Below are 111,847 nucleotides of genomic sequence, written 5' to 3'. Positions count from 1 at the left end.
TCATCGATGACCCATTCGTTCTCGCTATGAGGAAAGATCATCCGCTCGCCCAATTCGAAACGATCCAATGGAATCAGTTGGAGGAATATCCGCTTGTGGTCGTAGATCGCTCTAGCGGGAACAGGACGCTCCTCGATGGCGCTCTCGCCAGACACAATCTGAAGCTGAACTGGTCCTATGAGGTAACACACCTCAACACTTCACTGGGGCTCGTTGAGGCGGGTCTTGGGATTTCGGTTTTACCGCGACTGGCAACTCCGCAAGAGGATCACCCTTTTCTGGTGTCACGCCCGATCGTCGAGCCGGTTGTCTCGAGAACTATAGGAATTGTCCAAAGAAGAAGCAGCGTTCTATCCCCAGCGGCCGAGAAATTTGTTGCGATGCTATTGAAAACTTGGAAAACCCCTTAGCATGAGTGTAAACTCCGTAACGATGTCTCAGGAACCCATGGTTCAAAGCACCTCGTACAATACATTGCCGGACAGGTCTCAACCTGAACCGCAGCTTATATTTTCGCCTATCCAGCACGACGTCGAACACACGTACCCTTTTTTTTAATAAATATATTCTAATTTGCTTGAGATGCATCAAGCATTGGCGGAGCACCGCCTGCTGTCATGGGGGAGTTCCGAGAGGAATGCTGACGGCGGTTAGTCGATGCATTTTCGCAGGTCCTTATGAAGCGTCTCAAGATTTCCACGCAGCTTGCCCTCCTTGTCGGAGGTCTGGTTCTTGCCTTCTCCATAGCAACCTTCTTCCAGATCCGGTCTTCGTCCGAGACGATTTATCAGCAGCGTTACGAGATGTTGCGAACCGAGACCGAAACAGCAATTTCCGTTCTGAAACTTTACGATGACAAGGCGAAAGCTGGTCAATTGACCTTGGAACAGGCCCGCCAGCAGGCCTTTGATCTGTTGGTTTCCATGCGTTACGAGCCGGACGGCTACTTTTTTGCCTATGATCGGGACATCAACATGTTGTTCCATTACGACACCAAGCGTATTGGTCAGAATTTCAAAAACAAGCCAGATCCGACTGGCAACCTCTACCGTGAAAAGCTGGTCGATCTGGCAATAAAGGGCGGCGGGCGCGTCGACTTCATGGCCAGCAAACCAGGTGCCGACAAGGACGCATTTTTCCGCAAGACCGCTTATGCGGCAGAGTATAAGCCTTGGGGCGTCATCATCAATACCGGCCTCTACATGGACGACCTTGAGGCCGAAGTGAACAACGCCATCTGGAAGGCGATCAGCATCGGCTTTGGCATTCTCATTTTCGCAATCGCAGCGGCTATCGTTATCATTCGTGGAATCACAAAACCGCTGAGCGAAATTCACAACGCTCTGGGCGAAGTAGCCAACGAGAATGTGGCCATGGCTATTCCGCATACCAACATGAAGAACGAAGTGGGCATGATGGCGAAGGCCACAGAAGCACTTCAGCAAAAGGTACGCGAGCGCCACGACATGCAGCTCCGTCAGGAAGAGCAGCAGAACCAGCTGGATAGTGAGCGTCAGAGCAACCTGGACACCCAGCGTGGCGAAGCCGAACTTCAGGCACGCGTGGTGGCCACCATCGGCGAAGCATTGGAAAAACTGGCACAGGGCGATCTTACCGTTCGCTGCCGCGACCTTGGCACACGCTATGCCGATCTGCGCGACAACTTCAACGAAGCGCTGGCGCATCTCGATGCCGCCATGGCGCGCGTGAATTCCAAGGGCATCGACATTGGCGGCTCCAAGGATGAAATCCGCAAGGCGTCCAGCGAGCTTTCGCAGCGCACAGAACGACAGGCTGCCAATCTGGAAGAGACATCTGCCGCCCTCGACGAATTGACCGTTGCCGTGCGCCAGACAGCAGACGGTGCACATGAAGCCGCAAAGCGCGTGGGTGCCGTCAGCACCGAAGCCACCCGCAGCGACCGCGTGGTGGAAGAAGCCATCGGCGCAATGACCGGCATCGAGCAGTCTTCTGCCGAAATCTCCAAGATCATCGGCGTGATCGACGAAATTGCCTTCCAAACCAACCTTCTGGCGCTTAATGCCGGTGTCGAGGCCGCACGTGCCGGTGAATCCGGCAAGGGCTTTGCGGTGGTTGCCCAGGAAGTGCGCGAACTGGCCCAGCGCTCTGCGGCTGCCGCCAAGGAAATCAAGGACCAGATCGCCCGATCCTCCAGCCAGGTGCAAAACGGCGTTCGTCTTGTTGGCGAGGCCGGCGAAGCGCTGAAACGCATTTCCGACCAGATCAAATCGGCAAACGACATCGTCGGCAAGATCGCGCATTCGGCCTCCGAGCAGGACACGACCTTGCGCTCCATCTCGTCATCGCTGAACCAGCTGGATTTGGCGACACAGCACAATGCCGCCATGGCGGAAGAGACCACGGCATCGGCTGAATCGCTCTCCGTCGATACAGAAGAACTGCTCAACCTCATCCGCACATTCCGTGTCTCCGGCTCCCAGAACGGAAGCCTGCACGGCATGGCGCAAGAGATGCGCCGCGCGAGCTGACCCTCGCCGACATCATGAAACACAAGAAACGCCGGGGAGAAATCTCCGGCGTTTTTTTATGACTTAGCTGAGAAAGCTGGCGAGTTCATCAATCTGGTGGTCGGAATAGACCTTGATGCCAGCCTGCTGAAGCAATGCGGCGATGACGCCGTTTCCCGAATGTTTGCGGCCTGAAAGGAGCCGTCATAGATCGCAACCGATCCGCAGGAGGGGCTGCCGTCGCTCAACAATGATCGGCGCTATCACTTGAGAAGCAAGCTCCAGTTCGCCATCTCCTCATGACTAGGTCGGTTACCTTGGTGCGCCACCGGAAACTCTCGCGTCTGGTGCCGATCAGTGACTTTGTGGTTAGCCTCGTGACAGCAAATGTCCCGTCGTAAGCCTCAAGTTCCAACCGGTTAGCGCACATTGACGCCAGCTTTGATGTTGTATGTGCCCGCTACCCCGAAGAGCTCTTCTGCGATTGAAGCTCGATACGCTAGGTCGGTATCATCCCGCCAAGGTGCGATCAACATATCGGATACAAGAAACATGGTTGCCGACAATTCGTATTGGTTCAAGGCGGTGAAGGTTGTTTTACGTGGCCTTGCGAAACTTCGGCGGTTGGCGGCACTGATAATTGATAGGCTCTGATAGTACGATCTCTACGGCTAGCCGGGGATGGGCGCGCCCTCCATAGCGAACGAGCGGCTGGAACTTTCGGTCACCCAATGTATTCTGACGGCATGAAACTAAATATCGCAATCATAACGATGTTTGGCGCCGTGTTGGCTGCGTGCAGCCCAGTAGGGCCATCAGGCAATCCGTCGGTGCCTCAGCCAGTCAAACCGGTCGAAATCGACCGATACCTAGGTCACTGGTTCGAGCTGGCGCGCTATGAGAACCAGTTTGAGCGCGATTGCGAGGCCGTGACTGCTGACTACTCACTTCGAAAAGATGGCATGGTCCGCGTGCTCAACACCTGCCTGGAAGGCGGAGTACACGGTAGGCGTAAAGAATCCGAAGGCAGGGCAAAAACTGTGCCGGATAGCGGCAACGCCAAGCTAAAAGTATCGTTCTTCGGCCCAATTTACGGGAATTACTGGATCCTGGATCGCGCCGCCGACTATTCTTGGTCGATAGTCGGCGAACCTTCGGGTCGTTATTTATGGATTCTGACGCGGGTACCAAAACCCACACAAAAGGCCCGTAACATGCTCGTCGAGAGGGCCAAGGCGCTCGGATACGATGTCGACATGCTGCGGTGGACGCAGCATTAGACGCATCATGAATAGTCGCCGCTTTCCCGTGGAAACTCCCAGCCGAACCGGCTACGAGCTCCGCACAATCGGTGACACTCCCGAAGGGCTCGATGGCATTTCGCTCTGAGGTCTGCTTGTCACCAGCAGGCTGTCAGCGTAAATTTCGCGAAATCAACTCAAGATCGCCGCGATCATGATCGCGGCGAAAGACAGGAACATGACGCATCCGACGATGATCGTGATGAGAGCTTGCGCCGAGATATAGGTTCCAGCGATACCTCCGATAACGCCCGGCCAGCCGCTTTTAGGATCTTTGCCGCTCATCGGATAACCGCAGGCAGGGCAGGCGAACGCCTTTTCAGATACCCGGCCCTCGCATTCTGGACAAACAACCAGCGCCATATCAATTCCCTCCGATTACAAATTCTACACGACGGTTTTTTTGTCGCCCAACAGGGTCGTCTGCGCCCGACGCCGTTTGGTTTGGAACCACAGGAAATCGTTCGCCCTTGCCCGCGGTGCTCATCTTCTGCGTAACGCCATTTTCTTCGAGCCACGCCTTTACCGAATTGGCCCTGCGGATGGAAAGCTTGTCGTTGTATCCATCGCTCCCCTTTGAATCGGTGTGGCCGGTAATTTCAACGCGACTGTCGTGCATTGTTATCAACACCTCCGACAGTTGCGAGAGAGTTGCTTCAGCGTCTGGTCGGATGTTGGACTTGTCGAAATCAAACAAAACATCGCTCGGCAGGCTCACCAGAATGCGGCCATTCACCTGCCTTGCTCCGAGTTTGACGAGCGTGTCCTCGGTTTTCAATCGCGTCTCGTCGTCCATATCCTTCAGGCCAAAGGATGATGTTTCAGACGAGAACGAACCTGTACTCTGCTCGGTATGCTCTTTGAACGTGGAAGCAGCGAATTCGATTTCGCGGAAACTCGATAGCTGCTCGTCCGGCGGCGTGGACGTCACGGTGATGGAATATTGCGATGCAGCGGCTGGACTTGTGAGAAAAAGCGACAGAATAATCGCCCATCTCATTGTTTCAGTTCCAAGGGCACCGTTACGCCAGGTGCGCTCGTATCATCACCGGATTTTCCAGGATTGAAGACGAGCGACACTTTTTTCACCTCCGGGGGGAAAACGCCGGGAAAGACAAGGTCACCTTCCATCGTCTTTCCATTGGAGATGCGCATCCACTTGTTATCAGCAATCTGACGCATATGCAGCCGATCCTGCTCGCCTTCGCCCCAGGACAGATAGGCATTCTCGCCATCGTTCATGTTGACGGAGAGCGTTTGATGACTGTCGAAACTTGCAAGCAAGCGTACCTTCGTTGAAGCGTCGCTGACCGTGATTGTTTTGACCTGAACAGTAAGGCCCACTGGAACACTCACTTGTCCACCTGTCACAATGTAGGTCTGATCTGCAGCTTGGGCTGCACCTGCAACAAGCACCGAAACGAAAGCCAGATTTCTGAACAAAAGGTCCTCCAGGGTAAAGTCAATTATCAAATCAAATAATGCCTGCCACTCTTAAAGGTGCTGAACAAGGCATCTCAATCTTTTATCGAAATATTTGTGGCAAAAAGTAAGCACGCTTCCAAACGCAGTTGGTCCGCTAATCTTCTGTTTGCAGGCTGTAATGTCGGTGACATGTATGTCGTCACCAAGGACGGGTTTGAAAACCTCTCCCGCCACACCCCGCTTGAAACCCACCGCATCGCTGCCGAGGACTAATATGACCGAACACTCGCATTTCGATTTCGCAAAACTCAGCGAACGCGAACGCTACAAAATCCTGATCGGAACCGTCATTCCGCGTCCGATCGCACTGGTGACGACGGTGAACAAGGACGAGCAGCCAAACGCCGGTCCCTTTAGTTTCTTCAATGTCCTGACCCACGACCCGGCAATCGTCGCCATCGGCGTCTAGAACTATTCGGACATGCGCTTCAAGGACACCGCCCGTAATATCCGCGAGACCGGCGAATTCACTGTCCACATCTGCGATAACGCGCTGGTCGACCAGATCGAAGTCTGCGCCATCAAGTTTGGCCCCGAAGTTGACGAGATGGAGGAGGCGGGCCTTGCCACGGCACCCGGCCAGATGGTGAAAAGCCCCCGTATCCTCGCCGCCCCCGCTGCCCTGGAATGTCGCCGGCACACGACGCTTCAGGTCGGCCCGGCCCGCGAAATCATCCTCGGAGAAGTCGTCGGCGTATTCGTCCGCAGCGATGCGGTGAATGCGTCCAATCTGCACATTGACCAGCAGCTCATGGATGCCGTCGGCCGCATGGGTGGGCACACTTATACCCGCACCCGTGATCAGTTCGATATCAATACGCTGACACCACAGGAATGGGAAAGCCGGAAGGCAGATGAGAAGGTGGCGGCGGAATGAAGTCACTTAATCTTTAAAATCAGAGACGTATCTGATTTGTATGAGCTAAGATTTGTCTGGTTACGGTTCGAATCCTGTCAAGAGCTATGGCTCCAAATTTTTTGGATAGCGGTGACGAAGAGCGTTGGATGGATCGCTGAACTGGATGCCTATATCTGCCTTTCTGAATCGACTCTCAGACAAAAGCCCGTTGCCCAAATTGAAAGCTTATGGACCTTCTAACGCACTAGGGAACACCATGATCGAGTGGATTTCCCGGAATTTGCAAGGACGAAAGCATTTCGGCTCCTTACCCCCGATGATGTGCTATAAAGGCTCTCACTGCAGGTTTGCTCTCAGTTTTCCGATAAACGACCGCCAGGTCCGTCATTACATCGTTGTCTATCAGTTGCAGATAACGGATGCCTGGAAGGCACAAGCATTGCAGGCTCTCCGGAACGAGGGCAATGCCGATCCCCACTGCAACCATGCTAGCGATTGTCGTAAAGTCACGACCGTTGGCGTTTATTTTTGGTTTGAATCCTGCTTCACCGCAGGCATCCAAGGTGTTCGCGTGGAAGCCGATATCCACGGGCTGTCGCGGTGTTATGAATGTGTCCGAACGCAAGTCCGATAGGTGAACCGCTTTTTTTGCGGCCAGATTATGCCCGCTCGCTAGGGCGACGACGAGCGGTTCGCGTAGAACGACCGTGGAGTTAAGTTCTGAGGGGATGGGAGCTGGAGGGCGGATATAGCCGAAGTCGACCTCTCCGTCCTTGATCCTCTGAAGCTGCTGACGCATTTCCATCTCGACCAATTGGAGTTCAACGTCAGGCAACCCGCGTCTGAACGACGAAAGCGACTCCGTTAAGACGCCGGAGTAAGCCGCCGAGGCGACATAGCTGATTGTGATCCGTCCAGTCTCACCGCGCCCAACCCGCTTGAGCTGCGCCAACGTCGCGTCCGCTTGCGCAACGATTTTCACGGCGTCTTCATAAAGCGCTTGTCCGGTCGGGGTCAGATTGACCGACCGCCTCGACCGATCGAGCAAGGGAAGCCCCACGATCGATTCCAGTCCAATGATTTGCTGACTCAAACCCGGCTGCGCTATCCCAAGCCTAGCCGCCGCCCGTTCAAAATTTCGCTCCTCAACCACGGCAATAAAATATCGCAAGTGCCTAAGCTCGAAATTCGTTGTGCGCTGCCTACCGCGTTGTTTCATTGGAAATCCTCGTCCGAATACCTTCAAGGTGTCCATAATAGAAGTCAGTCTTCTGAAAAAAGACGTTTTCATCTATTTGATTTGTCACCCCCGTGTCGATAGAAAGATGATTAATTTTGTCTAGTTTATACGCGCGGGGGCAGCATGCGTCTTTTTCGATCCAATCTCATTATAACGACATCGATGGTCTTGACCGTTTCCCACTTTGAGGTGGCCCGCGCTCAAGAGCAGCAATCCACGACGCTCGAGACGATCGTTGTACAGGGAGCAGGGAAGGGGGATCCGCGTGGCCCAGTTGACGGATATGTCGCAAAAACCAGCGCAACGGCTTCAAAGACCGGAACGCCTATTCTTGAAACGCAGCAATCGATATCGGTGGTGACCCGTGATCAGATCGAGGCACAAGCAGCTCAAACCCTGGGTGAGGCTCTGAATTACTCAGCGGGTGTGGTCGGTCAGCCGTTTGGGTCGGATCCTCGCTTTGATTCGCCCATTGTTCGCGGGTTCGATGGTAGACAGCTTCAATATCTCAACAGCCTTAAACTGATGCGTACAGCGGGTGCGCCAACTGTAGAAATCTACGGTCTTGAGCGAGTCGACGTGCTTCGTGGCCCTGCGTCGGTTATGTACGGACAGGGCAACCCAGGTGGAATCATCAACCAAGTCAGCAAACGCCCTCAGTTCGAGAACTTCGGTGAAGTCGGCACTCAAATAGGTAGCTATGACAATTACGGCGGATTTTTTGACCTTGGTGGCGTCATCCCCGACCATGACGAGTTTGCTTATCGCCTGACAGGTCTTGCGAAGACTTCAGGTGCACAAACAGATTATCTGGATAACGACCGATATTTCATAGCGCCGGCTTTGACTTGGAAGCCTGACGACGACACGTCGCTGACGATTCTCACGAGTATTCAACACGATAATCCCAGCACCCCATCAGGCCTGCCTCCGCAATACGTGTTGGGAAACTCGAACTTCAAACTTCCTCGCGACTTTTTTGTCGGTGACAAAAATTTCGATGACTCCAGCAGGACGCTCACGAATTTTGGTTATGAGTTCGAGCACCGGTTCAACGAGGTCTGGGCCTTTCGTCAGAACTTTCGTTACACAGATTTCGACTGGGAATATCAGGCCCTCGGTATGGGGTCGGCAGGGCTCGGGGCTGACGGTCGAACGCTTGCCCGTACGGCGACCTTCCAAGACGAAAATCTGAAGACATTCAACATCGACAATAACCTGACAGCGGAATTCTCGACCGCAGCAGTCGATCATAAGGTGTTGTTTGGTTTCGACTATCGCTATTTCGACAATGATGTCCGGACGCGATTTTTCCGGGCGACGCCGCTCGATGTTCTCGATCCCATTTACGGTGGGCCAATCGGTCTGCTTGCTCCCACACTCAACACGACGGTTAAGAGCGACCTTTCGCAAATCGGTGTCTATGTTCAGGATGAGTTGGCCTACGACAGCTGGCGTGCAACGCTTGGCCTGCGACAGGACTGGGCATCAACGCGAGGTTCGACGACGAATGGTCTGACGGGCGTATCGCGTTCCCTCGATCAGGACGATCAAAAACTGACTGGCCGGGCGGGCCTTAGCTACCTGTTCGATGGAGGCATCGCTCCCTACGTTAGTTATGCTACCTCTTTTGACCCGATCGCCAGTTCTGCAGGAGCAGACTTCAAGCCGAGTGAAGGACAGCAGTGGGAAGCTGGGATCAAGTACCAGCCAGAGAACTGGAACGGTCTCCTTTCTGCGGCGGTGTTCGATTTAAACCAAACTAACGTCCTGCGCACCGTTAATGGCGTCACAGAGCAAATCGGTGAGGTTCAGGTTCGAGGCGTCGAGTTGGAGGGTGTCGTCAGCCTGATTGAGGGCCTTGATCTGCGGGCGGCTTATACTTACACAGATGCCAGAATTGGAGCAGGTGCCGATGATGGCAATCGTGTCGAAAATGTTCCGCGCAATGCGACGAGCCTGTGGATAAACTATCGCTTCCAGGAAGACACCATTCTCAATGGGGTCGGTATTGGTGGAGGCGTCCGCTATGTGGGCCAACGCTTTGGCAACAGTGCAAACACCTTTGACCTTGACGGCGTTACCCTCTTCGACGTGGCGTTGACATACCAGAGGGACAACTTCAAGGGTTCCTTGAACTTCCAGAATATCGGCGATGAAAAGTACGTCGCGAGTTGTAGTACGTTCGGCTGCTATTACGGCGATGGCCGGACAGTCATAGGGAAGCTCAGCTATACCTGGTAATCATAGGGTCCCAATCACTCCTGTCTTATTACGACGTCGAGATGTCATTCTCGGCGTCGCTGCGTCTATGTTTGTAAAGCCTGCGATCGCCGATGACATACCGCGTCTGGCCGCAATCGACTGGGCGATGATGGAAACGGCGATCGCTCTTGGAGTGACACCCATCGCTGCAACGGAACTGATCCAGTTTCGTCTGGACGCCGTGGAGCCAGTGATCCCGAGTTCCGTTGTCGATTTAGGACTTCGTGGAACACCAAACTTCGAACTGCTTCATTTGTTAAAGCCCGAACTGATCTTGATCTCTCCTTTCTACACCCGCCATCAAGAGGCGCTGAAGCGGATCGCGCCGATTATGTCGCTTCCGTTCTATATCCGCGGAGAGGCGCCTTTCGCGAAAGCGACTGCAGCCGTTACTGTCCTTGGTGAAAGGCTTGGGAGAACGAGCAGAGCGGCTTCGGTATTGGCCGATATAGACGTCCGGTTATCGTCCTATCGCGAAAGCTTGGAATCGTTTTCAGGAAGGCCAACCTACCTCGTAAACGTGGGCGATGCTCGGCATGTGCGTGTCTTCGGACTGGACAGTATGTTCGGCGACATTCTGTCTCGCCTGGGCCTCACCAATGCCTGGCCGGATAAGTCGCGCTACACATTTGCGGCTCCCGTTCCGATAGAGCATCTGGCAGACCAAGAGGATGCCCGCATCATTATCATCTCCAACATACCGGTCGAAGCAAGAAGCACGCTGAAGAGCAGCATGATCTGGAACTCCCTGAAGCCGGTAAGCGAGGGTAGGGTCATAATGCTTGACAATATCAACCCATACGGCGGTGTCCTGGCCGGTATGCGCTTTGCTCGCCTTTTGAGCGAAGCTTTGTTGTCGAAGCGTGAGGCAGCGAGATGAAGCAAGCTTGGGGGCTGGTTGTATTAGCCCTGTTCGCCGCCGTGATCTTATTCGCTGTGAGCGCATCGGATCGCGTCGCGCTACCGCGATGGCCCAACGCGATATTCGGTGCAGGCTCATCCGATCTAGACGAAATCATATTGCTTTATGGCGTTTTTCCCCGAGCGGCCGTCGCCATCCTGGCTGGCGCGGCGCTTGGCCTATCCGGTGCGCTCTTGCAGCAATTGCTTCGCAATCCGATAGCAGATCCCTCGACGCTTGGCATCTCCGCTGGAGCGCAGCTCGCAATCGTCGTCGCGACACTCTTCTTCCCCCAAGTCCTAGACGGATCACGCACCGTAGTCGCACTCGCAGGTGCTGGATCTGCCGCTTTAGTTGTTTTCGCTCTTGGTTGGAGATCGTCATTCGAGCCGGTGACGATGGTGGTATCGGGAATGCTAGTCGGTGTGACAGCCGCGGCCATCTCGGCCGCTTTGACGTTGGCGCAGGGTGAGTATCTCATGTCGCTGGTGACATGGAACGGGGGATCGCTGAGCCAGCAGGACTGGGGGGTCCCCAAAGCACTGGCAATCGAGCTCGCTGCCGGTGTAGCTCTTTCCGTTCTATTGATCAGGCCGCTCCTCGTGCTTGGCCTCGGCGATGAAAGCGCGCGTTCGCTTGGAGTGGACCTTCGTTGGATCCGGCTTTGTGTCGCTGTCCTCGCAACTGCGTTAGCGGGGGTTGTCGCAGCAAACGTTGGGCTCATCAGTTTTGTCGGGCTTGCAGCGCCTGCGTTCGTCAGGGGTTGCGGCGTGCGCCGACCAGCAACAATCCTTGCGCTTTCGCCATTGGCGGGCGGGCTCTTCCTCTGGCTATGTGACGGAGCGGTCCAAGTATTGTCAGGCGAAACGGGCGAAACGTTTCCGACTGGTTCCGTCACTGCGCTCGTGGGAAGTCCGATCCTGCTGTGGTTACTCCCCAGAGTACGTTCGATCCAAGCCCAGGAGGCAAACCGGGCGACCACTAGGCGGATCCATTTTGGGAAGGGCTTGTCAATCCTCTTGGCGATTGTACCAGTCGTCGTCGTACTTGGATTGTTCTTCGGTAATGATGGGAAAGGCTGGCTTCTTTTATCTTACGTAGATGCTTCCGATCTCTTGTCTTGGCGCTGGCCCCGTCTACTTGCGGCAGCCGCAGCGGGTGGGTTGTTGGCACTTACTGGAGCAATCCTGCAGAGATTGACGGGTAATCCGATGGCAAGCCCGGAGGTTATCGGTGTGAGTGGTGGGGCGGGTCTTGGTTTTGCTGCAGTGGTCACACTGGTTCCAAACGGAGGCCCGTCGTCACTCGCCGGAGGGGCTACGATAGGCGGTCTGGCGACGATGGCGGTTGTCCTGGCATTCGCACGCCGAAAGACCTTGCCTTCGGAAAAACTGTTGCTTGCTGGGATTGCCGTAAGTTCACTGAGCTCATCGGTTCTGGCGTTCCTGATGGCGGCGGGTGACCAACGATCCTGGCAAATCCTTGCATGGATCGGCGGTACTGCTGCCTCTGCCACACCCGGAACGTCTATCTTTCTCGCTGGAATCGCCATTTTGTTGCTCGTCGCGTCCATAACACTGATCAGATGGTTGACGCTCCTTCCGCTTGGGCGGTCGACTTCACAAGCACTTGGTGTTCCAATCGGGACAAGCAGAGTTGTTATCCTCTCGTTATGCGGCCTAGCGACCGGGGCGGCGTCGGTACTCGTTGGCCCATTAAGCTTCGTGGGACTGATTGCGCCTCATATTGCCGTACGTGCCGGGTTTGCAACAGCACGAGATCATCTTGTCGCCTCGTTCTTGTTAGGTGCGTTGATCATGGCATTCGCGGACCTGGGAGCTCGGACCGTTACATTTCCTTATGAACTTCCGTTGGGTTTGTTCGCCGCCATGATTGGTGCGCCGTATCTAATCTGGCTTATCGGGCGACGGTGAAGCGCGGAAACATCCCTGCAGGCAGTCCGGCAATAGTTGGTCAAGAGCTGCCCGCTAGGATGCCGTGCTCCGGCTCTCGCTGAGTACTGATCAGGCGCCGGTGCGGACTTACGGGGAGATCGAGGATACGGCCACACATGTTTCCTCATCGGCAATCGCCGTCCTTGGCTTCTGAACTGTGAGGTGCTCGTGCGATACTTAAGGCGTCTCCAACTTGCGTGAGTTCGTGAAGAAAGGGACAATCGGAGCATCGAGTTAGCCGTCGACTTTGGCAATGGGGGAGGAAATATCCTCTGCAGCTAAATCGACCGATAATTTCCGGTGAAATGATATCCTTATCGTAGCAATTGAGAAATTGGGGATCGAATGACATCGTGAGTCATTTGGAGCTCCTTGCGAGGACAGCAGGCGGCAAGCGCGAAAACTGGCCCCTTCAATGCTCGGTGTCCTGCGCAGTGGAACGAGACCAATTATCAATTTCCTCAGACATGAGGATTGTTGTCGCTACTGCAACAGATTCGAAATTATTCGAGCAATTGTGCCTCTGACGGCTAGCAGCAATATTGGTCCTGTCAGACGAACACAGCGTCGCCTGTTTTCAATCACGAAATCGCAGGACGCGAGATGACCGAAACATTCTTTTCCTTAACCCGTCGGGGAGCCCTTCTGTCTGCGGGTGCAGCAGCAGCGGCATTGGCAATTTCTCCCTCATTCAGCTTCGCATCCGATGCTACCCAGAACACAACCTCACTCGAAGGAAACAAGACCATGGGATACATAACCACACAGGACGGCGTCGAAATCTTCTTCAAGGACTGGGGTCCGAACAATGCCCAGCCAATCGTCTTCCACCATGGCTGGCCGCTTTCGTCTGATGACTGGGATGCGCAGATGTTGTTCTTTCTCGGAAAGGGTTACCGCGTCGTCGCTCACGACCGGCGCGGTCATGGGCGCTCGGCACAAGTCTCCGAGGGTCATGATATGGATCATTACGCTGCGGACGCATTTGCAGTTGTTGAGGCGCTTGATCTGAAGAACGCCGTTCATATCGGCCACTCCACGGGTGGTGGCGAGGTTGCCCGCTATGTTGCAAAGCATGGCGAGCCGTCCGGTCGCGTTGCCAAGGCCGTTCTCGTGTCGGCGGTTCCACCGATCATGGTCAAGACAGCAGCGAACCCCGAGGGTCTCCCGATGGAGGTCTTCGATGGCTTCCGGTCGGCGCTTGCAGCCAACCGCGCGCAGTTCTTCCGCGATGTTCCTGCCGGTCCTTTTTACGGTTTCAACCGTGATGGCGCGACAGTTCATGAAGGCGTCATCCAGAACTGGTGGCGGCAGGGCATGATGGGCGGAGCCAAGGCGCATTATGACGGCATCACAGCGTTCTCGGAGACCGACCAGACGGAAGACCTCAAGGCGATCAGCATTCCGACACTGGTGCTGCACGGTGAGGACGACCAGATCGTTCCAATCGCAGACTCTGCACACAAGTCCGTCAAGCTGTTGAAGAACGGCACGCTCAAGACCTACCCCGGCTTCTCGCACGGAATGCTGACAGTCAACGCAGATGTCCTGAACGCCGATCTGCTGACTTTCATCCAGTCTTGATCATGGTTGCGACGGGTGCTGCCTCCCACTCACCTGTCGCCTCGGGCACCACCCGATTCAATAGGGCCTTTGATCTTGCCCAGCTACACGAAGGAAACCACCATGACGAACAACAACTCCGCCAAGAAGGTAGCAAACCACGGTGTCGCGTGGGAACGCGCATTTGGATACGTGCAGGCCGTTCAGGTCAAAGACACGATCTACATCTCCGGCCAATTGAGCCACGATGCAGATGGAAATCTCGTCGCCCCTGCAAATCTGGACGCCAATGGTCGGCCCGCAGATTTCTCGCAGATGGAAGACCAGATCCGCCAGACTTACGTCAACGCCAAGTTGCTCCTCGCCGAGTTCGGGGCCAGCCTCGAAGATGTCGTTGAAGAGACGCTTTTTGTTCTGGACGTTCCTAGTGCATTCGCAGCCGGATCGAAAGTCCGCAAGGAAATGTACGGCGCCGAGATGCCCCAATGCGCCAGCAACCTGATCGGAGTGAATGCACTGGCCTTTCCGGAACAGATCGTTGAGATCACATTCCGCGCAGTAATAGACCGCGCAACTGTCTGACAAGGGGAACCCTAGCCCAAGATCCGCCGGATGCGACATTGCTCCGGCGGCTATCTCCATGAGAATGGTCCGCAAGATGCCGCAAACATCCATAGCCAGCACATCCCGTCTGCGCTCTCTGCAACTAACACCTGACCTGGTCTCCAGAACGCTGAGGGTCGTTGAAGAAGAAGGCCCGGAGCCCAACTGGACCCCGATTTCTTCTCCGCAGCTTGATGCGCTCGTTAACAGGGTCGAGGAGGAGGCGCGCGATGACGAGATATGGGTGTTCGCTTACGGATCCCTGATGTGGAACCCGGGATTTGAAATCGCTGACAGTGAACAGGCTGTCGCATTCGGATGGCATCGCGCATTTTCGCTGAGGATAGAGCGACTGCGGGCGACCTCCGACACCCCGGGCCTTATGCTCGCGCTGCAGCCGGGTGGAAGCTGCTCTGGTCTCATCCTCAAGTTACCTTGCGCAACGAAAACACAGGACCTGCGTAAGCTTCTCGCGCGAGAGATACGCTATGCCGAGGTATGCGACATGGTGAAATGGGTTTCGGTGAAGACATCGAGTGGCACACGCCGGGCGTTGACGTTCTGGGCGAGCCCGAGGCAATCTCAGCTCACGCAGAAGATTCCTCTCGATGAGGCCGCTGCATTGATCGCACAAGCATGCGGACCGGCGGGATCTTGTGCGGAGTATCTCTACCGGACGGTTGTTGATCTGGCAGAACGCAAAATCTTTGATCGAAACCTGTGGCAGTTGCAGAAACTCGTCGCCGCAAAGCTTCAGGCCCTACCGCAAGTCGGCTGATTCCGCCGACTTCGAACGCTCTTTGTCCATCAATCCAGCATGACCATGTGAGCCGCTACCTGCTCCTCGAAGAATTTTGAGAATGAGGCAATCCTTGGAGGCAGCGCCTGATATGGAGGATAGTAGAGGGTCAGCCACAAGTCCGGCGGTGCCCAGCCCTTGAAGACGTGGACAAGGCGCCCACTCCTGATGTGATCGGCAATATTGAACCCAGGAAGCAGGGCAACCCCGGAACCATCGGCAGCCATGTCCGCGAGAAGCTCGCCACTGTTGGCGCTGAAGGCGCGGCCTGCAGAAATGGTCATGCTAGACCCACCGTCCGAAAGGACCCAGTTCTCGCGTCGGCTCTCGCCGCTATAGGCCAGGCAGTCGTCGGGTTTCAGCTCGTTGGGATGCTGCATGTCAACGAACCGACTTCCCGGAGCTGCGACCAGGATGCGCGGCACGACCCGGATCTTTCTCCAGATCGTGAACTTGTCGGACGGTTGAGATGAAATGCGGACAGCCAGATCGTAGTCATCATCGACGATGTTGATGAGCCCATCCGATAAAGAGATCTCGAAACTCATCTTGGGATATCGTTCCTTGAATCCCGACAGAATCGGAGGCAGCACGGTCTTGCCAAACCACGTCGGCGCGCTGATGCGCAGCCGCCCCTCGTCACCCTTATGAGCGTTCATGACATCACGTCGGGCGTCTTCCAGCGTCTTCACTGCTGGTTGGATCTGGGCGGCGAAAATCGCGCCGTCTGTGGTCAGCGACACTTGCCTCGTGGTGCGCACGAAAAGTTGCACGCCCAGTTCCGCTTCAAGAGCGGCGATTGCACGGGTGACCGCCGCAGGTGTCATGTCCAGCTCGCGGGCGACCTGCGCGAAATTCCGCTTCTCCGCCGCGAGAAGGAAGGTCCGAAGTGCTTTGTAATCGTTCATGGGATTGTTTCAATAAGAGCAACACATTCGAAATGAATATTGCAATTCTCTGCGCTGATCAATCCGCTTAGATATTCGTCAACAGCCAAACGCTAACGGGACATTGAAAGGCAAGGACATCAAGGGACTGCATCACGTAACCTCCATGGCTTCGGATGCGCGTCAGAACAACCGCTTTTTTACCGACACATTGGGCCTGCGCCGGGTCAAGCAGACCGTCAACTTTGACGACCCCAATGTTTACCACCTTTACTACGGTGACGAGAACGGTTCCGCAGGAACCGTCATGACTTATTTCCCGTTCGCCAATATGATGCTGGGCCGACCGGGTGTTGGGGAGGTCGGAGAAACACAGTTCTCTGTTCCAAAAGGCTCGCTCAAATTCTGGCAAAACCGGTTTGTCACTCAGGGCGTCAGCGGTTTGGAAACGGACACCGTCTTCGGCGCCAACCGCCTTCGCTTCATCGGTCCGGATGGCGACGGCCTGGCGCTAGTTGAATCTTCCGAGGATACCCGCGCACCATGGCTTTCGGAAGGAATTCCTGGCGATGCAGCAATCCGCGGTTTTGCCGGTGCGCGTTTCAGTCTGCATGATACGGCCGCGACCGAAGAGCTTCTAGGCTTCATGGGTTACCAGCGTGCCGAGAAGGAGGGTGACGTGACCCGGTTCATCATTCCCAATGGAAACGGAGCTGATACGATCGATCTCGCCGCACTGCCGAAAACACCGTTTGCCCGTCAGGGCGCCGGCTCGGTGCACCACATCGCGTTTGCGGTCGACAACCGCGAGAAGCAGCTTGAGGTTCGCAAGGCGCTGATGGACACCGGTTATCAGGTCACGCCGGTCATCGATCGCGACTATTTCTGGGCGATCTACTTCCGAACGCCAGGCGGCGTGCTGTTTGAGATCGCCACGAACGAGCCGGGCTTCAACCGGGACGAAGACACTGCACATCTGGGTGAAGCTCTCAAGCTGCCGAGCCGCTACGGGCCATTTCGAGACAAGATTGAAGCAGGTCTGGTTCCACTCGCGGCATAGATCTCCGGCATCTCGTTTTACGCCGCCCAACGACAAGTAATCTTCAACCTATGTGACGGCTGCCTATGCAAGGTAGCCGTCACGACGACAGCAAGAATTAACAATATCCACAATGATCGGGATGATATCCGTCGGGTCGCCAGTAATGGCGAGGAGACAAGACGGCACATCAATGACGTGGAGGCAGGCGGATGGGGGCGACTGGAAATTCCGGCAACTGCGTCGGAGGTCTATTCGGCGATCCGGATGCTATTTCATTGCACTCCGCACCACTGGCGTCAGCCATATTCAGTGCGACACGGATCAGCCGTGAATTGAAAATGGGCGAGGAGGCGACCGTCGTTGTCCCTGCGCACGACAGCTATTTCCTCATGCTATATTTGCGCGACACAACGCACTGCGATGTGGAGGCTGATGGAAGTCAGTCCGTCACGAGGCAATATTATACGGGATCCATCTGCCTTATTGATATTCTCAATGGCGTGCAGATAAGTCTCAAAGCGTCCCTGAATGTCGTCGCGTTTGTCATTCCACATGTTCTGGTCGATGAGATCGCGGCTCTTTCTGTCCCCGGAGCCAATGTCGAGCTCAAGCGCGTCCGCGGCACGTCGGACCCGGTTATTGCCAGTCTGGGAAGCGCAATCCAGCCGCTGTTCGACCGGAAGGGAAAATCAGACCATGTCCTCTTACAGCATATCTCGATGGCGATCTGTGCGCACCTGATCCATCACTACAGTTTGTCGCCTTTCTTCGACGGAAGTGGCGAAGAATCGCCTTCTGTGCATTGACCCCCATGAACTCGGACTGTTCGAGCAACGACTCGTTTGATCTGTGAAACCCAAACCAACCAGACCGGAATTAGAATCGGAGGCCATCGAATGCAGCTTCGTGTCGCAGACATGACGATAACCTGCCGACGACGTACGGATGCGTCTTTCCCCGTCGCAGTGGCTTATGATCCCGAAGACGGCGTGAGAATCGTCAGTCACCTGACGGATTCAGGACATTACAGGCTTCTGAAGTCCGGTGAGCTTGCGTTCGAAGGCCGCGAACCGAAAGGTCTCACAGACATCACCGATCTGCGAGAAGATTGGCAATATCATCATCTTGCCCCCTTCGAGGTCCTGGAGTTCAAGGTCCCATTTGCCTTCATCCAGAACATTGCATCGGAGGCAGGCCGTCCAGAATTTAAAAGGCTCGAAAGCACAATTGGCTCCGCTGACCCGGTCATCCTTGGGCTCTCGAGGGCGCTATTGCCATTCTTCAGCGATCAAAGCGAGCAGGCAAGTCCACTTTTCCTGGAAAGCATCACCTCTGCATTGCTGGTCCATCTGATGCAGACCTATGGTGGGCTTTATTTCCCGCCGCGGGACAAGGGGACACTCGCGCCTTGGCAGCAACGCAGATCGTTGGAATTCCTCGCTGCGCATCTCGACGCTCGGCTGTCGCTTGTCGATCTCGCGGCCGAATGTGACGTGTCTGTCAGCTACTTCAACAAAATCTTCAAGAAAACGTTCGGTACGACGCCCCACAAGTGGCTCAGGGAATATCGTGTCTCCAGGGTGAAAGATCTGCTTGCTGAAAAGTTAACGCTGACCGACATTGCGGCGGCGTGCGGATTTGCCGACCAGAGCCACATGACGCGGGTGTTCTCCGACATTGTCGGCGAACCGCCTGCCAGTTGGCGCCAGCGCAGTCACTCACGCGCCTAATGGTCCTGGTTGGGATCAGTCTCGGTCCGTCGCCACGTGCCAGGTGGTATACCGGTCATTTTTTTGAAGACGCGGGTCATATGGCTTTGGTCAACAAAGCCGCAGATATCGGCCACGTGGCTCAGTGGTAGCCGACCGCGTTTCAAAAGGTCCATGGCTTTATCAACGCGTCGACGCATCATCCACTGGTATGGAGGCATTCCAGTCGTTGCCTTGAATGCCCGCGTAAAATAAGACGTCGAAAGTCCGCAAGCATACGCGATGTCCGTGATCGGGAGGTCCCCATCAAGTCCCGCATCCATCATGGCGGTGGCGCGTTTGAGTTGCCAGGTCGCGAGTGCTCCTGGATGGATCGCAGGTGCGCTTCGCGCTTCGCCATAGACAGTGGCCAAGTGCGTCGCAAGCGCGAGCCCAACATGATCCATGAACAGGCGGCTTGCTAGCGCTGGATTGTGGAAGGCAGGCATTAGCGCCTCGACAAGACCGTGGATCGTAGGATCGTTGATATCCGCACCTGGCAAGACGTTCAGCGTTTCAATGCGTTTTGTACCAAGGTCTTCCTCCAGCGCTGTTAGCGCCGCGCGCGGAATGTGAAAGTTGACGCAGTCAAAAGCCGATCGCATGTTTGCTTGCCATTGGCGATTATAGTCATAGACTGAAAAATTGCCTTTGTGGAAACCTTCAAATTCCACGCGTTTTCCGTCTACCCAAAGATCACCCTGATACTCGTTGAGCTGGACGCCCAGCATGAACGCATCTTCGGTGACATGCTGCTCGACATAGCCGTGATTGGGCGTTTCGCGTGTCAACCTCGTTGCCGTGATAAGGCTCTTGCTCAGGACAGATGCCGTTACCGAATTCGCCTTCTGGACTCTAAGATAGTCCATATATTGGTTGTTTGTGGACATCGCGATGTGACCTCAGCTGGCGTCGTCTTGCAGAAGTCAGTTCCGCAACGTGGTGGGTATCGGCGGAGTAATAGCCTCGCAGAAGATCCTTGCAAAGCCATTGTGTCGCTGGCGCGGGCCGTGGCGTTCAGGAAAATCCAAAATCGGAGCCGTTTGAGCAAGATCGCATTTTGGGTCTGTTTTATAGCGACGGTGAATGAAACCATCATCAGGCCCAAGATGACGAACGGCAACGAAGACATCAACTTAGCTCTTTGTTGCATAATTGATAATTCAATCGAAATTATTATTGCAATTATCCAGAGCAAAAACTTCCGGTAGATGTAATTCCAGAGACGCAACGGAAACATCTGAAGGCGTTCAGACATCAAGTGAAAACGGCACCAAAACTGCCCACCATCAAACCAAAGAGAAAATACAATGTCCAAGTTCGAAGTCCTGACACCGCAGAACAGCCAGCTCATCTTCATCGACCAGCAGCCACAGATGGCCTTCGGCGTGCAGTCGATTGATCGCCAGACGTTGAAAAACAATGTCGTCGGTCTCGCCAAGGCAGCGAAGGTCTTCAACATTCCGACCACGATCACCACGGTTGAGACCGAAAGCTTTTCCGGCAACACGTTCCCAGAACTGCTTGCCGTCTATCCGGAGAACGATATCCTCGAACGCACCTCGATGAATTCCTGGGACGACCAGAACGTTCGCGACGCGTTGGCGAAGAACGCTGCCAACGGCCGCAAGAAGATTGTTGTCTCCGGCCTGTGGACCGAAGTCTGCAACACGACCTTCGCGCTTTCTGCGCTCCATGATGTTCCGGACTACGAAATCTACATGGTGGCAGACGCTTCCGGCGGCACCTCGCTCGAAGCCCACAACCATGCGATGGACCGCATGATTCAGGCCGGTATCATTCCCGTGACCTGGCAGCAGGTGCTGCTGGAATGGCAGCGCGACTGGGCCCGCAAGGAAACCTACGATGCTGTCACCACGCTGGTGAAGGAACATTCCGGCGCCTACGGCATGGGCATCGATTACGCTTACACCATGGTTCACGGCGCCGAAGAGCGCGTCAAGCACGGCAAGCGCATCGGCCCGAACCCCGCCAAGTAAGAACACCTATCAGACCGCTCCGAAATCCATCGGAGCGGTCTTTCAGTTACCGTGGAGATACCCATGAAAATCTATCTTCTGTCTCTTGGCGCGGGTCTGCTGGTTGGCATCGTGTACAGCCTGCTCAATGTGCGCTCCCCGGCTCCGCCGGTCATCGCGCTTGTCGGCCTGCTCGGCATTCTCGTCGGTGAACAGATCATCCCGCTTGCCAAATCGCTCTGGAGCAAGGAACCGGCAGCTGTTTCCTGGCTTCACCAGGTGAAGCCGCACATGTTCGGTCATATGCCGAAGGGTGGGAACTCCGCGGAGATTGCCCACCGTGCGCTAACTAATGGAGAGGAGCGGAGCTGATGACCACGCGTCGAACCTTTCTTGGAGGGGCATCGAGCCTGGCGTTTTCGAACCTCTTCTCACCGGCCAATGCTGCCGACCCCAACCAGACCGGAGTAGACACGATGCATCCACACCTGATCCTCCACGATGGGCGCTTTACGACGCTTGACCGCAGCAATCCGAACGCGACCGCGGTCGCGATCAAGGACGGACTGTTTCTGGAGGTCGGCTCAGACACCGAGATCATGGCTCTGGCCGGTCCCGACACGAAGATCGTTGATCTCAAGGGCAAGCGCGTCCTACCTGGCCTGATCGACAACCATACCCACGTCGTTCGTGGGGGCTTGAACTTCAACATGGAGCTTCGCTGGGATGGCGTTCGGTCGCTGGCCGATGCTATGGATATGCTCAAGCGGCAGGTGGCGATGACGCCGGCCCCGCAATGGGTGCGTGTCGTCGGCGGTTTCACCGAGCACCAGTTTGCAGAAAAACGCCTGCCGACAATCGAAGAAATCAACGCTGTCGCGCCCGATACACCCGTCTTCCTGCTGCATCTTTATGACCGGGCGCTTCTGAACGGTGCAGCACTGCGCGCCGTCGGTTACACCCGAGACACGCCGAACCCGCCCGGCGGAGAAATCACCCGCGACGCCAATGGCAACCCGACCGGCCTGCTGCTTGCCACGCCAAATGCCGGTATCCTTTACTCGACCCTTGGCAAGGGCCCAAAGCTGCCGCTCGACTATCAGGTCAATTCGACGCGTCATTTCATGCGTGAACTGAACCGTCTGGGCATTACCGGCGTCATCGACGCCGGTGGCGGCTTCCAGAACTATCCCGACGACTATGAGGTCATCCAGAAGCTTTCCGACGAAAACCAGATGACGGTTCGTCTTGCCTACAATCTGTTCACGCAAAAGCCGAAGGAAGAGAAAGAAGACTTTCTCAACTGGACCTCGTCGGTCAAATACAAGCAGGGCAACGACTACTTCCGTCATAACGGCGCCGGCGAAATGCTTGTGTTCTCCGCAGCCGACTTCGAGGACTTCCGCCAGCCGCGGCCGGAAATGGCCCCGGAGATGGAAGGCGAACTCGAAGAGGTTGTGCGGGTTCTAGCCGAAAACCGCTGGCCCTGGCGCATGCACGCAACTTATGATGAAACGATCACGCGAGCACTGGACGTTTTCGAAAAGGTCAACAAGGACATACCACTCGAAGGCCTGAACTGGTTCTTTGACCATGCCGAAACCATTTCGGATCGCTCCATCGACCGTATCGCCGCACTTGGCGGCGGCATCGCCACGCAGCATCGCATGGCCTATCAGGGCGAATATTTCGTCGAGCGGTACGGTCATGGCGTTGCTGAAGCGACCCCGCCGATCCGAAAGATGCTCGACAAAGGCGTGAATGTATCGGCCGGAACAGATGCAACCCGCGTCGCTTCCTATAATCCCTGGGTTTCGCTGTCGTGGATGGTCACCGGCAAGACGGTCGGCGGCATGCAGCTCTACCCGCGCGCCAATTGCCTCGACCGCGAAACGGCACTCAGGATGTGGACGGAAAAGGTCACGTGGTTTTCCAACGAAGAAGGCAAGAAGGGGCGCATCGAAAAAGGCCAGTTTGCCGACCTTGTCGTGCCAGACAAGGACTTCTTCTCATGCGCAGAGGACGAGATCTCGTTCCTGGTGTCTGAGCTGACAATGGTTGGTGGCAAGATCGTCTATGGCGCGGGTGACTTCAAGACACTCGATGAGAACGATGTACCCCCGGCCATGCCAGACTGGTCTCCGGTGCGCAAGTTCGGTGGTTATGCCGCATGGGGCGAACCGGAAGGGGCGGGCGCGCGCTCGCTACGTCGTACGGCAATCTCGACATGCGGTTGCGCCAGTGATTGCGGCGTGCATGGTCATGACCATGCTGGCGCATGGACTTCAAAGCTGCCGATTGCCGACCTCAAGGGTTTCTTCGGTGCACTCGGGTGCTCGTGCTGGGCAGTCTGACCGTTCGCTCGGGCGATCACTATCGCCCGAGCACTTTCTTACTATTGCGATATTCGCAACTAAATCGAAACAATTGCTGCAATTGTTGGCAGGGCGATAACCAGCCAATATCGCTCCATCAACGCGGCTGACCGATCAGCGAGCATTCAGGAGCAGATATGACCTACCAATCCTATACGCAAAACCCAGTCCGCAATGGTTTGAGACGTATCATCGGCTCCCCCGGGGTCCGAACAGTCTCGTTGCTTGCGCTTTGTGCGGCCTACATCCAGGGTCCGCTTACCAAGATTTTTGACTTCAATGGCGCGCTTGCCGAGATGGATCATTTTGGTCTGCATCCCACCGCTTTCTTTGCCGTCGCCGTTATCGCTTTTGAATTGACGGCTTCCGCCATGGTGGTCTCAGGCTTTCTGCGTTGGGCAGGAGCCCTTGCTTTGGCTGGCTTTACGCTTCTCGCAACGCTCATCGCTCTTCGTTTCTGGGAAATGGTGCCCGGCATGGACCGCATGATGGCAACCAACGCCTTCTTCGAACACATCGGTCTCGCCGGTGCATTCATCTACGTTGCTGCGGCCGACCTTGCAAAGGGAGCGGGCAAATGAGCACCACGAAAACATCCGGGGGCACCTTTGCCCCTCTCGCACAGCCAGTCTTCGCGGTCATCTGGATAGCGACCGTTCTGGGTAACACTGGCAGCTTCATGCGTGATGTCGCAAGCTCCTGGCTGATGACCGATCTGTCAGCATCGCCTGCGGCGGTCGCTATGGTCCAGGCGGCAGGTACCCTGCCGATCTTTCTGCTTGCGATCCCTGCAGGCGTTCTCACCGACATTCTGGATCGCCGCAAGTTCCTGATCGCGGTACAGCTCCTACTGGCCTCCGTGAGTATCTCGCTGATGGTTCTGTCCCAGACGGGTATGCTCTCTGTCAGCGCTCTGATCGGTCTGACCTTCCTCGGCGGCATTGGCGCTGCGCTGATGGGGCCGACCTGGCAGGCGATCGTGCCGGAGTTGGTAAAGCGTGAGGACGTCAAGAGCGCCGTTGCCCTCAATTCACTCGGCATCAACATCGCCCGTTCCATCGGTCCTGCCGCTGGCGGCCTGCTTCTGGCGGCGTTCGGAGCCGGGATCACCTACGGGGCCGACGTTGCGAGCTACATTTTTGTCATCGCAGCGTTGGTCTGGTGGCCGCGCGCAAAAAATGCCAACGACGCTTTGCAGGAGAATTTTTTCGGGGCATTCCGCGCGGGCCTTCGTTATACCCGTTCGAGCAGGCCGCTGCATGTCGTCCTTCTGCGGGCAGCGATCTTTTTCGCTTTCGCCAGTGCGGTATGGGCGCTTCTTCCGCTCGTTGCTCGACAACTGCTCGGTGGTGATGCCAGCTTCTACGGCATCCTGCTGGGTGCAGTCGGCGCTGGCGCGATCGGCGGTGCCCTGGTCATGCCGAAGTTGCGCAACCGTCTGAGCTCGGACGGCCTGCTTCTCGTCGCAGCGCTGATTACCGCAGTCGTCATGGGTATCCTGTCGCTCGCTCCGCCGAAGATTGTCGCCATCATCGCTCTTCTCTTCCTCGGTGGCGCATGGATCACAGCGTTGACAACACTCAACGGAGCAGCCCAGGCTGTTCTTCCAAACTGGGTGCGTGGGCGCGGCCTTGCCGTTTATCTGACTGTGTTCAACGGTGCGATGACGGCCGGTAGCCTCGGCTGGGGCGCCGTTGGTGAAGCTGTCGGCATTCAGACGACATTGCTTATCGGCGCAGCTGGCTTGCTCGTTGCAGGGCTTGCCATGCACCGCGTCAAGCTTCCGGCAGGCGATGCAGACATGGTGCCGTCCAACCATTGGCCCGAACCGCTTGTCGCCGAGCCTGTTGCCCATGACCGGGGTCCCGTTCTCATCCTGATCGAGTACAAGGTCGAAAAGCAGCATCGGACAGCCTTCCTGCATGCCATCGACCACCTTTCTCACGAACGCCGCCGCGATGGGGCCTATGGATGGGGTGTCACCGAAGATTCCGCTGATCCGGAAAAAATCGTCGAGTGGTTCATGGTGGAATCCTGGGCTGAACACCTTCGCCAGCACAAGCGTGTTTCCAATGCCGACGCCGACCTGCAGGGCACGGTTCTCACCTACCATATCGGTCCGGAAAAACCCATTGTACGCCATTTCCTGACCATCAACCGGCCTGGCGCCGCGTAACTAGATCGGGGACAGGGCGGCTTTGGCCGCCCTTATCATTATGTCGCCTGGCGCAATGAATTCGAAACAATTGATGCAATTGCAAAAACGGCCGTTGGGCGGCAAATCTTGAGCACTTCGCAGGACGATAGCACCGCATCAGCATCAAACGAGATCACGACCATGAAAATTCCTTCCCTCCCCATCCTTCTCAGCTTCAATGGCGGCTACGTCGACACTTTGGGCTTTCTGTCACTTTCGGGGCTCTTCACGGCGCATGTGACAGGCAACTTCGTGACCTTGGGCGCAACGATGGCGCATGGTCTGGATGGGGCGTGGTCGAAGCTGCTCGCACTTCCGATGTTCTGCCTGATCGTTTTCGCGTCACGTTTGGCGTGCCTGAAGATCCAGGGGCTGGACCGGTCGCCTATCCGGCCCATGCTGGTCGTCAAACTGCTTCTGCTCGTCGCCGTGGCGGTGCTGGCATTTATCTACGGTCCCTTCCATGGCGACGACAGCAAGCTGACGTCGCTCGTTGCGCTCACGCTCGTGTCGGCCATGGCAATACAGAACGGTCTCCACAAGGCGCATCTCGCAAAAGCCCCGCCATCAACGTTGATGACCGGAACGACGACACAGATCATGCTCGATCTGGCCGACATCCTGGCCAATTCGAAACCCGAAGATATCATCGCGGCAAAGGCACGTGTGAAGAAGATGGGGACCGCCGTGGCGACCTTCGCTCTCGGTTGCGGCTTTGGTGCGCTGGGTTACATTTATGCGCCTGTAATCGCGTTCAGCTTGCCGGCCATTCTTGCCGCGGTTTCCCTGTTCGCAAGCAGCGCCGGGGCGGAATCCTGAAATCCGCCAGAACGCCTCATTCACCCGTTTTGTTGAAAGGAAATCCAGATGGATATCGGCCATGAAGCGGGCGGTCTCTCAAGCCTGATCGCTCCCGTCCTGAAGCCGCTTGCGGTCGGCCTCGAATTCTTCGGCGTCGGGGTTATTCTGGTCGGCGTCGTGATCGCGACGGTTCTTTACGGACGCGACCTCTTCTCCATCGGTAGCCGGGAAGCATACGAACGCTACCGCGCCAATCTCGGTCGCGGAATATTGCTGGGCCTCGAGGTCCTGATCGGCGCGGATATCATTGCCACGATCATCTCGCCACTGACATGGGAAAGCGTTGGTCTTCTTGGGATGATTGTGCTCATCCGGACCTTCCTGAGCTTCTCACTCGAAGCCGAGATCGACGGCCAGTGGCCCTGGACGAAGAACTCGGTGCCAGCCCCGCAGACCCATTCGCGATCGTCTTCTCTGCCCGGCAAGCGCTAACCCTTATCAATTGCATCCGATTGAAAACCGATCATGACAAAAAAAATCGAATTCGGTCTCGATACATTCGGCGACGTGACCACCGGCCCAGATGGAGAGCTCCTCTCCCAGCCGCAGGTGATCCGCAACGTCATCGAGGAGGCTGTCCTTGCTGACAGGATAGGGATCGACTTCTTCGGAGTTGGCGAACACCACCGCAGGGACTTTGCCGTTTCCGCTCCGGAAGTGGTGCTGGCCGCCATCGCGGCACGAACTGAAAGCATCCGGCTCGGGTCTGCCGTCACCGTTCTGAGTTCCGATGACCCAATACGGGTGTTCCAGCGGTTTTCCACGATCGATGCGATTTCAAACGGACGCGCCGAAGTCATCCTAGGCCGCGGCTCTTTCATCGAGTCGTTTCCGCTGTTTGGCTACAACCTCTCGAACTACAAGGAGCTGTTCGAACAGAAGCTGGACCTGTTCTCGGAGATCGCTTCGAAAGACATTGTCAATTACCAGGGCAACTGGCGCGCTCCGCTCGAAGATCAGCGTATCTATCCGCCGATTGCTGAAGGTCGTCTCAAGACCTGGATCGGTGTCGGCGGCAGCCCGGAATCAGTCATCCGTGCCGTGCGCTATGACATGAACCTGATGCTTGCCATCATCGGGGGGGATTCCGCCCGTTTCGCGCCCTATGTCGAACTCTACAAAAAGGCATCCGAGCAGGCCGGGCACACGGCAGGCGATATCGGCGTGCACTCGCCGGGATATGTCGCCGAAACCGATGAACAGGCGCGCCGTGACCTCTTCCCGTATTTCAAGAAGATCCGAGATCGCCTGGGCAAGGAGCGTGGTTGGCCGCCGGTCACCGAAAAGGATTTCGAAAACGAGATCGAGCATGGATCGCTCTATGCCGGCTCGCCCGAAACGGTTGCCGCCAAGATCACAAAAACGGCCAAAACGCTCGGCATTTCGCGGTTCCAGATGAAGTATTCGGCCGGCACGATGGAGCATGAGAAGCTCATGCAGAGCATCGAACTTTACGGATCACGTGTCGTCCCTCTTGTTCGCGATCTACTCACTCCACTGAGCTAGGTCACAGCCAAATTTCCTGTCTTATTCCATTGCAATTCAGTGGGTTAGCTCAGAGGTATTGATAGGAAGTGTTGAATTCACAAAGATATCTTTGATCAAGAGTTCGAGTCCTTTCAAGGCGCTGGTAAACAAAGCAAGTGTTCGCATTTACAGCGGCATTGAATAGGGATATGATTTATCCTTAATTCGTTGCCGAGCACTCGCATGATCCTTAAGAGCCAAGTCGAATGGGCGTTACATTGTTGCGCCATTCTCTCGGGCCTTCCCGAAGGCCGATATCTTTCAACCAAAGCGCTTGCTGAACTGCATGGGCTCCCGAAGGAATACTTGTCAAAAGCGCTGCAGAGCTTGTCACAAGCTGGCCTTGTTCACACCACGCTTGGCCCATCCGGCGGATACCGCCTTGCCAAGGCCGCGAATGAGCTGACCTTCCTTGATGTGGTTGAAGCTGTCGAGGGTAGCGGTCGAACCTTTGTTTGCCAAAACATCCGGGCCAATAATCCTTGCCGTCCGAAAGGCCATTGCGAGAGCGGACCCTGCGCGATTGCCCGCATCATGTGGGAAGCCGACGAAGCGTGGCGTTCCGCCCTTCGAAAGGTGACGTTCGCGGATCTTGGCACGATCCTGCAACAGGAAATCACCCCGGAAATCTGGTCCGGGACCTTTGAGTGGGTTCTGAAGCGCGCCGGCTAAGCTCGACCCGATGCCTTATTCAGCGGCGAATTCTCTACGATCCCAAGATAACTTTGTGCGGGCATCGCCAGTGACAGGCCGTGAGTTGCACAGCGCTGATGGACCGTATCGATAACCTCGTTGCGCGCCGGCGTCCGGGCTGCCGGGGCCGTGACCCGAAACTGGAGCTCCACATCGATTGCGATCGCGTCGATGCCCTTGAGTGCGACAACCGGAGCCGGTGACTGGACGATGCACTGACACGTCTGCAACGCAGACTTCAGGATTGCCTCGACCTCGGCTGGTCGACTGTCGGAGGTGACACGGATCGGCAGGATAACAAGGTGGCTCTCGTCTGGTTTTGTAAGGTTGGTCAGGCCGACTTTAGCGAGCGTGCTGTTGGGAAGCACGACGAGATTGTTTGCTGGTGTCAGAACCTGCGTCGATCGCCAATTGTTCTGAACGACATGTCCTTCGGTGCCATCGGCCAGCTGAATCCAGTCTCCGATCGAAAAAGGCCTGCCGAGCGTCAGTGCGATCCCCGAAAACAGATCACCGAGCGTATTCTGCAACGCCAGGCCCAAAATAATCGCTACGACACCGGATGTGGCAACCAGAGTGCCGATCGGGGCACCGAATACAAAACCGACAATCGACAGCGTAACGCCGAGATAGACCGCGGTAACGATGAGATCCTGGAGCAGCCGCGCTTCCTGCGGGCGGCGATCAAGGACGATGTAAAGGCGGATGAAGCCAATTGTCGCCCAGGCAAGATGAATCCACCACAGGACGCGGGCCGCAGTGCCCATATAGAGCGCGAACCCATCGGTCTCTCCGGTGATTACGCGGTGTGGCGGTATGCCGCTCACAACGAACGCTGTCGTCATGCAGGCGAAGAACAGGATCTGGACGATCAGGCGGGCCGTCGGCCTATGCTGTCCCTGGAAATGCCATACAAGAATTCCGAGCACGCCGAGGAGATCGACGGCTAGAAAGGCCGGCATCAGCGAATTATAAGCCATTGCGGGTCCCTTGCCTTGAAAAGAGGAAGGACCGGGGCTGCTCTAGCACCCGGTCCCTGACTGGTTTCACCTCTTTATCGGATAGGTCAGTTCCGTCTGGGTGGTATCAACCACGAAGACGGCAAGAAGTTTAGCGGGCTTCGTGTCGCTCCCGTTCTTGCTGACGCCGTGCCGGTCGCCTGGATATTCCGAAAAGCTCTCGCCGGCCTTGTATTCTTCTACAGGCCCATCATTGACCTGGCTAAGGACGGAGCCTTCCAGCACGATCGCATAGATGAAAGCCGAATCCGGATGGGTATGGGCATCGGAGAAGCCACCCGGACCATATTCGACGAGTACGCCCTTCATGCTCTTACCGGGCACGTTCGGCAGTTCGTGTTGATAGACGAGTGTCACCTTTGAGGCGGAGCCGCCTGAGGTGTCGTGAGCACCGGCAGTACTGGTTATGAGAAAGAATGCGGCGAAGGCCGCAAGGCGGGGTCTGATCATGGTATTGTTCCTATTCAAATGAGCGGAGCTTTGGGCGGGCTACTTTCGCGGCGCCGTTGCAAACCATTGATCGAAGCCAATTTTGCCAAGCCGGGGATTGTTGTCCGTGACCAGCGATCCGTCCTCGAGACGTGCGCCGAAATATTTCGCTTCTGGATCGGCAACGACCTCGCGGCTGTCTCCGGTCAATGCCAGATAACGTGCGACGAACTCGTTGAGGTGGAAGCGATCCGGACCAGCGATTTCGACAATTCCGGCGGCCGGCGTAGCAAGCGCAACATCCGCCATCGCGTCGGCGACGTCATCGGAGGCGATCGGCTGAACAAAGGCTGGTGAAAGGTGCACCTTGTCCCCGACCATACTCGATTGAGCGATACCGCCAACGAATTCCATGAACTGCGTGGAATGGACGATCGTGTACGGAATGCCGCCTTCCCTGATCAGCTTTTCCTGGACGAGCTTTGCCCGAAAATACCCGCTCTCCTGCAGGCGCTCCGTCCCAACGACGGAAAGTGCGACATGGTGTTTGACGCCTGCTGCCTTTTCCGCTTCCAGCAGATTCCTGCCGGAGGTTTCGAAAAACTCCATGACCGCCTTGTCCTCGAAGGATGGCGAGTTCGCAAGGTCGAGTACGACCTCGGTGCCTTGAAGTGCTTTTGCAAGGCCTTCGCCGGTGATGATGTTGACGCCGGTGTTCGGAGAGGCGGCAATCACCTCATGGCCTCTGGCGCGAAGCCGCTCGGTCGTCTTCGAACCGATGAGGCCGGTTCCGCCGATGATGACGATTTTCATGTCTGTTTCCCTTGAGGTGATGAGTGCCGAATGGCACTTGGAAATGGCTGCTGTTGTGGAACAAGGCCTCAGTTGAGGCCGGCTTTCTCCAGGCCGTAGAGCTTGTCCGCCGAACCGGGCACGGCCTTGAAGGCGATACTGACACGGTTCCAGGCGTTGATGGTCATGATCGAGAAGGTCAAATCGGAAACTTCCTTCTCCGACAGCTGACCGCGAACGCGCTCGTAAAGCTCGTCCGGAATGCCGCCTTCAGCCAGTCTGGTGACCGCTTCGGTCCAGGCGAGGGCAGCGCGCTCGCGCGGAGCGAACAGGTTCGATTCCCGCCAGATGGCGACATGGTAAAGGCGAAGCTCGCTCTCGCCGTGAATCTTGGCTTCCTTGACATGCATATCGAGGCAGAAGCCGCAACCGTTGAGCTGGGAGGCCCGGATATTCACAAGATCGCGGATTGACTGCTCGATGACGCTGTCCTTCAGCGACAGGCTGAGGTCCGACAACTTCTTGAAAAACTCTGGGGACTGGGCTGCGTAATTCAGGCGCTGTGTCATGTCTCTCTCCATCTATTAAGGACTTTCAATATCCTTATGGATAATAAATATCCGTAATAGATGGACATGCAACCAAAACCGCTCTAACCTGCCCGCATAAGCTTTATGCGAGGAAGTATGAGGGGGATGACGGATGGATGTGGTTGCTGCCTTGCGAACCTTCCTGAGGGTTGCTGAGACTGGGTCGTTTTCAAGCGCAGCGCTGGACCTTGGTTTGACGCAGCCTGCGGTGTCCCGGCAAATTTCATCGCTGGAGGCGCATTACAGCACCCGGTTGCTGCATCGGAGCACCAATGGCTTGTCACTGACAGTGGAAGGCGAGCAGATGATCCTTATGGCCCGCAAGGTTATTGACGCCATGGAGGCGCTGGGTGATGCAACGGCGACCGAAAACGTGACGACCTCCGGCCGGGTAAGGATCAGCCTGCCGGCTCCACTCGGATTGCATGTCAGCGAGCGTCTGCCTGGCCTTTTGAAACTCCATCCGCGCCTGACGGTCGAAACCGTGTTTCGCGAGGACCCGTCGGATCTTGTCGGCGAGGGGATAGACATTGAAGTTCGTCTCGGTGACGTTTCCGACAGCAGCCTGATCTGTCGCCGGCTTGGCTGGACCACGGCCTTTCTTGTTGCATCGCCCGGCTATGTCGAAGAGCGAGGCCAACCTCGTGGTCTAAGCGAGATCGCAGAGCACGACTGCATTTGCTACAGCCGCGGCGGTGAAACGCGTGCATGGATATTTGCCGACGGTGCCGATCAGGTGCGGGCAGCGATTAGCCCGCGCATGGTGTTCAACAATGCGACTGCTGTATATAGAGCGACCATCGCAGGAGGAGGGCTGGCCATCCTCTCTCATATCCTCGTTGCCGAAGACATCGCATCAGGGAGGCTCATCAACGTTCTGCCTTGTCTGCCGCCGGCACGGCTGCCGATCACCGCAGTCTATGCTTCGCGTCGAAATCTTCCCATGCGCGTCCGCATAGTTCTCGATTTTCTTGCCGACGTAGTCAGGGAAGAAGCATTAATGACTGGCGCGGCCTTATAACGGACAGCCATATCTGGCTTAGACCAGTCACCGAGCACCCAAATTGCTGAGTCGTCGGTTCATAGTGGTTCAAGAGCAACCTACTCAGATGGGCATGTCATCCAGTTCATCATGAGAGACCGTACCATGCACCGCGGCCTGCACCGTGCAGGACGAGGTGCCCTTGATCCACGAGTGCCTTGAGATGATCCTTGATGGTGTGACGGCTGGCATGGGTGACCCGGGCAGCCTCCGCGACCGTGATCCGCCCGTGCTCGCGCGCCAACTCAAGCAATGCGACGGATAATTCCGGCATGTCGGCGAGGATAATACGCTCGCGCTCCATCTTCTTCTCAAGCTGGGTTTTCTGACGATGCAGGGCTCTTAAAAAGAACTTGATCCATGGATTCCAGTCGGGATCGGCGGTGCGGATCGTTCCCTGCGTGCGGCGAAGCGAGATGTAATAGCTCTCCTTGCTTTGCTCGATGATGCTTTCCAGCGAGCTGTAGGGGACGTAAGCGTATCCGGCCCGCAGGAGCAGCAAGGTGGTCAGAATACGTGATAGGCGGCCATTGCCATCTTGGAACGGATGAATTTCTAGAAAAACCACAACAAAGATTGCGATGACCAAAAGTGGATGTAGCCGTTTTTCACGCCCTTGCTCATCCAGCCAGGCGATCAGTTCTTCCATACGACGTGGCGTATCGAACGGCGAAGCCGTTTCGAAAACGATACCGAGGCTTTCACCCTGTTCGTTAAACGCTTCCACATTGTTGGAGAGGGTTTTGTAGGCGCCGCGATGCCTCTCATCCTTAATCGAATGCGCAAGAAGGTCACGGTGGAGTTGACGGATATGATTTTCGGTAAACGAAATAGCTTCGTAAGCACTGAAAATGGTCTCCATCACCTCCGCGTAGCCGGCGACCTCTTGCTCGTCGCGTGTTGTGAATGACCCCAGGCGAATATTCGCCAACAGCTTTTCGACCTCTCGGTCGGTGAGGCGCGCCCCTTCGATACGTGTGGAGGAACCAACGCTTTCGATCGTGGCGACACGCCTCAGGCTGGACAATCGCTCAGGCGCGATCCGGCCTATCGCACGCCAGGCGCCTTTAAATTCGTCGAGTTCGGCAATCAGCGAAAGGATTTCGTGCGTGATCCGGACAGTTGCCGTGTTGAGAAATGCCATTCTCTCATCCATTCTCATCCAATTCTCGAAGCAAAGTTATGCACCATTTACTCATCCATTTCCATCCAATTCCCGAGACGTAGATGTCAAATTTGCCGCTTGCTTGCGAGCGACCTCAAGCCGATTCAAACTTTTTCAGCGAGACGAGAGACAATCGCGAGGACAGCTCTCAAAAATTCGAGCCGGTCAGCCAACTTGGTTGGTAATGCACTAGCGATCGGGCTCTTGGACTGGGATCTCGAAGTCTTTGACGTCTATAACGGACCGGATGAGAGCGACGCGAAACAACAGCGCAGTCGTAGGTCGACTCCGCTCAAGGCGTCAGAGTTGAAGCCAAAGAGCTCACCGCGGAGAACAGCTTTTCCACCACCTAAGCTCAGCAATTCCACTGAGTCCCTGGTTTACGATAGACCCCCAGCGATCCTGACCAGATCGGCGACTGTGGTCGCCTTCATCTTCCGCATCAAGTGACCCCTGTGCAGTTTCACGGTTGGCTCTGCGAGCTGTAGTTCAGCCGCGATTTGTTTGTTTAGCTTGCCCGCGATGACTAGGGTTAGAATCTGGCGTTCACGTTCGGTAAGCGACGTATACCTCAAATGGGCAGCAGTCTTCGAGGTTTTTTCCTCTCGGCGAGCTGCATCATTTGCAATGGCCCGGTTTACGGCTTCGAGCAAATCCTGTTCACGAACAGGTTTGGTCAGTACATCGATGGCACCAGCCTTCATTGCTCGCACGGCCATGGGTACATCGACGTGAGCGCTAATTAAGACGACGGATCTGGGATGGTCGCTTTGCGCCAACGTTTCCTGAAACTCAAGTCCGCTCTGGCCGGGAAGGCGGATGTCGAGGACGATGCATCCAGCCTTTTCGGGATCGTCTGCGTTGATAAACTCCTTCACGGAGGCATGTGTCTCGGCGCTGAGTCCTACAGACTCAAACAGTCCCTTCAGAGCTTCGCGGACACTGTGATCGTCGTCGATGACGATAACCGTGGGGCGCCTGTTCTTCTTATCATCAATCAACGGCTGTCTCCTCGAAGCTGGACAGCGTGAAGGTAAATGACGCGCCCCTGGGGTGGTTGTTAGTAGCCCAGATGCGGCCACCATGCGCTTCGACGATAGATCGGCAGATAGAAAGGCCCATTCCAATCCCGTCCGATTTTGTGGTGTAGAACGCCTCGAATATCCGGTCGAGCTGGTCAGGGGATATTCCGTGTCCTGTGTCGGAAACACTGACTTCGATGTCGCCGCCGGTTCTTTTCACACACCTGACAGTGATGACCGCACTATCATGAGAATGCATGGCTTCAGCACTATTCATGATCAGGTTGAGGAGAACTTGCTGTAGCTGCGTACAATCACCCAGCACATGAACGGGACCGGTCGTTATGTCCGTGACCACTTGCAAACCCCTAGACTGTAACTCCTCTTGCAAGAGAAACAGCACCTCGCGCAATGCTGTATTGAAGTCAGTTTTTTTCATGCGCAGAGGAGTTCTCTGCGCCATAGCGCGTATGCTAGCGACAATCTCTCCCGCCCGGTGTCCGTCCTGCACAACCCGTTCCGCCGCGCGACGTGCCTGTTCGAGATCCGTATGCCCGTCCTGCAGCCAACGTAAACATGTGCCTGCGTTAGTCACGATCGCCATAAGGGGTTGATTAATCTCGTGTGCGATAGAGACAGCCAGTTCGCCGATCGTGGTCAGGCGAGTAACGTGTGCCAGGTCCGCCTGGCTCTGACGAAGTGATTCCTCTGCCCGTCTGCGGTCTTCGATATCGACGACAACACCATACCAACGCACGACGTTTCCTTCCGAATCGAGAAGTGGATTTTGTCGTAGATTGAACCACCTGTATTCCCCGTCGGAACGTCTGATGCGAGCATCTACTGGATCAGGCCGTTTAGTGGCTACGATTTCCTCCCAACTTGTGCGCATGCGCTCGACATCGTCAGGATGAAAGACCCTGTAGAAACCATAACCCTGGAGGTCCTCGATTGTCAGGCCAACAAAATCTATAAAGATCTTGTTCCAGTACTCAAGTTGTCCGTCCGGCGTGCATGACCACGCCATAGCTGGTATCGTATTTATGACGAGGTTGAGCTTTTGCTCGCTCTCCCTGAGTGCTGTCTCGCTGTAACGAAGCGCGTCTTCTGCGTACTGCAGATTTTCAATGTCGATATTTACTCCGAACCAACGCACAGTACCGGTGGCATCAGTCAGTTTCCTGCCAGAGAAATAGAACCATCGGTAAGTGCCGTCCGCGCCACGAATGCGCCCTTTCAGCTGAGTGTGGTCCGAGTTCTCAAGATCTCTCTTCCAGATCTCGACCATCTCGGCGATGTCATCGGGGTGGTAGAGGTCCAAGAAGCCCCACTCTAGGATTCGCTCAGGCGGTAGCCCAGCATAATCCAGCCAACTTTTATTGACGAAGTCCGCGCTGCCGTCTGGTCGCGCCGACCAGACGAGAACTGGAAGCGAGTCGATGATGAGCCGGAGATTCTGCTCGCTCGCTGCAAGCGCGGCCTCGGTTTCCTTGAGCGCATCCTCAGCTTGCTTACGGTCTTCGATATCAAGCACCACGCCGTACCATCTGACGACGTTTCCTTCTGGATCATGCCGCGGCTTTTGCCGAAGACTACACCACCGGAACACGCCGTCTGCACGCTTGATCCGCCCCTCGACTTCCTTGGCAGTCTTGGCAGTCATAATGTTGCGCCACTCAGTGGCGAGATGCTCGAGATCATCAGGATGGAAGAGACGGTAGAAATTCTCGCCGGCAATGTCAGCAAGCGACAGGCCGACGTATTCGAGGAAATGCTGATTGGCAAAATCCAGCATTCCATCCGATGTTGTCGACCAAGCCATTGCCGGGATCATGTCAATGATCGCGTCAGTGTGTGTTGGGTGTTCCAAGTCGATCCCCTGGCTCCTTGTAACGCTGGTGCGGGGCTGAAAATACGCTGTTCCGCGATATTAGGTTAGCTGAGATTTATAGACCAAGGTCTATTTTTGCAGTCCCTTCGTCTAGGCAGTGGGGACCAATGTCTCAATTGAGAGTTGGCCACATCAGCCCTACAAATGGCCATCAAGCGAGTGGGGACGCCGACATTTAGTGCGATATCACCCTAATCGAAGGCAATGCTATACCCGCAAAAAATCAGTGCCGTTGAGCGTAAGCGGGCAGTTCAGTCAAATGGTGTCACCCGGGAGCTCGCGAAATGACCCTAGATACTTCTCGTCATCCAGCCGTATCCGTTTCAGTAGTGCTCGTGCACGGCGCGTTCGTTGATGCCTCCGGTTGGCGGCAGGTGTATGACACCTTGTCGGAGGAAGGCTATGAGGTTCTCGTTGTTCAGAACTCTGCCGTAACCTTCGATCAGGATGTAGAGCGCACCAAAAGCGTTATCGCCGAGGCGAAACATCCAGTCGTGCTCGTCGGGCATTCGTATGGTGGCGCCGTGATTACAGAAGCCGGGAGCGAAGAGCAGGTCCTCGGTCTCGTTTATCTGGCCGCCTTCGTCCCCGACGTTGGGGAATCCGTCTTCGACCTTGCTTCGCAAGAGGTTCCTGGCGCGGAGAAAGCCCCACTCCTTGCGCCGAACGACGGCTTCATCAAAATCGATCCGCAGAAGTTTGCAGCCGCATTCTCGGCCGACATAGATCTCGCCGAAGCGCAATTCATGGCTGCCGCCCAGAGGCCTTGGGGCCTTGAAGCCGTCCAGGGCAAGATCACCTCTGCGGCATGGAAAGCCAAACCATCCTTTTACCTGCTCGCGAGGGAAGATCGAATGATACCAGCACAAGCGCAGGCCGCGATGGCCGCGCGCGCAGGAGCCACGGTCGTAGAGGTCAGCAGCAGCCATGCAGTAATGCTGTCCCAGCCTAAAGAAGTCGTAGCGCTCATTAGAACAGCAGCTAAGCCGAACCAGCAAAACTGATGCTGAGCGTCAGCTGCTGTCCAACATCAATCACCGACTGGGGGAATACCATGCGCAACTTTCTTATGCCGAAACGCTCACAGACATCGCAAACACTGACTGAACCCGAGGAGAATGGCATGCCTCAGCTGTCACGCCGCGCTTTCGCGAGCGCTCTGCCTCTTGGTCTCGTTGGAGGAACTCTTTTCGGCGGAAGCCTGCTCGGCGACTTGACCGCCCAGGCTGCTACATCCAAAGCTACCGGGACACCGGTCGTAACAACACCGTTTGCACAGATACATATCGGCCGTTTCACGGTAACTGCCCTGACGGATGGATATGCCGATATGCCCTACAACTACTTCCCGGGACGCTCGGCCCCCGAAGTGGAAAAGGCCGCAAACGCCCAGTTTACGGGCAGATCCGGCGGGGTTCGTTTTCTGTTTAATCAATACCTCGTTGAAGACGGTAAGCAACGCATCCTGATCGATGCCGGCGATGCAGGTTCTATCGGGGAAACCGGACATCTCCCGCAGGCGCTGGCCACGCTCGGTCTGAAGCCGAGCGATATCGATGCGGTTATCGTGACGCATATGCACCAGGACCATATGGGCGGTCTGGTTCTCGGCGGTAAGAACAATTATCCGAATGCCGAGGTCTATGTAGACCGTCGCGACGTCAAGCACTGGACTGACCGGGCCAAGAGCAATGGCGCGCCTGATTTCCTGCAGCCTAGCTTCAAGATGGCGGAAGAGGTGGTGCGTCTTTATCCGAAGCTACAAGCCATCGACGGAGAGCGTGAAATCGTTCCTGGCGTCTCGATTATCGACCTAACCGGCCATACGCCTGGCCATATCGGGGTCCGAATCGAGGACGGCGGCAAGAGCCTGATCATGGTATCCGACATGATTTTCCCGGTCGTCCATCCTGCTGCAACGGACGTCTTCTTCCTGTTCGAACAGGATCAGGCTGCTGCGAAAGCGATGCGCGATCGCTTCTTCCCACAAGCTGCCTCGGAAGGCGCCCTGATTGCTGCGACACACATGCCGTTCCCAGGTCTTGGTCGTGTGGTCTCAGATCGTGGTCAGATGCGCTGGGAAGTCGCCGACTGGGCTTTGCAAGACTGATGCTGTAGCCGGGGATTTAGGTAGCTGAGATAGATCAAGGCCCGCATTGTTCGCTGATGCGGGCCTACTCAAGTATGGAGACGAGGTATGCCGTACCACTTTCTGGAAGTCGCCGTCACGCCAAGCGTCCGAGCCGCGCAGGCGGATATGGGGGTGGACCAGATATGGCTGGGCGAGAACGATCGGCCATCGGATACTTTGACGGAGAACGAGATCGCTTTCATCGCCACGCGCGACAGCTTCTATATCGCATCTGTGTCAGAGACGGGTTGGCCATATGTTCAACATCGCGGAGGGAAAACCGGTTTCCTCAAGGTCGTTGATCCCCAAACAATGGCATTTGCCGACTATCGCGGAAACCGCCAATACATCAGCGCAGGGAATTTCGCAGCCAACGACCGCGCCTGTCTGTTTCTCATGGACTATGTCCGACGGACCCGGCTCAAAGTCTATGCCCACGTCGAGCGGCTGACGCTCGACGCCGATCCATCGCTAACGGACCTCGTATCCGATCCGACGTATAGGGGCCGTGCAGAGCGGATATTCAAGCTTCGGCTCGAAGCATACGACTGGAACTGCCCCCAGCACATCATCCCCCGCTACACCGAACAGCAAGTTGAGCAAGCAGTCGCACCACTACGTCAGAAGCTGCAACAGCTCGAAGCTGAAAATGCAGCGTTGCGGGCAAGATTAGAAGGTAAATCCGAATGACCAACGCTCAAAGACCGCCTCTACCGCCCTTTACATCGCAGACTGCTGCCGACAAGGTGCGGCTTGCCGAAGATGGCTGGAATAGCAGGGACCCGGGCAAGGTTGCGTTGGCGTACACGGCTGATAGTCAGTGGCGTAACCGCGCCGAGTTCGTTAGTGGCCGGGAGGCTATCATCGCTTTCCTTGCAGGAAAGTGGCGCCGGGAGCTCGACTACCGTCTGATCAAGGAGCTGTGGACGTTCGGCGGCGACAGGATTGCCGTCAGGTTTGCATATGAGTGGCATGACGACAGCGGCAATTGGTTCCGATCTTTCGGCAACGAGAACTGGGAGTTCAATGATAGTGGCCTGATGCGCAAGCGATACGCCTGCATCAACGACCTGCCAATCCGCGTGGAAGACCGTCGCTTTCACTGGCCCCTCGGTCGTCGGCCCGATGATCACCCGGGGCTCAGCGAGCTTGGTTTCTGATCGACCTCATTTCCATTTCCATCAGTCGAAGACAGCCACATGGTCATTTTGAATTCGCACTTTTCACAACGTTCGTCTCCGACAGAAGAAGAGGCTATCGAGGTCAAAGCCTTCGTCGATCTGTACAATGTCTCACCGGCAACGCTCAAATCCGAAGAGCATTTTGAATGCCTGCCCATCAACGGTGGATGCGCAATATCGCTGCCAAGCGCGCCAGCCATGGGTCTGAACCGTGTACTCGGGCTAAACTCCGTGAATGATCTTGAGGAAGCCTATGGGTGGATGAATGGGAAGAGCGGAAACCGGTTTCTTCAGGTAAATATGGACCGCGCTCCAGCCCGAACTAAAGACTGGATCCTCGCCAAGGGTCTGCTTGAATATGGTGTCGGCTGGGCGAAGCTTGTCTACGACAGCTCATCAGCGAACCTTTCGGAGCCCAACTCGATCCGAACGCGACACGTTCATATTGAGGAAGCCGTGCTCTTTGGATCGATGGTGTGCAAAGGCTTCAACTTTCCATCGACCCTGACGAGGTTGTGGTCAGCAATCGTCGGAAAGGTAGGCTGGTCGTGTTTTTTCGCCTTGGATGGTGACAATCCAGTCGGCACTGCCACCATGTACCAGTCCGGAACCTACGCATGGCTAGGCGGCGGCACCACACTTCCGGAGTTTCGAAATCGCGGCATTCAAAAGGCGCTCATCAAAAGTCGTATCGAACATGGGCTCTGCAACGGCGTGTCGACATTTGCCGTTGAGACATTGGCACCTGCAGAGGGAGAACCCAATATTTCCTTTGATAACCTTAGGAAAGTAGGCTTCCGGCACGCATATCACCGCAAGAATTTTAAGTTGTAAGATAGCGATCTGCCCCCGGCGGGTGAGCACTGGTGGAAGGACGTACGGTGCCTCCTCGCTGCGTTACTCCTCAAATTTCTGTACGATCTGAAGAAGGGACAGTACGAATGAATACGGAAACCCGCATAGAAATGGCCGCCCGGCTGACTTCAGCATCGGGAATCATTGCAGCACTAGATCAAAGCGGAGGGTCCACCCCAAACGCCTTACGCTCATACGGTATATCCGACACCGCTTATCAGGGCGACGCGGAAATGTTGAAGCTTATCCATGAAATGCGCGTGAGGATAATAACTGCACCCGGATTTTCGAGCGAGCGTGTGATTGGCGCCATCTTATTCGAACACACCATGGAGAACTTCATCGGCGCCAAATCGGTCCCGGCATATCTTTGGGAAGATAGAGGGATCCTATCGTTTTTGAAGGTCGACAGTGGTCGTGAAGCGGAGCATGACGGCGTTCAGTTGATGAAGCCCATGCCAAATCTTGGCAATTTGCTTGAGCGCGCATTTGAAAAAGGAATCCTTGGGACGAAAATGCGCTCGGTCGTGCGTTCAGCGTCCGAAAGAGGGATTTCTGCAGCTGTGAGGCAACAATTTGAGGTGGCCTCGACGATCCTAAAGAACGGATTGATCCCGATTATCGAGCCTGAGGTTCTCGTCGATAGCCCGGATAAGGCGATTGCCGAAGCGATATTGGTCAAAGAAATCCTGAAGAATCTTTCGGAGCTTGCGCATGGAACGCAGGTCATATTGAAGCTTACCCTGCCAACTCAGCCGGATCTCTACGCAGCACTTGTCGAGCATCCCAAAGTTGCTCGAGTTTTTGCCTTGTCCGGAGGCTACAGTCTAAAGGTCGCTTGCGAAAAACTCAGAGAGAACACCGGCGTAATCGGAAGCTTCTCGCGGGCTCTGGTTGAGAATTTACGCGTTTCCATGCGAGACGCTGAATTCGACCGAAATCTCTCTCAAAACATTGAAGAGATATATCTAGCTAGTGCGTAGGAAGGCGAGAACGCGTGACGCGGGGCACCCGAGAATACGACTGAAGACAAAGGTGAATTCGGAGCCCGTTCCCTGTTACATCGACGGCATATTTGCCTTCACGCAACACTCGTCACCTACCGGCAAATGTCTGCGGTTTTAGCTCACACAGTAGTCCATCATCTCGGTTTAGAGAGCCAAGGAGTTGAATAACCTCGAGATTTCAAAAACAAAGAAATGCCGAGAGTTCGAATCTGTTCAAGAGCAGGCTATTACGTCTCTTGCTCAAATTGATTACGCGTCTGGCCAAAAATCTTCCGCTGGCCGTCGGCGGTGGCGAAAGTTGGCTTCTTTGCCTAGCCGGTCGAAGAGCCGCGCCGCCGTCAACCCAATCAGCAGAAGGACGGGGGCGGCCAGCTGCGCTAACCAAATCATCGGCTCTGGCCATTGCAGACACGCAGCAAATATGGCTCCCACCACGGAGGCTGCAAGGGTCAGCAGGAGACTGATCACGGCACCCGAAGCCACCGCTACGATCAAAGCGAAAGTCACAACTATAAGATAGACAACACTGAACATAGGTCTTTCTCGGACTGACGGATAACCGTCCAGCGCGGCTTCCGTAGCTGCTGCGAGCAGCGGACACTCTAAAGAATATGTGATCCGCGTTAACAGCCTGATACTGTAAGCCCCGGCAGTCCTACGTCACATGCCAAGGATTGAGAATACCATCGATGGGTTTCCTCATTTAACTTGTCATCACTTTGGTAGAAGCAATGCCGCAGCAAGAAGCTGGTCGCGATCTCGCAGGCCTTTATTGTAGAGCCTGGCCACTGATACCGTTAGCCTCCCAATCGCGGACGGCTCTCGAACGAGACCTTGCGCACGGGCGACCTCCTTGACGATACTGGCACACAGACGTGCATCTTCTTTTGAGATGAGCTCAGGCATTTCCTACCTCTCAAATTGCCCCCCAGACCGGGGCGGGACTGCAAACTATTTAGAAGTTCAGGTTGGCACAGGCCGACAATGCAGGAATTGCTGACCTGTCGATCGGATATCAGGTCGTCGCACAAATGATCAATCCCTTGGAGCCGGACCTCGGGTCGATTCAGTTCAAGCCGGTTGCTATTCCAGTGGATCGGTTCGGATTTGGCAGATCATAGCGCAAGGCGCCTGTACTCATCTTCCCGTTGGACGCTATCCGCATGGGATTAATGATGTTTCGAGCCGCATTGAGCCTCAACTACAAAGGTGGACAGCACCTCGATTACGATGCTCATAGCGCGCTAGGGAACCTGGTAATTTGGAGCGAAGGAAAAGAGGATCGTTAACTCTGTCCATTCCCTCAGGCTTAACCCAGATGCTGTAGGGTTTGTCCAACGAAAAGGCAGATGGCGCATGATTAGGCAGTCACAATGGTTCGCGAAATGGGGCCTTCCGGCAAGCGTGTCCGCTTTGGTTGGAGCGATGTTACTCGGCACCCTTTACTGGTCTGCCGCCGAAATTGACGAGGTCGCCGTGGAACGGCAGAAGGGTTTGGCCACCCTCATCGTTTCAAAAATCCGATCTTCGGTCGCTCACGATCAAGAGAGTGCCACCGTGTGGGACGACGCCGTCATCAGAACTAAGGACCGTGATCAGGATTGGCTTAACGTGAACCTTGGGCAGTGGATGGACACCTACTTCAGCCATGATGCCGCCGTCGTGCTTTCTGCCAATGGGCTGCCCATCTACCAATATATTTCAAAATCAGCCAGCGAGGTGTCACAGGAAGACCTTCGCTTGGCTTACAGTCCGATGGCGAAACGGCTGCGTGAAAGGATGGCTGCAGGAGACCATGAGGGTGTTTCGGACACGGTACTGTCAATCGGCGAGAGTGATCTGACCTATGTAGGGGAACGACCTGCTGTGGTCAGTGTCAAACCTATTCTGTCTGACACAGGCGAGATCGAGCAGCAGGCGGGCGAAGAGAACCAGCATGTCGCGGTACGGTTTTTGGATCGAGACTTCCCGTCTGAAATAGGTAGCGAATACCAGTTCGCCGAGATGCAGTTCACAACGGAGATGCCACGCGACAAGCGCCACTCCCATATCGCCCTCACCTCGAAGTCTGGAAAGGTGATAGGGTACTTTAACTGGCATCCATTTGAACCGGGCAGGAGCGTTTTGCAGGCAACCCTCCCGGTTATCGGACTTTCCGTCATTGGCATATTCATCGCCGCCAGCCTGGCCGGGCATGGAATCTGGCGACGCTCGGTTAAACTCAATTCCAATCGCCGGGAACTTCAACATTTGGCGCTTCGCGACACTTTGACGGGCCTCGCGAACAGGGGTTATTTTAATAATGAGCTCGCGGGGCGCCTGAGGAAAGCATTGCCTGAGGACGTATTCAGCGTGCTCTTCATTGACCTCGACCGGTTCAAAGCGGTCAACGACACATACGGACATCCAACCGGTGACAGGCTGATTTCTCTCGTTGCTGCGCGAATGAGGGAAATTCTCCCGGACGCTCTGATCGGACGGATCGGAGGCGACGAATTCACCGTCTTGCTCGAGAGGACGAACGCCGACGAGGTCGTCGCCGTCGCAGACAAAATCGTCGCGTGCCTGCGCGAGCCTTTTGAGATCGACGGAGTATATGGCTCCATTGGTGCGAGCGTCGGTGCGGCGATCGCAACAGGTGTAAACGTGGATCCTGTCGAGCTGACGAGGAAGGCGGATATCGCGCTCTATCACGCAAAAGCTGCGGGACGGAATACATATGCATTATTTGGCGATCATATGGACGAACTTCTCCGCACCCGCCGAAAACTGGAGCATGATCTTCGCGAGGCATTGTCAACGGGGACGCAGATTGAGGTTGTTTACCAGCCGGTCTACTGTGCTGACAGCTCGCAACCTTGCTCGGTCGAGGCGCTGGCGCGGTGGAAACATCCAGAGCTAGGCTCTATCGCTCCGGATATGTTTATCCCGCTTGCAGAGGAGATTGGCGTGATCAACAAGATTGGCGCTCATGTCTTGGAGGACGCGTGCAGCCTGATCGCCGGGTTGCCTCCCATCAGTGTCGCCGTGAATGCATCCGCCTCCGAACTCGCTTCTGCTGGCTACCCACTGCGGGTTCTTTCTACCCTGGCCAAATGGGGGATCGAGCCGGCTCGATTGGAAATCGAGATAACAGAAAGCTTGGCCATTAATAGTGAGGAAGAGACCGAGCGAAACATCGCGATGCTGAGAGCGGCAGGGGTAAGATTTGCAATCGACGATTTTGGCACCGGGTACTCTTCGTTCTCAAGGGTTCAAAACGTGACTGTCGACAGGCTCAAGATCGACAAGTCGTTTATCACTGGTATGGGCGAGGGCCGGAACAGCGCGATTGTCGAAGCGATCATCAAGATGGCGCGTGCCAACGGGCTACAAACAACCGCCGAAGGGGTCGAAACCAACCAGCAGAGAGATGCGCTGAAATCGTTGGGCTGCGATAACATCCAAGGGTTTCTGATGTCGCGCCCAATGGCGCGTGCGGACGTTACGGTGCTTCTGCAGATGTCTGCCTTACCACCAAGCAGGACCGACTCTTCTACCGCTTGCTAAGTCGCAGGGGACATGAATGCCGAGGTGCATCGTCGCTGGTTGCTTCGCGTGGAGGCAGCATCATCGGTCCTAAAGGGAAATGTAAGGGTCTATCTGTCCTGAGAAGTGGCCGGCATCCGGCGTAACATTGATGGTCTGTCGGCGTTCGTTGAGACGGCGATCAAGGAGGCGCCTGGCTCTGGCGCGATCTTCAGATTTCACATGAAGCGCGCCTATAGTTGAGCCAATTCGCAAGAGAGGCACGGAAACGTAGAACTTTAGGGTCGTTGGGTGGGGTTAAAGTGCCTCATCAGGGTCTTTGACCGTCTCGCCAAAGGCCGCCACGGTGCGGCACCCGTTGCAGAAGCCGCAATGTAATCTGCTGGACTGGAAGTTATCGGTCGCAAGAAGTCATATTGACCCACAAAGTCATTTTGCTGAAATTACATCATGAGCCGGTTCGAAAAACGAAAAAACCTCCATGATGAATTTTGGACCGTCATCGACTTTGTCACGGCAGTCCGGCTACAGTCGATGAGCTTCCTATTGATGCGCTGACAGAGGACGAGGCAGACGAGATGATCGTGCTTCTCGAAGCCCACCATATTCAAACTGACGGACCGGGAAAATAATCGCTCCCCCACTCGAACGGTAACGCCATGCCAATATATTTTTTCCGGGTCTACGATGAAGACGGCGAGATGATCGACGAGCACGGTGCCGAATTTGCGAATGACAAAAATGCGTGTGTAGAGGCGATGAAGACTGCGCGAGAACTGGCCGCGGACAGAATGATCAACAGTGACGACCTAAACGAAATCTATTTTGAAATTGCGCGCTCGGATAGGTCTTTAATGGACAGGATACCGTTGAATTCAGTGTCCAGAGGTGTGATTGCTGAAGACGCGTAACGCGCTCCCGCTCGACCCATTCAGCCTCTCACCTTTATCCAACTCGGACAGATTGTTGTGGACACCTGCTCGAGAGCGCCTACGATCTTAGCTTCTTTACGAGAATGACCAGGGATAAAAAGAAACAAGCGGAATTTGTCAGGATGATAGGCCATTCGGTGCGCATCACCCCGAATGCGGTCCAGAGCGCAAATCCTGTAACCGTGAGACAGTACATTCCTGTTGAGATTGCCTTCGTATCGTCGGTCCTGACAACCTTGTAGACCTGTGGAACGAAGCTTGACACAGAACACATTGAGGCGAGGTATCCGACCAAAAGAGCAGTATCCAATGAAGGTTTCCTTCGTCACGATGTTGCTATTATGAGGGGACAGCAGGCAGCCTCTCATGCTGATTTTCGATACTATCGACCATTGTTGCTTTGGCGAACGACTAACTTGTTTCTTTGCCCTTTCGGCTGGCCATTATTTCCAAGCCATCAGGTGATGCCCGGGTTTGCATCATAAGCTCGTATTCTCGGACAGCTTGCAGCCAGTGTTCATGATCGCTTCCGTTTATTCGCCCGTTTTCTTCCCAGAGTGCATATGCGCGAGCGCTGACCCAGATATCCCGTTTCTCGTTCATTTGTGCTGCTTGCGTTCCTTTGTTGATATTCGAGCTGGATTGGCAGGCCTCTCAACTGTTTAGCGTCAACAATGTTCCTGAGGCTTGAAGGAACGATTTTCGTTTTTTGCAGCGCTTAGCGAGGATAGCATCAGTCAACGGACGAGGGAGCAAATCACATGATTTGCTGGTCTCTTGGATGTCGAAAGGATTGATCGTTGTTCTTAGGTTGATCCGCACGATCAACCGATTGCGATAGTCAGTCCCGCAAATCTTGCAAGCTGATTGTCATCATCTCCACCGGGTGACCAATTGTCTCTATCCATGCACCAATTGCGGCATGGCACCGCTTCCGCGTCATGTGGCGACAGCGAAGCTGCGCGCACTCGGTGCAGGGGCGGAAATTATCCGCAGAAAGTTAGCGGCTTGATGCTCATCAATGACCTCTCCCTGGAATGGCTGAATGATGAAGCACAGTCCGCCGTCCGAGCTGAAGCGAGGACCTTCTGCCTGCGGATGATCAAGAACGTCTACGGGATCGACTACACTCCCGCCTGGCATTCTGACCTAGATTCGCTGTTGTCGGCGCAGCCGGACAACTGGTTCTCCCGCGAAAGGCAAGGCAGTTTTCTCGTTGTCCGGGACGGAGATGGACACATCATTGCGGCCGGAGGTCTCTACGCGATCGAGAACAAACCTTCCACGAAGGAGCGCCTACGACATCGCTATAGCGACGGCGAAAAGGTATGTCAGATTGTCCGCGTGTACCTTGATTCTAGCGTCCGTCGTAAAGGGCTTGGCACAAAGATTGTGGCGGCCCTGGAGAGCCGGGCATCCGAGTTTAAGTACACCTCGTCCTATCTCCATGCCGATGCTCAGACACCGGAAACACTCGGGTTCTGGAAAAGCCAGGGCTATGGCGCATTCGGCCAATTCTCCTATCCGTCCAACCGTGGAACCGAGACGAGCGTCGATTTCGACAAGCCGTTGCGCTCCGAACGTTGACGAAACGCAAAATCGAGGCTTGATATACGGCTTGTATGCGGCCATTAAAAGCTGAACTTTCAAGCTGTCTGATGAGACTGTTATCCACAGGCTGGTGTGGATGAGGACGTAATTTTCTAACCGCCACCCTCCTAAGAGTTGACGCGACTATCTCCTCATATACTATATCTAGTGTTCGAGGTTCTTCCGATTCGCGTCGGGAGCTAAGACGGGAATACGGTGCGTGATGTCCTTTCTGGACGGAGCAATGCCGGAGCTGCCCCCGCAACTGTAAGCGGCGAGCATCCTCTCAATAGCCACTGGCGCCGGAAGGTTTCGGGAAGGCGAGATGGATGTGACGACCCGTGAGCCAGGAGACCTGCCTCAAACGAATACGTCCACGGGCGGGGTGTCCGAAGGTCGCGAGTCATGTGCGGGATGATCCTGCGCGTGCCGCTTCCCCTGAGCTCCGCATCAACCACTTCGGGGTGAAGTCAATGTCGCATCATTCTAGTCAGTATCCGCGTGAATAGCGGGCCGTAACGCCCGTAGTCGCTTTCGGCTGCCATCCATCCCTGAACTTCCGCATGGGCGTTTCCAACGCCTTATTGATATCGCACGCCTATACAAATTTCACGAGGATCATCATGACCGTTACCGTCTACAGCAAGCCTGCCTGCGTACAGTGCACAGCAACTACCCGCGCTCTTGACCGACAGGGCATCGACTACACCATCGTTGATGTCTCCGAAGACACCAGCGCCTACGACCTGGTTCAAGGGCTTGGGTACCGACAGGTTCCCGTCGTCGTCGCTGGCGAGACCCATTGGGCGGGCTTTCGCCCGGATATGATCAGCACGCTTGCGGCCTGAGCCAGAGCAATGGGTCAGATCGTCTATTTCTCCAGCCGGTCGGAAAACACCCATCGTTTTGTCGGACGACTGGGGATAAGTGCGCGGCGCATTCCCCTCAGTCTTTCCGAGAGCATTCAGGTCGAAGCGCCCTACGTTCTGATCCTTCCCACCTACAGCGGCGAAGGTGGAAAAGGGGCCGTTCCAAAACAGGTAATCCGCTTCCTCAACGATGCGGACAACCGGAAAAACATTCGTGGCGTGATTGCCGCGGGCAACAGCAATTTCGGGGCGACCTACGGGATCGCCGGCGATGTCATCTCCCAGAAATGTCAGGTGCCGTACCTCTACAGGTTCGAGCTTCTAGGCACGGATGAAGACGTCGCGAACGTCAAACACGGATTGGAACGATTTTGGACGCGACCACAATTGAAAAGCCTTTGAAAACATCGGAATCCGAACTGGACTTCCATGCTCTCAACGCAATGCTGAATCTGTACGACGAGCATGGCAAAATCCAGCTTGACAAGGACCGGCTGGCGGCCAAGCAGTACTTCCTTCAGCACGTCAACCAAAACACGGTGTTCTTCCATAACCTGCGGGAAAAGCTCGATTATCTCGTGACTGAGGGTTATTACGAACGTGAGGTTCTGGACCAATATTCGTTCAATTTCGTGCGTGATCTATTCGATCATGCGTTTTCCAAGAAATTCCGTTTCCCAACATTTCTTGGCGCGTTTAAATATTATACCAGCTACACATTGAAGACCTTTGACGGGAAACGGTATCTCGAACGCTACGAAGACCGCATCTGCATGGTGGCGCTGGCGCTGGCGCAAGGCAACGAAGAACTTGCCAGAGACATGGTCGATGAGATCATCGCCGGCCGCTTCCAGCCCGCGACGCCTACATTCCTCAATGCAGGAAAAAAACAACGTGGCGAACTTGTTTCCTGCTTTCTGCTGCGCATGGAAGACAATATGGAATCCATCGCACGCGGCATCAATTCAACGCTGCAGCTTTCCAAGCGTGGCGGCGGCGTTGCCTTGTCACTGACGAACATTCGCGAGGCTGGCGCCCCGATCAAGCAGATCGAGAACCAGTCATCGGGCATCATTCCTGTGATGAAGCTGCTTGAGGACAGCTTTTCCTACGCCAACCAGCTTGGTGCGCGCCAAGGCGCAGGTGCCGTCTATCTTAACGCCCATCACCCCGACATCATGCGTTTTCTCGACACCAAGCGCGAGAATGCTGACGAGAAGATCAGGATCAAGACCCTGTCACTCGGCGTCGTGGTGCCTGACATCACCTTCGAACTGGCGAAGAACAACGAGGACATGTACCTGTTTTCGCCATACGATATCGAGCGCGTCTATGGCATTCCCTTCACCGAGATATCCGTGACGGAAAAATACCGGGAGATGGTCGCGGATGCGAGGATCAAGAAAAAGAAGATAAAGGCCCGTGACTTCTTCCAGGTGATTGCCGAGATACAGTTCGAGAGCGGCTATCCCTACATCATGTTCGAAGACACGGTGAACCGGGCAAACCCGATTGCAGGACGCATTTCCATCAGCAATCTCTGCTCGGAAATTCTGCAGGTCAGCGACGCCAGCGAATATAATGACGACCTCTCCTATAAGGTGATGGGCAAGGATATTTCCTGCAATCTCGGCTCATTGAACATCGCTGCTGCCATGGACAGCGCCGATTTCGGAAAAACAATCGAGACGTCGATCCGGTCGCTCACGGCGGTGTCTGACATGAGCCATATTGCCTCCGTGCCGTCGGTGGAGAAAGGCAATGACGACAGCCACGCCATCGGTCTCGGACAGATGAATTTGCATGGCTATCTCGCCCGCGAGCGCATCTTCTACGGTTCGGACGAAGGCATCGATTTCACCAACATCTATTTCTACACGGTCACCTATCACGCCATTCGCGCCTCGAACCGTATCGCGACCGAGCGCGGCGTCAGCTTCAAAGGCTTCGAGAACTCGAAATATGCGTCCGGTGAGTATTTCGACAAATACACCGAACGCGAATGGCTGCCAGCGACAGAGCGTGTTCGCGAGCTATTTGTGACGGCAGGCATCTCGATCCCAACGCAGGAGGATTGGCTTGCGTTGAAACAAGCGGTTATGACCTCAGGCCTCTATAATCAGAACCTCCAGGCCGTGCCGCCGACAGGATCGATCTCCTACATCAACCATTCGACCTCTTCGATCCACCCGATCGTCTCGAAGATTGAAATACGCAAAGAGGGTAAGATCGGCCGCGTCTATTACCCCGCCGCCTTCATGACCGACGATAACCTCGAATTTTACCAGGATGCGTACGAGATCGGCCCGGAAAAGATCATCGATACCTATGCGGCGGCGACCCAGCATGTAGACCAAGGTCTTTCGCTGACGCTGTTCTTCCGTGACACCGCGACGACGCGCGATATCAACAAGGCGCAAATCTACGCGTGGAAGAAGGGCATCAAGACCATTTATTACATCCGTCTTCGACAGATGGCACTGGAAGGCACGGAAGTGCAGGGTTGCGTGTCATGCGCGCTGTGAACAAGAACGCTTCGAAAGATCAACACATGAACATCGCCGTCAAGCCCGTCAGTCGCACCCGTGCCATCAACTGGAACCGTATCGAAGACGACAAGGACCTCGAAGTCTGGAATCGCCTGACCGGTAATTTCTGGCTGCCGGAAAAGGTGCCGCTCTCCAACGACATCCCATCTTGGGGAACGCTGAAGCAAGAAGAGCAGCAACTCACCATCCGCGTCTTCACTGGCCTGACCCTGCTCGACACGATCCAGAACGGCGTCGGATCGGTCAAGCTGATGGCAGACGCCGCGACGCCGCACGAAGAGGCGGTGCTATCCAACATCTCCTTCATGGAGGCGGTCCACGCGCGTTCCTACTCCTCCATCTTTTCCACCCTGTGCTCGACACCGGATGTTGATGATGCCTATCGCTGGTTGGAAGAGAACGAGTTCCTACAACGGAAATCGGCGCTGATTATGCGCGAATACGACAGCGGCGATCCGCTGAAGAAGAAGGTCGCCTCCGTATTTCTGGAAAGCTTCCTGTTCTATTCCGGCTTTTATCTTCCGATGTACTGGTCGAGCCGCGCCAAGCTCACCAACACCGCCGACATGATCCGCCTCATTATCCGCGACGAAGCCGTGCATGGCTATTACATCGGCTACAAGTTCCAGCGCGCGGTGGACCGTCTTCCTGAACAGAAGCGTCAGGACATCAAGGACTTCGCTTTCGATCTTTTGCTTGAACTCTACGACAATGAGGCAAAATACACCGAAGCGCTCTACGACGGCGTCGGCCTGACGGAAGACGTCAAGAAGTTCCTGCATTACAACGCCAACAAGGCGCTGATGAACCTCGGTTACGAAGCGCTCTTTCCGGCAGAAGCCTGCAAAGTCAATCCGGCTATTTTGTCAGCGCTCTCGCCGAATGCTGACGAAAATCATGACTTCTTCTCCGGCTCTGGGTCGTCCTATGTCATTGGTAAGGCGGTTGCGACAGAGGATGAGGATTGGGATTTCTAAGCTCTTCTAGTATCCGAATAAAGCCGTGATCAAGTCTCGTTTCAAAGGGAGGTGGTGATGGTCCAAATCCACTCAAGGCAGAAAACCGCTTAAAACGGGGTATTGTCACCCATGCACGTGTCGCCAATGAACGTACGCTGTACTGATTAAGGAAAATCCATGTTTGACACCTGCCTCTGGTACAATGAGCCCCTGAACTGGTCGCTCCGCGACAATATGCTGAACGTGAGCACCGACAAAGGTACTGATTTCTGGCGCAAGACCCATTATGGTTTCATCCGAGACAGCGGACATTTCTTCGGCGCGGAATGGAAGGGCGATTTTACCGCATCGGTGCGGGTTCAAGCTCGTTACGAAGCTCTCTATGACCAAGCAGGGATCATGGTCCGGATCGACGAGACCCGTTGGATAAAGTCCGGCATCGAGCTGTCGGATGGGGCGGCCTGCATCGGCAGTGTGGTGACGGTCGATCATTCCGACTGGTCGACCTCCCCGTACGACGGCGATCCCTCGGATTTCTATCTGCGGGTCACGGTTGCTGGTGGCGTGCTTCGACTACAGTTTTCCGCTGACGGCATACGTTGGCCACTTCTACGCCTTTGTCCGTTTCCGGTCGCCCGATCTTACCAAGTTGGTCCCATGTGCTGCACGCCGGAGCGCGAGGGGCTTGAGGTCAAGTTTTCCGAATTTTATATCGGACCGCCGCGCGGCAAGGACCTGCACGACCTGACATAGGTGTGGCAAGCCTTCGTCTTCAGATCATCACTTTCCGCGTCTGCTGCGGCATACTCTGGCTGTGGAGAGATTGGCAAAAATGGTCGCTCCGCTCGTCGAACATTAGATTCTCGCGAAACCAATCATAATCGCGAAAAACGTCGGCAAACCCCGCACTTACTTTCGTTGACGAGAAAATTGCTGCCTGGCTAACAAACTCCACCTAAATCATTATCTCGATGAATAGATGTTGGATTCCATTTAAAGCCTTCAACGCGAAAGTCCGATAATAAAGCATAAAGCAGGAGCGAGGTCGTAGTTGACAGCTATTTGGGTTGGTCGATAAATATTTTACTATCGTCCTCTAGGTATCACTTCCTCCGTGTTCCACAGGATTTCGGGGGCAACCGGCGCACGTAGACCAAACGAGACCATCGCCGCTTCACAAGCACGCGTAAACCGCATCGACGGACCTTCTTTGCCGGCGGCAAGTTTGCTGACGCGCGCTCCCTCCAACAGCATCGATAGCGTATCAGCCAAAAGGTCTGGATCGCTGACACCTGTCGAACGACAGAGATCGGAGAGCCGGGAATGCTGTTCCGCTTTCAATGTTTCAATTATGGCATGCGCCGGATGTCCTTGCTCCTTCAACTCCACCGCAGCATTGGCAAGATCACATCCATAAGGCTCGCTTGAAAGACATTGCGCGCGCATTTTCACCCAGGCCCTAAGCTGAGCCCTCGGATCGCCCGGGTTCTCTGTTTCAAGATCTTCCCAGACTTTCTCAAGCCTTCGAGAGCTATGTTTCAGCGCTTCGCATACAAGATCGTCCTTAGAGCCGAAATGTCGATATAACGTCATCTTGTTGGTCGAGGCGGCTTCAGCGATTGCATCAACCCCTATGCCACGGATCCCATGTTCACGAAACAGTTGACAGGCCGTTGATACGATCCGGTCACGCGGCGCGATTTTCTGCTCGGAGGAGTGTTCAGATTTTTCGGGCTTCATGAGTTTCAATTTTTATCCTGAGGCGGCGTTGACATAGGTGTTACCGGTCGGTAATTATGCAAATGTTACTTACCGGTAACACCCCAAGTGTGAGCCTGTCAAGTAATAGGCCGACTTGAGAGCTTAGGGCGCTGTCGAAAGGAGACCGCGATGAACCACACGACGGACGAAATGACCCTTACTGAAATTTTCGGCGATCCGCTGATCCTTGCAGTCATGCGCGCCGATGGCATTGCGCTGACCGATTTTAGGGATTTGATGTATTCGGCGGCCAGGGCTTTGAAGGCACGAGATGGCAGAGGACTTGTTGGAAGGCGCCAAACGACGAGCCTTGCAGCTTCGTCTAAACGTACACTCGTAGTCACCATGCAGCCGTTGTTCGAGGGTTCCTTTGAGTCGTGCTCCGCGTCTATGTGACTCTAGATGCGGCCCTGTACCGCCTTCCCACACGAGGGGTATGACGGCAAAGCGAATCTGGCGTACATTGAGAATCTTGTGGCACGCCTTGAGCAGGTCCCGAAAATCGCTGCTGCAGATTTCTTTTTCGGGTGCACGCCATGACAGACGTACAGATGTTAAGGGGTGCGTCGTTGGGCTATGCTCATCGAACAATGTGTTCAGGCCGTTCTTCTGGCGGATGATGTTGACCAGGGATCGCTAGGCCGGGTGAATATCCCATTCTACAGTGGCCATGGATAGGACCAAGTGCAGAATTGTTCAATTCCCATTTGGGCTATCTAATCTCGTGCTTCGGCATTTTGGAACCTGTTGCCGAGGGTTGAGTTGAACATGCTCAAAATCTAAAATGCTAGGCAACGTGAGGTGGGGAGGATATCATTTGAACGAATGGCTCGTGTCGATTGGCATTGAACTCAACATCTTACCACATCTTGTCGCGCTCCTTGTGGCATATCTTCTTGCGCTACCCATTGGATGGGACCGTGAACAAAATGAGCGTAGTGCAGGCCTGCGAACGTTTCCGTTGGTCGCGATCGCATCGTGCGGGTTCATACAAGCTGCAGAAACAATCACCGCGGGCAATGCCGAGGCCACTGCCCGTGTGCTTGAGGGCTTGATCAATGGTGTAGGCTTTATCGGCGGCGGAGCAATCCTTGTCGGAAAAATGGGAACACGCGGTACGGCTACGGCTGCAAGCATATGGGCCACAGGTGCTATAGGCGCTGCTGTTGGGTTGGGATCGTATGACACGGCGATAGTGCTGTCGGTTGCCACCTTCGCGACATTGCGGCTGATGACGAACTTCAAGGCTTCAGAAAACCCGGTCCATTTGCCGCTGAACCCGTCAGACCAAGATTGATTGATTTGCGCAGTGGGGCAGCGCGAACCCCAGAGGCTCTGACCGTTTGGTGCGTCGTTGTTGATCACGACGGTTCCCTATCCCGGAATGTTTAAGTCCGGCGTAAGATCTTACGTCTGGTTAGGTCTTACACCTATGGGGAACACTCACTCGAAATTGAGCGATTACGACTGGAACGACGGCGATAAGGCACTTCCCAAGGCTGAGTGGGTGCCGTCGTGCGCAAACATGGTTGATTTGCCGCTCCGCTCATGTTTCAAGGTGCCAAGCTGCGGCAGGATGATGACAGTGACGATGGCAGAGCAGTTTGACATGTTTTCCGAACAGGTGTCTCGCGACCCAGTGACGATGTCACCAACCCTCAAGACGTCCAAGGCCAAGCCATCTGTCGCTCAACTCGACGAAGCCGATATGGTTCGCCACCTTTCGGAAACAGGCCGCTATCGCATCCTCGAGAAACTGACGCACCGCGCCGTGGTGTCGAGCCCGCGGCCTGAATTCCTGCTTAAGGGCATCATTCTCGATACTGAGACCACGGGACTAAATGCTCACAAGAATGAAATTATCGAGATTGGCGTAATAGCCTTCACCTTCGATTCCTCAGGTTGCATCGGTGATGTCACTGGGGTCTATGGCGGACTTCGGCAACCCTCTATGCCGATTCCTGAGGAAATCATTAAACTAACTGGTATCACCGATGAGATGGTCGCCGGACAATCCATCGACATGGATACATTGCGTGCGATGATCGAACCGGCTGATGTGTTGATCGCCCACAACGCCGGATTTGATAGACCGTTTTGCGAGGCACTTTCTCACCTGTTCTCAGAGAAAGCCTGGGCATGCTCAAACTCCGAGGTTAATTGGGCATCGCGCGGATTTGAAGGCACCAAACTAGGCTACCTAATCGCGCAAGCAGGCTATTTCCATGACGGTCACCGCGCTATCGACGATTGTTTTGCGCTTCTGGAAATTCTAGCTCGGCATGTCGATGGGCATTCGTCGACGGCCTTTGCCGAACTCTATGAAGCGAGCCAGAAATCGTGTGTTCGTATATTCGCCGAAAACAGTCCGTTTGATATGAAGGAGTACCTAAAAGCTCGAGGCTATCGCTGGTCTGACGGAAGTGATGGTCGCCCTAAAGCCTGGTGGATCGAGATCGGCGAGGAGGCCGTTGATGAGGAGCTGCGGTATCTAAAGTATGAAATCTACCGTTACGCCGATGCAGACCCACCCATTAGACGCCTGACGGCCTACGACCGCTTTCGAGCCTGAGCAGACGGACCGTATTCAAGACAAAACATCGGATTACAATTCTAGACATTCAGAGTGCGACACTCTTGTCCAGGGCTGAAGAAACATCGCCGTCCAACGTTGTTTAATTGTGCTTCAAAGAAATTGTCTGTTACGTTTCCGCTTGGTTCAAAGGCCTAAATCAAGCTGTGGTGCTTTTGCGCAGTTTGCATTTAGCGAGGAAAGTGTCACGCCCAAAAGGCGTACCGGGCGTTTAAATGGGAAGACCGAGGCTAGCAACCCGTCGGCGATGTTGAGAATTGTCGAAACGCTCAAAAGACCTAAGCCCAGCGTTTTGCTTCGTGTTGCCTGGGTAAAATCCGAATATTTGATTTTGACGGTCACGGTCTTTCCGGTGATGTCGTGCGCTTCGCAGTACCGCCAGACCTTTTCGGCCAAAGGGCGCAGTTCGGCTTGAGCAAGATCGAGCGCGTCGATGTCCTCGACAAACGTATCTTCGGCGCCGACGGATTTTCGGACGCGGTTGGCTTTGACCTGCCGCTCATCAATGCCTCGGGCGATACCGTAGAAGTATGGACCTGACTTTCCGAAATGTTGTTGCAGGAATGTGAGTGGTTTTGATTTCAGATCCAAACCCGTTTCGATGCCATGTCGTTTCATCCGCTCTGCCGTGGCGGGGCCAACCCCGTGGAATTTCTTCACGGGCAGGGCCTCGACAAAGCCTGGGCCATTCTTCGGCGTGATCACGGCCTGGCCGTTGGGCTTGTTCAGGTCGCTCGCCATTTTCGCCAGAAACTTATTGTACGAGATTCCAGCAGAAGCATTGAGCCCGGTCACCGCCTTGATCTTGGCGCGGATTTCCAGTGCTATTTCGGTAGCGATCTCCATGCCTTTCAGGTTCTCGGTAACGTCGAGATAAGCCTCATCGAGTGACAGCGGTTCGATGACGGGTGTGTACTCCGCAAAAATTTCGCGGATTTGCTGTGAGACCTGACGGTAGACCTCGAATCGAGGAGGCACGAAAATCAGATCAGGGCATTTTCGCTTGGCAGTAATCGATGGCATGGCTGAATAGACGCCGAAGGCTCTTGCCTCGTAACTCGCGGCCGCCACAACACCGCGGGCAGCAGATCCCCCGACCGCCAGCGGCTTGCCACGCAGCTCTGGATTGTCACGTTGTTCGACGGAGGCGTAGAACGCATCCATATCCACGTGAATGATCTTGCGAACGGGGTGCATGTCAGGGCCTTACCGATTGACCTTGTGCTTCCCGGAGAAGTCGACTCGCTCACGAGCCGGGTAGATGCAATACGATCTTTTCACAACAACAGCCCTTCTTCCGGCAGGTCGGGCTTTGTTTCCGGAGGAACGATGACAAGCATGTTGCCGGGGAGGGGCCTTTGAAGGTGACGCGCCTCGTCCCAAGGTGCTGTCAGCCACGTATCGACTTCTTCCGGCGTCGTCAGGATTGCAGGCATCGCTTTTTTGTGGATGGGTGAAACGATCTCGTTTGGCGACGTCGTCAGGAAGCCGAACAGCTCGTACTCCTGCTCTCCGTCTCTGACTTTGCGAATGCCTTTCCAAGGCGTCCAAAAGCCTGCGAAGAACATTAGGGGTTTGGTCTCATCCTTGGCAAACCAGGCATTCGGCACGCGTCCGCCGCCGACCTTGCTTGCAGGATCCGGTTCCGCAAAGCACGTGAAGGGAACGACGCAGCGACTGGTCGGTCCGAGCCACCGACGCCAGTGCGGCGACGCGACATTGCGGATATTGGTGACGCCGGGATCGTAGTTCTTCACATAGGCCGGAGGCGAGGGCATGCCCCATGTCGCGCGGACGATCTCTCTTGCTCCATCCTCGGCGACGCGAACGATGGGAGCCTGGTAGCCGGGATAGACGTCGAAGCTTGCCTCGTTCCACCCTGCCAGATCACGAAATGCCTTGGTGAACTGCAAGACGGCGTCACGGGTTGTGGTTACGTTGTAGAGATTGCACATCGCTCACTCCTATTTCCACATGCCGCGCATGCGTGCGCCGACATCGATGCGGATCTGCTGGGCACTGCGTTCAGATGCTGCGGCCGAGACCTTCGGCCAAGCCATCGGTTCGAAATACTGCAGCAGCGTCGCCGGGATGAACCGCGAACGTGATGCATAAACGTGCCGGTCACCCTGCGAGTTCTGCCCATGCGTGAAAAACCGCTGCGGGGTGATGAGCGACAGGCTGTCCTTGGCCCGCGTCATGCCGACATAGAGCAGACGCCGTTCCTCCTCGAGCTCGTGCGTCGTCCCTGTCCCCAGGTCCGATGGTATGCAACCATCGACAACATTCAGCATAAACACGGAACGCCATTCCTGCCCCTTGGCCGAATGGATGGTCGATAGGATGAGATAGTCTTCATCGAGCAGCGGTACGCCCGCCTGATCGCTTGTGGCGTCCGGTGGGTCGAGCGTCAGTTCGGTCAGGAAACGTTCGCGCGAAGGATAGCCGCTGGCAATCTGCTCGAGTTGCAGGAGGTCGGCCTTGCGAGTATCGGCATCCTCATGGATGCGATCGAGATGGGGTTCGTACCACAGGCGAGCTCGCGCGATATCCGATGGCCAGCCTTCCTGCGTTTTGCGAAGGCCTCCCAGCAACTGGACGAATAATGTCCAGTCTTCGCCTGTCTTCGGTGGTGGTGGAATTTCAGCAAGCGTCAAGAGCGGTTCGGGGTCGGACGATATCGTGTCGAGAATGACACCGGCCTTCTTGGGGCCGATACCGGGCAACATTTGCAGAAGACGAAAACCCGCAACTCGGTCTCGCGGGTTCTGGGCGAAACGCAGCACGGCCAGCATGTCCTTCACATGGGCGCTGTCGAGAAACTTCAAACCGCCGAATTTGACGAAGGGAACATTGCGACGGGTGAGTTCGACTTCAAGCGTTCCACTGTGGCTGGATGTGCGAAACAAGACAGCCTGCTGTTTCAGCGTCATGCCAGTCTCACGATTGGCCAGAACTTGCTCGACAATGAAATTGGCCTGTTCGGTCTCGTCCTTGACGGTCACGAGTTTGGGTCGCTCAAGCGATTCCCGCTCGGTCCACAGGTTCTTGGTGAAACGCTCGCGCGCCAGTTCAATCACGCCATTGGCTGCCGCCAGAATGGGCTGGGTCGAGCGGTAATTGCGATCGAGTGTGATGACATCAGCGGCAGGGCTGAAGGATGTTGGGAAGTCGAGAATGTTGCGAACCGTCGCTGCCCGGAACGAGTAGATCGACTGGGCATCGTCGCCGACGACGGTCAGGCCACGCCCGCCGGGCTTGAGCGCCATCAGGACAGACGACTGGAGTTTGTTGGTATCTTGATATTCGTCGACCATGACATGGTCGAAACGATTGCCGATATCGTCGGCGAGATCGGGATCGCTGACCATCTGCGCCCAGTAGAGCAGGAGATCATCATAATCGAGCACGTTCTGCGCCTGCTTGGCCTCGACATAAGCTCCGAACAATTCCTTTAACTGTTCTTCCCAAGTGGCTACCCATGGATAGTGCTGGCGCAGGATCTCGTTCAGCGACGTCTCCGAGTTGACGGCGCGTGAATAGATCGCGAGACAGGTGCCCTTTGTCGGGAAGCGGCTTTCCGTTTTGGAAAATCCGAGCTCGTGCCGCACGAGGTTCATCAGGTCGGCGCTGTCTTCCCGGTCGTGAATGGTGAAGTCGAGATTGAGACCGATCTGCTCGGCATACATCCGCAGCAGTCTTGCGCCGATACCATGGAAAGTGCCGGACCAGGCAAGGGCGTCTGTCAGGAAACCGGCATTGGCACCCAGCACATTGCGGCAGATGCGCTCGACGCGGCGGGCCATTTCGGAGGAGGCTCTGCGCGAAAAGGTCATCAGGAGAATACGTCGCGGGTCCGCACCATTGACGATGAGATGCGCCACGCGATGGGCGAGCGTGTTGGTCTTACCAGATCCGGCACCTGCGATGATCAACAGAGGCCCTGCTGTGTTGCCCTCAGCCAGCCCGACGCCATGCTCGACGGCTTTGCGCTGCTGCTCGTTCAGTTTTTCCAGATAGGCAACCGCCATGCCGTTATCCTTGATGTGCGCCTACTTTGAATTCGGTATGGACAAAGCTCCATAAACCGCAATGGACGCGTCAAATATCACCGCGAACAAAGTGAGAACCTATCAGGTGGGTTGGATATTGAAAAGTCCTTGATTAGCGTGACGTGATTGTCGTCGCGTCCACTCTTAGATGCTGCTAAGGTTCGGCATTGCGACGATCCGGTCCTCGCGCATGACCAGAGTCATTCTGTGGAGAACGAGGTTGGGTTCGAAAGACGGCGCAAGTGGTGGATTCGATACAAGCAAATTTCTTGCTGGAATCGCGCGCGGAGTTGCGGGCGCTCTTCTGTTCGCTCTGCCGATGTTTATGACGATGGAAATGTGGGAGCTTGGCTTCTACATGGATCGCACCCGGCTTTTGCTCCTTCTTTTGATCAATCTGCCTCTATTGATCGGCTTGTCTCGCCGGATAGGGTTCGAGCAAACCTCGGGTTGGCGGCAATCTGTCCGAGATGCCGTCATCGCTTATGCTTTGGGCATGGTTGCCAGCACCCTGATTCTGTCATCCATAGGCGTGTTGCAGGCGGGTCAGACGCCCCACGAGATCGTGGGTATGATTGCTCTGCTGGCGGTGCCGGCGAGCATTGGTGCGATGTTGGGCCGTAGCCAACTGGGTGGCAAATCTGACGATGACGAAACTGAGGATGACGATGATCCAGTTGAAGATCGCGAGACGAGTTACGGCGGCGAGCTCTTTCTGATGGCGGTCGGTGCGCTGTTTTTAAATCTGAACGTGGCGCCCACCGAGGAGATGATCTTGCTTTCGTTTAAGATGACGCCCTGGCACGGCCTTGTCGTCATCGCAGCGTCGCTGATCGTCATGCATGGATTCGTTTACGCGCTGTCATTTCATGGAAGCCACGATCTCGCGGAGGGTACGCCAAGCTGGCATGCCTTTGTGCGCTTTACCTTACCTGGCTATGTGATAGCAGGATCCATCAGCGCCTACTGTCTCTGGACGTTCCACCGCACTGACGACCTGGGTTCCACGCAGGTGCTTATGGCGATCGTCATCCTGAGTTTTCCCGGTGCGATTGGAGCGGCTGCCGCTCGACTTATCCTTTGAGGGTTTCATGACCAAAACAACCGGCGGCAAAAGTCTCGAGGCAAAAAATCCGCACTGGGTCGAGTGGGTCACCGGACTAGTATCCGCAGTCATCGTACTCGTGGTGATTTTCTGGATCGCAAACGACGCGTTTAACGATCAGGATACATCACCCGACCTCGCCGCAACCGTAGTCATCACTGAACAGCGCAGCAACGGGTTTCAGGTATCTTTCGAGGTGTCGAACGTTGCAAGCGCAACGGCTTCGCAGGTCGCTGTCCACGGTGAAATCCGTGATGGTTCCGATGTCATCGAGAGAGCCAGCACCGTACTCGACTATGTTCCCGGAAAATCAAAGGCGCGAGGAGGTCTGATTTTCAGAAATGATCCCGAAGGCAGGATCGCTCTCCACGTGTCAGCCTTCAACGAGCCTTGAACGTCAATTCACAAGGGTCGGGGCCGCCAATACCGCATTGCGGTAACGACAGTCGTTGCTATCTATTCAGGCCGCGTTGCTTGGTGACGCGTGCACATATGTAATTCAGGCAATATCACCAAGGGGAACTTTGAAGAGTCTCGCATGTTCGGCGTGTGAATTCTTTGGAGGAGTACCTAATGATACGTCGTGTTACCGGCGCTGCGTCTATTGTCGCGGCACTTTTTGCTTGCAGTACATCCTATGCCCAGCAGGGCGATGGAACTGAAGTTCAAATCACCACCAACGTGTTCAAGCCCAACAAGGTCGCACCGACAAGCGAGCGGGTAGGACAATTGAAGGTGCCCGAGGGCTTCTCCGTGAAGCCGTTCGCCCAGGGACTTGGCAACAGCCGCATCATCGCCGTGTCCGACAAAGGTTTCATTTATGTCAGCCGCCGGGAAGAAGGCGATGTGCTGCTTCTCAAGGACGAAAACAACGATGGCAAGGCTGATGGGGCGCCCATCCAGGTCGTGTCTCGAGCGCAGGCTCATGGTTTGGCAATCAAGGGTGACAGGCTCTATCTCGCCACGGTGAAGGAGGTTTTTGTTGCCGACATCAAGGCCGATGGGACCCTTGGCGAGCTCGAGATGATGATCGGCGATCTGCCGGATTCCGGCCAGCATCCGAACCGTGTCCTCGAATTCGGCCCTGACGGGATGCTTTACATCAGCGTCGGTTCCACCTGCAATGCATGCAACGAAAGCAACCCTGAAAACGCAACGATCATTCGCGCGACGCCGGACGGCAAGAGCCGGACGATCTTCGCATCCGGCCTGCGCAACACGATTGGTTACGACTGGCAGCCGCAGACCGGGGAACTCTGGGGCCTGGACCACGGTATCGATCTGATGGGTGACGAGGTTCAGGCAGAGGAACTCAACAAGATCGAGCAGGGCAAGCAATACGGCTGGCCGCACGTCTATGGTGCGGGTGACATCTATCCACAGTCCACGCCGGTTGGCGGCGTGACGAAAGAGCAATGGCGCGACCAGAGCCAGCCAATGGTGATCGGCTACACCGCTCATGCCGCTCCAATGCAGATGAAGTTCTATAAAGGCACTGCGTTTCCTGAAGAATTTGCAGGAGATGCTTTTGCAACCATGCGGGGGTCATGGAACCGTAACCCCGCGTCGGGTTATGAAATCGTCCGTATTCATTTCGAGAACGGCCAGCCCAAAACCATCGAGCCTTTCCTGACTGGCTTCCTGACGGATGGTGGGAAGACGCATTTTGCCCGCCCTGTCGGTCTTGCCGTCGCCAAGGACGGTTCGCTGCTGATGGCGGATGATGCCAATGGTGTCATTTATCGCGTTGCCTATACGGGTGATGCGAAAAAGGCTGAGACGGCGGCCATGGCACCGTCAGATGTCATGGAGGCACAGGCAAAAAAAGGCGCAGATGTGCCGTTGTCTTTGAAGCGTTCCGAGACAGACACACAAGGCAAAATCACGGTTTCCACAGAGGCGTTCTCCAACAATCAGGCGATCCCAGCAAAATTTAGCGAATATGCCGACGGCGTCTCACCTGCCCTTAAATGGAGTGCTGTACCAAAGGCTGCGTCCTACGCCATCATCATGGAGGACCCGGACTCCTCACCGCTCAAGCCCTTCGTTCATTGGTTGGCATGGAACATCCCCGCGACGGTGACGACGCTTCCAGAGGGTTTACAGGAGCAGCTTCGCCTGGTGGAGCCGGAAGGCGTTTTGCAGGGTCGCAACACGTCTGGAACACACGGCTATTTCGGACCGAAGCCACCTCCGGGCGACAAGCCGCACCACTATCACATCCAGATCGTCGCTCTCGATTCCATGATCGATCTGCCACCGACATCTGACCGTGACGCGCTCCTGGCTGCCATTTCGGGCCATGTCATCGGAAAGGGTGAACTCGTTGGGACCTACCAGCAAAAGATCGAACCACTCAAGCAGTAACGAAACGTCACACCGCAGTCTCAAAGGAAGTCTCATGCCTATCTCACGTTCTACCATTCGCGCCGCGAGCCTAGCGGTCGTGTTGCTTTCGTCTTCGGCAACCGTATGGGCGCAACAACCGGCTCCAGCACAGCCGTCCCAACAAACGCAGCAAACTGAGCAGGCAAAGCCTGATGCGCAGATGCAGGCTGTCCTGGACGCTTTGAAAGGGCTCGACGCAAAGCCCTTTTCCGGCCTGACTGTGCCACAGGCGCGCACGCAGGCAAGTGCCGCCGATGCCGCACGCACGGTTCAGCGAGACAAGAAGATTTCGCCAATGCCAGAGGCGGGAGTTGCAACGAAGGATATCGCCATTCCAAGTGCAGCCGGGGCTTTACCCGCGCGCGTCTACATCCCCGAAGGTAAGGGGCCATTTCCTGTCGTGCTGTACTTCCATGGCGGCGGTTGGGTTGTGGCGGATATCAACACCTATGACGCAACACCGAGAGCGCTTGCGCTGGGATCGAAAGCCATCGTCGTGTCTGCCGATTATCACCATGCGCCGGAAAGCAAGTTCCCGGCTCAGCATGATGATGCCTGGGCTGCATACACCTGGACAGTTGAAAACGTTCACACTTTGAATGGCGACGCCAAGCGGATCGCCGTTGCGGGTGAAAGCGCCGGTGCCAATCTGGCGGCCAACGTCGCATTGATGGCGAAAGAGAAGAAGACAACGATGCCGGTGCACCAGTTGCTGGTCTATCCCATCGCGGGCAACGACATGAACACGCCATCCTATCAGGAAAATGCCAATGCAGCGCCGCTTGGCAAAGCCGATATGGATTGGTTCGTCTCGAATGTGTTCACGTCAAAAGACGAGACCGCAGATCCCCGGATCAATCTCGTCGGTCGGGCTGACCTTGAGGGACTGCCATCTGCAACAGTGATCACTGCGCAGATCGACCCGCTACGCTCAGAAGGCGAAGCTTACGCTGACAAGCTCAAGGCTGCCGGCGTGATGGTGAATGCGCTGAATTATGAAGGCGTGACCCACGAATTCTTCGGAATGGCCAAGGTGGTGGATAAGGCCAAGGACGCTGTCGATGCTGCCAATGCCGACCTCACAAAAGCATTTTCCAAAACGAAGTGATCGCCTCACAAAGGACCATGAATATGAAATTCTCAAACCTATCCTACCTGGCATTATCCGTCGCCATGCTCGCCCAGCCTGTTATGGCGCAAGAACAGAAAGCCAAGCCTGCTGGCGATGCCGCACCCATGATGGTCATGGACCGGCCTACCTTCGTCAGTGTTGTCTCAAGCGCCAACGAGTTCGAGATCAAGTCCAGCGAATTGGCTCTGCAGACCGCGGAGTCAGCCGATCTCAAGGATGCCGCAAAGATGATTATCGCCGACCACCAGAAGGCGGGCGAGAAGCTGAAGGGGATATTGGATAAGAAGGGTGAGCCACTGCCGTCCCCAATCGTTCTTGCGCCCAAGCAGCAGAAAATGATGGATCAGTTGGAGGCTGCCAAAGGCAAGGACTTCGACATGCTTTACCTCGACATGCAGGTGCAAGCGCATATGGAGGCGATTGCACTGTTTCGGACCTACGCGGGGTCCGGTGACGATCAGACCGTCGTTGGCTTCGCGAAGGAAACGTTGCCCAGCCTTGAGACGCATCTGTCTCATGTGAAGATGCTGGTCGCCAAAAATTAGGCGCTCGTGGTCCCATCTCTTTTTTCCAAGCTTTATTAGTTTTTCCTTCGACGGTTTAGCGAGCCATCGAAGGCATTTTTTGGAAACTAATGCTGCAGCAGGGGAGTTTGGTCTCTGAGACATCAGAGTAGGGACGCAGCGCGTTTGCCTTCGTAACTCAATCCAAAAGGAAGATCTTCGATGACCAAGCGAGAATTGATCGATACCGGTACCGACAAGCGTTATGTCCGCCGCGACGAGGACGGGAAATTTAAGGAGAGCGTCGACGTTTCCCGCTCGCTTTCGGCAGATGCACACCATGATGCGAAACACGATACGAAATCGGGTGAGGGCGACAGGGGCGATCGCAAACGCTGATCGCTTCGGTGAAGATCGCCACCTACAACGTCAACGGCATCAACGGGCGCCTCGACATCCTCCTTCGTTGGCTGGATGAGGCGAAGCCCGATATCGTCTGCCTTCAAGAGCTTAAAACGCCCTCCAACAAGTTTCCGCACAAGGCGTTGGAGCGCGTCGGCTATGGAGCGATATGGCATGGCCAGAAATCCTGGAACGGCGTTGCGATCCTCGCGAGAGGTCAGGAGCCGCTGGAAACGCGACGCGGGATGCCCGGCGGTCAGGATGACGACCAAAGTCGTTACATTGAGGCTGTCATCAACGGAATGGTTGTGGGATGCCTCTACCTGCCGAACGGCAATCCATTCCCAGGGCCGAAGTTCAAATACAAACTAGACTGGTTTCAGCGACTGCATTCCTACGCGAGCGAACTTCTCGAGCTCGAGGTACCCGTAGCTCTCGTGGGCGATTTCAACGTCATGCCGACCGATCTCGATGTCTACAAACCTGAGCGCTGGATAGACGACGCGCTGTTCCGGCCCGAGGTTAAAGCGACTTATGCGAATCTGGTGGCCCAAGGTTGGACGGATGCGATACGGCATCTCCATCCCAGGGAGCGGATCTACACCTTCTGGGCATATTTTCGGAACGCATATGCGCGCGACGCAGGACTTCGGATTGACCACTTTTTGCTGAGCCCGGATCTCGCCGAAAAGCTCGTGAAGGCCGAAGTCGACAAGCACGTGCGTGGCTGGGAGCACACCAGCGATCACGCGCCAGTCTGGATTGAACTTACTGAAAAACCCATCAAAAAACGGAGAGAGAAATGACCGATGATTGGAAACGTGAGGTTCGCTCCAAGCTCGAAGAGCTGGTCGATGGTCTCGTTGTGAACGGCGTCAGCTATGAGGACGCTTGCAGTGTCATCGTCGTGGAGGTCAACAGCATGTTGGTCGCTCATGAGCATGATCCAGATCCCGCAGATGATGATGTGATCGAGGAGCCGGCCAACGACTGGCCAGCGGCGGAAGACAAACGACCTGTAGATTGAAGGTTTGTTGCGGCCCCGGAGGATAATCCCGCAGGGGCCGTTCTACATCTTACTGAGGCGGCTGACCGTTCGACGCCGACATTCCACCATCGACAGGCAGGTTCACGCCTGTCACGAACCGAGCGTCGTCACTTGCGAGGAATGCGATCACCGCCGCAACGTCTTCTGGTTCGCCAGGGCCTCTGAGCGCGAAGCGTTCGTTGAATTTCGCGATCAGCTTGTCGTCGTCCATCATGTCCTCGGTCATTCCGGTGCGCGTCAGGCTCGGGCACACTGCGTTGACCCTGATGCCGTCCTTGCCATGGTCCATCGCTATCGCCCGCGTGAGGTTGGTAATGGCACCTTTGGCGGCATTGTAGGCTGCCATGCCCCAGTCGCCACCCGTGCCGGATACGGAGCTGACGTTAATGATGGAGCCCCGCGACGACTTCAGATGTGGGATGGCCGCACGGCTGGCGTAGAAGACGCCATCCACATCTGTCGCCATGACCGTGCGCCAATCATCTGTGGTGAGGGTGCCGACGTCGCCTTGGGCGACAACACCTGCATTGTTGACAAGAACATCCAGGCGCCCGAACTTTTCGACCGTCAGAGAAATCAGGTCTCTCACGTCACCGTCATTCGATATGTCAGCCTCGGCGAGCAGAACCCGATCTTCAGCATAGGGTTTGGCGACGCCCTCGAGCTTTGCCTTCGTGCGGCCGACCAGGGTCACCATCGCGCCCTCGCTGAGGAAACGCTCCGCCGTTGCCTTGCCTATTCCTGAACCAGCGCCAGTCACGACGACAACCTTGTCTGCAAATCGCTGCATTGAAATCTCCTTGAATGTGCTGTGGTGCCAATTCTGAAACGGGACATGTGCGGGGTTGTTCCCGGCGCAGAGGTCTTGGCGATTGGATGCAGACAAATGGCAATAACGAGATTGTCAGTGGCGGCGTAGCTGTGGACCGGAACGAACGTTCCGGGTGAAAGTTGAGGGGATGCAACAGGAAAGTCCCATGACGCCCTCAAATCTCGCCGCTGTCTTCTCTCTATTCGTCATATTTATTGGCGCAATCTATGTCGCCGCAAGTCCAGGTGCTGTGATGGCTGCGGAAACAGGACCCCAAGTGGTGTCGCCTAAGGTCGACCCTGCTGCCAAACTCTTGCAGATGGTACAGGCGGAAAGCGCCTCCAAATCGACCGCTTCTCGAGTAGGAACGCGTGCGGATCATCTCGTGATCCTGTTCCACGGCATCCGAGGACGAGGGTCGGTGATGGAAGCGCTCGGGAACTCCTGGCAGGCGACGCTGCCGGACACAGTATTTGTTGCGCCAGACGCGCCGTTTGCGCACAAGTCAGGTGGTCGTCAATGGTTTGCAGTCGACGACCAGATCATGCGCCCCGAGCGGATAGACGCCGCGCGTCGAGCGTTCGACAGGGTGGTCTCTGAGATCGTCAAACGTGAGGGGTTCGAAGACGCGCTGGACCGGGTGGCCTTCATCGGGGTCTCGCAAGGCGCCATCATGGCGCTGGATGGAGTGGCATCGGGTCGTTGGAAGGTCGGCGCTCTCGTCACCTTTGCAGGTCTGTTGGCTCTGCCGCCGACGTCATCTTCAGCACGAACAGATATTCTGATGATGCATGGTGCAGAGGATAAGACAATTCCGCCGTCGGCGACAACTGTCGCGTCTGGCCAACTGCGATCGGCAGGCTTCACGGTGACGTCCAAAATCTATCCTGGGGTCGGTCACACAATATCGTCGGAGGAGGCAAGGGATGCCGTCATCTTCCTTCGCGAAGGCTTCAAATAGCGGTATGGCGATGTACGTTCAACCTCCATTTCTTAACTGGTTATTCAGGCGCGGGTCGACAAGTTGGGCCAACAGGAGTGTAAGACCATGAACAATGCTGACCTATAGTCTGGACCAGCACCATTGATGTCGCAGCTTAGAACATCGCGCATCTCGAATTGCCATTCATACTTTGAGGATTTACTTATGCCCAGACTCGAGGGGAAAACCGCACTCGTAACCGGGGCTGCGCGCGGCATCGGCGCCGCTATCTCACACGCTTTCGCTGACGAAGCGGCAAATGTCATTGTCACTGACATCGACGTGGAAGGTGGCCGGGATCTAGCAAAGGCAATCGGAGCGACGTTCGTCCGACTTGATGTTTCCTCGGAAAACGATTGGATGGAGATTGCCCGTCAGTTCCCGAGGATTGACGTGATTGTCAACAATGCCGGGATTACTGGGTTCGAGGCACCAGTCGACAGCCTTCCGCCTGCTCATGATCCGGAAAACGCTGAACTTTCCGATTGGCGTGCCGTTCATGCTGTGAATTTGGATGGGACTTTCCTCGGTTGCCGTTATGCCATCAGGGCCATGCGGGAAAATGGTGCGGGTTCAATCATCAATATCTCGTCCCGCTCGGGCTTGGTTGGAATCCCGATGGCTGCGGCCTATGCCTCATCCAAAGCGGCAGTTCGCAACCACACCAAGAGCGTCGCTCTCTATTGCGCTAGTCAAAATCTGAACATCCGCTGTAACTCGATCCACCCGGCTGCGGTGATGACCCCGATGTGGGAGCCGATGCTAGGCACAGGCCCGGATCGCAAGGACCGCGAGGCCGCTTTGGTCAGGGACACACCAATGCGCCGTTTTGGTAGGCCGGAAGAAGTCGCTGCGCTGGCTGTGTTGCTGGCTTCCGACGAAGCCGCCTATATGACTGGAGCCGAATTGACCATTGATGGCGGCATTCTTGCCGGATCAGCCGCGGCGCCGGGGAGCTAAAAAAGTGACAGCGCCTGACTGTCGGCCGGTTGCAGGCCAACTGGACTATAGCCACCGTGCTCGTTTGAAGCGGTAATACAGAATGCCGCAGAGAACGAGAATGACAGCCAGAACGACGTAATACCCGTATTGCGACTTCAACTCGGGCATGTTCTCAAAGTTCATGCCGTAAATCCCAGCGATTGCCGTCGGCACTGCCAGGATCGCTGCCCATGCGGCGAGCTGTCGCGTAATTGCGCCTTGCCGCTGTTGCTCCAGAAGATTAGCTGCCTCGAATACGGATGTCACGATATCACGCAACCCGATCACCATGTTTTCGACACGCCGAACATGATCGTGGACGTCCTTGAAGAACGGCCTGGCGTTGTTGTCGACGCAGGGCAATTCAAGGTGGGCGAGCTTGCTGGCAACTTCAGCCATCGGGCCCATCACCCTCTGGAATTTGATGACCTGCCGACGCATTCGGAAGATCCTGCGGATCTGCTCCGGCTCAAGGAAGGAAACGAGAACGTGCTTTTCGATCTCCAGAACCCGGTCTTCTATCGTTTCGACCAAGGGGAGATAACCATCGATGATGAAATCGAGAATGCCGTGGAGAACGTAATCGGGACCATGCGAGAGAAGCTGCGGTGCCTGCTCCAGTTGTTCGCGCAGTTTCTGGTGTGATCGTGCCGACCCATGCCGCACGGTGATGACATGGTTTTGACCGACAAAGATACAGGTCTCGCCATAGGCGATCCTGTCGTTTTCGAGATACGCGGTCTTGGCGACGACGAATAGCTGGTCGCCATAAATATCGACCTTCGGCACCTGCTTGCCATTCAGCGCGTCGTCGACAGACAAGGAATGGAGCCCAAACATCGTCTTTAGAGATGCCATTTCCTCGACTGTTGGATCGGTCAGCCCGATCCATACGATCTCGTTGGCGTTCGCGTCGAAGGGCTGCGAAGAGAGTTCGACTACATCAGCGCGTTTACCGTTGCGATAGAGATAGGATGCGACGATTGTCATCTTTGTCCGATATGCTTCGAGGACTGGAGGGAAGATATTTGACTTCAAGGAACGAATACACGCCAAGCCGACCGGGAGGTAGCGAAGAGAGCCGTTCAGCCGAGGATTTAAGCTATTTCCTACTGAAACCTCAAGACTGACGAGACGGGTATGACGGCGATCAGGTGACCATCGGCGCGAACGACCTCAAAGCTGGTGTGGCTGATGATGTCTCCGAATATTATTTTTTCGGCAAGTGTTTCCCTCGCTGCCTGAAGCGCTTCTCTTATGGCCTGATCGTCACCTGAAAGCACCGCGCCTTCAAAATCGATGGAAAGGGTGTCTGCTTCCCTGACGTGGAAGAAGTACCTTGGCATTTCGAATTCCGATTTTTTTCCCGTACATTAACGGTGAGCAACGGACCGAGAGACCACATTGTTCCAGACCCTACATAGTCTTCGGGCGCAGACTGTCGGCGTGCCGATATGTAAAAAGTTTGAACGGTTCGAGCTGGCGGTCATTCGTTTATACAATGAGCAAATATGCAAGCTTCATCCGACCTTGAGTGAAGCGATGAGTGCCCTCAAGGCTGATGGCGATTGCCTGCGACTGGGATGGTACAGGTAAAATCCGGGGTAGCTGGGACACCAGTCCTTCAAGACCTGGACGAGGGTCCCCGCAGCGATCTCCTCAGCGACGTCATGCTCCATGATATAACCCAGTCCCGCACCTGCACGAACGGCAGCCGCCGGCAGATCGCCATCATTGGCGACCAAAGGGCCGCTGGTGCGGATATTGATCTCCTTGCCGTCCTTCTCGAATTCCCAGGGCAGTAGTCCGCCTGAGGTCGTCAGCCGGTATCCGATACAGGCGTGGCGTTCCAGGTCATAGGGGGTCAACGGCGGAGGATAGCGTTTGAAATAGGATGGCGTTCCCACCACCACCGTCCTTAAATCCGGCCCAAGCTTCACAGCGACCATGTCCTTGGCGACGGCTTCTCCCAGTCGAATGCCCGCATCGAAACCGGCTGTGACGATATCCGTCAGGCCATCATCGATATTGACCTCCACCCGGACATCCGGATTGGCCAGCAAGAAGGCTGGCAGTTTCGGCAGAAGCACCATTCGTGCCGCATAGGCGAAGGTGGTTATCCTGACCGTACCGGAAGGATTGTCGCGCCACTCCGCCAGCGCTTCCAGCCCGCTTTCAATATTGGCGAGCGCCGGATTGAGCGATTGCAGCAGCCTCTCGCCCGGTTCGGTCGGCGCGACACTGCGCGTCGTGCGCGACAAAAGCCGGACGCCCAGCCGCTCCTCCAGCCCGCGCATCGCATGGCTCAGCGCAGAGGGTGACATGCCGAGAATGGCGGCGGCGCGGGTAAAGCTGCGCTCGCGCGCCACCGCCGCGAAGGCCAGGAGATCATTGAGTTCGTTTCGTTCCATTCATGCACTGTGCTCACAAGTTCATGCTGCTATCAATGGCTTATTCTGTGGGACGCTTGTCGTTACATCCTGTTGCACAACAACGATGGAGAACACCGATGGATCTCACCAGTTACCGCACACTCGGCAAATCCGGCCTGATCGTCAGCCCGCTGGCGCTTGGCACCATGACCTTCGGTGCGGAACGCTGGGGTGCCGGAGACGAAACCTCGCGCGCGCTTTTTAATGCCTATGTCGAAGCCGGTGGCAATTTCATCGACACGGCGGATGTCTATTCCGCTGGCCAAAGCGAGGAGATGCTTGGCACATTTGTATCGGACAGCGGCACGCGTGATCGGTTGGTCATTGCCACCAAATCCGGCTTTCCACGCGGGCAGGGCACGCCCTTATGGGGTGGCAACGGTGCCAAGAACATCCGCATGGGTGTGGAAGGCTCGTTGAAGCGGCTGAAAACCGATTACATCGACATGTACTGGATGCATGTGTGGGACCGCACGACGCCAGCAGAAGAGGTTCTTCAGACGCTGACCGATGCGATCCGTGCTGGCAAAATCCTGCATTACGGTTTTTCCAACACACCTGCCTGGTATGTCGCAAAGGTAGCAACGCTTGCGGAAGCGCACGGCCTACCCAAGCCAATCGGTTTGCAATACGCCTATTCGCTGATCGATCGTGGCGTAGAGCTGGACCTTCTTCCGGCAGGTGCCGAGTTCGGTTTGGGTATGGTGCCATGGAGCCCACTTGCGGCTGGGCTGCTGACGGGAAAATACGGTCGCGAAAAAATCAGCGAAGCCAGCCGTGCGCCCGGCCTGCCGGACCGAGCCGGTCCTGTTACCGAAGGTGAAAGCGATGGACGCCTTAACGGTGACAATCCGTTCGGCGGCATGCTGTTCACAAACCGTAACTTTGATATCGTCGATGTTCTGAAGACTGTGGCGTCAGAGGTTGGTCGTTCGCCTGCGGAAGTGGCGCTTGCCTGGGTAGCGAAACGCCCTGGCGTCTCCTCAGTGCTGATCGGCGCCAGCCGGATAGAGCAACTCACCCAAAACATCGCCTCGCTCGACATTGTGCTGAAGGATGAACATATGCAACGGCTGGAAAAAGCGACGGCGCTGCCCGTGCTCAATCCCTATTTTATTTTTCAGATGCCGACTGAAATGGTCTTTGGTGGACAGCAGGTGCGTGGATGGGGAGCGAGCTAAGCAGGTACGGCGTCTTGTAATCTTCTGATATTCGGAGGGAGTTAGATTTAGGGCCCGGTCTTTGCGACCGGGCCCTGGCTACATCAGTGATGATGTTCCGGCATGTCTTTCAATTGGTCTTTCGTCCAGGAAGTGACGGCATGAACATCGCCGTCCTCATCTCGCATGAAATCGAGGTCGCTGAGGGAGACCGCTACCGGCTTTGCGCCAATTCCGAGGAACCCGCCGACGTCGATAATGACTTGGCCGCCTGTTCCGCCATGCACGTGATCAACCTTTCCAACCTTATGGTCATCTGCGCCATATACGGTTGCACCTTCCAGAATTTCTGGGGTCAGCTCTGTCGGCGATAGGCGAACGTGATTCGTATGATCCATTGGTTTTCCTCCTTGCTGGATGATCACGTAACGGCATCACGCGCCTCTGGTTCCTTAATTGGGAAAAGCTTTAACTGACCCCTGACGAACGGCTCTTCTGACGCTCTCACGGAATGTGTTTATATTCGCGAGAGGATCCGGCATTACCATCTGTAGTCGCGATACTCATGTCGCCCACGCCATTCCCGTTGGTCATAGTAATCGCGGCGTTCTCGCCATTCGCGTCTATCGCGCCATTCGCGTCTGGCTTCCCAGCGGTCACGTCTATCCCACCGATCGCGATACTCGCGTGGAGGGCCGTTTGGTCGGCAATAGCCACGTGGGGAAAGGTGGAAGCCGCGTCCGCAAGCGTAGTCGACCTTCTGAACGTCTGAGGCCAAGGGAACCGATGGATGAACTGACGGCATCGCGTTGGCGACGTTGGCAAGCAGACTACCTAGAATTATTCCCGCGCTGAAAATTATCTTGCGCATCTCTCGTCACTCCGTTGAGGGTGATGTGATTTAGCGACCTGCACCGTGAACCATGCCTGAATGAACTTTGACGTTTTCGTGGCGTTGTCAGGTGAGCGATTTCCGAATGCGGCCAAAGCGCGACTGGACCATATTCCGAACCAGACATCGCCAGGGAGGTGAAACTGGTGCCTATTTTCGGGGTATTCTACGCCAGTGTTCTACAGCCTGGCATCTGTCGGTAAGTTTGAAAGGTTCGCGTACGTTCAGGATGCTTAAGCCCAACTGACTGACGCGGTATTGAGCTATGAACAGATCTAGCGAAGCAGTCCGTCAACGTCGAACTCTTCCCAGCCGCCAAGCTTGGGGGCCGAATCCTTGGCGCCGTCTTCCGACGTCATAGACTTTTTTGCAGCCTCTTTCTTGAGCGACCGCGTCAACTTCGCCTGATACGTAGCCCGCTGCCGCTTTTCGGCTTTCGCCTCGGCATCCTCCACACGCCATTCTTCCGCGGCTCCTCTGTCGAGAAGATCCTCCACCACCTTGGGGTCGAACACATGGAACGTAATCTGACGAGCGCGTCCGTTCAGTCTGACGGTCCTCGTACCGGCGCTCGGCAGACGACCGTCTGCAAGCCAACGATGTCGCTCGCTAGTCTTGATCGTAAGGATGTCCTCGATTTCTCGCGGGATGACCGGCATTGCTCCGGCTTCCGCCACCACTTTCGCGACGATAGCCGCTGCCGCGTTGAATGCGGTCTTTTCGTTAGCCGCCATCGCCAGTGTGAGATCGACGCCTTCCAGCGAGATCGACTTTTTAGAGATCGCTGGCAGCCTTGCTTGTATTTCCTGAAGAACGCCGTTCGCCCGAACGGCCGACCCCATTGTTACCGTGGCTGGCAGGGTCCATGTCCTGATCAGTTCGATCTCATCTTTTTCACGCTTCGGCATGTCACACAAATGGTGGTTCAGCGCTTCCAAGTCAACGAGCCTGTTGACAGCAGAAGAGGAACTGCAACCGATCTTTCTTATCCCTCCTTCTTACCGAAACTCTCCATCAGGATGTTCAGCAAGGCTTCCCGTAATCGATGCAGCATGATGCATAAGCGGGCGGATCGTATTCGCCCACGACCGCCCCTTTATCAAGCTTGTTCGTGTCCGATGGCAGTTCGAATACAATCAAACTTAGCCAGAGCTTGCAGAACGCATTGCCACCCAGTGACCCGGTGTCATACCGAAGGCTTTGCGGAAATGGCGGGTAAAATGTGCCTGGTCAGCAAAACCCGCATCTGCTGCCGACTGCGCCAATCCGTTGCCATTAACAATAGACCGTTTCGCCAATTCAAGTTTGCGCATGATGAGGTATCTATGCGGGCTGGTACCTAGCAATCGGCGAAACTGGCGGGCCAATTCGTAACGGTCCAGTCCAGATGCAACCTCTAGCGCTTCAGAGCGCACGACATCGCTGCAATGCCCTTCGATAAAGTCGCGAGCACGAAGAACAGCCGACCGTGCCGGCGCGGCGATGCTTTTGGGCAGTGCACCTGCTTGGCGGGAAAGACCTTCTGCCAGCCGCATCACAACGTCGTCCATAATCAGGTCGCTCGGTTCTTCGCTCAGATCGGCAAGAATCTCCGCCAGTGCCTGCCAGAGTCCGATGTCGGCAACGACCGGATCGGGAACGAATGGAAGGGCGTGACTGTAACCATCGACTGCGCCAATCAGGTCGGGAGGCAGGTAGATCATCCGATAGATCAACCCATCCTCGGTACCTGCAGCACCATCATGCAGCTCGTCGGGATGCAGCACGATCACGTTTCCGGGGCTGCTGAAACGCTCGGTGCCGCGATAGCGGAAGGTCTGTACGCCGTGGAGCGTCAGCCCTAACGCGTAGGTGTCGTGCCGATGCGGCGAAAATGCGTTGCCATGAAACCGGGCTTCCATCCGCTCGACACCGTGTGAGGGCGCGGCGACACGCATACCGTCGGCAAATCCGACTTTGCACGAACGTTCAAGACCGCCCGCCTCGCTCGGAGCTAGGTCTTCCTTTTCTTCAGTACCCCGGACGGAGTTCAACCGCATGTTCGACACCAAGATCGCAATCGTTATCCGCGATGACCTCGCAACCTGGCAGAGGCTGAATGTCACCGCTTTCCTGACAAGTGGCATCGTTGCCCAGACACCAGCCATTATCGGCAAACCATACCGGGATGCGGCTGGGAATGTCTACAATCCCATGACGATCCAGCCGATCGTGGTTCTTGCAGCAGATCAGGAGACGCTGCGCACGATCCATAGGCGGGCTCTCGACCGCGACGTCACAGCCTCGGCTTAGATCGAGGAGATGTTTTCAACAGGGCACGACGCTGCCAACAGGGAGGTGTTTTCCCAGTTCGGCCCAGACAATTCGAAACTGGTAGGACTGGCACTTAGAGCCGAAAAGAAGGTGGTCGATAAGATCGTAAAGGGAGCAAAAATGCATCCTTAACGTATCGGAATTCAGTTTTGGGCACCGCGACGCCGTCGAATATAGCCGTCTGCGAAAGCACTTTCACGGGGCCGAATCTTGGTTTAATTAACTTCAGTCGGGACTTTTGCAAAAGTCGGTAAGCGTCTGATCACATATGGTTCTTCAACGCTGCAAGCGTGGCTTGATCGCCCTTACTTCCGTAAAAAACGTGAAGGGCAGTCTCGAACGACGAACCACTCTGGGCGGCGATGCCAAATAACGTCATGCTGGAACGAAACTTAAGGTCATCGGGAGAGCCAAGAATGTCGTGTGCACTGAGGCTGGGATGGCTGAGCATGGCGCGCGTGCACTCCTCCAAACGGGCGCCCAACACAGGATGTTTTAGGTAGGCTTCGGCTTCAGAACGTCCAGAGATCGCGTAAAAGCGGGCAGTTTCCGATCGACCAAGTCCGTGAATTTGCGGAAAGATGAACCACATCCAGTGAGACCTCTTCTGTCCGTCACTCAACTCCTGCAAGGCTTTTGCGTACGTGTCTTGTTGTGCTTTGATGAACCGCGCCAGATCAAATTCCATCCCTGTGTCCTTCGCTCAGCGGGTTAGATTTTTGTCTTCTAGGTGCCATCACATCTCATTCCATTTCCAACTGTGCAAACCATGTAGCGTAGGGCGTGTTCCTGGCGAGATGGCGATTGAAGTCAGGCGCCCCGTCATCCCACCAGACCGGACCGCGTTCTCCAAGGGCAACTTTGGCTGCATCCACTTTCTCTCGAGCTTCGATCATCGCTGGTGAGCCTGCCGATGCATCGCGAACTGCCCGGCGTGCCGCCATCAAATCCTTGACCAGTGCCGTACGGGTTTCCTCATCGAGTTTAGGACTGCTGCGACGCCACAGCCTTCCTTTTACGACGAAGTAACGACCATCGGGCGTGTCCGGATACGTCTTGCTCATTCGAATCCAAGCATCCCTTGTGCCGGTTTCTCATCCTGAGACGGCTTGTCCTCAATCCGCCGAGCCAGTTCTGTCTGTGCGCTGAAGCGCACGTCCACATCCCGATCTGCGATAAACGCGTTGAGTGTTTCGAGGCTGATGCGATCCCAGGGTTTTCCTCGATCCGGTCCGGCAGGCACACGCGGTAGAAGTCCCGGTTCGGTGCTCCATGCCATGCAATCCTCAAGCGATGCTTGGTTCAACATGTCGCGGAGGTGATGAGCCGTAACGTAGGCGTCGGGCATTGCCCTATGCGCGGGGAGGCCGATTTCATGCACCAGTCCGTCGGGCATTCGTTGATAACGCAGCATCTGGTTGGAAAACCGCGGAAGTTGTGGCCAGACACGCAGCGCGCATTTCCATGTGCAGATCCAAGGCGTTCCGCCTGTAAACCGCGGTGTGCAATATCGTTGCTCGAAAGCGGCTCGATGAGCTGCCAAGGCGTCGATACGGCCGGGTGGACGGAGAACGGTTGATGCTATTTCCTTCCAGAAAGGAGCATCCGCGACTTGGGCATCCAGGATATGATGAATCGCCATCGTGTCGGGTGAGATGGGACGGCCAGGGTTGACGAACCGCGCCCCGCGCTCTTCAGTGACCTGCCACTTTCCAACGTGATCGATGACGACATCCTGCCAGCCGATCTCGCAAACGTCGTTCGGGCCATTACCGCCTGTTTCGAGATCGATGACGCGTACCCTGGCTTCGACCACTTCGGTGCTACCTTTCTTCAAGCTTCAGCATTGGTAAGCGCGATCGGCATAGGATGGTTCCTGAATATGAGGCCTGCGGACAGCGGAGCTTGCATGCATTGACAGCCGAAGCTGAGGGATTGATCAGGCTCTCCTGAAATTTATTTTGTACGCGTCACCCAGCACCGTTCCAAATCTTACTCACTGATTCAATTTGCGAATCTCTTGAGTTGCTAAAAATAGAGGACTGCATTCCTAATTTAGCGCCTCTTGACTCCTGTTGAGCGCAGGAACAGAACGTGAACTTCAACATTGAAAACGGCATGAAGCCGTTCCCATAAACGACACGAACCGGAAGGATTGCGTGAACGATGGCTGCTGCGCGCGAGCATGTCATAGCGGATCTGCGTGATCGCATCGCCTCGTTGGAAGGCGTCGTGGCCAAGCAAGCTGAGTGTCTGCCGTTCGGGGTAAGCGCAATCGACGCGGTGCTGCCGGGAGGCGGTCTCGCCAGAGGCGCTCTTCATGAATTTGCAGGAGGGGGCACCGGAACCGTCGATGGGGCAGCCGCGGCCCTGTTCGTGGCAGGCGTTGCCGCCCGCACCAAAGGCAAGATCGTCTGGTGTCTGACACGGCCAGATTTGTTCTTTCCTGCACTCGCGCAAGCAGGTCTCAACGCTAACCGGGTGATCTTCGTGGAAAGCGATCGCGAGGAGGATGTGCTCGCCTCTATGGAGGAGGCGCTGTCCTTCGGTGGGCTCGGCGCTGTCGTCGGCGAGGTCGTGCGACTGCCGATGTTGGCGAGCCGGCGGCTTCAGCTTGCGGCGGAAAAGAAGGGAAGCCTGGCGCTTGTTGTACGCAGGTGGCGACGACAGACGGAAGCCAATGATTTTGGGCAGCCGACGGCGTCGACCACCCGATGGAGGGTAAGTGTGCTGCCGTCGCAGGAGTTACCCGTGCCGGGTATCGGGCGGGCAAGATGGTTGCTGGAACTGATGCGGTCGCGTGCTGGAGAATGTGCCGAATTTATCGTTGGAGCGTGTGATGACCAGGGTCGTATCGATCTACCTTCCGGATCTGTCGACGGATCGCATTCGTCGCGCCGATCCCGGCATTCCGGCTGAACAGGCCATCGCCGTGATCGCAAAATCCGGATCGAAACGCTGGGTGTCGGCGGCAGATGCTCCAGCTAAAAAGGCAGGTCTGCGTGTCGGGATGCAGGCAGCAAAGGCACAAGCGTTGTTTCAAGGGCTGATGATGATCGATGCCGATCCTAAAGCAGACGCCGATGCACTGGAGCGCATCACCTTCTGGGCATTGAGCCAGTATTCTCCGATCGTCGCGGTCGATGCGCCTGATGGCATCGTCATGGACACAGATGGTGCCGACCATCTCCGGGGCGGAGAGCTTGCCATGTTGACGGGGATTGCCAATCGCTTTCGGGGCAGGGGGCTGACGGCCCGTGTTGCCATTGCCGACACATGGGGTGCCGCTCATGCTTGCGCACGTGCCATCACCAGAGAGACAGTGATCGTGCCGCGCGGCGAAACCGTCAAAGCGGTCGAGCGGCTGCCGATCTCCCTGCTGCGTCTGCCCGAAAAGATCATCGGTGATCTGAGAACGCTCGGCTTTCGAACCATCGGTGAGCTTTCTGCGACGCCGCGGGCACCGCTGACACTGCGCTTCGGCCCGGAAATTGCCCGCCGCCTTGACCAGATTTTCGGGCGCATCGGCGAACCCATCGACCCCATCCGCACGCCCGAACTGATCGAAGTCAGCCGCATTTTCCAGGAGCCGATCGGGGCAGCCGAAACGATCGACAAATATGTCGGTCGTCTGGTCATCGAACTTTGCAGCCAGCTCCAGAAAAAGGGTCTGGGTGTTCGCCGTGTCGATCTTATCGTCCACAAGGTCGACAACACAACCCAGGCGCTGCGGGCAGGAACGGCAAAGGCCGCCCGCGATGTCTCCTGGTTGACGAAACTGTTTCGCGACATGACCGAGAAGATCGATCCTGGCTTCGGGATCGAGAAGCTTACCCTTGCGGCGATCATGGTTGAGCCGCTTGAGGAAACACAGAAGGCGTCGTCGCTTGTCGAAGATGAGATCGCGGACATCACTCCGCTCATCGACATCTTCGGCAATCGTGGTCAGCGCGTCTATCGTCTCGCACCCGTTGCCTCCGATGTTCCCGAGCGCAGCGTTCAGAGGATTGCACCTGTTGCAGATGACGTTATCGCCGCCTGGCCGCATCACTGGCCGCGTCCGGTACGACTGCTCGCTCACCCTGAACTGGTCGAGGTCATCGCATTGATGCCCGACCATCCTCCCGTTTCCGTCACATGGCGTGGCAAACGCCGCAAGGTGAAACGCGCCGATGGTCCCGAACGAATATTCGGCGAGTGGTGGCAGCGAACATCCGAGTGGGCCGCAGTCCGGGACTACTTTATCATCGAGGACGAAGCGGGCGAACGCCTTTGGGTTTTCCGGGCTGGCGACGGCGTAGATAGCGAAACCGGGTCGCACAAATGGTTCGTCCAGGGAATATTCGCATGAGATATGCCGAGCTTCAGGTCACCACCCATTTCTCGTTCCTGCGCGGTGCGAGCAGCGCGACCGAACTGTTCGAGACGGCGAAAAGCCTCGGCATCGATGCCATAGGTGTCGTGGATCGCAATTCATTGGCTGGTATTATCCGGGCACTTGAAGCGTCGCGTGCCACCGGCCTTCGTCTCGTCATCGGCTGCCGGCTTGACCTACAGGATGGGATGTCGATCCTGGTCTATCCGACGGACCGCGCCGCCTATTCGCGTTTGACCCGGCTGATCACGCTCGGCAAGGGGCGCGGCGGCAAGAACAACTGCATCCTCCATTGGGACGATGTGATGACCTACGCCGATGGCATGATCGGCATCCTCATACCCGATCTCGCCGACGACACATGCGCCTTGCATCTCAGGAAGATGGCGGAGGTGTTTGGCAGTCGCGCCTATGTTTCCCTTTGCCTGCGCCGCCGGCCTAATGACCAGTTACGGCTTCATGAGATTTCCAACATGGCTATGCGCCACAAGGTCAAAACTGTCGTCACCAACGACGTTCTTTTCCATGAGCCGGGACGGCGGCAGCTTCAGGACATCGTCACTTGCATTCGCACCAAATCGACCATCGACGACGTCGGCTTCGAGCGCGAACGTCATGCCGACAGATATCTCAAGCCGCCAGAGGAAATGGAACGCCTGTTTCCGCGCTATCCCGAAGCACTATGGCGAACCATGGAGATTGTCGATCAGTGCAAGTTCTCGCTTGAGGAATTGACCTATCAGTATCCCGAGGAGGCGATCGTTCCGGGTAAAGACGCGCAACAGTCTCTCGAACATTATGTCTGGGAGTGCGTGCCGGACCGATACCCGGAAGGAATGCCGCCAGACGTTCTGGCGACGGTCCGGCACGAACTTGATCTTATCAAGGCGATGAAATATGCGCCGTATTTTCTGACGGTGTTTTCCATCGTTCAGTTCGCGCGCTCGCAGGGAATCCTCTGCCAGGGGCGCGGATCGGCTGCGAACTCTGCCGTTTGTTATATTCTCGGCGTCACCAGCATCGACCCTTCCACAAATGACCTTTTGTTCGAACGCTTCATCAGCCAAGAGCGCGACGAACCGCCGGATATTGATGTTGATTTCGAACATGAGCGACGCGAAGAGGTCATTCAGTGGATTTACAAGACCTATACCCGCGAGAAGGCAGCCCTGTGTGCGACAGTCAGCCGTTACCGTGCCAAGGGCGCCATTCGCGACGTCGGCAAGGTGCTTGGCCTGCCTGAGGATGTGATCAAGGAATTGTCTTCGGGCATGTGGTCCTGGTCGGAAGAAGTCAGTGATCGCAATGTGAAGGAATTGAACCTCAATCCCGATGACCGCAGGCTGAAACTGACGCTGCAGCTCGCACAGCAACTGATGGGCGCACCACGTCATTTGGGCCAGCACCCCGGCGGCTTCGTGCTGACCCACGACCGCCTCGATGACCTTGTTCCGATCGAACCTGCCACGATGGAAGACCGACAGATCATCGAATGGGACAAGGATGATGTGGAGGCGCTCAAGTTCATGAAGGTCGACGTTCTGGCGCTGGGCATGCTGACCTGCATGTCCAAAGCATTCGACCTGATCCGTGAGCATAAGGACGACGATCTGGATCTCGCAAAAATCACTCAAGAGGATCCAGCTACATATGCGATGATCCGCAAAGCCGACACGTTGGGAACATTCCAGATTGAATCCAGAGCGCAAATGGCTATGTTGCCACGCCTGAAGCCTCGGACATTTTACGATCTGGTCGTCCAGGTGGCGATTGTGCGTCCTGGTCCTATTCAGGGCGATATGGTGCATCCCTATCTTCGCCGCCGCGAAGGCAAGGAAAAGGTCGAATATCCGACGCCGGAACTGGAAGCCGTGCTGGGCAAAACACTGGGCGTGCCGCTGTTTCAGGAAAGCGCGATGCGGGTCGCGATGGTCTGTGCTGGGTTCACCGGGGGAGAGGCTGATCAGTTACGCAAGTCGATGGCGACGTTTAAATTTACAGGCGGTGTCAGCAGGTTCAAGGAGAAGCTGGTCTCCGGCATGGTGCGAAACGGCTATACAGCCGAGTTTGCTGAGAAGACATTTTCGCAGCTCGAAGGCTTTGGGTCCTACGGTTTTCCGGAATCCCATGCTGCCTCTTTTGCGCTGATCGCCTATGCTTCGAATTACATCAAGTGCCATTTCCCGGATGTGTTCTGCGCGGCGCTCCTGAATTCCCAGCCCATGGGTTTTTATGCCGCGGCCCAGATCGTCGGCGACGCCCGCGCGCACGGCGTCGAGATCGGGCCCGTCTGCATCAACCGATCCCGCTGGGACTGCACGCTGGAGCCAATTGGAAACACTGATCGCCACGCCGTGCGCCTGGGGATGCGGATGGTGAAGGGCTTGGCAGCGTCGGATGCGGCTCGAATCGTTGCCGCGCGAATGAACGATCGGTTTAGTTCCGTCGATGATATGTGGCGACGATCCGGTGTTCCGGCAGCATCTCTCGTAGAACTCGCAGAGGCCGACGCCTTCCGGCCATCGCTTCAGCTTGAACGGCGCGATGCGCTTTGGGCGATCAAAGCGCTGCGCGACGAGCCACTGCCGCTGTTTGCCGCCGCTGCAGACCGCGAGCAGAAATCGATCGCCGAACAGTCGGAGCCTGAAGTCGAGCTCCGGCAGATGACCGAAGGCCATAACGTTGTTGCGGACTACGGACACGTCGGCCTGACACTGCGCGAACATCCAATGGCATTCCTACGGGAGAGCTTGACCAAGCGCAGCATGGTGACGTGCGAAGACGCGATGTCCGCCCGCGACGGTCGATGGGTCTACACCGCAGGTCTTGTTCTGGTGCGGCAAAAGCCGGGGAGCGCGAAAGGGGTGATGTTCATCACGATCGAGGACGAGACAGGTCCGGCGAACGTTGTCGTCTGGCCGAGTCTCTTTGAGAAGCGGCGTCGGGTGGTACTCGGATCGAGCATGATGGCCATCAACGGACGAATCCAGCGTGAAGGGGAGGTCGTGCATCTGGTCGCCCAGCAACTATTCGACCTGTCTGCGGACCTCTCCGGTCTGGCTGACATGGATGTCATATTTAAAGCACCATCCGGACGCGGTGACGAGTTCGCTCACGGCTCGGCGGGTGGTGGAGATTCTCGCGATCGACAGAAACCGGTGCCTGAGGCGCGGGATATTTTCGTGGGGGATTTGCACATCGATACGCTGAAGGTGAAAAGTCGCAATTTTCAATAGTTAGGGGGGCGGGAGCTATTCACCTAATGCGAGCGTGAGCGCTGCATCACAGTGAATCAACGTGGTATCGAAAACGGGTACGGACACGACGTCTTGATTGAGCAACATCCCGACTTCGGTACAGCCAAGAATCAGACAGTCCGCGCCGCGCTCGACAAGACGCGCAGCAATTCCTCGGTAGGCTGTCCTGCTTTCCTCTGTGACGATATCCCGACAAAGCTCTTCATAAATGATGCGGTGGGTTTCGGCTCGGTCCGGAGAATCCGGGACGAGATGAGAAAGACCCGCTGCTTTCAGTCGGTCTAGGTAGAAGGACTGTTTCATTGTGAATGCAGTTGCCATGAGGCCCGGCGTTCGCAAATCCTGCTTCTTGATGCGCGCGGCGGTCGCGTCTGCAATGTGCAGCAATGGAATAGAAACGCCCTGCATCATCGCATCCGAAAGCTTGTGCATCGTGTTTGTCGCGAGAATGATGAAATCGGCACCGCCACGCTCCAAGGCTTTCGCCTCGCGGTTAAGAATGTCGCCCGCGTCTTCCCAGCTTCCAGATGCCTGGAGGGTCTCTATCGTCGCGAAATCAAGCGAACGGATGAGCAATTCGGGCGAGTGAAGCCCTCCGAGACGTTCTCGAGTCATCCTGCAGAGCTCGCGATAATAAATTTGCGTGGAGGCAGCGGACATGCCGCCGAGTATCCCGATCGTCTTCATTCTGATCCCGTTGCGCCAAATGTCGCGAACTAATTCCGTTAGGTTTTTACCCAAATTGTAGTGTAGTCGATTCGGCTTCTTCCGGCATTGTGGCTTCGAGACTTGAGATACCTTTGCTGTTAAACTTCGGCCATATCAGGAAGCAACCGGTGGCAGGAGACGACCAATGTTTACCCACGTGATGATCGGCAGCAACCACCTCGACCAGTCGAAAGCCTTTTACGATGCTACCTTCATTGCTCTAGGAGGCAAGCCCGGCACGATCGATGATCGAGGCAGACTTATTTACATCCATAACAGCAGCCGTCTTATGGTCACGACGCCCATCGATGGGAAGCCAGCGACGGTCGCCAATGGCGCGACGATCGGGCTCGTCGCTCCGAGTCAAGAGCATGTGAAAGCCTGGCACGACGCAGGGACCAGCCACGGCGGGAAATCGATCGAGACCCCACCATCTGAACGTCCGAACGGCTCTTTTGTGGCCTATCTCCGTGATCCAGACGGACACAAGTTGACCGCACGCACGCTACCGTCAGCTTGAGTTGGCCATAACCTCTATGGTTTTTGTCATCAGTGGAAACTTTCTGGAAAACGGATGCCGAAGCGTCGCGATAAATCAAACCTGCCTTCAAAGATTTGCCCGGTTTGCGGACGACCGTTTTCATGGCGAAAGAAATGGGAGAAGAACTGGGATAGCGTCAAGTTTTGTTCGCAACGTTGTCGAGAGACGAAACGGCTAACTTAACGACGGCGGGAAGGGGAGCAACAATCCGGCTGGCAATGCTGCACGCTGTTTTCCTCGCACATTGAACAAGCGCCATAGTACGCTCTGAAACTTAAACGTTCACGGTGGATTGCCCCACAAGCGGCCCTCGCCTTAATTCAAGAAATGCTTATTCCAGGGTATATAGCTTACGTCCTCGGAGCAGAAATGCTTAATATCAGGAATGACAGAACCTACGCCCGAACAAATAGAAAAACTCGCTACCGCCTTTGAGCGCTTTACCCGTCGTTTCAAGGTCGCGGAGGCAGCGGCCGTTATGCAAAACTCGCTCAACCCCCTCGATATTCAGGCGCTTCTTTTTATCGATGAGCATCCCGAGTGTAACCTCGGGGATGTTGCCCGGCACCTTCAGGTCGCTCTGACGACAATGTCGTCTTCGGCTGACCGGCTGGTCCGTCGGGACATGATTGAACGGCAGCGGCCAGAGGCGAACCGCAGGTCGGTGGCTCTGACGATCACGAACGAGGGGCAGCAAGCCGTTGCAGGCTATATCGATGGATATCGAGCATCCTGCAAAGCGATGCTGCAGGCCCTCGATTCCGTCGACCAAACCGAATTTCTGAGGCTTACCCAACAAATTGCAAAATACGAAGGTTGAATATTACGAATTTCGTAGTATGTATCTGACATCGAAATGATCAGGGACGTCATCATGACCCACACATCGCCCATTGCGCTCATTACGGGAGCAAACAAGGGTATTGGCCTCGCCGTTGCGCGGCAGCTTGGCGCAGCCGGACACACAGTCTGGCTGGGATGCCGAGACATGTCACGGGGCGAGATGGCAGCTTGCGAACTGCGAGGAAACGGCGTTGACGCCCGTGCAGTGCAACTCGATGTCACGGACGATGAGAGCGTTTCCAACGCCGCCAAAACCGTCAAGAGTGCAGTGGGGCATCTCGACGTATTGGTCAACAACGCCGGGCTCATGTTTGGTCCGCCTCCCTCGCTTGCCGAGGAGTCAATTGACGAGATGCAGCGGATGTTCAACACCAACGTATTCGGGGTGATGCGCGTCACTCAAGCCTTTTTGCCGTTGTTGCGCAATTCGAAGGCGGCGCGGATCGTAATGATGAGCAGCGGCCTAAGTTCGTTGACGGATGCTTTGGACATGCGGAGCGAAACATGGACGGTCAGCTTCGGCGGATACTGTGCCTCCAAGACTGCGCTGAACATGTTGACCGTCAAGCTTGCCAAGGAGCTGGATCGGCAAGGGATCAAAGTCAACGCGGTGGACCCCGGTCTGACATCGACAGATATGACAGGCAACGGGCCGGGGCACTCACCTGAAGATGGTGCACGTCCTGCATTCGCTCTAGCGACGACCCACGCATATGGACCCACAGCAGGTTTCTACGCTTGCGCTCCATCAGGCGAACTTGTGCAAAAGAGTTGGTGATACGCATTCAGCGATGATGGGATGCGGGCCGACCGGCTCCGCATCCCGTTGTCTCATTCGAGCCAAGTGCTGCCTTGGCAACTTCGCACCACCAGCGGGCGTAGCGACTTTAAGAGAAGCTGTGTGACGAGCTGGTTTTCGTTTCAGCAAGGCCCAAGGCAATGATGCTCTGGGCAGGCACTTGTTCAGACCTGCGCGGCGCCACCGTCAGCAAAGACTTCGCTGCCGGTCATGAAGCTACTGTCCTCCGAAGCAAGGAACAGTGCTACAGCCGCGATCTCGTCAGGGTTTGCGACCCGCTCGAGTGGAATCTGCGCTGCAAGTCCTTCAAGCAACGCAGCCTCCTCTGCAGGTATTACAAGACCCTTTAGACCCGGCGTCTCTGTGGCACCGGGAGACAGTACGTTAACCCGGATACCTGACCCCTTGAGATCCAAGGCCCAGCTACGGGCAAAGTTGCGTATCGCTGCCTTCGTCGCGCTGTAGACGCTGAACGCTGCAGTTCCCATTGAGCCGGTTGTCGATCCGGTGAGGATGATTGAACCACCCGCCTGCATCAGCGGCAATGCTTTCTGCACTGTGAACAAGGTCCCTTTAACGTTGATGCTGAATGTCTGATCGAACGAAGCCTCGTCAATTGCACCAAGGGGTGCAAACAAGCCTACACCCGCATTGGCGAAGAGGATGTCTATCCGCCCGCTCTTTTCCCGCACCAAATCGAACACACGGCCTAGGTCGTCCAGCCGCGACACGTCGCCCTGTACGGCCGTTACCCCAGCGCCAATCGCTTCAACCGCTTTGTCAAGTTCCTCTTGGCGGCGGCCGGTGATAAAGATCTCGGCCCCTTCTGCAACGAACCGTTTCGCTGTCGCTAGACCGATCCCGCTGTTCCCGCCAGTGATGACAGCTATTTTGCCTTCAAGTCTGCCCATCGAAATCTCCTTTCATGATGTCATGTGAGCTCAACATAGACATCCGCTTTCCTAATTAATAGTATGCACCTTTTGGTAAGTATGAGGAGCATCCTGAATGGCCACGTCCAATTTTGTCTGCGGGCTCGACGTCTCACTCGCTGTCATTGGCGGGAAATGGAAGCCGCTGATCCTTTTTCACCTAGCTTACGAAGCTCGACGTTATGGTGACCTCAGGCGTGCAATTGGCAACGTCAGTGACAAGATGCTCATTCAGCAGCTCAAAGAGCTAGAGGCCGACGGGATTGTTGATCGGCGCGACTTCAAGAAGATCCCTCCAAAAGTCGAATATTCGCTCACTCCATTCGGCGAAACGCTAGCTGAGGCGCTGAAGCCTCTTTGTGCTTGGGGAACGCAACACATGTCGGAGGTTGAGAAAGTGATGTCACGACGAGAACCTGTGGCTTTGAAGATCGCTTGATACCTTCGGCTAAACGACCGCCTCGGGCCAACAGGCACCTTGCGCTTTGCCTCAAACGCAGACATGAACTGCTTCGATGTTGACGGCTGGAAATGGGCCGCAAGGAGAACGGCGTTCCCTTTTGCAAGAGTCATGAAGCGGACATACCGCTTAGAAAATAGAGCTTCATGCAGGCGAGCCGTCACTGCGAAACGGCCACGATAACCTTTCCTCTGGCTGAAACGAAGTGTCGCTTTAATCGGGCAGACTGTCCGAAAAGTCTGACCGTGCGATTGAACGACGCTATCTATTGTTGATTTTTGGGTAGGCTGTCTGTGAGCTCATAGTAGTCGCCTTTGTCCGCGACAAAGATGTGCATTTTCAGTTTGGTTTGAGTGGGGCTGTCCAGCGCACCCATGGCGACACCTATCCAATCGCGATGAGGAGGGTCCCAGAACAGTGACGACCCGCATGTTGAGCAGAAACCTCGTCTCACCTTTTCTGAGGAATGATACCAAGTGATGCTTCCCTCTCCCGAGATTGTGATCTGATCCCTGGGCACGTCGGTAGAAGCGAAGAAATGGCCAGACTGTTTCCGACACTTCATGCAATGGCACGCATCCGGCGCATGTAACTCACCTTCAATCTCAAAGGCCACTGCGCCACATAGGCATGCTCCTTTATGCATATGAATTTCCTTAGACCTGGCTGCTGAATCGACGCCGAGGATTCCATAGGTTGGAACGCAAAAGGAATCACGGAAGTCATTCCGTCGAGGCCGCTGACCCTAACAGGCGAAAGTTCCGGTTGGTAGTGAATGGCGCCGTGGCGGAACGCGCCCAATAAAGCGGACATTGACATCTACACCAAGCGATTTTGATGTAGAGGCTCGCCTATGAAAGCGCCGGGTGTTGTAGCGGTTACCTGCCTGAACGCGCAGGAAAACGCGGCAGTGCTTGAGAAGCCTGCGTCGCTCGCAACGTCGGCGATTGACTTGCCTAGGGCAAGCTGCTCCATGGCTTTTACAATCCGAGCCCGCTGCCTCCAGGCTTTGAGCGTCATTCCCGTCTCCATCGGGAACAGGCGGCTTGCTGTCCGAACCGAGGTTGCGGCTCGCGATGCCAACTCGCTCACGTCCAAGCGATTGCGATGATCGCCAAGAGCGATCTCAGCCACGCGCTTTGCGACAGGATTGCTGGGCATTGGAAGGTAGGTCGGCGCTCCTGACACTGCGCTCAATTCAAGCAGTATCAGCCTCAACACAAGTTCTGCTTTAATCAACGATGCATCGTGTTCGACGGCTGCGGCAAGCAGGGAGTGCAGTAACGGTGTAACCTTCGATGCGAAGGCGCGATCCGGGAAATTGGAAGGAGCCCAGGTTGCGATTGCAGATGGTTGCCACTGCACCATCCAAAGCTCAGCATCCGTTATGATATCCAGGCGATGGGGAACCCCTGCCGGAATCCATGCCGCAAGCTGAGGAGGCACAAGCCAGACACCTTCGTCTGTATGAAGCTGAATCATACCAGACGCAGCATAGGTGAGTTGCGCCTCATCATGACTATGTAACTGCAAGGCTGAACCGCGCGGTTTGCTCATGCGGTGGATATTGAAAAGTGGGTGCATATGGAGTGGCCTGTCCGCGATGCGGATTGGCATCACATCGAGAAACTACATGTATATGAAAGAGCAGGTCAATATTTAGGTGACGTAATTATGAGAGCTGTTGTTGTCCGGGAGTACGGGTCTAATGATGTGGTGGAGATCGCTGAGGTCGATCGGCCAGAGCCGGGGGTCGGCGAGGTCTTGGTGAAGGTTCACGCGGCAGGTGTGAACCCGGTTGACTGGAAAATTCGCGGTGGTATGGGCCAGCGCATGGGGATGACCCTGCCGATTCACCTCGGAGGCGAACTTGTCGGCACAATCGAGAAGATTGGTGCTGGTGTCGATAACTTTCAGCAGGGTGAGACCATCTTCGGCATGGTCCACACCGGTGCTTTTGCAGACTATGCGGTTGCTAAAGCAACCAATGTCGTGCGTACTCCTCATAATATCGACGTTATCCACGCAGCGGCCCTTCCACTAGCAGGCTCCACTGCGTGGCAGGCACTTTTCGATGAAGCAAGACTTTGTGCCGGACAACGTCTCCTCATCACGAACAGTTCGGGCGGCGTCGGTTCTCTTGCCGTTCAGTTCGCCAAGGCCTGCGGGGCGCATGTCACAGCGGTAGCGTCGGGTCGCAACGAAGAATTCGTTCGTGCTCTGGGTGCCGACGAGTTCATCGACTACACAACCCAACCCTTTGAAGACGCGGCAAGCGAAGTCGACATCGTCTTCGACACAATGGGAGGCGAGACATTTCAGCGTGCTTTCAAAACCCTCAAGAAGGCCGGTTTCATGGTCACCGTCGTAGCCTTCCCCAACGACGAAGCAGAGCGCTATGGTGTTAGCGTAAAGCGATCTTTCACCGTTCCGAGCGCGCGTAACCTGGTGTCGATTGCTGAACTGGTCGAGGCTGGCAAGGTGGTAGCACACGTCGATACGGTTCTGCAGTTGGCAGAGATCAGGCAGGCACTTACGCTATCTGAGGCTGGTCGCGCCCGTGGCAAGATCGTTCTCACTCCAGCAGCCTAGTTCCGCTTATTTTTGAGGTCTTTCTTTCCACTAATGACAGCTAGGACAAAATTGAAGGCGAACGCCGGTAAGATCGGCTGGATGGCTCTCAATCGATCAAACTTCACCCTGCTTGCGCCGCTTTCAGATGGATTTGTCGAACAATTCTGCGTCAGTTTGATAAGTGAAGCGGCAGAAGAGGTTATCCTCGGCACTGCGTTCGATGGCGCGGGTGATGTCGAGGGCTGCGACCTGCACAAGGCAAGTGACCTTGCCACTAGGATGGAAGTCCAACTTGGGATGGGAGAAGGGCTTGGCTATTTCAATTTGAAATCCGTCGAGCAACGCGATCGTTTCCGACGAAACAATCCTGACGTCGCCGCCCGCGTCGAGCGTGTCCTTGGTCGAGAGATGGAGCGCAGCCGGGAAATCGTGACGTGTTTCCGAAGCGCCATCGAAAGGATCGCCGACGTCCTGGTGGAGAAGGCCGTCATCGAAGGAGAAGAGGTCAGGACCATTTTGAGGGAGACTTCAAGATGACAGAAAATAAACCTGCGCAGGAGGCGGACTGGAGGCTTGTACGGCGCACCGTCAAGGAAAACGGCATCAACGATGGACGCGTGCGTGTAGTAACCATTATAATCAGGTAGTTCGCGATCACGAAACGTGTTGCGCGTGATCTCACGATAGATCGTCGAGCGATGACGACCAAGTTGGCGCGCCATTTCGTTGATCGGAACTTTGGCCGCCATCAGATGATGCAAGCGTCGACGGTCGGGGAGGGTGAGCTGCGAATAGCATCTGGACATGCCAAAATCTCCAAAGTGAAGCCATTGAAATTACTGGCATGTCGCACTTGAAAATAGAATATACCCGGCGACATAGAATGTGGCAGAGGAATTGAAATGTCCGCCGCTGTGCAAAGTAGAAATGTCCAATTGAGACGTCTTGGCCATTCAGACATGCCACATTGACACCGCGGATCAGCCCCCGACCGAACCAGCTCTTCGGTTGCAAGGAGAGGGCGGGGGCGGGTGATGAAACACCGATTCTGAGCTTTTAAACTCTTCACTCCGCCGCTTGCTGCCGCGACAATGCCTTCCGGCGCCGCGTAATAACGGCCGGATCGTTTGTAAAGTCTTTCCGACGACCGGGTCCACGAGCGCGTTTGATGTAACCATTTTTATCGCTATTGCTCTTCACCTCAGGCGCGGGGGGCTCGTCCTGGCGCTCTTTGATATACGCCAGGACATCACCAAGCCTTTTATTCTCGGTGATCGCCGCATGCGTGACCCGCTGATCCTTGTCGAATACCGTATAGGGCAGGGAGTACCCTCTCCAGCGCACGTCCAGTCGATCATCCGCATAGGCATAGGTCTCAACATATTTACCAACAAGGCCGCGCGTGACGTCGGTCTCCTCCAGCATGATGCGTTTGCGCTCATAGGAGAATGTCAGCTGTGATCCAACATAACGCTGTTCACGCTTGCAGAGGATATCGGATAACCGATCCGGTGCGAGATTCACCGGTCGGTGCAGGTCATCAGATCGGGCAGGGACGACCGCAAATCGTGCGTTATAATCGTCCATGAAGTCAGGCAAAAATGCATTACCGGCGTCCATCGTGTCGATGCCAGCCAATCGCAACTCCTTGACCAGCCGATCCTGCAATGTTCGGTTCATCCGTTCCACACGGCCTTTCGCTTGGCTGGAATTTGCACAGAGAATCTCGATATTTAACTCACACAGCGCCCGCCCGAACTGGGTCATTCCCTGGCCACCTTTGGCGTCCTTCTTTGCCACCCGGAACACCGAATGCTTGTCGGAATAGAAGGCAATCGGCGCGCCGTGACGCTTGAGATAAAACGCCAGTGCCTCGAAGTAGGTGAAGGCGCTCTCGGAACGCACAAAACGCAGCTGCATCAACCTGCCGGTCGCGTCGTCGACGAACACCAGCAACGAACACGCTGGCCCGCGATCCTCAAACCAACGGTGCTCAGAACCATCAATCTGCACCAGTTCGCCATAGGCCTCACGTCGAAGTCGCGGCTGGTGAAACGTCCGCCGCTGCTTGCGCGACAACCAAAGTCCAGCATCGACCATCCAGTTGCGAACCGTCTCACGCGAAACCTGCAGGCCATCACGCTCGGCAAGCTTCTCGGTCGCCAGGGTCGGTCCGAAATCCGCATAACTCTCCCGAACGAGCGCCACAGCGTAGTCGCGAATACCATCATTGATCCGGTTGTTCGACGGTCGACCAATGGCCTTGTGCCGGATCGACGCCGCACCACCAGTTCGGATCCGATCCAGCAGCCGGCGAACCTGACGCTCACTCAGGGCAAGTACATGTGCCGCTGATACCATCGTCATTCGACCGGCGATGACTTTCGACAAAACCTCGATCCGCAGCAAATCGCGCTCGCTCATCGTAATCAGTCCCATCTGCAATCTCCCAGGTGTCAATCAAACCCGGGGAGTGTGACATTCCAACTTTGCAGAAACAGGACACTTTAACTTTGCGGCTACATAGAAGGATCGCGTAATCTATCTTATGGAACAATCGAGATTCAAAATGGCTTTCACCTATCCCATCTTGCTCCGTCATATCACGGTTCGATGTCTGTCTCCTCGGGGAAGAATTTCATTGCGTACTCTGGATAGTCACCGTCGAACAAGACTTTCTTGCTGTACCGATCCGTGATCGTCAGATGCAATTCATCTGCGTCTGTGGCGACGTGCTGGAACAGATAGAGGTATTCGCTGTCGTCGGATATGCCGTCGGCGATACGAAATTCACGTTGAGCGTCTGCCAACATCAAGCCCATCACCGCCTGACAGAGCGATATTTGCGGATGATGACGATAGGAATTCATGTCACCGGCAATCTGCTGGCGAGCCGTTTTCCAATGATGTAGCACCGTGGACTGAAGCAAATAGGGTTCGGTATCATCGTGCTTATAGAGATGGAACCTCACCATCGGTGGATTATCGCGGCCTGGGTAAGGCGAGATTTCGAATACGAACGTTGAACGGGTGGACAATCGTGATCTCCTTTTTGCAAATCGCGCAGAAGCTACGGTTAAACGACTAACAAAACATGATGGAATTCAATGCAGGATAAACGGAAGCTAACTCGACGTCATAGCAAGCCGAATTCATTGGCAATTGAAACAAATCGGCCCGAACGTTAATCCAAGCGCCGGAGACTTGAGTCAAATTGCGCTCAAACGATTCGATACTTGAGGGGTTCGTTTCCCTTTCTGAGATTTTCGTTTCAAGCCTTCAGATTTCCGATTCACGATCGACAGGACGACCAGGATATGCCGAGGGACACGCTGACAGAGCGCAATCGCAAACAGCGTGAACGCCAACGCGACCTTAGAGCGCGGCAACGAGCGGCCAAGCGGCCCGACCGTGACGACGTCGCGCGCGTCATGCTGCAATGGTTCATCGTGGGCGCAGTTGCCAAGGGACGACAGAAGGAACTCGAACAGAGTGAGGATGTCATCGTGAAGCGTCTGGTCGCCCAGGGCTTTGACGAGGCTGCTTGCTACGACGTCTTCGACCGTCTGGTCGAGAAGTATTCAGGCGAGCACTGGGACTTTCGCCGCAAACCGCATCTGCTGTTTCCCGACGGGGCACCGGATGACGACATGTCAGACTGAGGCTTGAGTCTGATCGTGAACGGATCCCACTCGTTACGCTTGGCTTCGGTTTTGTGCAAACGGTGTTTCCATTCTGGGATGTCTTCTCCCCGTGACTTCTTCAAACGCCGTTTGCAGATGAATCGATTCATTGGAGCTTTTGACGGTTGCTTGCCGGACTTGGCTCCGCTCCGCGCGGCTTGGCTGACGGGCTGCTCACCAGTCTCCAGGCGTTTGGAATTCGTTAACCACGATGACGCGCAGGTGCACTGGCCCCACCCCTTTGTGAGCCCGGCGTTAACCGCGTTCCGGTCCTGTTCTCTTTTTTGACGGGGGGACCTTGAGATCCGTTCCGGGTCCTGCCAGGAATGGGCGGCTCCGTGATCGGAGCAGACGGCCCAAGGCAGCGCGCCAACGCTACCCAGGGCCTGACCCTCAAGCCTTCTCGTGAAAGGAATCGGGCTATGACCAACCTACACACTTCCTCGCCCATGGCGAAAGCTCCGAGTGCCGCATCTGCGGCGTCATCCACCGACAATGGCACAGCAATGCCGCCCGTCCATCAGCTTTTCGCCGGCCGCCTGCCTCAACGGATCGAACCAGAGGGCATCGAGCCACCGGCGCTGCGCCGCCACGCCCATCTCGTCCGTTACCCTGACGTCGAAGCGGATTTCGACGTCCTCATCGACAAAGCGATCGCCGCGATTGCCGAGGGCGGGCCAGTCAAGGACGAGATTCTCGGCCACTATGTGAACATCGCCTCGCTGGTTCGAGCCGTCAGTTTCCGCGAAGGCAAGTTGCTGGAGCAGGCTGTCGAGCGGCTGGCCAGGGTCAACCCGGATCTGGTCGTGCTGATGCAGTCGATCAAGCTGCCCTTGGTCAAAGCCGCTATCGAAGCGGTTGCTGGCAACGACTGGAAGCACCTCGACGGTGTGCGGCTGGATTGCGATGCGCCGGCGAAAGGCAGCTACACACCAGACCTCATTGTCGTCAACCTCGCCAAGCGGGCCGCTTTTGTCCTCGACCTCAAACGGTCCCTGGCGTCGTACGGTGATACCAGCCGGCTCGAAGAGCTGAAGTTGAAGATGTTGGCGTCAGCGATGGTGTTGCCGGACTGGCTCTACAAGACTCAAAAGAGGATGATGGTCGAAACGGTCGGTGTTGCCATCATCGACGGTGCCAGCCGTCCAAGCGATCATGCAGCGGGCGTTTGGGCCTTGTCCGAGATCGACGACCTGCTCGAGATTGAAGGAGCAGCCCTCTGCATGGCGCAATTGCGTTTGCGCTTTGGGCTGCGGGTCCAGCAACTGCTCGAAGCAGAGGCACGACGCGCGCTTGCGATCGCACAGCCCCCCTTGGCAACACCCCCACCAGCGATTTTGACATCAGGGCGACGCTTTGGGATTTTGCGTTCCACCTCCCCTGCACTCGTCTGCCAGGATGTTGCCGATTGTGGTGACCACTCCACGGTCTGCAACTGCACCCGGTGCGATGACGATCCTGACGTTGACGGTGACGATGGTCGCGATGATCCCGAGGCGCTTGCGCACGAACATAACGCCTGGCCACCTCAACATATCCGCGTCGGGTTTGCGCGGCGTCTCCTCGACGCCTAAGGCAACCGCCCGTTTACAGTGAGGCAGTTGGCTGCGGCTCTGACGCACGCAGCCAGCCTTTTCCATGTCCCTGTTTTGAACACGCCGTCCACCCAAGCTGGACCGGCGAGGAGATCTTTGTGGCTACAGACATCGTTTCCGAGTTACCACCACCCCACACACGCCAGCGTTCCGAGGCGTCGTCGGCGCCGTGCCGCACGCGTTTGCCCGCCTCCCGCGATGATCCAGCGGTGCCCGATGATCCAGCCGTGATTGTCGGCCTTGCCCTCGCCGTCGCGCGACAAGCAAATGGCGGTATGACGTCGATGCCGTCCGTGCTGCTTGATCGGCTTGATCAGCATGCGCGCCAGGGAAACGCCGCCTGCAGAACCGTTCTCGATCATGTGACCAGGAATACCAATGGATATTGCCACTCCCTAGGCCGCGATGGCGTTCAATGTGCCTTGGGTCAGGAAACCTGCGTGGCAATTATTGCCGCGCCCAGTTTACCGACGTCGGAGGGCAATTGATGGATCGTTTGTCTTCCTTCTTGCTGCGGCGCCTCCGGCATGTTCAACGCAAAAAAATCCGTCGTCAGGCGGTGTGCACTGGGCTGTTGTCGATGGCCACCACTGTGATCAACGGGCATGTCGTTGGGTGCTACCGGCCTCTGTTCGACCCCCGCCATCTGGCGGGTGACGTCGAGCGCGACCGGCAATGGCTGCAGGACAACCTTGCTGCCTTCCTGGTGGAGCCACCAAGCGATACTGCATCGCGTTCTGGTCAACCCGACGTCACGCCAGACTGGCCCGTGCAGATCAGGCGAGGTGGTCCGTCTGTCGCTTTTGATGCAAGCGCCGCCGCCTACGCCGTCCGCATGGTGGCCAAGGCTGGTGACGTGCCAAACCTCAAGCACATGGCAACCGTGTTATCGCTGGCCGCCGCACTGCAAGGGTCGCACGTTTCGGTGCGTGATCTGGTCATGCACCTTCGGCAACCGGCATCCGTCTTCTCGGTAGAGGTTCCAGTCGAGGGCTTTGAGCGCTCCTTCACGCGCCTCATCGAGGAAACAGACTTTATGCCGTTCGGACCCTATGTCGGTATGGCTGCCAATTTTGCCTTCGTCGATGACCTCTGGTGTTGGGTCGGCGGCGAGACCAAGCGCGTCTTTCTTCAGGTCGCTGCCGAACGTCCGAGCCGCTCATCGATGCGCGAGCAAATCCTGTGGGCGCTGGCGCACGCAGTTCCGGTTCTCGGGCTGACCGAGACTGCCTCAGGCATTCCGGAACAGATCAATTTGACCTGCGACGTCCGTATTACGGGATCGGAGCTGGATGGCAGATTGATCACCGATATCCTTGAAGCGATCTTTGGCCGTGAGGTGGTGACGCGCAACGATAGCGCTATTGCCGAGATCGATGCTGGCACCTTGACACTTGACGACCTCGCCATCGCGATCCGGCCGGGCCGACCGTTTCAAGCGTGTCTCGATGCGCTGGTCGGGCTCGCGACGTTAAACCGTGAACAGGAGAGCGATGAGGATGGCGACCGCAAAGGCGATGGCGCGCCGAAGCGACGTATCGCCAGCCAGAGCAGCAGCCAGTTGCGCGATAAGTTGGATGGCAAGGCAGGCGAAGACGCCTCGTTATCGCAAGGCAGGAGAAAGCAGGGAGCAGACAGGCGCCCGACCGAGGTTGAGGTCATTCACCCGGAGTGCGTCGGTGAGACAGCAAACGCTGCACAACCGTCGTTGCGGGTCGAGACCCTGACCGGTTATGGTCCAGCCCAGGATTGGGCGCTCGGTCTCAGACAAGATCTTGCGGACTACCACGCCAAAACACTGGCGTGGTCGCAGATGAGCACCAAGCTTCTTCTGTCCGGACCACCGGGAACCGGTAAGACCATCTTTGCAAGGGCACTGTGCAACACGCTGCAGGTTCCCCTGGTGGTAACCTCTGTCTCGACCTGGCTTCAGGGGGAATATCTCCATGATGTGCTGAACCGGATGGCGGATACCTTTGCGCAAGCCAGATCCCAGGCGCCGTGCATCCTCTTCATCGACGAGATCGACGGCATTGGATCACGCGTCTCGACGTCGCGCGAATACGGTGACTACTGGAATGCCTGCGTCAACAAGATGCTCGAACTGCTGGACGGTGCAGTCAAAAGCGAGGGCGTGATCGTTGTCGGCGCGACCAACCGACCTGACACCATCGATGAGGCGTTGCGCCGGTCAGGACGGCTGGAGACCCATGTCGCAATTCCAAAGCCGGACATTTCGGCGCTGGTGGGTATCCTCGCGCATCATCTTGGCGATGATCTCGACACCATCACACGTGATGTGCACCGCAACGCAGATGAGGTCCAATGACAATGATGGAGACGACGGAACTGAAGACCCGCCTGAAGAGTGACACCGAGGCATCAGGAAGCCAAGACGTCGAAGGGGGAGATCCGCAGGGAACGACCGACGCGGTACTGGCGGCACTTAAACGCCTTGCGACGCGCGCCATGGGTCTGACCGGTGCTGACGTCGAACGCATCGTGCGCGAAGCAAGACTGAGAGCGCGGCGCGAGAAGCGACCCCTCACCTACGCCGATCTCGAGGACGGGGTTCGGGGTCATCGGCCGCCACTTCCCCATGATGTGCGGTGGCGACTTGCGATCCACGAGACCGGCCACGCCGTCGTCCATCACGCGCTGCGCCTCGGATCGATCAAGGGCCTGACGATCGACAGCTTAGATGGCGGCCGCAACGATCTGTCCTTTGCCAGTAGCGGTCCAGACACTTGCGCCTGGTATGATCGAGTGCTGGCATTGCTCATGGCGGGCAGAGCCGCAGAACTTATCGTTCTCAAGACGGCCTCTGCAGGGTCGGGCGGCGCCGAACAGAGCGATCTTGCCCGTGCCACACGCATGGGCCTCGACATGGAGCAGACGCTGGGCTTTGGACGTCGCTATCCGCTTCTCTATCTCGAGCACAAGGATCCGACCGCAATCCTCAGCCTTGACGCGGATCTGGCAAACCGGATCCATCAAAGGCTCGAGTTCGCCCAGGCACGCGCGACCGAGGTGATCTTTGAGAACCGTGCTGCCTTTGACAGGTTGGCGCGCGCGCTCTTCGACGCCCAGGCACTCGACGGCAAGGCCGTGATGGACATCTTGCTGAGCACCGACTGAGATCCAACCGAGTGGCGGACCCCAACCTTGGCGGGGCGAGACACGGGAGGCGGCAAGCGCACCAGTTCAACAAGGGCCGGTTAGCCACCAAACTCCGATCTCACGCCGCTGAGCCAGCGAACCGAGCCGGAATATTGATCGGAAGGTCAAGTCCACCGAAGGGCTGCCAAAAACCAAACAACAGAAAGGGCCGACAAGCGGCCCTTTTGGTGGTCCGAGACGGCCGGACAATCCGGCCGCTCTTCCTGGTGGCGCTTACACCAACATCGGCAAAGCGAGCGATGCATCATCGAGATCGGCAAGTTCGACGTCCGGGACAAGTGCCGGCACGTTGCCAACAGACTGCCGTTTCGATGCCGAACCTTCGTCCACCACTGCAGAGTCCCCTTCGACGTCTGACACCGCAACGTTGCTCAAGACCGTGTACTCGACGGCCTCGATCATCGGCCTGGCCAACGGCCACTTGGGCTTGCTGTCTTTCGAAACGCCCCATTCAAGCACCGGCACCACTTCCGTCTCGAGCCAATCTTTGACCAGCCCGGCCTTTGGCCAGTCCTCGACGTTTCCGAGAACGGATAGCGTCTGTCGGACCTTAGCCCACTCGCTACCAGCCGGGAATGCCGCCAGTCGCGTATTGCGACCGAACTCGAGATCGGCCTCGATGAAGAGGGCCAGACTCTCCAGCTCCAGGCGTGTAACACGGGATAGCTCCTGAACTGATCGCGACAACTGCTCCTTGATCACCCGTTTTTTTGCAAGTGCCGCGCGGATGATGTCCAGAATGTCACGGACATGCGCAATGAACGCTTTCAAGCCGGTCCTTGTCTTCTGAGCGATAAGGGCCTTCAGACCGCTTGCGCCGCCGCTTGAGAAGAGTTGGGCGTCAGGACCCTCTTGCCCGTCGTCATCACTTTTGCCACCCTCGAGAATGGTTTTGACATCCGCGACCTTAAGACCGCCGTTGTCGTCAGCAAAAGCGATCGCTTCCTGAATCTGATCTGCGCTTGCAGCACTCAAATGGAAGAGAACCGTTGATCCGATCGACAAATCGACAAGGTCATCGCGGTAGTCGGACAGATTGCGGAAAACCGCCATGTAGTTGCGGGCACTTCGGGCTTTGATGCCGCAACGCTTATCGATCCATGTGTCGAACGCGCCTACCGGCACGATTCCTGCAGCCCGCAGCAAGAGATCGCCAAGTTCGAAAACCTGGTCCGTGCTACGGCGCCCGAGTGCGAAGATGTGGTCGGCGAAGCCTTCAAGTGCCTGGGCGACGTCATCGCCAACTTTGAGCGTGGTGTAGAGAGCGGTGGATGTCAGAGAACCGCGGGTAGTCAAAGAAAGGTTGGCCAATTGTGCCTCCTCAAGAGTTGAAACAACGTTCAGCACTGATCGTGTTGAACAACCCTATAATCCTGCATATCTAGAAACGTGTCAAATTACAGTATATCCAATTATCAGTATAAATTAGATATTAAACTTCGAAATTGATAACTCTCTGATTTCTATACATTGTAATTCGAAATAGAAATATGTATATAAAAAAATTTAACGATTTTATAGAATTTTTTGCTATCGCACATCTCAGATATACATTTGAAGATAGATCAAACTTTTCATCAACAATGCCCCCAACCACAGAACAGACCCTCCCTAAAATATTATTTGGGCGCTAAAATCCGGATCAATGTAAAAACGCTCGCTGGGGACCTCCGCGATTACGTTGCGAACGAAAAGAGATATCGCGTGAAAAACTGTCACCTGCAGCACTGGTTCAGGGAGTTGGCGCACCGCCTCCCCTTTCTGCCTTGACGAACTAACATTAGGGCCTCTCCGCCTTGCTCCAAGCTTCGTGCCGTGCCCATGTCACGACTGGCATGGGTCAACCTTGAGAGGAAGACGAATGGTCAAACTCATCAGCTTCACGCAGTCTACAAAATCGGATTCTCCGGTTTTGATCAATCCAGAGGCTGTTGTCGCAATGTACGAAGCGCTCTTAGCCTTTATAATTGTCATGTGGCGGAAAAGACAGGAATATGGCGTCCGTCTTGCGCTTGATGTAACGTCGTCTCAGGTCAATTGTGACCTGGAGAAGACATCAATGTGGAAATCCATACTCGTCTGCGCAGCCCTGACGTCTTTTGCCGCCGCTCCTGCAAGCGCTGAACAGTGCAGAGATACAAAGGGAAAATTCATCAAGTGCGAGCCAGTCAAGAAAAAGGCTGCTCAGTGCAAGGATGCCAAAGGCAAGTTTGCAAAATGCGGCACGACCGGCGCGATGCCTGTGAACTGAAGCGTATCCAGCCCCATCTTGTCATGTTACGGGCGCGGCTGTTTGCCCTTGCGGGACTGGGGCCCAAACCGAAGCCGGTCGGAAAGATAGGTGTCTGCGCGCCAGCAGCGCGAAATAACAAGAAATCCATCTGACCCAGCAGGTTTCTTGCTACCAGAAATTTACCAGGCATTCACTTTTGCCGTGCAGTTTCGACACCAAGCGCGAAATGTATTCAGTACGCGCGTCATCCTCAACTTCGCCCGCCGACCTGGCGGGTTTTGTTTTGGTTTCACGGCTGCCGATCTGGAATAATCCACCAAAATAGCTGCACGAGGTCTCGCCACGTTCTGGCCATATCTTCCCAGGCAAGGACGGCCTGTCGGTAGCCATAAATTGCCAGAAGTGTAACGGCGAACAATACCAGCCACGGCCATATGCGGCGCTTTCGTTGTGATCCGCTTTCGATCTCGTTCAATGTCGCGCCTGCTTTTTCTCTTCTTGTTCGATGTCGTACTCAGCTTGCTGGACTGCTACCTCAATCAGATATGTGAGCATGCCCCGATCCACAGCACGAACTAAATCATGCGCCAGCCTGAGCGCTTTGAGCGCGTTCCTCAATTCTTCCATTATCACCTCCGGTTGAACGCTAGATAAAATTACATCATGCTTTCAATCAACCGATATTAAGAACCGTCTTGACTCATTTGATGATGAGAACATGAATAGAACATCGCTGGCACGGGGTGCGTGCTTTCCGAACATGCACTGCGGCTGCCCCCGGCGCGCTGGATGATCTCCCATCATTCGAAGTCCGAGCATGGGCCGTCCGCTGTCCCCTCCCCTACCGAACCGGGCCATTTATAAGGGCCGGCGCCCGGTAGCCCCGGATAGTCTTTCGTCGCAAAATGTCAAGAAACACGATCAACGCGTCCTCCCCTCGCGCGAAGTGCTGCGTCTTGCATTGGCCCCGGCAGCCAATCCTGCCCCAGGTCCGCGTGAGACACACGTCTCCAAACAGCGTGGATGTCATGTCCAGCACGTAGTACCGCGCCATGTTTCGGGGGGCATCAATTCGTTCGATATAAACATGGTTGTGCTGTGTACTCATCCCGGCAGAATCGAAAATCTGCCTGCGGATGTCCAACGACAGTTTTGAATCGGTTCGTCGATACCGATTCGAAATATTGATACGATCTGCTTGCGCGTGACCGGTCACCGGACTTGGCAAAACACCGCCATGCGATCTTTAGAGCGCTGGGATAAAGCCGCTGAATGACCCGTGTTCATTTCGCAAACGGAATCGCGCCGTGCCGTTCGCGCGTTCCGGGGGAATACCGGTGATGAAACCATGCGAATGCGACGCGAACCGATTACGCTTCATTGGTCCTAGCTGATATCTCGCTTGTGATCCACAATGCCAAGGCAATTGCACTGAACGTGGCCCCGAGGAGAGAAATCCCCATCCAGCCGAACCGCGCGTAGGTTGTCGTGGCAGCAATAGCGCCGACGGCGCTACCAACCGAGTAGAACACCATGTAGCCTCCAACCAAGCGTCCGCTCTTTTGCGGGTTGAAAGCCACGGTGGCGCTGAGATTGGTGACGTGAACGGCCTGTACCGCCAGGTCCATCAAGACGACGCCCACGACCAGCCTCACCATTGAGACCGGAAGGAGAGCGATCAGTCCCCAGGATGACAGCAAGATCGCTAGAGAACACCCCGTTGTCCATCGGCCGTGACCTCCATCCGCAAGTCTTCCTGCGCATGTTGCGGCAATCGCTCCCGCCAGCCCAACCAGGCCAAACAGCCCTATCCTCGTGTGTGAATAGGAAAATGGCGGGGCGCTGAGCGGAAGGACAAGCGCGGTCCAGAACGTGCTGAAGGCAGCAAAGATCAAAAGTGCAAGCACGCCTCGATACAGCAAGCTCCGCTCCCGGAGAAACATGGTTGGAATAGAGAGTAGAGCATGGGCATACGTCTCCACGGTCCGTTTCGCAGATTGGCGCGGCAGCATCGCCATGAGAACGACGACCATCACGAGTGTGATAAATGCAGATGTCAAATACACCGCCCGCCATCCGCCGATATCTGCAATTGTTCCTGCAAATGATCGCGCAGCAAGAATGCCTGTTACGATTCCGCTGGTAACCGTGCCCACGACCCTACCCCGCTGGGCCGGAGTGGCTAAGGCCGCCGCCTGAGCGACAAGTGTCTGTACGAGAACTGCCGACAAGCCGACCGCACTCATGCCTGCCAACAACATCGCGTTCGTTTCCGCTGCCCCGACAATCACAAGAGCGATCCCCAACAACAATCCCTGAGCGATGATGAGCTTACGGCGGTCGATGAGATCGCCAATCGGCACGATGAAGATCAACCCCAACCCATAACCGACCTGCGTCAACATCACGATGAGGCCGACCGTGGCTGGCGGTATTCCAAGATCATGGGCCATCAGGTCAAGCAAGGGCTGTGCGTAATAGATGTTCGCTACGCTGAGACCGGCTGCAGCCGCAACAATCAGGGTCTGTAGTCCAGACAATCCCTGCTCCCGCGTTCCTTGCGCGGCATAGTCTATCTTCTCTTTCATTTGGTGGCCCTTGTGATCGTATTTTTGGTGCACTCCAAGACCACTTGGCTCAACGCATTTCTAGTTCTAAGATAGAACCAGATTGTTAAAGATGGAGACCTGTACCGATGGTGAAACGTGTAAGCCTGTGGAATTCCGGTTGCCCGGTGGCGCGTTCTCTTGATGCAATCGGAGACTGGTGGTCGCTCCTGATCATCCGCGATGCTTTCGATGGTAAGCGCCGTTTTGGTGAGTTCCAGAACGGGCTCGGCATCAGCAGGGGTGTATTGGCCACTCGGCTTCGTGATCTGGTAAGGCGAGGAATATTTGAGACCGCACCAGCATCTGATGGAACTGCCTACCGCGAATATATCCTTACCGAGAAGGGACGCGGTCTGTTCCCTGTCATCGTTGCACTCCGCCAGTGGGGCGAAGATTTCCTGTTCACCGAGGACGAGGAACGCTCATCACTGGTAGAGCAAGAAACCGGCAGGCCAATCGCACGACTGGTTATCCGATCCGCCGATGGTCGATCCCTTGATTGGAGCGACACGCGGGTCACAGCCTGAGCATCTACCGGTCGGTTGGTTGCTCTCAACAGCTCACACCGATGATAGGATTATCGAAAAGTGAGGATGCCAGGGAGGACATGATGATACTTGCGTTCTGGGTAACAGCCGTCCTGGCGTCTGCGACGGTCCAACTGCCTCACGATGTCGAAGCATTTCTGGACCGTCGTGCTCAATGTGAGCATTGGGCGGGAGAAGACCCATATAATGGTCCGCGTGCCAGAGAAATCGAAGCAGCGGTGCAACGACTGCGTTGCGATAGCCTCGAGACGGATGAATCTCGAATACGCCTTCGCTACAAACGAAACCCATTCGTGATCAAAGCACTCGAACCAGAACAGCCATAGGCTCTGGATTGTGAAGAAGCGGAACGTGGCTCGGCGGACGTTGAAAAAAGTCTCAGCTGTCGTGAGCGCCCAAGGCCCACCAGTGGGCAGCATGGAAGGCTATCAAGGCGCAGAGGCCGATTACAGATACGAGAATGAGCGTTCTTCTCAAGAATCTCGCCACAGTCAGCCTCGATCATATTGGTAATTTGTCGTTGTTGCGAAAACCCCGAGTTTGTTTGAAGTGTTATACTGACTTTCGCAAATCTGCAAAAATCAGGATAATGGCGAGGGCCGCCAACGCTGTGAGTTGCCTATAGCTTGGATCGGTCCCTGTCCCGCCTCCATTGGATGAGGTAGCCAAAACCTGGACCGATCAGCGCTCCGCCGATAATCCAATGGATCAATGTCAGCGGCTTTTCGTCGGGATCATGCCCCGTCATAAAAAGGAAGAAAAAAAACGCGGCGATACCAGCTAACATCAGAGTAATCGGAAATAATATGCTTTTACGGAAGCCGTGCGTCATTGGTCTCTCCTATCGTTCAGAGCCACGGACTGGCTGGCCCTAGTTCTTCACAGGTTGGCTGACACCACGAACGTAGACCATAGCCTGTTGCAAATATCGCGATTAAATTTCGGTATTGCGCCTGATATTTGCGACGCAAACACCGGCACCTTCGATCATCAAAATCCATATTCTACTTTTGTTCGTCAAGTTGGCCAAAATCCCACGTTCAAGCCGACTGGACCTAGTCCTTGGCAAACGTTGTGGCCGTCTCGGCCGTGCTCACCATCGTATTGTAGGTTGACACCAGCCACTGCATATCCTCGCCAGCCCCTTTGCGAGCGTCGCCTTTTGCCTTCTCCAGCTTCTCGTCGAAATCACGCAGCTTCGATAAGAGCGACGCCGGCTGCGATTCAAAAACGTGGAACGAATCGGGATGCTCCAGCGAATAATCATCGAACTCCCGCACTGCGCCAGAATAGTCATCCAGTGCTTGTTTGAAATTGGTCATCTTCACGACTGGACGCTCATTTGTCGGCATCATATCCATCACCGCTTCTGCACGAAACATCACGTTGCGGACATGCCAGCGAGACTTCTTACCCTCGCTTTGTTCCAGCGCGGCCAGTGATGCCAGATCCGCTTTCACCTTCTCCGTGCGGAGCGCGGCATCTACCGTCTTGCGACGCTCCTCAAATGCGGGAGCAAGCGCAGCTATCTCTTTATGGAAGCCCTTGCCAGCCTCCATCTTATCGCTCTTGTAGTCCTGTCTCTCGTAATATTTGTTGGCGCGCTCAATGACGGGCGCAAGCTGCTGGTACGTCTCGACATAGGCGGCCATTGCAGCATCAAGCTGTGGCATCTTGGGGGCTGCCTGCGTAGCGGCGATCGCGGCAGAAGCTTCATCTCGGACGTCGTAAAGCGAGTACAGGCCGTAGATGATCCTTTCTTTGCCAGTGGGTCCCTTTTTCATATCCACCCAACTGTCGTACCTCTCCAGCGACTCTAATGCTCTGAGCGTCCGGTTCAAAAATCCAACATAGGTGTTCAGCTTGGCCGTGACCTCTTCAGATACCGCCGCTTCCGAAACAGTCTGTGAAAATGCCGGACGAGACACGAACCCGACTGCGAGCGGATTTTGCAAAACGAAAACAAGCGCCGTAGCGGCCATGAACTTCTTGAAAAACGCCATCAAAATCTCCCTACAATCGTGATCATACATCTGTGTTATGAAAGGTGCCAGGGCACTGGCTGCTGCCCAACTCTGGCGTATATTGAGACATGAGGAAAGATCAGCTGGGGTCTGAAACGTTTATCGCGGTTAACAGTGTTTCGATACGTTAACGAACGAGTTGATCAGCCGGAGGAATATCCAAGAGGATAGAGGATCTCTTGTTCTGCCTTATGGGGTCACGATACACTACGCTGACTGCGAGCGCACTGTGCGCATCATCAACCGGACAGCGCTCGCAGCACCGCCTCAGGCTCCTTCTCCATCACACGCAGAAGCGTTCGAGCAGCACCTGATGGCTGTCGAGCCCCTTGCTCCCACTTTTTGTACCCCGAAGCGCTCGTCCCAAGGAAAGCAGCCATTTCATCCTGCGTCAGATGCAGCTTTTGGCGGATCGCCTTCGCGTCAACAGTTTCCAGATCAACGGCAGTGACACGCATTCCCGCAGGGTCCCTGCCCTGCACATGACCAAGAGTTTCGGTCATAGCCTGAATCAAATCCTCGCCGAATTTTGTCGTCTCGCTCATGGTTTGCTCCTGTACGTCGCTTTGATCGCCTTTGCGAATGCAGCAACCGCCTTGGCCTCTTCCGGCTTCAAATCCGTCTTTTCGCTCTTGCCGTAGACGAGAAGCGCATAGATGGGCGCGTCGTCGCTGTACCAGTAATAAATAACGCGTGCGCCGCCCCGTTTGCCTTTACCCTTGGCCCCAGATCTCAGCTTTCGGACACCACCCGCACCCGGTATTTCATCACCGGCCTGTGGATGGGTCGCCAGAAAATCAATCAGATACTTGCGCTCGTCGTCCGTGAACAGAGCCGTTGCCTGTTTGGCGAAAAGCGATGTTTCACCAATTCTTTGTATCGTGATTATAACCCATTGGGGTAGTTATGGTGGATCGTACGCGTTTCTGTCAATGGTCATCACGCCGACCGCTTTCCAGCTTCCCCGTTCAACCTCAGCAGTGCCATCACCATCGGCCCGAGCGAAAACTCGCCACGCGCCGCCCGGTTAGTGAGATCACGCAGATAGCCACCAGCCGAATTGATGTGCCCTGCCCTCTCCAGGATACAGGCAATCGCAACCGCTGCATTTTCCGGCCCCATGGTTTCGCACGCCTCCTGATAGGCGGACGGGCTTACACCCAGCATCGATCTCACCACGACGGCGGCCGACATGAGATCGCGCCAACCACCCACAGTGCCAGCCGGACCATAGTCGATAATCTGTGGGCAGGCCTTCAGCACAACACCCAGAGGAAAGGCCTTCAGCGTCTCATTGCTAGGCCCACGGTTCTTGCTCGGCTTTTCGCCCTGCTCTTTTTCAGAGCTAGGTTCAAGTTCATTTAAGGATTCGGATTTTGAATTCTGTATGTGCTGCTCAATATGAGCAGCATTGGTGCTATTAAATTCCGAATTTGACTGTGTATCCAACAGATTAAGGATTTCCTCGCGCAGAAGCTCGAGTTCATCGAGGATACTGGCTACGTCAGCGATGGTTGGGGAGCGTGGAATGCGGGCTACGAGGTCGATGTACATAGCCTCGATCGCCATCCAGTCGCCGTCAGCCCCCTCCTCTATTGCTGCCGTGATAAGCTTGCGGACATCACGGCGGCAGATTGTCAGGTTTTCTTTCGCCTTGCGGAACGCTGAGCGCGCCGCGACTACTTTCTGCGCGATAACAGCAAGCTCCTCGGAACGGGCAAGGATGGGCGAAAGGTCGAACCCAAAGGCATTCTCGATCTCGCCGGCGCCATTCTTCCTCGCGTAGCGCTTGCCGTTGGCACTATCCTTGCGGATGATCAGGCCTGCATCGACCAGAAGCGCCAGATGTCGGCGCAGCGTAGCGCCTGCCATGCCGTGGGCTCGAAGGATCAGTTGAGCATTTGAGGGAAACACGACGAGCTGCGCATCCTGGCGCAATTCGTTTTCCGGATAGAAGCTCAGAAGCGCGTCGAGCACAGCCAGGCTGTTCGACTGCAAGCCGAGTTCTTCTCTCGCTTCCGAGGCGTCACGGAAGACTTTCCATTTTTCGGCTGTCTTGCCAGCCTTAATCTCGTTTGTTGCCACCTGGCGCTTCACCAAGGCAAGCGTCATTGGCCGCCGCCCAAAAGGCGTCGTCACACTTCCCGTCTGCATTTCTTTCACCTTCTAATAGGCAAAGGAAAATTGCTCACCAAAACGATGCCAAAGACTCTTGACTGTGATTCGGGGAAATGCGATTCTCTTACTTGCTAGAGATCGAGAAGGGCTTCCACGGTTTACCGTTTGGGGGCCTTTTTCTTTTGCGGTTCAGTCTCCACTTTGCTGTTGATCGTTTTCGAAAGCCTCGTAGAGCTTGTCGAGATTATTGGCGAGATAGGCGCCGAACGCGGCGGCCTGATCCGAATTTTTGGGAGACTTCAGAGCGATAGTCACGCGCTTCCCGTCGCCTTTGATAGATGCTCGAACCAAGCCTCTTTCGCTTTCCCACGTTTGGGCCGGCGATTTTTCTTCTGAGTTTACTGCGGTAAACTTTTCTCTCGGGACCAAACGCTCCAACATCTCGAAACGAGCATCGGGAACAGAAGCGACAAAATCAGGTTCGCGAAGAACAGACCGTACCTTGTCGGCCATGGCGTCTTCTGACACCGCCCCACCAAGAGAATACCAACGGTCGCGGCCTGGTGCCCTAGCCGCCTTCACAGTGTCGAGAATATCGGCAGGAAATCGCTCGATAGCAGACAGCATCTTCGAGATCGTTGTCTTGTCAGCTCCAAGCGCCAACATGATAGTGTCTCGTCCGAAACCGCCTGTTTCCAGATTGTGTGCAAACATCGCTTTCTCGATGAAAGACAGGTCGGATCGCTGCGAATTCTCTTGTCCTTGGGCAATGACGTGATCACGGTCTTCCAGCGCCTTGACGACGGCACGAACAGGAATTCCGATCTCGCGGGCGGCTCGAACGCGGCGGTGACCAAATACGGTCTGATAGTGTCCTGCCCTTGTGGGGTGCGGACGAACCAATATGGGGGTGTCCTGACCTCGGGCGCGTATAGCCTCGACAAGTTCTTGAAAGTCCGCTTCGTCCATCGCAACGCGATCCGTGACGAACGAGCTATCGATCAACCCCGTATCGAGCTTAATAACAGTCTCACCCTCGGCCAGACGTCTCTCGATCTCCTGTGCGGCATCTGCACGCGCTGCGAGTTCGTCAATGCTTCTGGTTACGGCACCAAGAGCACCCATTCCCCGCGTGGTCGTGCGGAAGCTCTCTTGAGGTTTTTCCTCGATACCGTCAGGGCTGGTCTGCTTGTCTTCGTTCATAATTCCAGACAAGATATTTTTACGAGCCATGGTGCGCTCCCTGCCGAAAGTTTACTGCGGTAAACTCAATACACATCAGTTGCGACCCCATGCTTTGTATATCAAATCCAGCACTTCGGCATTTACCGCGTCCATTGCTTCGATAGCCCGGTCATATGTTGAACGGGTGAATGCGGCACGCTCAACTTCGTAGAGCGTCTGGTTCGTCATCGCGGCGTCTGAGATCGCGACACTTCGCAACATGGGGTTCAGTAGAACATGGTTTTTGAACATGGAACGCATGAACGCCACCATCTGCGTCTGTGGCCCATCTTGCGGATCGTATCGAGTGACAAGATACCGGAGCCAGTCCAGATTCATGTTACCGCCCACATTCTTAAGCGTGCTGAGAATGTCGCCCAGCATCTGCAGGAACTGGCACATAGACATCACGTCCAGCATCTGCGGGTGAACTGTAATCAGGACCGCAGTCGCTGCACAGATCGCGCTCATCGTTAGAAAGCCAAGCTGGGGAGGGCAGTCGATAATCACCACGTCGTAATCGTCTGCCACGGACGATAGAGCCTCATCGAGACGAGCGAAGAAAATCCGTCCGTAGTCCTTGCCTTTGCCTTGGGCTAGAATACGTGGGGTATCGTGTTCAAACTCCATCAGTTCAAGATTTCCAGGCACAAGATCGAGGTTGGGGAAATTGGTCTTGCGAATGATCTCGCTTAGCGGGCGCTGCTGTTCGTCATAGCGGATCGCTCCATAAAGGGTCTCGTTCTCATGCACATCGAACTCAGGCTGCAAGCCATGGATTGCGGAGAGGGAGGCCTGCGGATCGAGATCGACGGCGAGCACGCGATGACCGGACAACGCGAGATACTGCGCCAAGTGTGCGGCACTTGTTGTCTTGCCGCTACCACCCTTAAAGTTGACGACCGCGATTACCTGTAGCTTCTCGCCGTTACGACGGTGAGGGACATAATGTGTTCCGGCTCTGCCGCTGTGCTCTAGGAAATGACGCATCGCTTCCATCTGCGTCGCCGTATAAGACCGGCGACCGGAAGCGGTAACCTGGGGCTGCGGCCCTTTGCCTTCGAGGGAAAGGTTCTTCAGGTAGCCACTTGTTACTCCGACAAAACGTGCAGCCTCTGCAAGCTGAAACTCGCGCAGGTCCTTCATCGCCCGTGGAGGATACATCTCCAAGCGATGCTGCTTCAATTTTTCCGACAGCTCTTGCGCCTGACCAATGATAAGTTGATCGACGTCAGAAATTGCCGTTTTATCGATATGAGCGATATTCAT

Annotated in this window: 115 protein-coding genes, 5 pseudogenes and 1 riboswitch (1 of these 121 cut by a window edge); of the genes and pseudogenes, 70 read left to right on the top strand and 50 right to left on the bottom strand. The window is 55.7% G+C overall.

Translation table 11 applies throughout. The features are described from left to right. Positions 1–410, top strand: partial view of a LysR family transcriptional regulator gene (locus HRR99_RS22795; protein WP_111838873.1) — the 3' portion only. 487 nt of this gene lie to the left of the window's left edge; the window shows 410 of its 897 coding nt (coding positions 488–897); the start codon falls outside the window, past its left edge; the stop codon is at positions 408–410. A 267-nt stretch (positions 411–677) separates the two neighbouring features. After that, the gene (locus HRR99_RS22790; protein WP_111838593.1) at positions 678–2,510 is read left to right on the top strand and encodes a methyl-accepting chemotaxis protein; all 1,833 of its coding nucleotides are present in this window, start codon (positions 678–680) and stop codon (positions 2,508–2,510) included. Positions 2,511–2,573: 63 nt separating this feature from the next. Here the strand turns inward: HRR99_RS22790 and HRR99_RS22785 are convergent. After that, positions 2,574–2,743 (bottom strand): annotated as a pseudogene (locus HRR99_RS22785) (2-thiouracil desulfurase family protein); the annotation flags it as partial. Positions 2,744–3,220: 477 nt separating this feature from the next. On the opposite strand from HRR99_RS22785, the gene HRR99_RS22780 reads away from it, so the two are divergent. Continuing rightward, positions 3,221–3,769 carry a lipocalin family protein gene (locus HRR99_RS22780; protein ID WP_233125014.1) on the top strand — a complete coding sequence of 183 codons (549 nt, stop codon included), beginning with the start codon at positions 3,221–3,223 and terminating at the stop codon, positions 3,767–3,769. 153 nt (positions 3,770–3,922) lie between these two features. Here the strand turns inward: HRR99_RS22780 and HRR99_RS22775 are convergent, their stop codons facing one another. The 3 genes from HRR99_RS22775 to HRR99_RS22765 are packed head-to-tail and all read right to left on the bottom strand — an operon-like array spanning position 3,923 to position 5,263. Further along, positions 3,923–4,153, bottom strand: a complete 231-nt coding sequence (locus HRR99_RS22775) for a hypothetical protein (RefSeq protein WP_062450644.1) — start codon at positions 4,151–4,153, stop codon at positions 3,923–3,925. 1 nt (position 4,154) lies between these two features. Then, a complete protein-coding gene (locus HRR99_RS22770) occupies positions 4,155–4,790 on the bottom strand; it encodes an OmpA family protein (protein ID WP_062450645.1) in 636 nt (211 codons plus the stop codon). Continuing rightward, the gene (locus HRR99_RS22765) at positions 4,787–5,263 is read right to left on the bottom strand and encodes a hypothetical protein (RefSeq protein ID WP_233125013.1); all 477 of its coding nucleotides are present in this window, start codon (positions 5,261–5,263) and stop codon (positions 4,787–4,789) included. Before HRR99_RS22765 ends, HRR99_RS22770 begins: the two co-directional genes overlap by 4 nt. A gap of 66 nt (positions 5,264–5,329) precedes the next feature. Between HRR99_RS22765 and HRR99_RS22760 the strand changes: the two genes are divergently transcribed. Both HRR99_RS22760 and HRR99_RS22755 read left to right on the top strand, forming a co-directional pair. Next, a complete protein-coding gene (locus HRR99_RS22760) occupies positions 5,330–5,488 on the top strand; it encodes a hypothetical protein (RefSeq protein WP_162694418.1) in 159 nt (52 codons plus the stop codon). 1 nt (position 5,489) lies between these two features. Next, positions 5,490–6,152: pseudogene (locus HRR99_RS22755) on the top strand (flavin reductase family protein). Positions 6,153–6,441: 289 nt separating this feature from the next. On the opposite strand, the gene HRR99_RS22750 reads toward HRR99_RS22755, so the two are convergent. Continuing rightward, complete coding sequence (locus HRR99_RS22750; protein WP_111838872.1) at positions 6,442–7,353, bottom strand: LysR substrate-binding domain-containing protein; 912 nt, start codon at positions 7,351–7,353, stop codon at positions 6,442–6,444. A gap of 183 nt (positions 7,354–7,536) precedes the next feature. Between HRR99_RS22750 and HRR99_RS22745 the strand changes: the two genes are divergently transcribed. The 6 genes from HRR99_RS22745 (at position 7,537) to HRR99_RS22720 (ending at position 15,439) form a co-directional block, all read left to right on the top strand. Next, positions 7,537–9,618 carry a TonB-dependent siderophore receptor gene (locus tag HRR99_RS22745; protein ID WP_233125115.1) on the top strand — a complete coding sequence of 694 codons (2,082 nt, stop codon included), beginning with the start codon at positions 7,537–7,539 and terminating at the stop codon, positions 9,616–9,618. 67 nt (positions 9,619–9,685) lie between these two features. Further along, positions 9,686–10,519, top strand: a complete 834-nt coding sequence (locus tag HRR99_RS22740) for an ABC transporter substrate-binding protein (protein WP_233125012.1) — start codon at positions 9,686–9,688, stop codon at positions 10,517–10,519. Then, positions 10,516–12,474 carry a Fe(3+)-hydroxamate ABC transporter permease FhuB gene (gene fhuB, locus HRR99_RS22735; RefSeq protein WP_233125011.1) on the top strand — a complete coding sequence of 653 codons (1,959 nt, stop codon included), beginning with the start codon at positions 10,516–10,518 and terminating at the stop codon, positions 12,472–12,474. Before HRR99_RS22740 ends, fhuB begins: the two co-directional genes overlap by 4 nt. Before the next feature lie 768 nt (positions 12,475–13,242). Further along, positions 13,243–14,079: an alpha/beta fold hydrolase gene (locus tag HRR99_RS22730; protein ID WP_111838871.1), complete on the top strand. Its 837-nt coding sequence runs from the start codon at positions 13,243–13,245 to the stop codon at positions 14,077–14,079. A 102-nt stretch (positions 14,080–14,181) separates the two neighbouring features. Next, positions 14,182–14,640, top strand: a complete 459-nt coding sequence (locus tag HRR99_RS22725; protein ID WP_062585834.1) for a Rid family hydrolase — start codon at positions 14,182–14,184, stop codon at positions 14,638–14,640. Positions 14,641–14,704: 64 nt separating this feature from the next. Continuing rightward, positions 14,705–15,439 (top strand): gamma-glutamylcyclotransferase, encoded by a 735-nt coding sequence (locus HRR99_RS22720; protein ID WP_233125010.1) that lies wholly within the window; start codon positions 14,705–14,707, stop codon positions 15,437–15,439. Positions 15,440–15,468: 29 nt separating this feature from the next. On the opposite strand, the gene HRR99_RS22715 is transcribed toward HRR99_RS22720, so the two are convergent. After that, positions 15,469–16,368 (bottom strand): LysR family transcriptional regulator, encoded by a 900-nt coding sequence (locus HRR99_RS22715; RefSeq protein WP_111838588.1) that lies wholly within the window; start codon positions 16,366–16,368, stop codon positions 15,469–15,471. Positions 16,369–16,513: 145 nt separating this feature from the next. Here HRR99_RS22715 and HRR99_RS22710 point away from each other — a divergent pair, with 145 nt between their 5' ends. From HRR99_RS22710 to HRR99_RS22700, 3 genes are all read left to right on the top strand, one after another. Then, positions 16,514–17,407 (top strand): VOC family protein, encoded by an 894-nt coding sequence (locus HRR99_RS22710; RefSeq protein WP_111838870.1) that lies wholly within the window; start codon positions 16,514–16,516, stop codon positions 17,405–17,407. A 191-nt stretch (positions 17,408–17,598) separates the two neighbouring features. Continuing rightward, the gene (locus HRR99_RS22705) at positions 17,599–18,195 is read left to right on the top strand and encodes a hypothetical protein (RefSeq protein ID WP_233125009.1); all 597 of its coding nucleotides are present in this window, start codon (positions 17,599–17,601) and stop codon (positions 18,193–18,195) included. 90 nt (positions 18,196–18,285) lie between these two features. Next, positions 18,286–19,119: a helix-turn-helix domain-containing protein gene (locus HRR99_RS22700; protein ID WP_111838586.1), complete on the top strand. Its 834-nt coding sequence runs from the start codon at positions 18,286–18,288 to the stop codon at positions 19,117–19,119. Here the strand turns inward: HRR99_RS22700 and HRR99_RS22695 are convergent. Further along, positions 19,116–19,928: a helix-turn-helix domain-containing protein gene (locus HRR99_RS22695; protein WP_233125008.1), complete on the bottom strand. Its 813-nt coding sequence runs from the start codon at positions 19,926–19,928 to the stop codon at positions 19,116–19,118. The two genes, HRR99_RS22700 and HRR99_RS22695, sit on opposite strands and share 4 nt — an antisense overlap. A 519-nt stretch (positions 19,929–20,447) precedes the next feature. Between HRR99_RS22695 and HRR99_RS22690 the strand changes: the two genes are divergently transcribed. The 9 genes from HRR99_RS22690 to HRR99_RS22650 all read left to right on the top strand — a co-directional run bounded on the left by HRR99_RS22690 (position 20,448) and on the right by HRR99_RS22650 (position 28,748). After that, the gene (locus HRR99_RS22690; protein WP_233125007.1) at positions 20,448–21,137 is read left to right on the top strand and encodes a hydrolase; all 690 of its coding nucleotides are present in this window, start codon (positions 20,448–20,450) and stop codon (positions 21,135–21,137) included. A gap of 63 nt (positions 21,138–21,200) precedes the next feature. Next, the gene (locus tag HRR99_RS22685) at positions 21,201–21,488 is read left to right on the top strand and encodes a XapX domain-containing protein (RefSeq protein WP_111838582.1); all 288 of its coding nucleotides are present in this window, start codon (positions 21,201–21,203) and stop codon (positions 21,486–21,488) included. Then, positions 21,488–23,470 (top strand): amidohydrolase, encoded by a 1,983-nt coding sequence (locus HRR99_RS22680; RefSeq protein WP_111838581.1) that lies wholly within the window; start codon positions 21,488–21,490, stop codon positions 23,468–23,470. The genes HRR99_RS22685 and HRR99_RS22680 overlap by 1 nt, the downstream gene beginning before the upstream one ends. A 158-nt stretch (positions 23,471–23,628) precedes the next feature. After that, the gene (locus tag HRR99_RS22675) at positions 23,629–24,072 is read left to right on the top strand and encodes a DoxX family protein (protein ID WP_111838580.1); all 444 of its coding nucleotides are present in this window, start codon (positions 23,629–23,631) and stop codon (positions 24,070–24,072) included. Beyond that, positions 24,069–25,667 (top strand): MFS transporter, encoded by a 1,599-nt coding sequence (locus tag HRR99_RS22670; protein ID WP_111838579.1) that lies wholly within the window; start codon positions 24,069–24,071, stop codon positions 25,665–25,667. Before HRR99_RS22675 ends, HRR99_RS22670 begins: the two co-directional genes overlap by 4 nt. Positions 25,668–25,829: 162 nt before the next feature. After that, positions 25,830–26,507, top strand: coding sequence for a YoaK family protein (locus HRR99_RS22665; protein ID WP_111838578.1), 678 nt, complete (start codon positions 25,830–25,832; stop codon positions 26,505–26,507). 48 nt (positions 26,508–26,555) lie between these two features. Continuing rightward, positions 26,556–26,981 carry a DUF1622 domain-containing protein gene (locus tag HRR99_RS22660; protein WP_111838577.1) on the top strand — a complete coding sequence of 142 codons (426 nt, stop codon included), beginning with the start codon at positions 26,556–26,558 and terminating at the stop codon, positions 26,979–26,981. 33 nt (positions 26,982–27,014) lie between these two features. After that, positions 27,015–28,055: an LLM class flavin-dependent oxidoreductase gene (locus HRR99_RS22655; protein WP_111838576.1), complete on the top strand. Its 1,041-nt coding sequence runs from the start codon at positions 27,015–27,017 to the stop codon at positions 28,053–28,055. 204 nt (positions 28,056–28,259) lie between these two features. Then, the gene (locus HRR99_RS22650; RefSeq protein WP_077122503.1) at positions 28,260–28,748 is read left to right on the top strand and encodes an RrF2 family transcriptional regulator; all 489 of its coding nucleotides are present in this window, start codon (positions 28,260–28,262) and stop codon (positions 28,746–28,748) included. Here the strand turns inward: HRR99_RS22650 and HRR99_RS22645 are convergent. The 4 genes from HRR99_RS22645 to HRR99_RS22630 form a co-directional block, all read right to left on the bottom strand. Continuing rightward, the gene (locus HRR99_RS22645; protein WP_077122502.1) at positions 28,745–29,749 is read right to left on the bottom strand and encodes a mechanosensitive ion channel family protein; all 1,005 of its coding nucleotides are present in this window, start codon (positions 29,747–29,749) and stop codon (positions 28,745–28,747) included. The genes HRR99_RS22650 and HRR99_RS22645 overlap by 4 nt on opposite strands. A gap of 66 nt (positions 29,750–29,815) precedes the next feature. Next, positions 29,816–30,238, bottom strand: coding sequence for a cupin domain-containing protein (locus HRR99_RS22640; protein ID WP_111838575.1), 423 nt, complete (start codon positions 30,236–30,238; stop codon positions 29,816–29,818). A 39-nt stretch (positions 30,239–30,277) separates the two neighbouring features. Next, on the bottom strand, positions 30,278–31,030 hold the full coding sequence (locus HRR99_RS22635; RefSeq protein WP_111838574.1) for an SDR family oxidoreductase: 753 nt from the start codon (positions 31,028–31,030) through the stop codon (positions 30,278–30,280). 68 nt (positions 31,031–31,098) lie between these two features. Then, on the bottom strand, positions 31,099–31,578 hold the full coding sequence (locus tag HRR99_RS22630) for a carboxymuconolactone decarboxylase family protein (RefSeq protein WP_077122499.1): 480 nt from the start codon (positions 31,576–31,578) through the stop codon (positions 31,099–31,101). Between the two features lie 133 nt (positions 31,579–31,711). Here HRR99_RS22630 and HRR99_RS22625 point away from each other — a divergent pair, with 133 nt between their 5' ends. Further along, complete coding sequence (locus tag HRR99_RS22625) at positions 31,712–32,620, top strand: LysR family transcriptional regulator (protein WP_111838572.1); 909 nt, start codon at positions 31,712–31,714, stop codon at positions 32,618–32,620. Positions 32,621–32,729: 109 nt separating this feature from the next. On the opposite strand, the gene HRR99_RS22620 is transcribed toward HRR99_RS22625, so the two are convergent. The 3 genes from HRR99_RS22620 to HRR99_RS22610 all read right to left on the bottom strand — a co-directional run bounded on the left by HRR99_RS22620 (position 32,730) and on the right by HRR99_RS22610 (position 36,698). Beyond that, the gene (locus HRR99_RS22620; RefSeq protein WP_284778078.1) at positions 32,730–33,785 is read right to left on the bottom strand and encodes a Fic family protein; all 1,056 of its coding nucleotides are present in this window, start codon (positions 33,783–33,785) and stop codon (positions 32,730–32,732) included. A gap of 401 nt (positions 33,786–34,186) precedes the next feature. Continuing rightward, a complete protein-coding gene (locus HRR99_RS22615; protein ID WP_013637147.1) occupies positions 34,187–34,807 on the bottom strand; it encodes a response regulator transcription factor in 621 nt (206 codons plus the stop codon). Continuing rightward, entirely contained in the window at positions 34,800–36,698 is a 1,899-nt protein-coding gene (locus HRR99_RS22610; protein ID WP_082249760.1) for a PAS domain-containing sensor histidine kinase, read from the bottom strand. The genes HRR99_RS22615 and HRR99_RS22610 overlap by 8 nt, the downstream gene beginning before the upstream one ends. Before the next feature lie 305 nt (positions 36,699–37,003). Here HRR99_RS22610 and HRR99_RS22605 point away from each other — a divergent pair, with 305 nt between their 5' ends. From HRR99_RS22605 to HRR99_RS22570, 8 genes are all read left to right on the top strand, one after another. Then, complete coding sequence (locus HRR99_RS22605; protein WP_013637149.1) at positions 37,004–37,723, top strand: alpha/beta hydrolase; 720 nt, start codon at positions 37,004–37,006, stop codon at positions 37,721–37,723. Between the two features lie 119 nt (positions 37,724–37,842). Then, a complete protein-coding gene (locus HRR99_RS22600) occupies positions 37,843–38,829 on the top strand; it encodes an MBL fold metallo-hydrolase (RefSeq protein WP_233125112.1) in 987 nt (328 codons plus the stop codon). Between the two features lie 87 nt (positions 38,830–38,916). After that, complete coding sequence (locus HRR99_RS22595; protein WP_013637151.1) at positions 38,917–39,540, top strand: pyridoxamine 5'-phosphate oxidase family protein; 624 nt, start codon at positions 38,917–38,919, stop codon at positions 39,538–39,540. Continuing rightward, positions 39,537–40,010, top strand: a complete 474-nt coding sequence (locus HRR99_RS22590) for a nuclear transport factor 2 family protein (RefSeq protein ID WP_013637152.1) — start codon at positions 39,537–39,539, stop codon at positions 40,008–40,010. Before HRR99_RS22595 ends, HRR99_RS22590 begins: the two co-directional genes overlap by 4 nt. Before the next feature lie 39 nt (positions 40,011–40,049). Continuing rightward, entirely contained in the window at positions 40,050–40,865 is an 816-nt protein-coding gene (locus tag HRR99_RS22585; protein WP_111838569.1) for a GNAT family N-acetyltransferase, read from the top strand. A gap of 107 nt (positions 40,866–40,972) precedes the next feature. After that, positions 40,973–41,869 (top strand): fructose bisphosphate aldolase, encoded by an 897-nt coding sequence (locus tag HRR99_RS22580; RefSeq protein ID WP_233125111.1) that lies wholly within the window; start codon positions 40,973–40,975, stop codon positions 41,867–41,869. A gap of 1,449 nt (positions 41,870–43,318) precedes the next feature. Next, positions 43,319–45,442 (top strand): putative bifunctional diguanylate cyclase/phosphodiesterase, encoded by a 2,124-nt coding sequence (locus tag HRR99_RS22575; protein WP_233125110.1) that lies wholly within the window; start codon positions 43,319–43,321, stop codon positions 45,440–45,442. Between the two features lie 680 nt (positions 45,443–46,122). Further along, a complete protein-coding gene (locus HRR99_RS22570) occupies positions 46,123–46,332 on the top strand; it encodes a DUF6894 family protein (RefSeq protein ID WP_233125109.1) in 210 nt (69 codons plus the stop codon). 79 nt (positions 46,333–46,411) lie between these two features. Here HRR99_RS22570 and HRR99_RS22565 read toward each other — a convergent pair whose 3' ends face one another. Then, entirely contained in the window at positions 46,412–46,627 is a 216-nt protein-coding gene (locus HRR99_RS22565) for a SemiSWEET family sugar transporter (RefSeq protein WP_233125114.1), read from the bottom strand. 137 nt (positions 46,628–46,764) lie between these two features. Continuing rightward, positions 46,765–46,956: a DUF2934 domain-containing protein gene (locus HRR99_RS23315; RefSeq protein WP_350225200.1), complete on the bottom strand. Its 192-nt coding sequence runs from the start codon at positions 46,954–46,956 to the stop codon at positions 46,765–46,767. A gap of 295 nt (positions 46,957–47,251) precedes the next feature. Here HRR99_RS23315 and HRR99_RS22560 point away from each other — a divergent pair. From HRR99_RS22560 to HRR99_RS22530, 7 genes and pseudogenes are all read left to right on the top strand, one after another. Continuing rightward, positions 47,252–47,365: pseudogene (locus HRR99_RS22560) on the top strand (methionine synthase); the annotation flags it as partial. Further along, positions 47,365–47,940: a GNAT family N-acetyltransferase gene (locus tag HRR99_RS22555; RefSeq protein WP_233125113.1), complete on the top strand. Its 576-nt coding sequence runs from the start codon at positions 47,365–47,367 to the stop codon at positions 47,938–47,940. The pseudogene HRR99_RS22560 and the gene HRR99_RS22555, both read left to right, overlap by 1 nt. A gap of 161 nt (positions 47,941–48,101) precedes the next feature. Beyond that, positions 48,102–48,320: riboswitch (cobalamin riboswitch) on the top strand. 246 nt (positions 48,321–48,566) lie between these two features. Beyond that, positions 48,567–48,791, top strand: coding sequence for a glutaredoxin-like protein NrdH (gene nrdH / locus HRR99_RS22550; RefSeq protein WP_111839607.1), 225 nt, complete (start codon positions 48,567–48,569; stop codon positions 48,789–48,791). 9 nt (positions 48,792–48,800) lie between these two features. Then, on the top strand, positions 48,801–49,214 hold the full coding sequence (nrdI, locus tag HRR99_RS22545; RefSeq protein WP_233125108.1) for a class Ib ribonucleoside-diphosphate reductase assembly flavoprotein NrdI: 414 nt from the start codon (positions 48,801–48,803) through the stop codon (positions 49,212–49,214). Positions 49,215–49,255: 41 nt separating this feature from the next. Beyond that, entirely contained in the window at positions 49,256–51,337 is a 2,082-nt protein-coding gene (gene nrdE, locus HRR99_RS22540; protein ID WP_422387377.1) for a class 1b ribonucleoside-diphosphate reductase subunit alpha, read from the top strand. Between the two features lie 26 nt (positions 51,338–51,363). Continuing rightward, positions 51,364–52,338, top strand: coding sequence for a class 1b ribonucleoside-diphosphate reductase subunit beta (nrdF, locus tag HRR99_RS22535; RefSeq protein WP_233125121.1), 975 nt, complete (start codon positions 51,364–51,366; stop codon positions 52,336–52,338). Between the two features lie 159 nt (positions 52,339–52,497). Continuing rightward, the gene (locus tag HRR99_RS22530) at positions 52,498–53,073 is read left to right on the top strand and encodes a DUF1349 domain-containing protein (protein ID WP_233125106.1); all 576 of its coding nucleotides are present in this window, start codon (positions 52,498–52,500) and stop codon (positions 53,071–53,073) included. Between the two features lie 333 nt (positions 53,074–53,406). On the opposite strand, the gene HRR99_RS22525 is transcribed toward HRR99_RS22530, so the two are convergent. Beyond that, on the bottom strand, positions 53,407–54,060 hold the full coding sequence (locus tag HRR99_RS22525; protein ID WP_233125120.1) for a TetR/AcrR family transcriptional regulator: 654 nt from the start codon (positions 54,058–54,060) through the stop codon (positions 53,407–53,409). 150 nt (positions 54,061–54,210) lie between these two features. On the opposite strand from HRR99_RS22525, the gene HRR99_RS22520 reads away from it, so the two are divergent. The 3 genes from HRR99_RS22520 (at position 54,211) to HRR99_RS22510 (ending at position 56,653) form a co-directional block, all read left to right on the top strand. Beyond that, a complete protein-coding gene (locus HRR99_RS22520; RefSeq protein WP_233125105.1) occupies positions 54,211–54,477 on the top strand; it encodes a hypothetical protein in 267 nt (88 codons plus the stop codon). 421 nt (positions 54,478–54,898) lie between these two features. Then, positions 54,899–55,378, top strand: coding sequence for an MgtC/SapB family protein (locus HRR99_RS22515; RefSeq protein WP_233125104.1), 480 nt, complete (start codon positions 54,899–54,901; stop codon positions 55,376–55,378). 294 nt (positions 55,379–55,672) lie between these two features. Continuing rightward, positions 55,673–56,653 carry a 3'-5' exonuclease gene (locus tag HRR99_RS22510; RefSeq protein ID WP_422387376.1) on the top strand — a complete coding sequence of 327 codons (981 nt, stop codon included), beginning with the start codon at positions 55,673–55,675 and terminating at the stop codon, positions 56,651–56,653. A 147-nt stretch (positions 56,654–56,800) separates the two neighbouring features. Here HRR99_RS22510 and dinB read toward each other — a convergent pair whose 3' ends face one another. From dinB to HRR99_RS22495, 3 genes are all read right to left on the bottom strand, one after another. After that, positions 56,801–57,838, bottom strand: coding sequence for a DNA polymerase IV (dinB, locus tag HRR99_RS22505; protein ID WP_422387375.1), 1,038 nt, complete (start codon positions 57,836–57,838; stop codon positions 56,801–56,803). A 113-nt stretch (positions 57,839–57,951) separates the two neighbouring features. Next, complete coding sequence (locus tag HRR99_RS22500; RefSeq protein ID WP_233125102.1) at positions 57,952–58,629, bottom strand: SOS response-associated peptidase; 678 nt, start codon at positions 58,627–58,629, stop codon at positions 57,952–57,954. A 9-nt stretch (positions 58,630–58,638) separates the two neighbouring features. After that, positions 58,639–60,705: an ATP-dependent helicase gene (locus tag HRR99_RS22495; RefSeq protein ID WP_233125101.1), complete on the bottom strand. Its 2,067-nt coding sequence runs from the start codon at positions 60,703–60,705 to the stop codon at positions 58,639–58,641. Positions 60,706–60,946: 241 nt separating this feature from the next. On the opposite strand from HRR99_RS22495, the gene HRR99_RS22490 reads away from it, so the two are divergent. The 8 genes from HRR99_RS22490 (at position 60,947) to HRR99_RS22455 (ending at position 67,283) form a co-directional block, all read left to right on the top strand. Then, positions 60,947–61,810 (top strand): TIGR02587 family membrane protein, encoded by an 864-nt coding sequence (locus tag HRR99_RS22490; RefSeq protein ID WP_233125100.1) that lies wholly within the window; start codon positions 60,947–60,949, stop codon positions 61,808–61,810. A gap of 7 nt (positions 61,811–61,817) precedes the next feature. After that, positions 61,818–62,225 (top strand): TIGR02588 family protein, encoded by a 408-nt coding sequence (locus HRR99_RS22485; protein WP_233125099.1) that lies wholly within the window; start codon positions 61,818–61,820, stop codon positions 62,223–62,225. 179 nt (positions 62,226–62,404) lie between these two features. Further along, a complete protein-coding gene (locus HRR99_RS22480) occupies positions 62,405–64,198 on the top strand; it encodes a YbhB/YbcL family Raf kinase inhibitor-like protein (protein WP_233125098.1) in 1,794 nt (597 codons plus the stop codon). 34 nt (positions 64,199–64,232) lie between these two features. Beyond that, entirely contained in the window at positions 64,233–65,327 is a 1,095-nt protein-coding gene (locus tag HRR99_RS22475) for an alpha/beta hydrolase (protein ID WP_233125097.1), read from the top strand. Positions 65,328–65,350: 23 nt separating this feature from the next. Further along, positions 65,351–65,896 (top strand): DUF4142 domain-containing protein, encoded by a 546-nt coding sequence (locus tag HRR99_RS22470; protein ID WP_233125096.1) that lies wholly within the window; start codon positions 65,351–65,353, stop codon positions 65,894–65,896. Positions 65,897–66,076: 180 nt separating this feature from the next. Beyond that, entirely contained in the window at positions 66,077–66,253 is a 177-nt protein-coding gene (locus tag HRR99_RS22465; RefSeq protein ID WP_111839142.1) for a hypothetical protein, read from the top strand. A gap of 8 nt (positions 66,254–66,261) precedes the next feature. After that, positions 66,262–67,062 (top strand): exodeoxyribonuclease III, encoded by an 801-nt coding sequence (gene xth / locus HRR99_RS22460; RefSeq protein ID WP_233125095.1) that lies wholly within the window; start codon positions 66,262–66,264, stop codon positions 67,060–67,062. Next, positions 67,059–67,283: a hypothetical protein gene (locus HRR99_RS22455; protein ID WP_113494179.1), complete on the top strand. Its 225-nt coding sequence runs from the start codon at positions 67,059–67,061 to the stop codon at positions 67,281–67,283. Before xth ends, HRR99_RS22455 begins: the two co-directional genes overlap by 4 nt. A gap of 49 nt (positions 67,284–67,332) precedes the next feature. Here HRR99_RS22455 and budC read toward each other — a convergent pair whose 3' ends face one another. Next, positions 67,333–68,094, bottom strand: coding sequence for a meso-2,3-butanediol dehydrogenase (gene budC / locus HRR99_RS22450; protein ID WP_233125094.1), 762 nt, complete (start codon positions 68,092–68,094; stop codon positions 67,333–67,335). A gap of 187 nt (positions 68,095–68,281) precedes the next feature. Here budC and HRR99_RS22445 point away from each other — a divergent pair, with 187 nt between their 5' ends. Further along, on the top strand, positions 68,282–69,076 hold the full coding sequence (locus tag HRR99_RS22445; RefSeq protein WP_233125093.1) for an alpha/beta hydrolase: 795 nt from the start codon (positions 68,282–68,284) through the stop codon (positions 69,074–69,076). 186 nt (positions 69,077–69,262) lie between these two features. Beyond that, positions 69,263–70,057: an SDR family oxidoreductase gene (locus HRR99_RS22440; RefSeq protein ID WP_113494177.1), complete on the top strand. Its 795-nt coding sequence runs from the start codon at positions 69,263–69,265 to the stop codon at positions 70,055–70,057. Positions 70,058–70,102: 45 nt separating this feature from the next. Here HRR99_RS22440 and corA read toward each other — a convergent pair whose 3' ends face one another. The 3 genes from corA to HRR99_RS22425 all read right to left on the bottom strand — a co-directional run bounded on the left by corA (position 70,103) and on the right by HRR99_RS22425 (position 72,489). Beyond that, the gene (corA, locus tag HRR99_RS22435; RefSeq protein WP_233125092.1) at positions 70,103–71,068 is read right to left on the bottom strand and encodes a magnesium/cobalt transporter CorA; all 966 of its coding nucleotides are present in this window, start codon (positions 71,066–71,068) and stop codon (positions 70,103–70,105) included. Positions 71,069–71,187: 119 nt separating this feature from the next. Beyond that, positions 71,188–71,424, bottom strand: coding sequence for a DUF6894 family protein (locus HRR99_RS22430; RefSeq protein WP_183896896.1), 237 nt, complete (start codon positions 71,422–71,424; stop codon positions 71,188–71,190). 174 nt (positions 71,425–71,598) lie between these two features. After that, positions 71,599–72,489: a LysR family transcriptional regulator gene (locus tag HRR99_RS22425; RefSeq protein WP_113494175.1), complete on the bottom strand. Its 891-nt coding sequence runs from the start codon at positions 72,487–72,489 to the stop codon at positions 71,599–71,601. A gap of 98 nt (positions 72,490–72,587) precedes the next feature. Here HRR99_RS22425 and HRR99_RS22420 point away from each other — a divergent pair, with 98 nt between their 5' ends. Beyond that, positions 72,588–73,691 (top strand): aldo/keto reductase, encoded by a 1,104-nt coding sequence (locus tag HRR99_RS22420; RefSeq protein WP_183896894.1) that lies wholly within the window; start codon positions 72,588–72,590, stop codon positions 73,689–73,691. An 83-nt stretch (positions 73,692–73,774) separates the two neighbouring features. On the opposite strand, the gene HRR99_RS22415 is transcribed toward HRR99_RS22420, so the two are convergent. The 4 genes from HRR99_RS22415 to HRR99_RS22405 form a co-directional block, all read right to left on the bottom strand. Further along, positions 73,775–74,068 carry a PRC-barrel domain-containing protein gene (locus HRR99_RS22415; protein ID WP_183896893.1) on the bottom strand — a complete coding sequence of 98 codons (294 nt, stop codon included), beginning with the start codon at positions 74,066–74,068 and terminating at the stop codon, positions 73,775–73,777. A 143-nt stretch (positions 74,069–74,211) separates the two neighbouring features. Continuing rightward, positions 74,212–74,541: a GCG_CRPN prefix-to-repeats domain-containing protein gene (locus HRR99_RS23310; RefSeq protein ID WP_252094042.1), complete on the bottom strand. Its 330-nt coding sequence runs from the start codon at positions 74,539–74,541 to the stop codon at positions 74,212–74,214. 296 nt (positions 74,542–74,837) lie between these two features. Continuing rightward, complete coding sequence (locus HRR99_RS22410; RefSeq protein ID WP_113494171.1) at positions 74,838–75,470, bottom strand: hypothetical protein; 633 nt, start codon at positions 75,468–75,470, stop codon at positions 74,838–74,840. A 234-nt stretch (positions 75,471–75,704) separates the two neighbouring features. After that, a complete protein-coding gene (locus HRR99_RS22405; protein WP_233125091.1) occupies positions 75,705–76,601 on the bottom strand; it encodes an AraC family transcriptional regulator in 897 nt (298 codons plus the stop codon). Here HRR99_RS22405 and HRR99_RS22400 point away from each other — a divergent pair. Beyond that, positions 76,600–77,007, top strand: a pseudogene (locus tag HRR99_RS22400) (DUF2000 family protein). The gene HRR99_RS22405 and the pseudogene HRR99_RS22400 sit on opposite strands and share 2 nt — an antisense overlap. 130 nt (positions 77,008–77,137) lie before the next feature. On the opposite strand, the gene HRR99_RS22395 reads toward HRR99_RS22400, so the two are convergent. The 3 genes from HRR99_RS22395 to HRR99_RS22385 are packed head-to-tail and all read right to left on the bottom strand — an operon-like array spanning position 77,138 to position 78,712. Continuing rightward, complete coding sequence (locus HRR99_RS22395; RefSeq protein ID WP_233125090.1) at positions 77,138–77,563, bottom strand: DUF1810 domain-containing protein; 426 nt, start codon at positions 77,561–77,563, stop codon at positions 77,138–77,140. Between the two features lie 55 nt (positions 77,564–77,618). After that, entirely contained in the window at positions 77,619–77,939 is a 321-nt protein-coding gene (locus HRR99_RS22390; protein ID WP_233125089.1) for a hypothetical protein, read from the bottom strand. Further along, positions 77,936–78,712: an exonuclease domain-containing protein gene (locus HRR99_RS22385; RefSeq protein WP_233125088.1), complete on the bottom strand. Its 777-nt coding sequence runs from the start codon at positions 78,710–78,712 to the stop codon at positions 77,936–77,938. Before HRR99_RS22385 ends, HRR99_RS22390 begins: the two co-directional genes overlap by 4 nt. Positions 78,713–79,041: 329 nt before the next feature. Between HRR99_RS22385 and HRR99_RS22380 the strand changes: the two genes are divergently transcribed. The 3 genes from HRR99_RS22380 to HRR99_RS22370 are packed head-to-tail and all read left to right on the top strand — an operon-like array spanning position 79,042 to position 84,486. Then, a complete protein-coding gene (locus HRR99_RS22380) occupies positions 79,042–79,794 on the top strand; it encodes an ImuA family protein (RefSeq protein ID WP_233125087.1) in 753 nt (250 codons plus the stop codon). After that, positions 79,715–81,226, top strand: coding sequence for a Y-family DNA polymerase (locus HRR99_RS22375; protein ID WP_233125086.1), 1,512 nt, complete (start codon positions 79,715–79,717; stop codon positions 81,224–81,226). The genes HRR99_RS22380 and HRR99_RS22375 overlap by 80 nt, the downstream gene beginning before the upstream one ends. Further along, positions 81,223–84,486, top strand: coding sequence for an error-prone DNA polymerase (locus HRR99_RS22370; RefSeq protein WP_233125085.1), 3,264 nt, complete (start codon positions 81,223–81,225; stop codon positions 84,484–84,486). The genes HRR99_RS22375 and HRR99_RS22370 overlap by 4 nt, the downstream gene beginning before the upstream one ends. Before the next feature lie 15 nt (positions 84,487–84,501). On the opposite strand, the gene HRR99_RS22365 is transcribed toward HRR99_RS22370, so the two are convergent. Continuing rightward, positions 84,502–85,194: an aspartate/glutamate racemase family protein gene (locus tag HRR99_RS22365; RefSeq protein WP_233125084.1), complete on the bottom strand. Its 693-nt coding sequence runs from the start codon at positions 85,192–85,194 to the stop codon at positions 84,502–84,504. Between the two features lie 166 nt (positions 85,195–85,360). On the opposite strand from HRR99_RS22365, the gene HRR99_RS22360 reads away from it, so the two are divergent. The 4 genes from HRR99_RS22360 (at position 85,361) to HRR99_RS22345 (ending at position 87,377) form a co-directional block, all read left to right on the top strand. Next, the gene (locus HRR99_RS22360; RefSeq protein WP_233125083.1) at positions 85,361–85,735 is read left to right on the top strand and encodes a VOC family protein; all 375 of its coding nucleotides are present in this window, start codon (positions 85,361–85,363) and stop codon (positions 85,733–85,735) included. A 54-nt stretch (positions 85,736–85,789) separates the two neighbouring features. After that, positions 85,790–85,939 (top strand): DUF2256 domain-containing protein, encoded by a 150-nt coding sequence (locus tag HRR99_RS22355; protein ID WP_233125082.1) that lies wholly within the window; start codon positions 85,790–85,792, stop codon positions 85,937–85,939. Positions 85,940–86,141: 202 nt separating this feature from the next. Beyond that, the gene (locus tag HRR99_RS22350; RefSeq protein ID WP_045232626.1) at positions 86,142–86,576 is read left to right on the top strand and encodes a MarR family winged helix-turn-helix transcriptional regulator; all 435 of its coding nucleotides are present in this window, start codon (positions 86,142–86,144) and stop codon (positions 86,574–86,576) included. A 54-nt stretch (positions 86,577–86,630) separates the two neighbouring features. Further along, positions 86,631–87,377 carry an SDR family oxidoreductase gene (locus HRR99_RS22345; RefSeq protein ID WP_233125081.1) on the top strand — a complete coding sequence of 249 codons (747 nt, stop codon included), beginning with the start codon at positions 86,631–86,633 and terminating at the stop codon, positions 87,375–87,377. A gap of 185 nt (positions 87,378–87,562) precedes the next feature. On the opposite strand, the gene HRR99_RS22340 is transcribed toward HRR99_RS22345, so the two are convergent. Beyond that, positions 87,563–88,309, bottom strand: a complete 747-nt coding sequence (locus HRR99_RS22340) for an SDR family NAD(P)-dependent oxidoreductase (RefSeq protein WP_233125080.1) — start codon at positions 88,307–88,309, stop codon at positions 87,563–87,565. Between the two features lie 97 nt (positions 88,310–88,406). Here HRR99_RS22340 and HRR99_RS22335 point away from each other — a divergent pair, with 97 nt between their 5' ends. Then, positions 88,407–88,769, top strand: coding sequence for a winged helix-turn-helix transcriptional regulator (locus tag HRR99_RS22335; protein WP_233125079.1), 363 nt, complete (start codon positions 88,407–88,409; stop codon positions 88,767–88,769). A 286-nt stretch (positions 88,770–89,055) separates the two neighbouring features. On the opposite strand, the gene HRR99_RS22330 is transcribed toward HRR99_RS22335, so the two are convergent. Together HRR99_RS22330 and HRR99_RS22325 are read right to left on the bottom strand one after the other, a co-directional pair. Further along, positions 89,056–89,436 (bottom strand): GFA family protein, encoded by a 381-nt coding sequence (locus tag HRR99_RS22330; RefSeq protein WP_233125078.1) that lies wholly within the window; start codon positions 89,434–89,436, stop codon positions 89,056–89,058. 173 nt (positions 89,437–89,609) lie between these two features. Further along, a complete protein-coding gene (locus HRR99_RS22325; protein WP_233125077.1) occupies positions 89,610–90,374 on the bottom strand; it encodes an AraC family transcriptional regulator in 765 nt (254 codons plus the stop codon). 90 nt (positions 90,375–90,464) lie between these two features. Here HRR99_RS22325 and HRR99_RS22320 point away from each other — a divergent pair, with 90 nt between their 5' ends. Continuing rightward, positions 90,465–91,382, top strand: coding sequence for an NADP-dependent oxidoreductase (locus HRR99_RS22320; protein ID WP_233125076.1), 918 nt, complete (start codon positions 90,465–90,467; stop codon positions 91,380–91,382). A gap of 51 nt (positions 91,383–91,433) precedes the next feature. Beyond that, complete coding sequence (locus tag HRR99_RS22315; RefSeq protein ID WP_233125075.1) at positions 91,434–91,901, top strand: M41 family metallopeptidase; 468 nt, start codon at positions 91,434–91,436, stop codon at positions 91,899–91,901. Between the two features lie 83 nt (positions 91,902–91,984). On the opposite strand, the pseudogene HRR99_RS22310 reads toward HRR99_RS22315, so the two are convergent. The 3 genes and pseudogenes from HRR99_RS22310 to HRR99_RS22300 all read right to left on the bottom strand — a co-directional run. Then, a pseudogene (locus HRR99_RS22310) lies at positions 91,985–92,170 on the bottom strand (helix-turn-helix domain-containing protein); the annotation flags it as partial. Between the two features lie 259 nt (positions 92,171–92,429). Then, a complete protein-coding gene (locus HRR99_RS22305) occupies positions 92,430–93,803 on the bottom strand; it encodes an ISNCY family transposase (protein WP_077123237.1) in 1,374 nt (457 codons plus the stop codon). A 164-nt stretch (positions 93,804–93,967) separates the two neighbouring features. Then, positions 93,968–94,402, bottom strand: a complete 435-nt coding sequence (locus HRR99_RS22300) for a hypothetical protein (RefSeq protein WP_233125074.1) — start codon at positions 94,400–94,402, stop codon at positions 93,968–93,970. A gap of 279 nt (positions 94,403–94,681) precedes the next feature. Between HRR99_RS22300 and HRR99_RS22295 the strand changes: the two genes are divergently transcribed. Then, positions 94,682–95,026 carry a hypothetical protein gene (locus tag HRR99_RS22295; RefSeq protein ID WP_233125073.1) on the top strand — a complete coding sequence of 115 codons (345 nt, stop codon included), beginning with the start codon at positions 94,682–94,684 and terminating at the stop codon, positions 95,024–95,026. A gap of 443 nt (positions 95,027–95,469) precedes the next feature. Beyond that, a complete protein-coding gene (locus tag HRR99_RS22290; RefSeq protein ID WP_233125072.1) occupies positions 95,470–96,621 on the top strand; it encodes a hypothetical protein in 1,152 nt (383 codons plus the stop codon). Between the two features lie 143 nt (positions 96,622–96,764). Here HRR99_RS22290 and HRR99_RS22285 read toward each other — a convergent pair whose 3' ends face one another. Then, positions 96,765–97,004, bottom strand: a complete 240-nt coding sequence (locus HRR99_RS22285; protein WP_233125071.1) for a hypothetical protein — start codon at positions 97,002–97,004, stop codon at positions 96,765–96,767. Between the two features lie 218 nt (positions 97,005–97,222). Between HRR99_RS22285 and HRR99_RS22280 the strand changes: the two genes are divergently transcribed. After that, the gene (locus HRR99_RS22280) at positions 97,223–98,971 is read left to right on the top strand and encodes an AAA family ATPase (protein WP_233125070.1); all 1,749 of its coding nucleotides are present in this window, start codon (positions 97,223–97,225) and stop codon (positions 98,969–98,971) included. Between the two features lie 2 nt (positions 98,972–98,973). Beyond that, positions 98,974–99,780 (top strand): ATP-dependent metallopeptidase FtsH/Yme1/Tma family protein, encoded by an 807-nt coding sequence (locus tag HRR99_RS22275; RefSeq protein ID WP_233125069.1) that lies wholly within the window; start codon positions 98,974–98,976, stop codon positions 99,778–99,780. A 255-nt stretch (positions 99,781–100,035) separates the two neighbouring features. On the opposite strand, the gene HRR99_RS22270 is transcribed toward HRR99_RS22275, so the two are convergent. Then, a complete protein-coding gene (locus tag HRR99_RS22270) occupies positions 100,036–101,133 on the bottom strand; it encodes a hypothetical protein (protein ID WP_233125068.1) in 1,098 nt (365 codons plus the stop codon). Positions 101,134–101,683: 550 nt separating this feature from the next. Here HRR99_RS22270 and HRR99_RS23225 point away from each other — a divergent pair. Next, positions 101,684–102,073 carry a hypothetical protein gene (locus HRR99_RS23225; RefSeq protein WP_284778578.1) on the top strand — a complete coding sequence of 130 codons (390 nt, stop codon included), beginning with the start codon at positions 101,684–101,686 and terminating at the stop codon, positions 102,071–102,073. A 453-nt stretch (positions 102,074–102,526) separates the two neighbouring features. On the opposite strand, the gene HRR99_RS22260 is transcribed toward HRR99_RS23225, so the two are convergent. The 3 genes from HRR99_RS22260 to HRR99_RS22250 all read right to left on the bottom strand — a co-directional run bounded on the left by HRR99_RS22260 (position 102,527) and on the right by HRR99_RS22250 (position 104,643). Beyond that, positions 102,527–102,682: a hypothetical protein gene (locus HRR99_RS22260; RefSeq protein ID WP_156462609.1), complete on the bottom strand. Its 156-nt coding sequence runs from the start codon at positions 102,680–102,682 to the stop codon at positions 102,527–102,529. A 214-nt stretch (positions 102,683–102,896) separates the two neighbouring features. Then, on the bottom strand, positions 102,897–103,085 hold the full coding sequence (locus HRR99_RS22255; protein WP_338422853.1) for a WGR domain-containing protein: 189 nt from the start codon (positions 103,083–103,085) through the stop codon (positions 102,897–102,899). 340 nt (positions 103,086–103,425) lie between these two features. Then, on the bottom strand, positions 103,426–104,643 hold the full coding sequence (locus tag HRR99_RS22250; protein ID WP_233125067.1) for an MFS transporter: 1,218 nt from the start codon (positions 104,641–104,643) through the stop codon (positions 103,426–103,428). 107 nt (positions 104,644–104,750) lie between these two features. Between HRR99_RS22250 and HRR99_RS22245 the strand changes: the two genes are divergently transcribed. Continuing rightward, the gene (locus HRR99_RS22245; protein ID WP_062450591.1) at positions 104,751–105,191 is read left to right on the top strand and encodes a winged helix-turn-helix transcriptional regulator; all 441 of its coding nucleotides are present in this window, start codon (positions 104,751–104,753) and stop codon (positions 105,189–105,191) included. A 640-nt stretch (positions 105,192–105,831) separates the two neighbouring features. On the opposite strand, the gene HRR99_RS22240 is transcribed toward HRR99_RS22245, so the two are convergent. From HRR99_RS22240 to repA, 7 genes are all read right to left on the bottom strand, one after another. After that, a complete protein-coding gene (locus HRR99_RS22240) occupies positions 105,832–106,044 on the bottom strand; it encodes a hypothetical protein (protein WP_062450593.1) in 213 nt (70 codons plus the stop codon). Between the two features lie 223 nt (positions 106,045–106,267). Beyond that, entirely contained in the window at positions 106,268–107,215 is a 948-nt protein-coding gene (locus tag HRR99_RS22235) for a YiiG family protein (protein ID WP_233125066.1), read from the bottom strand. Between the two features lie 260 nt (positions 107,216–107,475). After that, positions 107,476–107,781 (bottom strand): helix-turn-helix domain-containing protein, encoded by a 306-nt coding sequence (locus HRR99_RS22230; RefSeq protein ID WP_062451719.1) that lies wholly within the window; start codon positions 107,779–107,781, stop codon positions 107,476–107,478. Beyond that, positions 107,778–107,972, bottom strand: a complete 195-nt coding sequence (locus tag HRR99_RS23220) for a hypothetical protein (RefSeq protein ID WP_338422852.1) — start codon at positions 107,970–107,972, stop codon at positions 107,778–107,780. Before HRR99_RS23220 ends, HRR99_RS22230 begins: the two co-directional genes overlap by 4 nt. A gap of 203 nt (positions 107,973–108,175) precedes the next feature. Further along, a complete protein-coding gene (gene repC / locus HRR99_RS22220; protein ID WP_233125065.1) occupies positions 108,176–109,390 on the bottom strand; it encodes a plasmid replication protein RepC in 1,215 nt (404 codons plus the stop codon). 153 nt (positions 109,391–109,543) lie between these two features. Beyond that, positions 109,544–110,587: a plasmid partitioning protein RepB gene (gene repB, locus HRR99_RS22215; RefSeq protein WP_233125064.1), complete on the bottom strand. Its 1,044-nt coding sequence runs from the start codon at positions 110,585–110,587 to the stop codon at positions 109,544–109,546. 45 nt (positions 110,588–110,632) lie between these two features. After that, the gene (gene repA, locus HRR99_RS22210; protein ID WP_233125063.1) at positions 110,633–111,847 is read right to left on the bottom strand and encodes a plasmid partitioning protein RepA; all 1,215 of its coding nucleotides are present in this window, start codon (positions 111,845–111,847) and stop codon (positions 110,633–110,635) included.

The sequence above is a fragment of the Agrobacterium vaccinii genome (assembly GCF_021310995.1).
Lineage (GTDB): Bacteria > Pseudomonadota > Alphaproteobacteria > Rhizobiales > Rhizobiaceae > Agrobacterium > Agrobacterium vaccinii.
The sequence above is the reverse complement of the archived record's forward strand: the minus strand, read 5'-3'. Positions and strand labels throughout refer to the sequence as shown.

What these genes read in the sequence shown, in the direction of transcription:
- HRR99_RS22790 (WP_111838593.1), top strand. Translation starts at nt 678, where the DNA reads ATGAAGCGTCTCAAGATTTCCACGCAGCTTGCCCTCCTTGTCGGAGGT.
- HRR99_RS22780 (WP_233125014.1), top strand. Translation starts at nt 3,221, where the DNA reads ATGTATTCTGACGGCATGAAACTAAATATCGCAATCATAACGATGTTT.
- HRR99_RS22775 (WP_062450644.1), bottom strand. Translation starts at nt 4,153, where the DNA reads ATGGCGCTGGTTGTTTGTCCAGAATGCGAGGGCCGGGTATCTGAAAAG.
- HRR99_RS22770 (WP_062450645.1), bottom strand. Translation starts at nt 4,790, where the DNA reads ATGAGATGGGCGATTATTCTGTCGCTTTTTCTCACAAGTCCAGCCGCT.
- HRR99_RS22750 (WP_111838872.1), bottom strand. Translation starts at nt 7,353, where the DNA reads ATGAAACAACGCGGTAGGCAGCGCACAACGAATTTCGAGCTTAGGCAC.
- HRR99_RS22745 (WP_233125115.1), top strand. Translation starts at nt 7,537, where the DNA reads ATGGTCTTGACCGTTTCCCACTTTGAGGTGGCCCGCGCTCAAGAGCAG.
- HRR99_RS22740 (WP_233125012.1), top strand. Translation starts at nt 9,686, where the DNA reads ATGTTTGTAAAGCCTGCGATCGCCGATGACATACCGCGTCTGGCCGCA.
- fhuB (WP_233125011.1), top strand. Translation starts at nt 10,516, where the DNA reads ATGAAGCAAGCTTGGGGGCTGGTTGTATTAGCCCTGTTCGCCGCCGTG.
- HRR99_RS22730 (WP_111838871.1), top strand. Translation starts at nt 13,243, where the DNA reads ATGGGATACATAACCACACAGGACGGCGTCGAAATCTTCTTCAAGGAC.
- HRR99_RS22725 (WP_062585834.1), top strand. Translation starts at nt 14,182, where the DNA reads ATGACGAACAACAACTCCGCCAAGAAGGTAGCAAACCACGGTGTCGCG.
- HRR99_RS22720 (WP_233125010.1), top strand. Translation starts at nt 14,705, where the DNA reads ATGGTCCGCAAGATGCCGCAAACATCCATAGCCAGCACATCCCGTCTG.
- HRR99_RS22715 (WP_111838588.1), bottom strand. Translation starts at nt 16,368, where the DNA reads ATGAACGATTACAAAGCACTTCGGACCTTCCTTCTCGCGGCGGAGAAG.
- HRR99_RS22710 (WP_111838870.1), top strand. Translation starts at nt 16,514, where the DNA reads ATGGCTTCGGATGCGCGTCAGAACAACCGCTTTTTTACCGACACATTG.
- HRR99_RS22705 (WP_233125009.1), top strand. Translation starts at nt 17,599, where the DNA reads ATGGGGGCGACTGGAAATTCCGGCAACTGCGTCGGAGGTCTATTCGGC.
- HRR99_RS22700 (WP_111838586.1), top strand. Translation starts at nt 18,286, where the DNA reads ATGCAGCTTCGTGTCGCAGACATGACGATAACCTGCCGACGACGTACG.
- HRR99_RS22690 (WP_233125007.1), top strand. Translation starts at nt 20,448, where the DNA reads ATGTCCAAGTTCGAAGTCCTGACACCGCAGAACAGCCAGCTCATCTTC.
- HRR99_RS22685 (WP_111838582.1), top strand. Translation starts at nt 21,201, where the DNA reads ATGAAAATCTATCTTCTGTCTCTTGGCGCGGGTCTGCTGGTTGGCATC.
- HRR99_RS22680 (WP_111838581.1), top strand. Translation starts at nt 21,488, where the DNA reads ATGACCACGCGTCGAACCTTTCTTGGAGGGGCATCGAGCCTGGCGTTT.
- HRR99_RS22675 (WP_111838580.1), top strand. Translation starts at nt 23,629, where the DNA reads ATGACCTACCAATCCTATACGCAAAACCCAGTCCGCAATGGTTTGAGA.
- HRR99_RS22670 (WP_111838579.1), top strand. Translation starts at nt 24,069, where the DNA reads ATGAGCACCACGAAAACATCCGGGGGCACCTTTGCCCCTCTCGCACAG.
- HRR99_RS22665 (WP_111838578.1), top strand. Translation starts at nt 25,830, where the DNA reads ATGAAAATTCCTTCCCTCCCCATCCTTCTCAGCTTCAATGGCGGCTAC.
- HRR99_RS22660 (WP_111838577.1), top strand. Translation starts at nt 26,556, where the DNA reads ATGGATATCGGCCATGAAGCGGGCGGTCTCTCAAGCCTGATCGCTCCC.
- HRR99_RS22655 (WP_111838576.1), top strand. Translation starts at nt 27,015, where the DNA reads ATGACAAAAAAAATCGAATTCGGTCTCGATACATTCGGCGACGTGACC.
- HRR99_RS22650 (WP_077122503.1), top strand. Translation starts at nt 28,260, where the DNA reads ATGATCCTTAAGAGCCAAGTCGAATGGGCGTTACATTGTTGCGCCATT.
- HRR99_RS22645 (WP_077122502.1), bottom strand. Translation starts at nt 29,749, where the DNA reads ATGGCTTATAATTCGCTGATGCCGGCCTTTCTAGCCGTCGATCTCCTC.
- HRR99_RS22640 (WP_111838575.1), bottom strand. Translation starts at nt 30,238, where the DNA reads ATGATCAGACCCCGCCTTGCGGCCTTCGCCGCATTCTTTCTCATAACC.
- HRR99_RS22635 (WP_111838574.1), bottom strand. Translation starts at nt 31,030, where the DNA reads ATGAAAATCGTCATCATCGGCGGAACCGGCCTCATCGGTTCGAAGACG.
- HRR99_RS22630 (WP_077122499.1), bottom strand. Translation starts at nt 31,578, where the DNA reads ATGACACAGCGCCTGAATTACGCAGCCCAGTCCCCAGAGTTTTTCAAG.
- HRR99_RS22625 (WP_111838572.1), top strand. Translation starts at nt 31,712, where the DNA reads ATGGATGTGGTTGCTGCCTTGCGAACCTTCCTGAGGGTTGCTGAGACT.
- HRR99_RS22620 (WP_284778078.1), bottom strand. Translation starts at nt 33,785, where the DNA reads ATGGCATTTCTCAACACGGCAACTGTCCGGATCACGCACGAAATCCTT.
- HRR99_RS22605 (WP_013637149.1), top strand. Translation starts at nt 37,004, where the DNA reads ATGACCCTAGATACTTCTCGTCATCCAGCCGTATCCGTTTCAGTAGTG.
- HRR99_RS22600 (WP_233125112.1), top strand. Translation starts at nt 37,843, where the DNA reads ATGCCTCAGCTGTCACGCCGCGCTTTCGCGAGCGCTCTGCCTCTTGGT.
- HRR99_RS22595 (WP_013637151.1), top strand. Translation starts at nt 38,917, where the DNA reads ATGCCGTACCACTTTCTGGAAGTCGCCGTCACGCCAAGCGTCCGAGCC.
- HRR99_RS22590 (WP_013637152.1), top strand. Translation starts at nt 39,537, where the DNA reads ATGACCAACGCTCAAAGACCGCCTCTACCGCCCTTTACATCGCAGACT.
- HRR99_RS22585 (WP_111838569.1), top strand. Translation starts at nt 40,050, where the DNA reads ATGGTCATTTTGAATTCGCACTTTTCACAACGTTCGTCTCCGACAGAA.
- HRR99_RS22580 (WP_233125111.1), top strand. Translation starts at nt 40,973, where the DNA reads ATGAATACGGAAACCCGCATAGAAATGGCCGCCCGGCTGACTTCAGCA.
- HRR99_RS22575 (WP_233125110.1), top strand. Translation starts at nt 43,319, where the DNA reads ATGTTACTCGGCACCCTTTACTGGTCTGCCGCCGAAATTGACGAGGTC.
- HRR99_RS22570 (WP_233125109.1), top strand. Translation starts at nt 46,123, where the DNA reads ATGATCGACGAGCACGGTGCCGAATTTGCGAATGACAAAAATGCGTGT.
- HRR99_RS22565 (WP_233125114.1), bottom strand. Translation starts at nt 46,627, where the DNA reads ATGTGTTCTGTGTCAAGCTTCGTTCCACAGGTCTACAAGGTTGTCAGG.
- HRR99_RS23315 (WP_350225200.1), bottom strand. Translation starts at nt 46,956, where the DNA reads ATGAACGAGAAACGGGATATCTGGGTCAGCGCTCGCGCATATGCACTC.
- HRR99_RS22555 (WP_233125113.1), top strand. Translation starts at nt 47,365, where the DNA reads ATGCTCATCAATGACCTCTCCCTGGAATGGCTGAATGATGAAGCACAG.
- nrdH (WP_111839607.1), top strand. Translation starts at nt 48,567, where the DNA reads ATGACCGTTACCGTCTACAGCAAGCCTGCCTGCGTACAGTGCACAGCA.
- nrdI (WP_233125108.1), top strand. Translation starts at nt 48,801, where the DNA reads ATGGGTCAGATCGTCTATTTCTCCAGCCGGTCGGAAAACACCCATCGT.
- nrdE (WP_422387377.1), top strand. Translation starts at nt 49,256, where the DNA reads ATGCTGAATCTGTACGACGAGCATGGCAAAATCCAGCTTGACAAGGAC.
- nrdF (WP_233125121.1), top strand. Translation starts at nt 51,364, where the DNA reads ATGAACATCGCCGTCAAGCCCGTCAGTCGCACCCGTGCCATCAACTGG.
- HRR99_RS22530 (WP_233125106.1), top strand. Translation starts at nt 52,498, where the DNA reads ATGTTTGACACCTGCCTCTGGTACAATGAGCCCCTGAACTGGTCGCTC.
- HRR99_RS22525 (WP_233125120.1), bottom strand. Translation starts at nt 54,060, where the DNA reads ATGAAGCCCGAAAAATCTGAACACTCCTCCGAGCAGAAAATCGCGCCG.
- HRR99_RS22520 (WP_233125105.1), top strand. Translation starts at nt 54,211, where the DNA reads ATGAACCACACGACGGACGAAATGACCCTTACTGAAATTTTCGGCGAT.
- HRR99_RS22510 (WP_422387376.1), top strand. Translation starts at nt 55,673, where the DNA reads ATGGCAGAGCAGTTTGACATGTTTTCCGAACAGGTGTCTCGCGACCCA.
- dinB (WP_422387375.1), bottom strand. Translation starts at nt 57,838, where the DNA reads ATGGATGCGTTCTACGCCTCCGTCGAACAACGTGACAATCCAGAGCTG.
- HRR99_RS22500 (WP_233125102.1), bottom strand. Translation starts at nt 58,629, where the DNA reads ATGTGCAATCTCTACAACGTAACCACAACCCGTGACGCCGTCTTGCAG.
- HRR99_RS22495 (WP_233125101.1), bottom strand. Translation starts at nt 60,705, where the DNA reads ATGGCGGTTGCCTATCTGGAAAAACTGAACGAGCAGCAGCGCAAAGCC.
- HRR99_RS22485 (WP_233125099.1), top strand. Translation starts at nt 61,818, where the DNA reads ATGACCAAAACAACCGGCGGCAAAAGTCTCGAGGCAAAAAATCCGCAC.
- HRR99_RS22480 (WP_233125098.1), top strand. Translation starts at nt 62,405, where the DNA reads ATGATACGTCGTGTTACCGGCGCTGCGTCTATTGTCGCGGCACTTTTT.
- HRR99_RS22475 (WP_233125097.1), top strand. Translation starts at nt 64,233, where the DNA reads ATGCCTATCTCACGTTCTACCATTCGCGCCGCGAGCCTAGCGGTCGTG.
- HRR99_RS22470 (WP_233125096.1), top strand. Translation starts at nt 65,351, where the DNA reads ATGAAATTCTCAAACCTATCCTACCTGGCATTATCCGTCGCCATGCTC.
- HRR99_RS22465 (WP_111839142.1), top strand. Translation starts at nt 66,077, where the DNA reads ATGACCAAGCGAGAATTGATCGATACCGGTACCGACAAGCGTTATGTC.
- HRR99_RS22455 (WP_113494179.1), top strand. Translation starts at nt 67,059, where the DNA reads ATGACCGATGATTGGAAACGTGAGGTTCGCTCCAAGCTCGAAGAGCTG.
- budC (WP_233125094.1), bottom strand. Translation starts at nt 68,094, where the DNA reads ATGCAGCGATTTGCAGACAAGGTTGTCGTCGTGACTGGCGCTGGTTCA.
- HRR99_RS22445 (WP_233125093.1), top strand. Translation starts at nt 68,282, where the DNA reads ATGACGCCCTCAAATCTCGCCGCTGTCTTCTCTCTATTCGTCATATTT.
- HRR99_RS22440 (WP_113494177.1), top strand. Translation starts at nt 69,263, where the DNA reads ATGCCCAGACTCGAGGGGAAAACCGCACTCGTAACCGGGGCTGCGCGC.
- corA (WP_233125092.1), bottom strand. Translation starts at nt 71,068, where the DNA reads ATGACAATCGTCGCATCCTATCTCTATCGCAACGGTAAACGCGCTGAT.
- HRR99_RS22430 (WP_183896896.1), bottom strand. Translation starts at nt 71,424, where the DNA reads ATGCCAAGGTACTTCTTCCACGTCAGGGAAGCAGACACCCTTTCCATC.
- HRR99_RS22425 (WP_113494175.1), bottom strand. Translation starts at nt 72,489, where the DNA reads ATGGAACGAAACGAACTCAATGATCTCCTGGCCTTCGCGGCGGTGGCG.
- HRR99_RS22420 (WP_183896894.1), top strand. Translation starts at nt 72,588, where the DNA reads ATGGATCTCACCAGTTACCGCACACTCGGCAAATCCGGCCTGATCGTC.
- HRR99_RS22415 (WP_183896893.1), bottom strand. Translation starts at nt 74,068, where the DNA reads ATGGATCATACGAATCACGTTCGCCTATCGCCGACAGAGCTGACCCCA.
- HRR99_RS23310 (WP_252094042.1), bottom strand. Translation starts at nt 74,541, where the DNA reads ATGCGCAAGATAATTTTCAGCGCGGGAATAATTCTAGGTAGTCTGCTT.
- HRR99_RS22410 (WP_113494171.1), bottom strand. Translation starts at nt 75,470, where the DNA reads ATGCCGAAGCGTGAAAAAGATGAGATCGAACTGATCAGGACATGGACC.
- HRR99_RS22405 (WP_233125091.1), bottom strand. Translation starts at nt 76,601, where the DNA reads ATGCGGTTGAACTCCGTCCGGGGTACTGAAGAAAAGGAAGACCTAGCT.
- HRR99_RS22395 (WP_233125090.1), bottom strand. Translation starts at nt 77,563, where the DNA reads ATGGAATTTGATCTGGCGCGGTTCATCAAAGCACAACAAGACACGTAC.
- HRR99_RS22390 (WP_233125089.1), bottom strand. Translation starts at nt 77,939, where the DNA reads ATGAGCAAGACGTATCCGGACACGCCCGATGGTCGTTACTTCGTCGTA.
- HRR99_RS22380 (WP_233125087.1), top strand. Translation starts at nt 79,042, where the DNA reads ATGGCTGCTGCGCGCGAGCATGTCATAGCGGATCTGCGTGATCGCATC.
- HRR99_RS22375 (WP_233125086.1), top strand. Translation starts at nt 79,715, where the DNA reads ATGACCAGGGTCGTATCGATCTACCTTCCGGATCTGTCGACGGATCGC.
- HRR99_RS22370 (WP_233125085.1), top strand. Translation starts at nt 81,223, where the DNA reads ATGAGATATGCCGAGCTTCAGGTCACCACCCATTTCTCGTTCCTGCGC.
- HRR99_RS22365 (WP_233125084.1), bottom strand. Translation starts at nt 85,194, where the DNA reads ATGAAGACGATCGGGATACTCGGCGGCATGTCCGCTGCCTCCACGCAA.
- HRR99_RS22360 (WP_233125083.1), top strand. Translation starts at nt 85,361, where the DNA reads ATGTTTACCCACGTGATGATCGGCAGCAACCACCTCGACCAGTCGAAA.
- HRR99_RS22355 (WP_233125082.1), top strand. Translation starts at nt 85,790, where the DNA reads ATGCCGAAGCGTCGCGATAAATCAAACCTGCCTTCAAAGATTTGCCCG.
- HRR99_RS22350 (WP_045232626.1), top strand. Translation starts at nt 86,142, where the DNA reads ATGACAGAACCTACGCCCGAACAAATAGAAAAACTCGCTACCGCCTTT.
- HRR99_RS22345 (WP_233125081.1), top strand. Translation starts at nt 86,631, where the DNA reads ATGACCCACACATCGCCCATTGCGCTCATTACGGGAGCAAACAAGGGT.
- HRR99_RS22340 (WP_233125080.1), bottom strand. Translation starts at nt 88,309, where the DNA reads ATGGGCAGACTTGAAGGCAAAATAGCTGTCATCACTGGCGGGAACAGC.
- HRR99_RS22335 (WP_233125079.1), top strand. Translation starts at nt 88,407, where the DNA reads ATGGCCACGTCCAATTTTGTCTGCGGGCTCGACGTCTCACTCGCTGTC.
- HRR99_RS22330 (WP_233125078.1), bottom strand. Translation starts at nt 89,436, where the DNA reads ATGCATAAAGGAGCATGCCTATGTGGCGCAGTGGCCTTTGAGATTGAA.
- HRR99_RS22325 (WP_233125077.1), bottom strand. Translation starts at nt 90,374, where the DNA reads ATGCACCCACTTTTCAATATCCACCGCATGAGCAAACCGCGCGGTTCA.
- HRR99_RS22320 (WP_233125076.1), top strand. Translation starts at nt 90,465, where the DNA reads ATGAGAGCTGTTGTTGTCCGGGAGTACGGGTCTAATGATGTGGTGGAG.
- HRR99_RS22305 (WP_077123237.1), bottom strand. Translation starts at nt 93,803, where the DNA reads ATGGGACTGATTACGATGAGCGAGCGCGATTTGCTGCGGATCGAGGTT.
- HRR99_RS22295 (WP_233125073.1), top strand. Translation starts at nt 94,682, where the DNA reads ATGCCGAGGGACACGCTGACAGAGCGCAATCGCAAACAGCGTGAACGC.
- HRR99_RS22290 (WP_233125072.1), top strand. Translation starts at nt 95,470, where the DNA reads ATGACCAACCTACACACTTCCTCGCCCATGGCGAAAGCTCCGAGTGCC.
- HRR99_RS22285 (WP_233125071.1), bottom strand. Translation starts at nt 97,004, where the DNA reads ATGATCGAGAACGGTTCTGCAGGCGGCGTTTCCCTGGCGCGCATGCTG.
- HRR99_RS22280 (WP_233125070.1), top strand. Translation starts at nt 97,223, where the DNA reads ATGGCCACCACTGTGATCAACGGGCATGTCGTTGGGTGCTACCGGCCT.
- HRR99_RS22275 (WP_233125069.1), top strand. Translation starts at nt 98,974, where the DNA reads ATGATGGAGACGACGGAACTGAAGACCCGCCTGAAGAGTGACACCGAG.
- HRR99_RS23225 (WP_284778578.1), top strand. Translation starts at nt 101,684, where the DNA reads ATGGTCAAACTCATCAGCTTCACGCAGTCTACAAAATCGGATTCTCCG.
- HRR99_RS22260 (WP_156462609.1), bottom strand. Translation starts at nt 102,682, where the DNA reads ATGGAAGAATTGAGGAACGCGCTCAAAGCGCTCAGGCTGGCGCATGAT.
- HRR99_RS22255 (WP_338422853.1), bottom strand. Translation starts at nt 103,085, where the DNA reads ATGACATCCACGCTGTTTGGAGACGTGTGTCTCACGCGGACCTGGGGC.
- HRR99_RS22250 (WP_233125067.1), bottom strand. Translation starts at nt 104,643, where the DNA reads ATGAAAGAGAAGATAGACTATGCCGCGCAAGGAACGCGGGAGCAGGGA.
- HRR99_RS22245 (WP_062450591.1), top strand. Translation starts at nt 104,751, where the DNA reads ATGGTGAAACGTGTAAGCCTGTGGAATTCCGGTTGCCCGGTGGCGCGT.
- HRR99_RS22240 (WP_062450593.1), bottom strand. Translation starts at nt 106,044, where the DNA reads ATGACGCACGGCTTCCGTAAAAGCATATTATTTCCGATTACTCTGATG.
- HRR99_RS22235 (WP_233125066.1), bottom strand. Translation starts at nt 107,215, where the DNA reads ATGGCGTTTTTCAAGAAGTTCATGGCCGCTACGGCGCTTGTTTTCGTT.
- HRR99_RS22230 (WP_062451719.1), bottom strand. Translation starts at nt 107,781, where the DNA reads ATGAGCGAGACGACAAAATTCGGCGAGGATTTGATTCAGGCTATGACC.
- repC (WP_233125065.1), bottom strand. Translation starts at nt 109,390, where the DNA reads ATGCAGACGGGAAGTGTGACGACGCCTTTTGGGCGGCGGCCAATGACG.
- repB (WP_233125064.1), bottom strand. Translation starts at nt 110,587, where the DNA reads ATGGCTCGTAAAAATATCTTGTCTGGAATTATGAACGAAGACAAGCAG.
- repA (WP_233125063.1), bottom strand. Translation starts at nt 111,847, where the DNA reads ATGAATATCGCTCATATCGATAAAACGGCAATTTCTGACGTCGATCAA.